The sequence below is a fragment of the Lacinutrix chionoecetis genome, assembly GCF_053604665.1.
The window spans coordinates 173,015-288,357 of sequence record NZ_JBSHNQ010000086.1 but is presented as its reverse complement, the minus strand read 5'-3'; the positions used below and the strand labels follow the sequence as shown (position 1 = coordinate 288,357).

Annotated in this window: 96 protein-coding genes and 1 tRNA gene (2 of these 97 running past the window's edge); 47 read left to right on the top strand and 50 right to left on the bottom strand. The window is 32.8% G+C overall.

What is annotated here, in order from left to right; all coding sequences use genetic code 11:
* From ACVC43_RS13565 to ilvD, 11 genes are all read right to left on the bottom strand, one after another.
* A protein-coding gene (locus ACVC43_RS13565; protein ID WP_452225075.1) for an aspartate aminotransferase family protein crosses the window boundary here: on the bottom strand, positions 1-185 show its start. Its footprint begins 946 nt before the window's first position; only the first 185 of its 1,131 coding nucleotides appear in the window; the start codon lies at positions 183-185; its stop codon lies off the left edge, out of view.
* Between the two features lie 99 nt (positions 186-284).
* On the bottom strand, positions 285-1,085 hold the full coding sequence (gene proC, locus ACVC43_RS13560) for a pyrroline-5-carboxylate reductase (protein WP_452225074.1): 801 nt from the start codon (positions 1,083-1,085) through the stop codon (positions 285-287).
* Between the two features lie 87 nt (positions 1,086-1,172).
* The gene (gene argC, locus ACVC43_RS13555; RefSeq protein WP_452225073.1) at positions 1,173-2,150 is read right to left on the bottom strand and encodes an N-acetyl-gamma-glutamyl-phosphate reductase; all 978 of its coding nucleotides are present in this window, start codon (positions 2,148-2,150) and stop codon (positions 1,173-1,175) included.
* Positions 2,147-3,340, bottom strand: coding sequence for an argininosuccinate synthase (locus ACVC43_RS13550; protein WP_452225072.1), 1,194 nt, complete (start codon positions 3,338-3,340; stop codon positions 2,147-2,149). The genes argC and ACVC43_RS13550 overlap by 4 nt, the downstream gene beginning before the upstream one ends.
* Positions 3,330-3,959, bottom strand: coding sequence for a GNAT family N-acetyltransferase (locus ACVC43_RS13545; protein ID WP_452225071.1), 630 nt, complete (start codon positions 3,957-3,959; stop codon positions 3,330-3,332). The genes ACVC43_RS13550 and ACVC43_RS13545 overlap by 11 nt, the downstream gene beginning before the upstream one ends.
* A 434-nt stretch (positions 3,960-4,393) precedes the next feature.
* The gene (locus ACVC43_RS13540; RefSeq protein ID WP_452225326.1) at positions 4,394-5,971 is read right to left on the bottom strand and encodes an NADP-dependent glyceraldehyde-3-phosphate dehydrogenase; all 1,578 of its coding nucleotides are present in this window, start codon (positions 5,969-5,971) and stop codon (positions 4,394-4,396) included.
* A gap of 14 nt (positions 5,972-5,985) precedes the next feature.
* A complete protein-coding gene (gene ilvA, locus ACVC43_RS13535) occupies positions 5,986-7,254 on the bottom strand; it encodes a threonine ammonia-lyase (protein ID WP_452225070.1) in 1,269 nt (422 codons plus the stop codon).
* Positions 7,255-7,335: 81 nt separating this feature from the next.
* On the bottom strand, positions 7,336-8,838 hold the full coding sequence (ilvC, locus tag ACVC43_RS13530) for a ketol-acid reductoisomerase (protein ID WP_452225069.1): 1,503 nt from the start codon (positions 8,836-8,838) through the stop codon (positions 7,336-7,338).
* An 11-nt stretch (positions 8,839-8,849) separates the two neighbouring features.
* Positions 8,850-9,380: an acetolactate synthase small subunit gene (gene ilvN / locus ACVC43_RS13525; RefSeq protein ID WP_452225068.1), complete on the bottom strand. Its 531-nt coding sequence runs from the start codon at positions 9,378-9,380 to the stop codon at positions 8,850-8,852.
* 1 nt (position 9,381) lies between these two features.
* Positions 9,382-11,115 carry a biosynthetic-type acetolactate synthase large subunit gene (gene ilvB / locus ACVC43_RS13520; RefSeq protein WP_452225067.1) on the bottom strand — a complete coding sequence of 578 codons (1,734 nt, stop codon included), beginning with the start codon at positions 11,113-11,115 and terminating at the stop codon, positions 9,382-9,384.
* 88 nt (positions 11,116-11,203) lie between these two features.
* Positions 11,204-12,880, bottom strand: coding sequence for a dihydroxy-acid dehydratase (ilvD, locus tag ACVC43_RS13515; protein WP_452225066.1), 1,677 nt, complete (start codon positions 12,878-12,880; stop codon positions 11,204-11,206).
* A gap of 279 nt (positions 12,881-13,159) precedes the next feature.
* Here ilvD and ACVC43_RS13510 point away from each other — a divergent pair, with 279 nt between their 5' ends.
* The 16 genes from ACVC43_RS13510 (at position 13,160) to ACVC43_RS13435 (ending at position 31,509) form a co-directional block, all read left to right on the top strand.
* Positions 13,160-18,241 carry a translocation/assembly module TamB domain-containing protein gene (locus ACVC43_RS13510; RefSeq protein WP_452225325.1) on the top strand — a complete coding sequence of 1,694 codons (5,082 nt, stop codon included), beginning with the start codon at positions 13,160-13,162 and terminating at the stop codon, positions 18,239-18,241.
* Complete coding sequence (gene tamL, locus ACVC43_RS13505) at positions 18,241-20,553, top strand: translocation and assembly module lipoprotein TamL (protein WP_452225065.1); 2,313 nt, start codon at positions 18,241-18,243, stop codon at positions 20,551-20,553. Before ACVC43_RS13510 ends, tamL begins: the two co-directional genes overlap by 1 nt.
* A gap of 140 nt (positions 20,554-20,693) precedes the next feature.
* A complete protein-coding gene (locus ACVC43_RS13500) occupies positions 20,694-20,918 on the top strand; it encodes a hypothetical protein (protein WP_452225064.1) in 225 nt (74 codons plus the stop codon).
* Between the two features lie 127 nt (positions 20,919-21,045).
* Positions 21,046-21,381 carry an arsenosugar biosynthesis-associated peroxidase-like protein gene (locus tag ACVC43_RS13495; RefSeq protein WP_034062410.1) on the top strand — a complete coding sequence of 112 codons (336 nt, stop codon included), beginning with the start codon at positions 21,046-21,048 and terminating at the stop codon, positions 21,379-21,381.
* Positions 21,382-21,463: 82 nt separating this feature from the next.
* Positions 21,464-22,531: an arsenosugar biosynthesis radical SAM (seleno)protein ArsS gene (arsS, locus tag ACVC43_RS13490; protein ID WP_452225063.1), complete on the top strand. Its 1,068-nt coding sequence runs from the start codon at positions 21,464-21,466 to the stop codon at positions 22,529-22,531.
* Positions 22,532-22,547: 16 nt separating this feature from the next.
* On the top strand, positions 22,548-23,060 hold the full coding sequence (locus ACVC43_RS13485; protein WP_452225062.1) for a rhodanese-like domain-containing protein: 513 nt from the start codon (positions 22,548-22,550) through the stop codon (positions 23,058-23,060).
* Positions 23,061-23,112: 52 nt separating this feature from the next.
* Positions 23,113-23,727: a TIGR04282 family arsenosugar biosynthesis glycosyltransferase gene (locus ACVC43_RS13480; protein WP_452225061.1), complete on the top strand. Its 615-nt coding sequence runs from the start codon at positions 23,113-23,115 to the stop codon at positions 23,725-23,727.
* Positions 23,720-24,532 carry a purine-nucleoside phosphorylase gene (locus ACVC43_RS13475; protein WP_452225060.1) on the top strand — a complete coding sequence of 271 codons (813 nt, stop codon included), beginning with the start codon at positions 23,720-23,722 and terminating at the stop codon, positions 24,530-24,532. Before ACVC43_RS13480 ends, ACVC43_RS13475 begins: the two co-directional genes overlap by 8 nt.
* A gap of 64 nt (positions 24,533-24,596) precedes the next feature.
* Positions 24,597-25,565, top strand: a complete 969-nt coding sequence (arsM, locus tag ACVC43_RS13470; protein ID WP_452225059.1) for an arsenosugar biosynthesis arsenite methyltransferase ArsM — start codon at positions 24,597-24,599, stop codon at positions 25,563-25,565.
* Between the two features lie 27 nt (positions 25,566-25,592).
* Entirely contained in the window at positions 25,593-26,429 is an 837-nt protein-coding gene (locus ACVC43_RS13465; protein ID WP_452225058.1) for a phosphate ABC transporter substrate-binding protein, read from the top strand.
* Complete coding sequence (gene pstC / locus ACVC43_RS13460; RefSeq protein ID WP_452225057.1) at positions 26,410-27,279, top strand: phosphate ABC transporter permease subunit PstC; 870 nt, start codon at positions 26,410-26,412, stop codon at positions 27,277-27,279. Before ACVC43_RS13465 ends, pstC begins: the two co-directional genes overlap by 20 nt.
* Positions 27,276-28,121 carry a phosphate ABC transporter permease PstA gene (pstA, locus tag ACVC43_RS13455; RefSeq protein WP_452225056.1) on the top strand — a complete coding sequence of 282 codons (846 nt, stop codon included), beginning with the start codon at positions 27,276-27,278 and terminating at the stop codon, positions 28,119-28,121. Before pstC ends, pstA begins: the two co-directional genes overlap by 4 nt.
* Positions 28,121-28,933: a phosphate ABC transporter ATP-binding protein gene (locus ACVC43_RS13450; protein WP_452225055.1), complete on the top strand. Its 813-nt coding sequence runs from the start codon at positions 28,121-28,123 to the stop codon at positions 28,931-28,933. The genes pstA and ACVC43_RS13450 overlap by 1 nt, the downstream gene beginning before the upstream one ends.
* 42 nt (positions 28,934-28,975) lie before the next feature.
* Entirely contained in the window at positions 28,976-29,857 is an 882-nt protein-coding gene (locus ACVC43_RS13445; RefSeq protein WP_452225054.1) for a sterol desaturase family protein, read from the top strand.
* 137 nt (positions 29,858-29,994) lie between these two features.
* The gene (locus ACVC43_RS13440; protein ID WP_452225053.1) at positions 29,995-30,792 is read left to right on the top strand and encodes a DUF547 domain-containing protein; all 798 of its coding nucleotides are present in this window, start codon (positions 29,995-29,997) and stop codon (positions 30,790-30,792) included.
* A gap of 27 nt (positions 30,793-30,819) precedes the next feature.
* Positions 30,820-31,509, top strand: a complete 690-nt coding sequence (locus ACVC43_RS13435; protein ID WP_452225052.1) for a TIGR04283 family arsenosugar biosynthesis glycosyltransferase — start codon at positions 30,820-30,822, stop codon at positions 31,507-31,509.
* A gap of 3 nt (positions 31,510-31,512) precedes the next feature.
* Here ACVC43_RS13435 and ACVC43_RS13430 read toward each other — a convergent pair whose 3' ends face one another.
* The gene (locus ACVC43_RS13430) at positions 31,513-32,526 is read right to left on the bottom strand and encodes a glycoside hydrolase family 113 (protein WP_452225051.1); all 1,014 of its coding nucleotides are present in this window, start codon (positions 32,524-32,526) and stop codon (positions 31,513-31,515) included.
* 206 nt (positions 32,527-32,732) lie between these two features.
* On the opposite strand from ACVC43_RS13430, the gene ACVC43_RS13425 reads away from it, so the two are divergent.
* The 9 genes from ACVC43_RS13425 (at position 32,733) to ACVC43_RS13385 (ending at position 42,479) form a co-directional block, all read left to right on the top strand.
* Entirely contained in the window at positions 32,733-33,527 is a 795-nt protein-coding gene (locus ACVC43_RS13425) for a DUF547 domain-containing protein (protein WP_452225050.1), read from the top strand.
* 29 nt (positions 33,528-33,556) lie between these two features.
* Positions 33,557-34,885 carry an NAD(P)/FAD-dependent oxidoreductase gene (locus ACVC43_RS13420; RefSeq protein ID WP_452225049.1) on the top strand — a complete coding sequence of 443 codons (1,329 nt, stop codon included), beginning with the start codon at positions 33,557-33,559 and terminating at the stop codon, positions 34,883-34,885.
* 11 nt (positions 34,886-34,896) lie between these two features.
* A complete protein-coding gene (locus tag ACVC43_RS13415; protein ID WP_452225048.1) occupies positions 34,897-36,489 on the top strand; it encodes a 4Fe-4S binding protein in 1,593 nt (530 codons plus the stop codon).
* 45 nt (positions 36,490-36,534) lie between these two features.
* Complete coding sequence (locus ACVC43_RS13410; RefSeq protein ID WP_452225047.1) at positions 36,535-37,443, top strand: hypothetical protein; 909 nt, start codon at positions 36,535-36,537, stop codon at positions 37,441-37,443.
* Positions 37,440-38,156 carry a glycosyltransferase family 2 protein gene (locus ACVC43_RS13405; protein ID WP_452225046.1) on the top strand — a complete coding sequence of 239 codons (717 nt, stop codon included), beginning with the start codon at positions 37,440-37,442 and terminating at the stop codon, positions 38,154-38,156. The genes ACVC43_RS13410 and ACVC43_RS13405 overlap by 4 nt, the downstream gene beginning before the upstream one ends.
* A gap of 56 nt (positions 38,157-38,212) precedes the next feature.
* Complete coding sequence (locus tag ACVC43_RS13400; RefSeq protein ID WP_452225324.1) at positions 38,213-39,646, top strand: cellulose synthase family protein; 1,434 nt, start codon at positions 38,213-38,215, stop codon at positions 39,644-39,646.
* A gap of 110 nt (positions 39,647-39,756) precedes the next feature.
* Positions 39,757-41,193 (top strand): mannosyltransferase, encoded by a 1,437-nt coding sequence (locus tag ACVC43_RS13395; RefSeq protein ID WP_452225045.1) that lies wholly within the window; start codon positions 39,757-39,759, stop codon positions 41,191-41,193.
* Between the two features lie 93 nt (positions 41,194-41,286).
* A complete protein-coding gene (locus tag ACVC43_RS13390; protein WP_452225044.1) occupies positions 41,287-41,883 on the top strand; it encodes a hypothetical protein in 597 nt (198 codons plus the stop codon).
* 260 nt (positions 41,884-42,143) lie between these two features.
* Positions 42,144-42,479 carry a hypothetical protein gene (locus ACVC43_RS13385; protein WP_452225043.1) on the top strand — a complete coding sequence of 112 codons (336 nt, stop codon included), beginning with the start codon at positions 42,144-42,146 and terminating at the stop codon, positions 42,477-42,479.
* Between the two features lie 312 nt (positions 42,480-42,791).
* Here the strand turns inward: ACVC43_RS13385 and ACVC43_RS13380 are convergent, their stop codons facing one another.
* The 7 genes from ACVC43_RS13380 to ACVC43_RS13350 form a co-directional block, all read right to left on the bottom strand.
* Positions 42,792-43,460, bottom strand: coding sequence for a methyltransferase domain-containing protein (locus tag ACVC43_RS13380; protein ID WP_452225042.1), 669 nt, complete (start codon positions 43,458-43,460; stop codon positions 42,792-42,794).
* Positions 43,461-43,565: 105 nt separating this feature from the next.
* A complete protein-coding gene (locus ACVC43_RS13375; RefSeq protein ID WP_452225041.1) occupies positions 43,566-43,934 on the bottom strand; it encodes a hypothetical protein in 369 nt (122 codons plus the stop codon).
* A gap of 151 nt (positions 43,935-44,085) precedes the next feature.
* Positions 44,086-44,409 (bottom strand): hypothetical protein, encoded by a 324-nt coding sequence (locus ACVC43_RS13370; RefSeq protein ID WP_452225040.1) that lies wholly within the window; start codon positions 44,407-44,409, stop codon positions 44,086-44,088.
* A 56-nt stretch (positions 44,410-44,465) separates the two neighbouring features.
* On the bottom strand, positions 44,466-46,004 hold the full coding sequence (locus ACVC43_RS13365; RefSeq protein ID WP_452225039.1) for a bifunctional GNAT family N-acetyltransferase/carbon-nitrogen hydrolase family protein: 1,539 nt from the start codon (positions 46,002-46,004) through the stop codon (positions 44,466-44,468).
* Complete coding sequence (locus ACVC43_RS13360) at positions 46,004-46,978, bottom strand: deoxyhypusine synthase family protein (RefSeq protein ID WP_452225038.1); 975 nt, start codon at positions 46,976-46,978, stop codon at positions 46,004-46,006. Before ACVC43_RS13360 ends, ACVC43_RS13365 begins: the two co-directional genes overlap by 1 nt.
* On the bottom strand, positions 46,968-47,906 hold the full coding sequence (gene speB, locus ACVC43_RS13355) for an agmatinase (RefSeq protein ID WP_452225037.1): 939 nt from the start codon (positions 47,904-47,906) through the stop codon (positions 46,968-46,970). The genes ACVC43_RS13360 and speB overlap by 11 nt, the downstream gene beginning before the upstream one ends.
* Positions 47,896-49,293 carry an arginine decarboxylase gene (locus ACVC43_RS13350; RefSeq protein ID WP_452225036.1) on the bottom strand — a complete coding sequence of 466 codons (1,398 nt, stop codon included), beginning with the start codon at positions 49,291-49,293 and terminating at the stop codon, positions 47,896-47,898. Before ACVC43_RS13350 ends, speB begins: the two co-directional genes overlap by 11 nt.
* A 403-nt stretch (positions 49,294-49,696) precedes the next feature.
* On the opposite strand from ACVC43_RS13350, the gene ACVC43_RS13345 reads away from it, so the two are divergent.
* Positions 49,697-50,272 carry a YdeI/OmpD-associated family protein gene (locus ACVC43_RS13345; RefSeq protein ID WP_452225035.1) on the top strand — a complete coding sequence of 192 codons (576 nt, stop codon included), beginning with the start codon at positions 49,697-49,699 and terminating at the stop codon, positions 50,270-50,272.
* A 32-nt stretch (positions 50,273-50,304) separates the two neighbouring features.
* On the top strand, positions 50,305-50,793 hold the full coding sequence (locus tag ACVC43_RS13340) for a YdeI/OmpD-associated family protein (RefSeq protein ID WP_452225034.1): 489 nt from the start codon (positions 50,305-50,307) through the stop codon (positions 50,791-50,793).
* 15 nt (positions 50,794-50,808) lie between these two features.
* On the opposite strand, the gene ACVC43_RS13335 is transcribed toward ACVC43_RS13340, so the two are convergent.
* The 5 genes from ACVC43_RS13335 to mvaD form a co-directional block, all read right to left on the bottom strand.
* On the bottom strand, positions 50,809-51,168 hold the full coding sequence (locus ACVC43_RS13335) for a dihydroorotase (protein ID WP_452225033.1): 360 nt from the start codon (positions 51,166-51,168) through the stop codon (positions 50,809-50,811).
* A gap of 151 nt (positions 51,169-51,319) precedes the next feature.
* Positions 51,320-52,177, bottom strand: coding sequence for a pseudouridine synthase (locus tag ACVC43_RS13330; protein WP_452225032.1), 858 nt, complete (start codon positions 52,175-52,177; stop codon positions 51,320-51,322).
* Between the two features lie 76 nt (positions 52,178-52,253).
* Positions 52,254-53,159, bottom strand: a complete 906-nt coding sequence (locus ACVC43_RS13325) for a geranylgeranylglycerol-phosphate geranylgeranyltransferase (protein ID WP_452225031.1) — start codon at positions 53,157-53,159, stop codon at positions 52,254-52,256.
* Positions 53,160-53,227: 68 nt separating this feature from the next.
* Positions 53,228-54,157: a mevalonate kinase family protein gene (locus tag ACVC43_RS13320; RefSeq protein ID WP_452225030.1), complete on the bottom strand. Its 930-nt coding sequence runs from the start codon at positions 54,155-54,157 to the stop codon at positions 53,228-53,230.
* Between the two features lie 47 nt (positions 54,158-54,204).
* Complete coding sequence (gene mvaD, locus ACVC43_RS13315; RefSeq protein ID WP_452225029.1) at positions 54,205-55,287, bottom strand: diphosphomevalonate decarboxylase; 1,083 nt, start codon at positions 55,285-55,287, stop codon at positions 54,205-54,207.
* A gap of 232 nt (positions 55,288-55,519) precedes the next feature.
* Here mvaD and ACVC43_RS13310 point away from each other — a divergent pair, with 232 nt between their 5' ends.
* A complete protein-coding gene (locus tag ACVC43_RS13310) occupies positions 55,520-56,086 on the top strand; it encodes a TetR/AcrR family transcriptional regulator (RefSeq protein ID WP_452225028.1) in 567 nt (188 codons plus the stop codon).
* Here the strand turns inward: ACVC43_RS13310 and ACVC43_RS13305 are convergent.
* From ACVC43_RS13305 to ACVC43_RS13290, 4 genes are all read right to left on the bottom strand, one after another.
* Entirely contained in the window at positions 56,081-56,614 is a 534-nt protein-coding gene (locus ACVC43_RS13305) for a DUF1697 domain-containing protein (RefSeq protein WP_452225027.1), read from the bottom strand. The genes ACVC43_RS13310 and ACVC43_RS13305 overlap by 6 nt on opposite strands.
* On the bottom strand, positions 56,611-57,825 hold the full coding sequence (locus ACVC43_RS13300) for an NAD(P)/FAD-dependent oxidoreductase (RefSeq protein WP_452225026.1): 1,215 nt from the start codon (positions 57,823-57,825) through the stop codon (positions 56,611-56,613). Before ACVC43_RS13300 ends, ACVC43_RS13305 begins: the two co-directional genes overlap by 4 nt.
* A complete protein-coding gene (locus ACVC43_RS13295; protein WP_452225025.1) occupies positions 57,822-58,514 on the bottom strand; it encodes a glycerophosphodiester phosphodiesterase in 693 nt (230 codons plus the stop codon). Before ACVC43_RS13295 ends, ACVC43_RS13300 begins: the two co-directional genes overlap by 4 nt.
* Before the next feature lie 75 nt (positions 58,515-58,589).
* Complete coding sequence (locus ACVC43_RS13290; RefSeq protein WP_452225024.1) at positions 58,590-62,300, bottom strand: metallophosphoesterase; 3,711 nt, start codon at positions 62,298-62,300, stop codon at positions 58,590-58,592.
* 60 nt (positions 62,301-62,360) lie between these two features.
* Between ACVC43_RS13290 and ACVC43_RS13285 the strand changes: the two genes are divergently transcribed.
* Positions 62,361-63,632 (top strand): Pycsar system effector family protein, encoded by a 1,272-nt coding sequence (locus tag ACVC43_RS13285; RefSeq protein WP_452225023.1) that lies wholly within the window; start codon positions 62,361-62,363, stop codon positions 63,630-63,632.
* Here the strand turns inward: ACVC43_RS13285 and ACVC43_RS13280 are convergent.
* The 10 genes from ACVC43_RS13280 to ACVC43_RS13235 all read right to left on the bottom strand — a co-directional run bounded on the left by ACVC43_RS13280 (position 63,629) and on the right by ACVC43_RS13235 (position 82,704).
* Entirely contained in the window at positions 63,629-66,004 is a 2,376-nt protein-coding gene (locus tag ACVC43_RS13280) for a GAF domain-containing protein (RefSeq protein ID WP_452225022.1), read from the bottom strand. The genes ACVC43_RS13285 and ACVC43_RS13280 overlap by 4 nt on opposite strands.
* A 152-nt stretch (positions 66,005-66,156) precedes the next feature.
* Positions 66,157-68,484, bottom strand: coding sequence for a beta-glucosidase BglX (gene bglX / locus ACVC43_RS13275; RefSeq protein WP_452225021.1), 2,328 nt, complete (start codon positions 68,482-68,484; stop codon positions 66,157-66,159).
* Positions 68,485-68,494: 10 nt separating this feature from the next.
* The gene (locus ACVC43_RS13270) at positions 68,495-69,397 is read right to left on the bottom strand and encodes an endonuclease/exonuclease/phosphatase family protein (protein ID WP_452225020.1); all 903 of its coding nucleotides are present in this window, start codon (positions 69,395-69,397) and stop codon (positions 68,495-68,497) included.
* 4 nt (positions 69,398-69,401) lie between these two features.
* Positions 69,402-70,985 carry a family 16 glycosylhydrolase gene (locus tag ACVC43_RS13265; RefSeq protein WP_452225019.1) on the bottom strand — a complete coding sequence of 528 codons (1,584 nt, stop codon included), beginning with the start codon at positions 70,983-70,985 and terminating at the stop codon, positions 69,402-69,404.
* A gap of 88 nt (positions 70,986-71,073) precedes the next feature.
* Positions 71,074-72,684, bottom strand: coding sequence for a RagB/SusD family nutrient uptake outer membrane protein (locus tag ACVC43_RS13260; RefSeq protein WP_452225018.1), 1,611 nt, complete (start codon positions 72,682-72,684; stop codon positions 71,074-71,076).
* Between the two features lie 18 nt (positions 72,685-72,702).
* Positions 72,703-75,738: a SusC/RagA family TonB-linked outer membrane protein gene (locus tag ACVC43_RS13255; RefSeq protein ID WP_452225017.1), complete on the bottom strand. Its 3,036-nt coding sequence runs from the start codon at positions 75,736-75,738 to the stop codon at positions 72,703-72,705.
* Between the two features lie 302 nt (positions 75,739-76,040).
* Complete coding sequence (locus tag ACVC43_RS13250; RefSeq protein ID WP_452225016.1) at positions 76,041-78,812, bottom strand: triple tyrosine motif-containing protein; 2,772 nt, start codon at positions 78,810-78,812, stop codon at positions 76,041-76,043.
* A gap of 80 nt (positions 78,813-78,892) precedes the next feature.
* On the bottom strand, positions 78,893-79,621 hold the full coding sequence (locus ACVC43_RS13245; protein ID WP_452225015.1) for an MIP/aquaporin family protein: 729 nt from the start codon (positions 79,619-79,621) through the stop codon (positions 78,893-78,895).
* Positions 79,622-79,628: 7 nt separating this feature from the next.
* Positions 79,629-81,131, bottom strand: coding sequence for a glycerol kinase GlpK (glpK, locus tag ACVC43_RS13240; RefSeq protein ID WP_452225014.1), 1,503 nt, complete (start codon positions 81,129-81,131; stop codon positions 79,629-79,631).
* A gap of 7 nt (positions 81,132-81,138) precedes the next feature.
* Positions 81,139-82,704 carry a glycerol-3-phosphate dehydrogenase/oxidase gene (locus tag ACVC43_RS13235; RefSeq protein ID WP_452225013.1) on the bottom strand — a complete coding sequence of 522 codons (1,566 nt, stop codon included), beginning with the start codon at positions 82,702-82,704 and terminating at the stop codon, positions 81,139-81,141.
* A gap of 136 nt (positions 82,705-82,840) precedes the next feature.
* Here ACVC43_RS13235 and ACVC43_RS13230 point away from each other — a divergent pair, with 136 nt between their 5' ends.
* The 3 genes from ACVC43_RS13230 (at position 82,841) to ACVC43_RS13220 (ending at position 87,109) form a co-directional block, all read left to right on the top strand.
* Complete coding sequence (locus ACVC43_RS13230) at positions 82,841-83,596, top strand: DeoR/GlpR family DNA-binding transcription regulator (protein ID WP_452225012.1); 756 nt, start codon at positions 82,841-82,843, stop codon at positions 83,594-83,596.
* 15 nt (positions 83,597-83,611) lie between these two features.
* A complete protein-coding gene (locus ACVC43_RS13225; RefSeq protein WP_452225011.1) occupies positions 83,612-85,093 on the top strand; it encodes a sulfatase family protein in 1,482 nt (493 codons plus the stop codon).
* A gap of 609 nt (positions 85,094-85,702) precedes the next feature.
* A complete protein-coding gene (locus tag ACVC43_RS13220) occupies positions 85,703-87,109 on the top strand; it encodes a DUF4932 domain-containing protein (protein ID WP_452225010.1) in 1,407 nt (468 codons plus the stop codon).
* Positions 87,110-87,902: 793 nt separating this feature from the next.
* On the opposite strand, the gene ACVC43_RS13215 is transcribed toward ACVC43_RS13220, so the two are convergent.
* Positions 87,903-90,308 carry a TonB-dependent receptor domain-containing protein gene (locus ACVC43_RS13215; RefSeq protein ID WP_452225009.1) on the bottom strand — a complete coding sequence of 802 codons (2,406 nt, stop codon included), beginning with the start codon at positions 90,306-90,308 and terminating at the stop codon, positions 87,903-87,905.
* Between the two features lie 204 nt (positions 90,309-90,512).
* On the opposite strand from ACVC43_RS13215, the gene ACVC43_RS13210 reads away from it, so the two are divergent.
* From ACVC43_RS13210 to ACVC43_RS13200, 3 genes are all read left to right on the top strand, one after another.
* Complete coding sequence (locus tag ACVC43_RS13210) at positions 90,513-91,559, top strand: sensor histidine kinase (RefSeq protein WP_452225008.1); 1,047 nt, start codon at positions 90,513-90,515, stop codon at positions 91,557-91,559.
* Between the two features lies 1 nt (position 91,560).
* Positions 91,561-92,277, top strand: a complete 717-nt coding sequence (locus ACVC43_RS13205) for a LytR/AlgR family response regulator transcription factor (RefSeq protein ID WP_452225007.1) — start codon at positions 91,561-91,563, stop codon at positions 92,275-92,277.
* Positions 92,278-92,343: 66 nt separating this feature from the next.
* Positions 92,344-92,784 carry a nuclear transport factor 2 family protein gene (locus ACVC43_RS13200; protein WP_452225006.1) on the top strand — a complete coding sequence of 147 codons (441 nt, stop codon included), beginning with the start codon at positions 92,344-92,346 and terminating at the stop codon, positions 92,782-92,784.
* A 12-nt stretch (positions 92,785-92,796) separates the two neighbouring features.
* Here ACVC43_RS13200 and ACVC43_RS13195 read toward each other — a convergent pair whose 3' ends face one another.
* Positions 92,797-93,816, bottom strand: coding sequence for a hypothetical protein (locus ACVC43_RS13195; RefSeq protein WP_452225005.1), 1,020 nt, complete (start codon positions 93,814-93,816; stop codon positions 92,797-92,799).
* 200 nt (positions 93,817-94,016) lie between these two features.
* Between ACVC43_RS13195 and ACVC43_RS13190 the strand changes: the two genes are divergently transcribed.
* The 4 genes from ACVC43_RS13190 to ACVC43_RS13175 all read left to right on the top strand — a co-directional run bounded on the left by ACVC43_RS13190 (position 94,017) and on the right by ACVC43_RS13175 (position 98,325).
* Positions 94,017-95,099 (top strand): helix-turn-helix domain-containing protein, encoded by a 1,083-nt coding sequence (locus ACVC43_RS13190; RefSeq protein WP_452225004.1) that lies wholly within the window; start codon positions 94,017-94,019, stop codon positions 95,097-95,099.
* 203 nt (positions 95,100-95,302) lie between these two features.
* Positions 95,303-96,406, top strand: a complete 1,104-nt coding sequence (locus ACVC43_RS13185) for a serine hydrolase domain-containing protein (RefSeq protein ID WP_452225003.1) — start codon at positions 95,303-95,305, stop codon at positions 96,404-96,406.
* A gap of 31 nt (positions 96,407-96,437) precedes the next feature.
* Positions 96,438-97,559, top strand: coding sequence for a nuclear transport factor 2 family protein (locus ACVC43_RS13180; protein ID WP_452225002.1), 1,122 nt, complete (start codon positions 96,438-96,440; stop codon positions 97,557-97,559).
* A gap of 70 nt (positions 97,560-97,629) precedes the next feature.
* Positions 97,630-98,325, top strand: coding sequence for a cyclase family protein (locus ACVC43_RS13175; protein WP_452225001.1), 696 nt, complete (start codon positions 97,630-97,632; stop codon positions 98,323-98,325).
* 8 nt (positions 98,326-98,333) lie between these two features.
* On the opposite strand, the gene ACVC43_RS13170 is transcribed toward ACVC43_RS13175, so the two are convergent.
* Positions 98,334-98,483 (bottom strand): Lrp/AsnC ligand binding domain-containing protein, encoded by a 150-nt coding sequence (locus tag ACVC43_RS13170; RefSeq protein ID WP_452225000.1) that lies wholly within the window; start codon positions 98,481-98,483, stop codon positions 98,334-98,336.
* A gap of 12 nt (positions 98,484-98,495) precedes the next feature.
* Here ACVC43_RS13170 and ACVC43_RS13165 point away from each other — a divergent pair, with 12 nt between their 5' ends.
* Together ACVC43_RS13165 and ACVC43_RS13160 are read left to right on the top strand one after the other, a co-directional pair.
* Positions 98,496-98,705, top strand: a complete 210-nt coding sequence (locus tag ACVC43_RS13165; RefSeq protein WP_452224999.1) for a hypothetical protein — start codon at positions 98,496-98,498, stop codon at positions 98,703-98,705.
* A gap of 81 nt (positions 98,706-98,786) precedes the next feature.
* A complete protein-coding gene (locus ACVC43_RS13160; protein ID WP_452224998.1) occupies positions 98,787-99,824 on the top strand; it encodes a hypothetical protein in 1,038 nt (345 codons plus the stop codon).
* Positions 99,825-99,892: 68 nt separating this feature from the next.
* Here the strand turns inward: ACVC43_RS13160 and ACVC43_RS13155 are convergent, their stop codons facing one another.
* The 8 genes from ACVC43_RS13155 to ACVC43_RS13120 form a co-directional block, all read right to left on the bottom strand.
* Positions 99,893-100,354: an N-acetyltransferase family protein gene (locus ACVC43_RS13155; protein ID WP_452224997.1), complete on the bottom strand. Its 462-nt coding sequence runs from the start codon at positions 100,352-100,354 to the stop codon at positions 99,893-99,895.
* A gap of 2 nt (positions 100,355-100,356) precedes the next feature.
* Positions 100,357-100,692, bottom strand: a complete 336-nt coding sequence (locus tag ACVC43_RS13150; RefSeq protein WP_452224996.1) for a cupin domain-containing protein — start codon at positions 100,690-100,692, stop codon at positions 100,357-100,359.
* Positions 100,693-100,708: 16 nt separating this feature from the next.
* Positions 100,709-101,233, bottom strand: a complete 525-nt coding sequence (locus ACVC43_RS13145; protein WP_452224995.1) for a GNAT family N-acetyltransferase — start codon at positions 101,231-101,233, stop codon at positions 100,709-100,711.
* A gap of 64 nt (positions 101,234-101,297) precedes the next feature.
* A complete protein-coding gene (locus ACVC43_RS13140) occupies positions 101,298-101,777 on the bottom strand; it encodes an ASCH domain-containing protein (protein WP_452224994.1) in 480 nt (159 codons plus the stop codon).
* A gap of 58 nt (positions 101,778-101,835) precedes the next feature.
* Positions 101,836-104,250, bottom strand: coding sequence for an ABC transporter permease (locus tag ACVC43_RS13135; protein WP_452224993.1), 2,415 nt, complete (start codon positions 104,248-104,250; stop codon positions 101,836-101,838).
* Between the two features lie 142 nt (positions 104,251-104,392).
* Positions 104,393-105,094 carry an ABC transporter ATP-binding protein gene (locus tag ACVC43_RS13130; RefSeq protein ID WP_452224992.1) on the bottom strand — a complete coding sequence of 234 codons (702 nt, stop codon included), beginning with the start codon at positions 105,092-105,094 and terminating at the stop codon, positions 104,393-104,395.
* 4 nt (positions 105,095-105,098) lie between these two features.
* Complete coding sequence (locus tag ACVC43_RS13125; RefSeq protein WP_452224991.1) at positions 105,099-105,722, bottom strand: hypothetical protein; 624 nt, start codon at positions 105,720-105,722, stop codon at positions 105,099-105,101.
* 18 nt (positions 105,723-105,740) lie between these two features.
* Positions 105,741-106,985: an efflux RND transporter periplasmic adaptor subunit gene (locus ACVC43_RS13120; protein WP_452224990.1), complete on the bottom strand. Its 1,245-nt coding sequence runs from the start codon at positions 106,983-106,985 to the stop codon at positions 105,741-105,743.
* Between the two features lie 163 nt (positions 106,986-107,148).
* On the opposite strand from ACVC43_RS13120, the gene ACVC43_RS13115 reads away from it, so the two are divergent.
* Positions 107,149-108,519 carry a sigma-54-dependent transcriptional regulator gene (locus ACVC43_RS13115; RefSeq protein WP_452224989.1) on the top strand — a complete coding sequence of 457 codons (1,371 nt, stop codon included), beginning with the start codon at positions 107,149-107,151 and terminating at the stop codon, positions 108,517-108,519.
* A gap of 3 nt (positions 108,520-108,522) precedes the next feature.
* A complete protein-coding gene (locus ACVC43_RS13110; RefSeq protein WP_452224988.1) occupies positions 108,523-109,854 on the top strand; it encodes a sensor histidine kinase in 1,332 nt (443 codons plus the stop codon).
* 102 nt (positions 109,855-109,956) lie between these two features.
* On the opposite strand, the gene ACVC43_RS13105 is transcribed toward ACVC43_RS13110, so the two are convergent.
* A tRNA-Leu gene (locus tag ACVC43_RS13105) sits at positions 109,957-110,038 on the bottom strand.
* A 101-nt stretch (positions 110,039-110,139) separates the two neighbouring features.
* On the opposite strand from ACVC43_RS13105, the gene ACVC43_RS13100 reads away from it, so the two are divergent.
* The 4 genes from ACVC43_RS13100 to ACVC43_RS13085 all read left to right on the top strand — a co-directional run.
* Positions 110,140-111,528 (top strand): dipeptidase, encoded by a 1,389-nt coding sequence (locus ACVC43_RS13100; protein ID WP_452224987.1) that lies wholly within the window; start codon positions 110,140-110,142, stop codon positions 111,526-111,528.
* 95 nt (positions 111,529-111,623) lie between these two features.
* On the top strand, positions 111,624-112,520 hold the full coding sequence (locus ACVC43_RS13095) for a DMT family transporter (RefSeq protein WP_452224986.1): 897 nt from the start codon (positions 111,624-111,626) through the stop codon (positions 112,518-112,520).
* Positions 112,521-112,704: 184 nt separating this feature from the next.
* On the top strand, positions 112,705-113,070 hold the full coding sequence (locus tag ACVC43_RS13090) for a BlaI/MecI/CopY family transcriptional regulator (RefSeq protein WP_452224985.1): 366 nt from the start codon (positions 112,705-112,707) through the stop codon (positions 113,068-113,070).
* A gap of 2 nt (positions 113,071-113,072) precedes the next feature.
* Positions 113,073-115,343: the 5' portion of a M56 family metallopeptidase gene (locus ACVC43_RS13085; RefSeq protein WP_452224984.1), read on the top strand. The gene runs 546 nt beyond the window's last position; 2,271 of the gene's 2,817 nt are visible here — the first part of the coding sequence; the start codon lies at positions 113,073-113,075; the stop codon falls past the right edge of the window.

Sequence of the window (115,343 nt, the reverse complement as noted above, 5' to 3'; positions counted from 1 at the left end):
AAGCCTAATTTAGACACTTGTTCTGAAATTGCAGACACATATTTTGGGTGCGAATGACCAATAGAAATCACAGCATGTCCACCATATAAATCTAAATATTTGGTGTTGTTTTCATCAAAAACAAAGACATCTTTAGCTTTAACAGGAGTGATATCGAATAATGGATAGACGTTAAATAAACTCATATTATTTCTGTTTATCCTGCAAGGTTTTAAAAACCTTGTAGGTATAATTTTATTTTTTAGGTTTGAAACCTACAAGGTCTTAGAGACCTCGCAGGATTATTAAATTTGCTCTTTTTTAATGTTGTTTATTTTGTTGAACGATGCCACCATCCCTTGAATTAAAGACGAGCTCAATCCTTTGTGTTCCATTTCATTTAATCCTTCAATCGTACAGCCTTTTGGCGTGGTTACTCTGTCAATTTCTTCTTCAGGATGATCACCATTGGTGATTAATAAACTGGCAGCGCCTTCGCAAGTATGCATGGCTAATTCCTGTGCTTCCTTAGCATCAAAACCTAACTGAATGGCTGCTTGCGTTGTAGCACGAATTAGTCGCATCCAAAAAGCAATTCCGCTAGCGCAAACCACAGTGGCTGCTTGCATTTGCGTTTCAGGAATCACTAACGAATGTCCCAAACGATTAAAAATAGCTTGAGCGATTTTTATACGTTTTTCACCTTGCTCATTACTACACAAACAGGTCATTGATTTGCCAACTGCAATTGCTGTATTTGGCATCGCGCGAATGATAAATTTGTCTGCACCAACTTGTGCTTCAATTTTAGGAATTAAAAAGCCTGTAATAGTTGAAATAATGACATGCCTATCTGTTAAATGTGGTTGTATTTCATTTAAAATAGTTTCAAAATGCGAGGGTTGTACTGCAAAAATTAAGATGTCTGATTTTTGTACAGCTTCTGAATTATCCGTTGTTAAATACACATTTTTATAACCCTCAAATTCCTGAATGCCTTCTAAATGTCTTTTGGTTAGGTACAAAGTTGTAATCGCATTATTGGTGATTAATCCTTTTGCGATGGATTTTCCTAAGTTACCTGTTCCTATGATTGCTATTTTCATGTTGTCGTTTTTTGTCATTACGAAGGAAGAATGACTGAAGTAATCTCATTAAACAGATTGCTTCGTACCTCGCAATGACTATGTTAGTTAAAAATAATTTGCTTTTAATTGTAAACCTTCTGTTTCCTTAAAACCAAACATTAAATTCATATTTTGTACTGCTTGACCAGATGCTCCTTTTAATAAATTATCGATAATGCTTGTGACCAATAATTTATTGTTATGCTTATGTAAATGAAGAATGCATTTATTTGTGTTAACCACTTGCTTTAAATGAATCTCGTCTTCTGCAATGATAGTAAACACAGCCTCTTTATAGTACTCAGCATACAATTGTTTTGCTTCTTCTAAACTCCCTTCAAATTTGGTGTATAATGTGGCAAAAATGCCTCTTGAAAAATTGCCTCGATTTGGCATAAAATTAATATCTGAAGTAAAACTGTTTTGCAACATGTTTACCGACTGATTAATCTCACCTAAATGCTGATGCGTAAAAGCTTTGTAATGCGAAAAGTTATTATCTCGCCAAGTAAAATGTGTGGTAGCTGATAAGGACGTTCCTGCTCCTGTTGCGCCAGTCACAGCGTTAATGTGGACATCGTCATGTAATACTTCTGCTTTTGCTAAAGGCAATAAGGCTAACTGAATGGCTGTAGCAAAACAACCTGGATTGGCGATGTATTTGGCTTTTTTAATGGCTTCTTTATTTAATTCTGGTAAGCCATATATAAAGGTATGATTCTGAAAAACTTCATCCTTTTTTAGTCTGAAATCGTTACTTAAATCAATGATTTTAGTTTCCTCAGAAAAAGTGTTTTGTTCTAAAAATGCTTTTGAATTTCCGTGACCTAAACACAAGAATAACACATCCACTTCAGCGTTAATTTCATTGGTAAACTCCAAATCTGTACTACCAATTAAATCTTGGTGCACTTTATACACCTTATTTCCAGCATTTGACGTGCTGTAAATAAAATGGATGTTAGCTTTTGGATGATTTAACAACAATCTTATTAGCTCACCAGCTGTGTATCCTGCTCCTCCAATGATTCCTACTTGTATCATAATTCTGAATTTACTTGATGATAAATCTTGTTTTGGTTTCCAACAATTTTGATAAATCCTTTGGCTTCTTCTGCTGTCCAACCTTTATTTTCTTCGCCATAACTTCCAAATTTCGCTTGCATTAAATCGTGTTTGGAAGAAATTCCATCTATATTAAAATGATATGGTTTCAACGTTGCAAAAACATCTCCCGAAACTTTGTCTTGACTACTTTGTAAAAAGGCTTCCATATCACGCATTACTGGATCTAAATATTGACCTTCGTGCAGATGCATTCCGTAGAAACTTGCTAAATAATCTTTATGTTGTAATTGCCATTTCGTTAAGGTGTGTTTTTCTAATAAATGGTGTGCTTTTATAGTGATTAAAGCTGCTGCAGCTTCAAAACCAACGCGACCCTTAATACCAACAATGGTATCGCCAACGTGAATATCTCTACCAATAGCATATACTGAAGCCAAATTATTAAGCACTTCAATATTCCCTTCTGGACTGTTTTCAATTCCGTTTACTGCAACTAATTCGCCTTTTAAAAAAGTAAGCGTGACTCTTTCTTCTTCTGCATGTATTAATTGTGATGGATAAGCAGTTTCTGGCAACGGTTTATCGGAAGTTAAGGTTTCGGAACCTCCAACACTGGTTCCCCAAAGTCCTTTGTTAACCGAGTATTTTGCTTTTTCCCAAGACATATCAATCCCGTTTTCTTTTAGGTAATCTATCTCTTGTTGTCTTGTTAAACTTCCATCTCTAATTGGTGTAATAATTTTAATATGTGGTGCTAAAGTTTGAAAAATCATATCAAATCGCACTTGATCGTTTCCTGCTCCTGTGCTTCCGTGTGCAATAAATTCGGCATCAATACTTTTTGCATATTCGATAATTTCGATAGCTTGAATAATGCGCTCTGCACTTACAGATAACGGATAGGTGTTGTTTTTCAGCATATTTCCGAAGATTAAATACTTAATCACTTTATCATAATACGAAGCAATTGCGTCGATATTTTTATAGGTTGACACTCCCATTTTATAGGCATTCGCTTCAATAGTTTTTATTTCTTCTGTTGTAAAACCGCCAGTATTTACACTAACTGCGTGCACATCATAGCCTGCTTTACTTAAACTAACAGCGCAATACGACGTATCTAATCCTCCACTATATGCTATAACTAACTTGCCTTTATTTTTCATCTTTCTTTTCTTTTTTTAGGAACATGGATTGCTTGATGTTTTTCAATCTGGTCCACACTTTTTTATCGTATTTGTGCTCGTGTGTTTGCTTTACTTCTTTTGTAGGATCGTACAGCATGCCTGTACACAAGCACATTTTTTGCTCTGTGCGTTGTAAAACATCATAGTTTTTGCAGGTTTGACAACCATTCCAAAAACTTTGATCTGTGGTTAATTCGGAAAACGTAACTGGTTTGTAACCTAAGTCGCTATTCATTTTCATAACTGCTAAACCTGTTGTAATACTGAAAATTTTTGCATCAGGAAATTTTTCTCTGGAGTGATTAAACACTTTTTGCTTTATCTGTTTGGCAAGACCAATATTTCTATAATCTGGATGTACAATTAATCCTGAATTGGCCACGAATTTTCCATGACTCCATTGTTCGATATAGCAAAAACCTGCAAATTTGTCGCCATCTAAAGCAATGACAGCATTACCATTTTCCATTTTGGTAATGATATATTCTGGTTTACGTTTTGCAATTCCAGTACCTCTTACTTGCGCAGCATCTGCAATGGTTTCGCAAATACTATCTGCGTAAATACTATGTGATTTATTTGCAATAACAATTTCCATTGTAATTGAATTTTTAATTAAAAAATGTGATAATTTTTGTTTTGAGATTTCTGCTTTCGCAGGAATAAAGAACCGGACTCACCTAAGCTCCATAAATAGAAGTACACCCTAAGGGCGACGACGGAAAACGGGACGCACAACATTCCTATTATTGTTATCAATAATTATATTTAAAAAGGAAAATATTTGTGATGAATGGTTCAAATGTAAAAAAAATAAAATGTTAACTAAATAGCTTGAAGTGTGCGCATTAGTGACGTCGTCTGCGCGTTGGCAAACTTGTGGGTATTTTATTATTTTTTTGAATTAACATAGTACAAACTTATTCTTTTCTATTGAATAATATTAAAAAGTAATACACTTTTTAACAAAAATTATCATTTTCTCTTTTTTTGACTTCTTAATTATAAAATTCTCATTGTAATACAGTTATACTATAAAATATAATCTGTGCTTACAAAGTTTGAAGCTTTGGAAGCTAACAATTCTTTTAAAATAGTATTGTTGTATTCGTTGTCTTTTGAAGCTACAAATGTTCTGATAGAAAACGAACGTAATGCATCATGAACACTTAATGTTGCAACTGCTGAATCTTTACGTCCTGTAAAAGGATAGACGTCTGGTCCACGTTGACAAGAACTGTTTAAATTGACACGACATACCAAGTTTACCAATGTATCAATTAATGGTGCCAAGGTTTTTACATCTTTACCAAATAAACTTACTTGTTGCCCATAATTTGAAGCAGCCATATCGTCTAAAGGTTCTTCAATATCACTAAAAGGAATCACAGGAATTACTGGTCCAAATTGCTCTTCTTCATAAACGCGCATGTCTTTAGTCACAGGATAAAGCACTGCTGGGAAAATGTAATTTTCAGTCGTTTCTCCTCCTTTTTTATTAATTATTTTTGCACCTTTTTCAGTCGCATCATCTATTAATTCTTGAATATACGCTGGTTTATCTGGTTCTGGTAATGGTGTTAATTTAACGCCATCTTCCCAAGGGTTTCCAAATTTAAGTGCATCTACTTTTTCTGAAAATCGCTTATTGAATTCTTCAACAATAGCTTCATGCACATACAACACTTTAAGAGCAGTACAACGTTGTCCATTAAATGAGGTTGCACCAGCAATACATTCTTCAATAGCCAAATCTAAATCGGCATCTTTTAATACAATTGCTGGGTTTTTAGCTTCTAATCCTAAAACCAAACGCAATCTATTACTTTTCGGATGCTGATTTTGTAGCGCATTTGCAGATTTACTGTTTCCTATTAAAGCCAACACATCTACTTTACCAGACTGCATGATTGGTGTTGCAACGGTTCGTCCTCTACCATAAATTATATTTACCACACCTTTTGGAAAGCTACTTTGAAAAGCTTCTAATAAAGGCGAAATTAATAACACACCATGCTTTGCTGGCTTAAAAATGGCTGTATTACCCATAATTAAAGCAGGAATAAGTAATGCAAAAGTTTCATTTAAAGGGTAATTATAAGGACCTAAACACAAAACAACACCTAAAGGTCCACGTCGAATATGCGCATTAACACCTGCGTTTTTTTCGAATTTAGCGCTATCACGATCCATTTGTTTGTAATCTTCAATGGTATCGTAAATGTACTCAACGGTTCTATCAAATTCTTTTTGAGAATCTGGTAGGTTTTTGCCAATTTCCCACATTAATAACTTTACGATTTCTGCGCGCTTGGTTTTCATTTGCGTGACAAACTTTTCCATGCACGCAATACGATCTACCACCTTCATGGTTGGCCAAATACCTTGTCCTTTATTGTATGCGTTGCAAGCAGCATCTAATGCTTCTAATGCTTCTTTTTCGCCTAAAGTTGGAATGCTTCCTAATAGCGTAGGTTTGTATGTTTCAGTTGAAGAAATTGTTGAAAACACTTGTGATGTTTCACCTGTCCATTGTTTTAATTCTCCACCAACTAAATAGGTGTTTTGATTTGTAAGTTTAGTAATTTGAAACTCTTCTGGAATGCTCATCATTTATTTTCTGTTTAAACTAAGAATTGAAACAAATCTGTTTTGTCATTTAAATAATCTCCATAAAAATTATGAAGTTTCATTTTGGTGATTAATGGCTCTAAATCGTCTGGCGATTTTAACTCTAAACCAACTACAGCCACATCATTTTCTCGATTTGCTTTTTTGGTATATTCAAAATGTGTAATATCATCGGTTGGACCTAAAATATCCACTACAAAATCTCTTAAAGCTCCAGCACGTTGCGGAAATTTTACAATGAAATAATGTTTTAAATTAGAATATAGTAGCGCACGTTCTTTAATTTCGGCAGTACGTGTAATGTCGTTATTGCTTCCACTGATGACGCATACAACGTTTTTACCTTTTATTTCTTCAGAAAACTGATCTAATGCACAAAGACTTAAAGCACCTGCAGGCTCTACAATAATGGCATCTTTATTATATAAGTCTAAAATGGTTTGGCAAATTTTACCTTCATCTACAGTAACCACACGATGTAAAGTCTCTTTGCAAATAGCAAAATTTAAATCGCCAACACGTTTAACTGCTGCACCATCTACAAAATTGTCAATAGATTTTAAGGTTATATTCTTATTGTTTCTAATAGAATTTAACATCGCAGGAGCGCCTTTTGGCTCTACACTAATTATTTTTGTTTGAGGTGATAATAGTTTAAACACTGAAGACAGTCCTGCAGCAAGTCCACCACCACCAACAGGCACAAACACATAATGTATTGGATGTTCTTGTAATTGGTCAATAATTTCTAAACCAACTGTGGCTTGACCTTCAATAACTTTTTCATCGTTAAAAGGATGAATGAATGTTTTATTTAGGTGCTCACATTGTTGCATTGCTGCATCGTAGGCATCATCATAAGTATCACCTACCAAAACGACATCTATATATTCTTCACCAAACATTTTTACCTGATCAATCTTTTGATTTGGCGTTGGTGAAGGCATAAAAATAGTGCCTTTTATTTTTAATAATTTACAGGATAATGCAAAACCTTGTGCATGATTTCCTGCACTCGCACATACAATTTCGTTTTCAATTTGCGTCGCATTTAGCGATGAAATTTTATTATAAGCACCACGAATTTTATAAGAGCGTACTTCTTGTAAATCTTCTCTTTTAAAATAAATATTGGCTTGAAACTGCTTAGAATACCTTGCATTTTTTGTTAAAGGTGTTACAGATGCAATCCCTTTTAACCTTTCTGCTGCAGCTTCTATAGCTTTGAGCTCTGGTCTGTATGTAGTTTTGGTTTCTTTCATGTTTACTTCTGACCAACGTGGGAATCTTATTTTTTAATACCTACAAGGTTTTTAAAATCTTGCAGGATATTTGTCTCTTTCTTAAGCTAACACTGAATCTTCAGTTTTTACATCAGATTTTATAATTTTCATGGCAGTCATTGCTGCTCTTAATCGTTTACCAACTGCTTCGATTGGATGGTTTCTAATAGCGTCGTTTATTGCAATTAACTCTACATTATCTACTCCATTCGTCTTTGAATAAGGTTTACCAATAATATCTGTTTTCACCGTTTTCATAAAGTCTGTCAGTAATGGTTTGCAAGCATGATCGAATAAATAACAACCATATTCTGCAGTATCTGAAATGACTCTGTTCATTTCAAATAATTTTTTTCTTGCAATGGTATTTGCTATTAATGGTAATTCGTGAAGTGATTCATAATACGCAGAATCTTCAATAATACCAGCACTTACCATAGTTTCGTAAGCTAATTCTACTCCAGATTTTACAAATGCTACTAACAACGTACCATGATCAAAATATTCCTGTTCGGAAATATGGTCTGTTGTTAATTCTGTTTTTTCAAAAGCAGTTTCGCCAGTTGCAGCTCTCCATTTTAACAAGTTTACATCGTCATTTGCCCAATCTTCCATCATGGTTTTTGAAAAATGTCCAGAGATGATATCATCCATATGCTTTTCGAATAAAGGACGCATAATGTCTTTTAATTCTTCAGATAATTGGTATGCTTTTACTTTTGCAGGATTCGATAAACGATCCATCATGTTTGTAATTCCACCATGCTTTAAAGCTTCTGTAATGGTTTCCCAACCAAATTGAATTAATTTTGCAGCATAGCCTGGCTCGATACCTTCTTCTACCATTTTATCAAAAGATAAGATGGCTCCTGTTTGTAACAAACCGCATAAAATGGTTTGCTCACCCATTAAATCAGATTTTACCTCAGCAATAAAAGACGATTCTAAAACACCTGCTCTGTGACCACCTGTAGCAGCTGCATACGCTTTTGCTTGCGCCCAACCTTTATTTTCTGGATCGTTTTCTGGATGTACAGCAATTAATGTTGGCACACCAAAACCACGTTTGTATTCTTCACGTACTTCTGTTCCTGGACATTTTGGTGCCACCATAATTACCGTTAAATCTTTACGGATTTGTGTACCTTCTTCCACGATGTTAAATCCGTGAGAATAGCTTAGCGTTGCTCCTTTTTTCATTAAAGGCATCACTGCTTTTACTACATTAGTATGCTGCTTATCTGGTGTTAAGTTTAATACTAAATCTGCTGTTGGAATTAACTCTTCGTAAGTCCCAACATTAAAATCGTTATCTGTTGCATTTTTGTAAGACGCACGTTTTTCATCTATGGCCTGCTGACGTAATGCATAAGAAATATCTAAACCAGAATCTCTCATATTTAAACCTTGGTTTAATCCTTGCGCGCCGCAACCCACAATTACTATTTTTTTTCCTTTTAATGCATTTACACCATCTTCAAACTCTGAAGCATCCATAAAGCGACACTTTCCTAATTGTTCTAATTGGTTTCTTAATGGTAATGTGTTAAAATAATTTGACATTTTCTTCTATTTTAATGTTGTAATGCTGCGAGCATTGTTGATATTTTCATTTCGTCTTTTGTGATAGCAATGCGACCAGAACGCGTGTATTGCATAATCCCAAAGATGCTTAATTCTCTGTGTAACAAATCTATTTCTTCCTTTCTTCCAGATTTTTCGATAACAAAAAACTCTTTGTTCACTGTAACTATTCTTGCGTTATTATCTTTGATGATATTTTGAATCTGGCGTTCATCAAACAGTAAATGAGACTTGATTTTAAAAATGCAAGATTCTTGATAAATTGTTTGTTCTTCGGTATGGTAAAAGGCTTTTATAACTTCGACTTGTTTTTCAATTTGACCAATAATTTTTTTCATTTGGTCTTCCGTCATTTTCACAACGATAGTCCATTTTGAAACATTTTCAATTTCTGAAATGGAAGAATTAATACTTTCAATATTAATGTGTCTTCTTTGAAAAATGGCCGAAATTCGATTTAATAATCCAATATTATTTTCGGTATAAATCGAAACGGTATATAAATTTTTTTCTGCTTTCATATTATTCTAATCTTATATCTGAAACACTGGCGCCTGTGGGAATCATTGGGAAAACATTATCTTCTTTCTCCACTCTTACTTCTAAGAAATAAGAACCTTCGTTATTAATCATTTCCTTAACTGCCGCTTTTAAATCTTCTCTTTTCGACACTTTTTTAGCATCGATATGATAACCTTTTGCAATAGCAACAAAATCTGGATTTACCATTTCTGTAGAGGCATAGCGTTTATCGAAAAAGAGTTGTTGCCACTGGCGTACCATACCAAGAAATTCGTTATTTAATACTACTATTTTTACTGGTACTTTTTGCTGAAAAATGGTGCCTAATTCTTGTATTGTCATTTGGTAGCCACCATCACCAATAATAGCGACAACTTCACGTTCTGGAGCTGCCATTTTTGCGCCAATGGCTGCTGGTAGGGCAAAGCCCATTGTACCTAAGCCACCAGAAGTGATATTACTTTTACTTTTATTAAAATCGGCATAACGACACGCTATCATTTGGTGCTGACCAACATCGCTAACAATGGCAGCTTCGCCTTTTGTTTGCAAGTTTATTTCTTTTAAAACTTCTCCCATCGTTAAACCTTCTTTGGTTGGGTGCAAGTCGTTTTTAATAACTTTTTCGTATTCAACTTTATATAAATCCTTAAATTTCTGGTGCCATTCGTCGTGCGAATTTTCATTAAGTAATGGTAAGATTTCGCTTAAAGTATGTTTAGAATTACCTAGAACCGCAACATCTGCCTTTACGTTTTTATTTACTTCTGCTCGGTCTATTTCGAAATGAATGACTTTTGCTTGTTTGGCATAAGTCGCCAAATTTCCTGTTACACGATCGTCGAATCGCATACCAATTGCTATTAATACATCGCATTCATTTGTTAATACATTTGGTGCATAATTACCATGCATACCCACCATTCCAACATTTAATGGATGTGTAGATGGTATGGCTGAAGCACCTAAAATAGTCCAAGCAGAAGGAATACCTGCTTTTTCGATAACTGCTTTGAATTCATTTTCTGCCTCACCTAAAATAACACCTTGTCCCCAAACTACTAATGGCTTTTTAGCGTTGTTTATTAATGCTGCAGCTTCTTCAAGCGCATTGTCATCGGTTTTTGGTACTGGAACGTAACTTCTTATTCCTGTACATTTTTCATATTTAAAATCGAATTCTTCAAACTGTGCATCTTTTGTTATATCGATTAAAACTGGACCTGGTCTTCCGCTTTTTGCAATATAAAATGCTTTAGCAAATACCTCAGGAATTTCTGAAGCTTTGGTGATTTGATGGTTCCACTTTGTAACTGGCGTTGAAATACCTACAATATCTGTTTCTTGAAACGCATCACTTCCCAATAAATGCGAACCAACCTGACCTGTAATACAAACCATTGGTGTGCTATCTATTTGTGCATCTGCAATACCAGTTATTAAATTGGTGGCACCTGGACCAGAAGTTGCCATACAAACACCTACTTTTCCAGAGATGCGCGCATAGCCTTGAGCAGAATGTGTTGCACCTTGTTCATGACGCGTTAATACGTGATGGATTTTGTCTTGATACTTGTACAATTCGTCGTAAACCGGCATGATGGCTCCACCAGGATAGCCGTAAAGGATATCTACACCTTCAGCTAACAAACATTTTATTACAGCTTCACTTCCACAGATACGTTCTGTAGTTTGGGTGTTTTTGGTTTCTTTTTTTATAGTTTTTGTATCCATATTAATCTTGTTAGGATAATTATATTTCTTTAATTGAGATCCTTCGACAAGCTCCGGATGACAAATAGGTTTTCAATTGTCTTTTATTTTAGAACTCATCGGTCACACATCCTTTAGATGCAGACGAAACGGTTTTAGCATATTTATAAAGTACTCCACGCTCAAACTTTAAATCTGGTGCTTTCCATTTTGCTTTTCTTTCTTTTAATTCTGCATCAGCAACATCTACCGAAATGATATTGGTCTCAGCATCAATGGTGATAATATCTCCATCTTTTACCAATGCTATTGTTCCACCTTCTTGCGCTTCAGGTGTTATGTGGCCAACAACAAAACCGTGTGTTCCGCCAGAGAATCTACCATCGGTAATTAATGCAACATCTTTTCCTAATCCTGCTCCCATTATTGCTGCAGTTGGTTTTAGCATTTCTGGCATTCCTGGACCGCCTTTAGGACCTTCGTAACGGATAACGACGACATCGCCTTTTTCAACCTTACCATCTCTAATTCCATCGTTGGCTTCGTATTCTCCTTCAAATACTTTGGCTTTTCCTTGAAAACGCAATCCTTCTTTTCCTGTAATTTTTGCTACAGAACCTTCGGTTGCTAAATTGCCATAAAGCATTCTTAAATGTCCTGAAATTTTAATAGGTTCCTCAATAGGTTTTATAACATCCTGACCTTCTTTTAAATCGTCTACGTCTAATAAATTTTCTGCCATTGTTTTTCCAGTAACGGTTAAGCAATCGCCATGAATGAGGCCTTTTTTAAGAAGATATTTTAATACTGCAGGAATACCACCAACAGCGTGAACGTCTTCCATAAGGTATTTTCCGCTCGGTTTTAAGTCGGCTAAAAATGGTGTATTGTCACTTATATCCTGAAAATCTTTTAGTGTAAAATCGATTTGAGCGGCTCTTGCAATCGCTAAAAAGTGCAATACCGCATTGGTAGAACCACCTAAGATAGTTACTAATCTTACAGCATTTTCTAAAGATTTTCTTGTAATGATGTCTGAAGGTTTTATGTCTTTTTCGAGTAATACTTTTAATGCTTCGCCAGCTTGTACCGACTCTTGTTTTTTAGCGTCACTTAACGCAGGATTAGAAGAGTTAAATGGTAGTGCCATACCCAAAGCTTCAATCGCCGAAGCCATAGTATTGGCAGTATACATACCACCACAAGCTCCTGCTCCTGGACATGCTTTTTCGACTATGTTTTGGTATTCGTTTTCACTCATCGTTCCAGCAACCTTGCTTCCCCAAGCTTCGAAAGCAGAAACAACATCTAACTTTTTTCCTTCGTGGCAACCAGAATCTATAGTACCACCATAAACCAAAATGCTTGGTCTATTTAATCGAATCATTGCCATTAGAGCGCCTGGCATATTTTTATCGCAACCCACAACGGTTACCAAACCATCATAACTCATGGCTTGCACAACCGTTTCCATAGAATCTGCAATAATATCTCGAGATGGTAAAGAATAGCGCATGCCTGGTGTTCCCATAGAAATACCATCGCTTACACCAATCGTATTAAAAATGAGGCCAACAATATCCTCTTTTTTAGTCCCTTCTTTTACCAATTTTGCCAAATCGTTTAGGTGCATATTACATGGGTTACCTTCGTAACCTGTACTGGCGATACCTACTATAGGTTTAAAAAAATCTTCTTTTGTTAAGCCTATGGCATGCAACATAGCTTGTGCAGCTGGTTGCGTTGGGTCTTGTGTTACGGTTTTACTGTATTTGTTTAATTTCATTAAGGTATTTCCTGTTTTAATAAGACTAAATTATGTTTTTTGGGTGTGTATAAAATTTACGCTGTTACATTATGGATTAAATTCACGTGTTTAGATAGTTTTACAATTAATTGATTATCAGTTATTTAAAATTATATTTATATGATGTCCAAACATTTAATTTTTTAGAACAGAGGATTAAAAGATTAATATTTTTAACAAAAATTTAATTGTATTATAATTTTTAGAGCACTTTACTCAATTTAAAATACTGTAAATTTGTAGATTAAATAACATCCAATCTTGGAAGCCTCAGAAGTTAAAAAGGAAAAGAAAAAATACCGTATACTCAAACTTTTTGGGAAAACACTCTTGTTTATTTTTCTTTTTATTTTTCTTATAATTCTTTTTATAAGAAGTCCGTTTGGGCAAAATATAATTGTAGATAAAGTCACCAATTATGTTTCTAACAAAACGAATACTAAAGTAGAAATTGAGAAATTATTTATCACTTTTGATGGTGACATACAACTTGATGGTTTATACCTTGAAGATAAAACTGGTGATACCTTAATATATTCAAAATCACTTGAAGCAAATGTGCCTTTATGGTCTATGATCCGTGGAGAAGGATTTGGTGTGGATGCTCTTGATTTAAATGGTTTACGTGCTAATATTATAAGAAAAGATTCTATAAGTGGTTTTAACTTTCAGTTTTTAATAGACGCTTTTAACACGAATACCACAACCGTAACAGATACCACTACTGCAGCTCCTCTTAATATTGTATTAGGCGCACTTAATTTTAAAAATATTGATGTTGTTTATAACGACGCAATTACTGGAATTGATAGCAGATTTGATGTTGGTGAGCTTTATTTAGAAATGGAGGAAACCAATCTTGAAGCCATGGATTTTAAAGCTTCAGAAATTGAATTATCAAATTCTAAAATTAAATTTTTCCAAAATTATGTACCTGTAGATCCAGATGCAGAACCAATACCTTTACCTAAACTAACTGCAAAAAAATTAACGCTTAACAACGTATTTGCAAACTATAAATCTCAAGTAGATAGGATTGCCGCCGATTTAGACATTGCCAATTTATATGCCGAAGTTCCCAATGTCAATCTGGTTAACAGTACATTTCAAATTAACACTATTGATTTAAAAAATTCTGTTATAGCAATTTATACAGAAACTGAAGATAATGCCATCACCGAGAAAGTAGAAGAAGTTGCCGAAGACATAAAGCAAGACATTAAAAACTTTGAATGGCCAGATTTAAATATTGCTATTAATAATATCCACCTTGAAAATAACAATATTAGCTATTTTGTTGGTAACGCTAAGCCTAATAAAAGTAAATTTAATCCTAATGCTTTAGTTTTTAGCAATCTAAATTTAAAAGGTGATAATTTTATGTTGAAAGACGAAATAGGTGGATTGAATCTTACTACATTCAGTTTTAACGAAATGTCTGGTTTAAATTTAAGAGACCTATCATTAAATTTTAGCATTACAGACAAAGCGCTAAATATTGATAATTTAAAATTTGGACTTAATAACAACTCTATTATTGGAAATCTAAAACTCGATTACAATTCTCTGTCGTCACTAATAGAAACACCAGAAAATTCAAAAATCGCATTAAATCTCCCAAATTTTAAATTGGATTTAAAGGAAGTTTTTAAATTTCAACCAAAGCTAAAAGCAAACCAATATTTACAAACGCTAAGTAAAAGACCAATATCAGGAACGCTTATCGCCAATGGCTATCTGGCAAACATAAATTTGCAAAACGCCTTTATTAATTGGGGAAATACCACAAGAATTTCTGCTAACGGAACTATTTTAAATGCCACGAATCCAGATAATTTAAAATTAAACATTCCCAAATTTACTGCCCAAACAGTAAAGACAGATCTCATACAATTTGTAGATGAAAAAGAGTTTGGTATCTCTCTCCCGCAAAATATAGAAATAGCAGGAAGTGTTAGGGGTGGATTAGACAACATTACAACCACTTCTAAAATCACTACCTCACAAGGTATTGCTACTGTAGAAGGCACTTTTAAAAACACTAACACTATTGCATTTGATGCCAACGTTAAAATTGAAGATTATAGGTTAAGCGAATTGCTTCAAAACGAAACCTTAGGCAACCTAAGCGTTTCTTTAGATGCTGTAGGAAGTGGTACATCTATAAATACTTTAGATGCAAATGTTGAAGCCGTGGTTTCCAATTTTGGATATAACGATTATACCATTACCAATCTTAAACTTAATGGAAACATTAAAAATGGAAAAGGAAAAGTGGTTTCAAAATATAAAGATGATAATCTTAATTTAGATTTAGATACCGCTGTTGTGTTAGATTCTATCGCTCCTGAAGCAAAAATTAATTTAAATATCATTGGAGCGAACCTTCAAGGCTTAGGTCTTTTAAGTCGGGATATTAGAACTGGATTAAAATTAAAAGGAACTTTTAAAGGTAATACAGAAAATTATAAATTTGATGCAAATGTGGAAGATGGTGTTGTCGTTTACGACAACAAGACCTATTTATTAGGAAGTATTGGAGCTTCCGGTTTTGTGAGAAAAGACACGACTTCAGTTACATTTAAAAACAAATTAATAGATTTAGACCTACAGTCTAATACAGATCCACAAACCTTTGCTTCTGCTTTACAAAAACATATAAACAGCTATTTTTATCGTGATATTGTTATCTCAGACACCATTTTAAAACCGGTAAACTTGCAGTTAAAAGGGCATATAGCGCAGTCCTCTTTATTGAATGATGTCCTTTTAGTTAACGTAAAAGACTTAGACACTATTTCTATTGATGTTGATTTTAAACAGGCTAAACGCGAATTAATTGCAGATATTACTGCGCCTCACATTAATTATAGTGGCTACGAATTGGATAGCTTAGCGTTTAACATGAATACCAATAAAACCGATTTGAATTTTAACTTCGGTTTTAAGGCTTTTAAAGCTGGTCCAATAAACATACAACGTACACAAATTTCTGGCGACCAGAAAAACAACGAGATGCTCTTGGCTATTACAGCCTATAATGAAGATAAGAAATTAATAAATGTGGTTTCTCAAATTACTGGTAGTAGAGAGGAACTTCAGTTTAAAGTACTTCAAGAAAATTTAACCTTTAATCAAGAGCCTTGGAGCATTCCTGCAGACAATAACATGATTTTGGGTAAAGATCGTATACAATTCAACAATTTTATAATAAGTAATGGCAACCAATCGGTTGAGTTAACAGATAACCTACAAAACATTAACAAAGAGCATGTTGCTTTAGATTTTAAAAACTTTAAACTCGACGACTTTTTAAGTTATTTCAACACAGATAAAACATTAGCATCTGGAATAATTAATGGTGATTTTATTTTAGAAGAGCCCTATAAAGATACTGGGATTTTAGCAGATGTCGAGGTTAGCAATTTTGAAATTTTAAAAGCTAATTTAGGCAAACTGGCAATTACAGGAAGATCGCTTGGCGGTAATAGCTATGCTTTTAACAGCACACTTAAAGGTGGCGATGTAAATTTAGATTTAGTAGGAGATTACACAGCGAATGAGACTGGTGCCAATCTTGATTTAAATTTAGATATTAACGCTTTTAAAATGGTAGTTCTCGAAAAATTCTCTCAAGGCTATTTAAAGGAAACAGATGGTGACTTTTCAGGAAATTTTAAATTAAGTGGTACAACTACAGCACCCAAATACGAAGGTAAATTAAACTTCAATAATGCAGCTTTTAATGTAGCCATGTTTAACGCTGCATTTACATTAGAAAACGAAGCGCTTTCTGTAAATAACGAAGGCTTAAAATTTTCAAACTTTACTATTAAAGATAAAAATAGTAACAGCCTAATTGTCTCTGGTGCAATTGGCACAGAAAAATTATTGAACCCGACTTTCGATTTAGAATTAAAAGCCAAAGATTTTCAGTTTATAAATGCCACAAAAGAAGACAACGATTTCTTATATGGTACTGCAAGTTTTGATGCAAACGGAAAACTAACCGGTGACCTACAAATTCCAATATTAAATGCTAATGCTACAGTTGGTTCGAATACAGATATTACGTATGTAATGCCATCTGCAACAGTTAATGTAGAAAAAAGAGATGGTGTTGTAGTATTTGTTAACAGAGAAAACCCTGATGCTATTTTAACACAATCCGAAGAACAAACGGCAACCATAAAAGGTTTCGATATTAAAACATTTTTAAAGGTTGGAGACAAAGCAACAGTTACTATTATTATAGACGAAGATACTGGCGATTACTTTAAAGTCTCTGGTCATGGAGATTTCGATTTTACTATGAAACCAAATGGCCGCATGAATCTGGTAGGCACATATAACGTAGATGCTGGCTTATATGAAATGAACCTCTACAACATTGTAAATAGAAAATTCGAATTAGCACCTGGCAGCAAAGTGAGTTGGTCTGGCGATCCTTTTGATGCAAAATTAGATGTTCGTGCTATTTACGATTTAAAGGCATCGGCTTCTCCATTAATGGCTCCCCAACTGTCTGGCGCAGATCCTTCTGTACGCAGTAAATACCGTCAAGTTTTACCCTTTTATGTGTATTTAAACATCAATGGTGAATTACTCGCTCCTAAAATTTCCTTTAAATTAGATATGCCGGAAGATGAGCAAGGCGCTATTGGCGGACAAGTTTATGGTCGTGTACAGCAAGTTAACCAACAAGAAGGCGAATTAAACCGTCAGGTTTTTTCACTTTTAGTCTTAAACCGTTTTTATCCAGAACCAGGAAGCGATGGTAGTACAGGTGGTTTTGCAACCGTTGCCAGAGATAATTTAAACGATGCAGTATCAGACCAATTAAATGTGTTTTCAAATAAATTATTAGGCGATTCTGGTTTTGAGCTTGATTTTGGCTTAGACAGTTATACAGATTATCAAGGCAACGCTCCACAAGACAGAACACAACTAAATGTAGCTGCACAAAAACGTCTGTTTGATGACAGACTAATTGTAAGAGTAGGTAGCGAAGTAGACCTGCAAGGTAGTAGCTCTACAGGTGAAGCCACACCATTAATTGGTAACGTAAGTTTAGAATATCTACTAACTAAAAACGGTCGTTATAAATTAAAAGGATTTAGAAGAAACGAATTTGAAAATGTTATCGATGGCCAAACCATTGTTAGTGGTATCGGATTAATTTTTACACAGGAGTTTAATAAGTTTAGTGAACTTTGGGATGCCATAATTTACAATGAAACTAAAGAAGAAAAATTAGAAAGAGACCGATTAAAAAAGGAACAAAAATTAAAGGATAAAGAGAAAATTGATCCTGAAAACGAAGAAATAAAAGAAAATTAGTGATAAAGCTATTAGCACATAAAACATTTTTGAATTTTAAAATATTAAAAAGCGCTCTCACTATATTGAGCGTTGCACTGTTAATTCAATCTTGTGCAGTAAAAAAATTCATTCCTGAAAACGAATTATTATACACAGGTGGCGAAGTGGAAATTAAAGCAGATAGCTTGGTTAAAAATCCTCAAGATTTAAAACCAATTTTAGAAGCTGCGCTCACTCCAGAGCCAAATTCAAAATTTTTAGGCATGCGTCCCGGCTTGCATTATTATTATAAAATACAGCAAAAAAACCCAGGTTTTATTAACCGTTGGCTTTACAAACAATTTGGCGAAGAACCTGTTTACCAAAGCGATGTTGAAGCCTATGAGGTTGAAGATGTGCTGGTAAATAAACTTGAAAACAATGGCTTTTTCTATAGTCGTGCAACTTCAAATTTTATTGAAAACCAGGACGCAAAAGTAGCATCTGTAGTTTACACTGTTACAGTACCTACACCTTACAGAATTGAAACCTACCAAGTAGACTCGCTACCTTCTCCTATTTACGAAGAACTTAAAAATAGTGTGGTCAATTCTAATTTTAAAAAAGACATTCGGTTCGATTTGCAAAGCATGAAATTAGAGCGCGAACGCTTAGATGCCATACTAAAGCAAAAAGGATATTATAATTTTAATCCAGATTTTTTAATTTTTGAAGCAGATAGTAATCAGTATGACAATAAGCGTATTGATTTATTTTTAAAACTAAAAAAAGATGTCCCTGAAAAGGCTATTATTCCATATCGATTAGGTAAAGTAAACATCTATCCAGATTACGAATTACCAAAAGATTCTAAAGTTTTTGACAGTGAACGTTATAATGAAAAAACATATATTCAAGACCCAAAATTTTTTCGTCCAGATCGCTTAGATCCATTTATTACATTAACCGAAGGACAGTTGTATAACCCAATTACTTCAAAAAATACAGCACGACGTTTATCGACAATTGGTGCGTACAAATTTGTGAATATCCAGTATAAAGAAACCGATTCTATTGCTGAAAATGGCTTTGGTGTTTTAGATACAGATATTTATTTATCGCCATTAAATAAACGTGCCATTCGTGCAGAAATTCAAGCCGTTACTAAATCTAATAATTTTGCAGGTCCAGCTTTGGTTTTAACGTATAGTAACCGTAATTTGTTTAAAGGTGGAGAAACATTAAACATAAGCACCAAAGCAGCTTACGAAACACAAATAGCCAGTGGAAACCAAGCTGGATTAAGTAGTTTAGAACTTGGTTTTGAAACCGAACTTATCTTTCCACGAGTTTTGTTTCCTATAAAAATTAGTGATAATTATTTCGAATATGCCATTCCTAAAACTAAAATGTCTTTAGGTTTCGATTATTTAAACCGAAGTCAGCTATACACCTTACTATCTGCTAACACTCGATTTGGCTATGTTTGGGATGCCAACCGTTACGTAACGCATACCGTAAACCCTATCTCGACAAATTATACAAGATTATCTAATACAACTGAAGAATTTCAAGCAATATTAGACGATAACCCGTTTTTACAACGCAGTTTCGATCAAGAATTTATTTCTGGTCTAACTTACTCTTTTACCTATAATGGTTTAGTAGATGCTAATAGAACACATCAGTTTTATGCCAATTTTAATTTTGATGTTGCTGGTAACACTATTAGTCTTTTGGGCAAAGAACAAGAAGCCGGACAACCAAAACAAATTTTTGGATTAGAGTATGCGCAATATGCCAAAGCAGACATAGATTTACATTACCATTTTAATTTTGGAAAAGAACAAAAAATAGCTACGCGATTGTTTGCAGGTTATGGGCTTGCATATGGCAATTCTGATGTTTTACCGTTTACAAAGCAATATTATTCTGGCGGACCATATAGTGTGCGTGCCTTTAGAATTCGCTCACTTGGACCAGGAACATATAACGAGTTAGGTACAGATGAAGGCACCTTTTTCGACCAAACAGGAAACATTCGTTTAGAGGCAAATATAGAATACCGTTTTCCAATTTTTGGCTATTTTAAAGGTGCTGTATTTACCGATGCTGGAAATATTTGGAATTCTATTGAAAACCCATCATTACCTGGCGGTAAATTTTCAGGAAATTTTATAAGCGAATTAGGAATGGGAGCTGGTTTTGGGATGCGCGTAGATGTTCAAGGTTTTGTTATCCGTTTAGATTTAGCAGCACCTTTTCATGATCCTGCCCTTCCGCAAGGTGAACGTTTTGATTTTAGAATAGACGAGCCCATTTTAAATTTTGCTATTGGCTACCCTTTTTAAAAAGAATAGTAAAAAATAAATATAATATGTGCGTGATTACACGTTTCAATACCTTAATCAATAATTTTTATGATATATTTAATATAATATTGATTTGATTTATTTATTTTACAAAAAATATTAAAAAAAATTAGAATTTTATGGAAACTCTACTGATTGAAGCTCAAGAATTTGAAGATATGAAAATGAGCAATATGTCTACTAGTGATCGCGTTGAAGCTTCTAGAAAGGCAAAATCTATAATTTTAGGTATAAACGAAATTTATAAAAAAACCAAGGATAGCAACCTCATGGATGTTATGAAAAGAGTAACAGAAAAGAAACAAAAAATCGAAAAACGCCTTAAAGGAAGACCTACTTCTTAAAAAAAATAATGGACAATCTTCTCAATGGATTTAACTTTAAAATTAAAGTTAAATCCATTTTTATTTGTTAGTTGTAAATAATAAATACGACTGTAGCATTTTGTATATTAACGCAAATTAAATTATGATGAGTAAAACATATTACGATCCAGCAGACCTTAGAAAATTTGGAAAAATTAGCGAGTGGAATCAAGAATTAGGTGACAAGTTTTTCGATTACTACGGTAAGGTTTTCGAAGAAGGAGCACTTACGGCCCGAGAAAAGTCTTTAATTGCTTTAGCCGTAGCCCACACAGAGCAATGCCCATATTGTATAGATGCCTACACTAAAGATGGCTTACAACGCGGTATTACAAAAGAAGAGATGATGGAAGCCTTACACGTGGGAGCTGCTATTAAAAGTGGCGCTACGTTAGTGCATGGTGTACAAATGATGAATAAGGTAAATAAATTAGAAATGTAAGCATACAACCAATTTCTTTTTTATGAAAATTTTGAAAACTAAACATGCATATTTTACGTAAGCATTACAGTAAAACTTAACAATGGGTAAACTAAAAACACAATCACTTCACAAGCGCGATAGCGACTTAGCAAATAGTAACAGGCAATTAGAAATACTATCTAACGGTATTTTTGCAGATGGCGAGTTACCAACATTTAAATCGAAAATTAATGAAACCAATCAGTTTCCTTTAAAAGCTAAAAAACTCGAAATATTGCAGGTTAATGTGGGTTATATGTGTAATCAAGTGTGCGAACATTGCCATGTTGATGCTGGTCCAGACAGGAAGGAAATAATGACACGAGAGACCATGCAACAAATTTTGGATGTTATTAAAACTACAGGAGCTCATACCTTGGATTTAACTGGTGGCGCACCAGAAATGAATCCAAATTTTAGATGGTTTGTAGAAGAAGCTTCAAAAGTTGGCGTGAAAGACTTTATTGTACGTTCTAATTTAACCATCATTCGTGCAAACAAAAAATATTACGATTTACCCGATTTTTTTAAAAAACATAACATTCATGTAGTTTCTTCCATGCCACATTGGACAAGAGGCAAAACAGATAAACAACGTGGAGAAGGCGTTTTTGATATGTCTATTAAAGCGTTACAAGAATTGAATGAGCGTGGCTATGGCATGCCAGACAGCAATTTAAAACTGGACTTGGTTTACAACCCTAATGGCGCCTATTTACCTGGTGATCAGGCAACCATGGAAAAGGATTTTAAAAAGGCATTGAAAGAAGATTTTAATATTCATTTTCATAATTTATTTGCCATTACCAATTTACCAATTGCACGCTTTTTAGATTATTTAATTGCTTCAGAAAATTATGAGGACTATATGTATGCTTTAGTAGACGCCTACAACCCTGCTGCTGTAGAAAACGTTATGTGTACCAACACCCTGTCTGTAAGTTGGGATGGTTATTTGTTTGATTGCGATTTTAACCAAATGTTAGAATTGCCAGTTAATAGCAAATCTAAACATATTAGCGACTATAAAGAAGACTTGTTAGAAGGTAGAAATATTGTAATATCGCAACATTGCTACGGTTGCACTGCAGGAGCAGGAAGCAGCTGTCAAGGTGTGGTAACAGCTTAATAATAAGAGTTTAAAAATGAAACATATTGTCATCATCATAATTGCTTTTTTTTCTGTAAGCGCATTGGCGCAGAAAACAGTGGGCGATTTACTCCAGCAGTATAACAAACATACTGTGCCTTATATTTCGGTACAAGAGTTAGCAATGCCAAAAACAAAAGCAGTGATTTTTGATACACGTGAGATAGAAGAATATAAAATTAGCCATATAAAGGATGCGGTTTATGTTGGCTATAACGAGTTTGACATTGATTTAATTGAAACACAATACCCAAATAAAGAAGAGGAAATAGTGGTGTATTGCTCTATTGGCATTCGTTCTGAAGCTATCGGAGAAAAGCTAAAAAAGGCAGGATATACTAATATTTTTAATTTGTATGGTGGTATTTTTGAATGGAAGAATAAGAATTTCAGTATAATAAATTCAGACTCAAAAGAAACAGATAAAGTTCATACATTTAATAAAACCTGGAGTAAATGGCTTGAAAAAGGTGAGAAAGTTTATACGGTGGATGAGATTATGCAATAAATTTTAATTTCAATATCTCAAAATTTAATCTTACTCAAACAAACAATATAAATTGAAGTCAAAAAACCTTATCATAACTTTTACTCGCAATCCCGAATTAGGTAAATGCAAAACACGTTTAGCAAAAACAGTTGGTGATGAAGCAGCGTTACGTGTTTATAAGTATTTGTTACAACATACAGAGCAAGTAATAAAACAAGTAGATGCAGATAAAGCGGTGTATTATTCAGTAAAGATTAGAGAAAATGATATTTGGGATGCGTCCGTTTTTCAAAAATACCAGCAAGTTGGAAAAGATTTAGGAGAACGCATGCACAAGGCCTTCGAAAATGGATTTAATGCAGGATATAAAAAAATAATTATTGTTGGTAGCGATTTGTTTCATTTAGAGACAAAGCATATAAAACAGGCGTTTAACGCTTTAGATGAAGATGATATTGTTATTGGTCCAGCCCAAGATGGCGGTTATTATTTGTTAGGTATGACGACCATGCATGCCGCTGTATTTAAAAATAAAAACTGGGGAACAGATACTGTTTTGTTCGATACCGTACAAGATTTAAAAAAAGAGCAAATACATTTGCTTGAAACACTAAACGATATTGATTTGTATGAAGATTTAGAGTACATTGAGCCATTGCAAAAAATTATAAAAAACAATGATTAAGTTTATAAATAAAACAGCAGAATACCTGCAGGGTAAAGGCTTTAAAAACCCAGAAATTGGTATTATTCTTGGAACCGGATTGGGACAGCTTATTAATGAAATTGAAATAATTGAAGAAGTAAGTTATAATCATATTCCGCATTTTCCAACAGCAACTGTAGAGTTTCATAAAGGCAAATTAATATACGGTACACTAGAAGGTAAAACAGTAATTGTTATGCAAGGCCGTTTTCATTTATATGAAGGCTACACATTGCAAGATGTCACCTATCCTGTGCGTGTAATGGAAAAATTAGGCATAAAAACGTTACTGGTTTCAAACGCATCGGGAGCTATTAATTTAAACTTTAAAAAAGGAGAATTAATGCTTATTGACGATCATATTAATTTACAAGGCAGTTCGCCATTAGCTATTAAAGGTGTTGAAAAATTAGGTGAACGCTTTACAGATATGAGTGCGCCATACGATCCAGAAATCAATGCCAAGTTTGAAACTATTGCCAAATCTAATAATATAACGTTACACAAAGGCGTTTATGCCAGTGTTGTTGGCCCGCAGTTAGAAACAAGAGCAGAATACCGCATGCTAAAAATTATTGGCGCCGATGCCGTTGGCATGAGTACGGTTCCAGAAATTATAGTTGCTAACCATTTAGGTTTAAAAGTGGCTGCCGTGTCAGTTTTAACAGATGAATGCGACCCAGATAACTTAAAACCTGTAAACATTGCCGAAATTATTGCCATGGCAGCAAAGGCAGAACCAAATATGATTACCCTTTTTAAAGCATTAATAAAAACAATTTAACAAGTTGGTAGTTTTCAGTCTCACTGATACTGTAAACTGCGACTAAAAACTGAAAATTAAAAAAATGAGCTACTTAAACGCAACAAACGATTTATATAAAGAAGCAGCATTAACACCAGATGTTGGTTTATGTTGTACTACAAACCCAATTTGGGAATTACCAGGTTTAAAAATTCCACGTATAATGCAGGAAATGAACTATGGTTGCGGCAGTACAGTAAATGCTCGCGATTTAACTAATAACCCAAAGATGCTTTACGTTGGCGTTGGTGGTGGTATGGAGCTGCTTCAGTTTTCTTATTTTAATCGCCAAAAAGGTGGTGTTATTGGTGTAGACGTTGTAGATGAAATGCTTGAAGCCTCACGAAAAAACTTTTTAGAAGCCGAAACGCAAAACGATTGGTTTAAAAGCGAATTCGTCGATTTAAAAAAAGGCGATGCATTAAACTTACCCGTTGAAGATAATTCTATAGACGTTGCAGCACAAAATTGCTTATTTAATATTTTTAAAGCTGAAGATCTAAAGAAAGCCATTGAAGAAATGTACCGTGTTTTAAAACCACATGGAAGATTAGTAATGAGCGATCCTACTTGCGAGCAGGAAATGAATGACACTTTAAGAAATGATGATAGACTTCGCGCATTATGTTTAAGCGGCAGTTTACCAATTGCCGAATATGTAAAAGCATTAACAGACGCTGGTTTTGGTACTATTGAAATTCGTGCCAGAAAACCTTATAGAATTTTAGATCCTAAAAATTATCCAACCGATGAGTTAATTTACATCGAATCTATAGAAGTTGCAGCTATTAAAGATCCTATGCCAGAAGATGGACCTTGTATTTTTACTGGAAAAGCGGCTATTTATTATGGAGACGAAGATTTCTTCGATGATAATAAAGGCCATATTTTATTAAAAAATCAGCCAATCGCTATTTGCGATAAAACGGCTGGTGATTTAGCTAAAATGGGAAGAGACGATATTTTTATTAGCGAATCTACATACCATTACGATGGTGGCGGCTGTTGCTAATATGATACTTACATAACTAATAATTAAATGAAAAACATAATATTACACTGTGTTTTAGCATTGTGTATATTCTCTTGCTCACAGCCAAAAACAAACTCAGTAAGAGTTGCTGGCTCGACTACTGTTTTACCGGTTGTTTCGGTTGCTGCAGAAAGCTATATGGCAGTACACCCAAACAGTAAGATTATTGTAAACGCTGGTGGATCTGGTGTTGGTGTTAATCAAGTTGGAAGTCAGCAAATTGAAATTGGGATGCTATCGAGAGATATCACGCAAAAAGAAATTGATCAATATCCTCAAACATCCTTTAAAGTTCACGTTATAGGTAAAGATGCTGTAGTGCCTGTTGTCTCTTCAGAAATATATAACGCTGGTATTACGTCATTAACTTTAGAACAGATTGCTAAAATTTATAAAGGTGAAATTTCAAACTGGAAAACACTTAACGGTCCAGATAAAGAAATTTTGGTGATAGATAAAGAAGCTTCAAGAGGAACTCGCCATGTATTTATGGAAATTGTTTTAGGCGATAAAGAAGCTGTTGCTGCTGGTGCAGATTTGGTTTTAGGAGCGAATAATGAAGAACAAACAGCTTTAGTACAAAGTGATGCTGCTTTAGGAATTTTATCAAACGCATGGCTAAATGACGATGTTAAAGGTATCGCTATCATTTTGCCAAATGGTGAAATTATAGAACCTACTTTAGAGAATATCATTAATAATAAATTTCCTATCACACGCGATTTGGTATTAATTACTAATGGCGAACCAACAGGAGAAACTAAAGCGTTTATAGAGTTTATAAAAGGTCCTGAAGGACAAAAAATTGTAATTAAAAACGGATATGTCGGTATTTCAAAATAATATTGGAAAAGGATATGTTATGGCCAGTACACTTATAAGTATTGCTATAACAATTCTTATCTTTATTGTTTTGTTTAGCAATAGCTACGATGCCTTTAGCCAGATAGGTTGGAATTTGTTTACATTAACCTGGAATCCTGCAAAAAATCAATTTGGTGTTTTATCAATGGTTTATGGCACATTTTCAGTAACTGCAATCGCTCTTTGTATTGCCATACCTTTAGGGATTGCAACGGCGATTTTTACTTCGGAAATTTTAGCAGATAAATACAGACTGTATATAAAATCTGCTATAGAGTTATTAGCCGGAATTCCATCTATTATCTACGGACTTATTGGCGTAAGTATTGTTAGTACTTGGGTGGCTTCGGTTTTCGAATTATCTTCAGGAAGAACCTTATTGACTGCGGGAATATTATTAGCCATCATGATTTTACCTACTATTATCACACTCACAGATGATGCATTACATAACATTCCTAAAAAATATAAAGAAACCTCTAAAGGTTTAGGCTTGTATCCTTATCAGATTATTCAAAAAACACTGCTTCCCATTGCAAAAAAAAACATTGCTGGTGGTGTATTATTAGCACTTGGAAGAGCTTTAGGTGAAACCATGGCTGTTATGCTTTTAGTGGGTAGTATTGATAAAATACCTCAACCATTTTTCAATCTATTATCGCCAGGTCAAACTATAACCTCGAAATTAGGAAGAGAAGTTGGCGAAAGCGCTTTTGGGTCGTTACATTTTAGCGCCTTAAATGCCATAGGATTCTTGCTCCTGCTTATTGTTATAACATTAACCATTTGCACGCAGTTTTATTTTAAATCCGAAACGCGTTCGCTATGACAAAAGCTTTAAAAAATAGCGTTTTTAAGTGTACAATTTGGGCAGCAGGTTTAGTCTCAATCACTATACTCTTGTTTTTAATTACTACATTAATATGGAAAGGCTTTAGCGCAATTTCTTTTGATTTCCTTTTTTCTGAATCTAAGAATTTTGGTTCAGAAGGCGGGATTGTTTATCAAATTATTGGTAGTTTACTATTAACGCTATGTGCGGCTGCAATTAGCTTTCCGCTAGCACTGGGTGTTGCGATATACAAAAGTGAATACATTAAAAATAAAAACATTCAAACCTTTACAGATACCATCATTTTTAGTTTAAATGGTATTCCATCTATTATTTTTGGCATTTTCGGACTCATATTTTTTGTAAATGTTTTGCAAACTGGAGTGTCTTGGTTTGTTGGCGGTATTATTTTGGCAATCATGATTTTACCAACAATAATTTTATCTTCTTACCAGTCTATTAAAAGCATACCTATAACCTACAGAGAAAATGCCTCTGCTTTAGGATTAACCAAATGGAAAGTGGTTAGAACCGTAATTTTTCCAAGAGCTATAAATGGTGCTTTTACTGGTCTTTTATTAGGGTTAGCGCGTGCAATTGGTGAAACTGCTCCAATTATGTTTATTGCCACTGCTTTTTCAGGTGTATCTTTTCCGCAAAGTCTTATGGAACCTGTTAGTAGTTTGCCAACACATATTCTTGCTTTGGCACAGCAAGCCACCAATCCACAAGCCTTACAAAATGCTTGGGGAAGTAGCTTAGTATTAGTTACTTTAGTCTTTGTATTTAGCATTAGTGCTTTGGTACGAAGAATTCAATATTCAAAAATTAACTATTAATGAAATCGAACGCAGCATATAAATTAGAGGTACCTGTTTTAGAAAAGGAAGCAATTGCTTTACAAATTTCTGACTTAAACGTGTCCTTTGGTGCTAATCAAGTACTTAAAGACATCTCTATGGCTTTCCATAAAAATAAGGTTAATTGCATTATTGGACCTTCCGGTGGTGGAAAATCTACCTTACTTAGAAGCTTAAATAGAATGAATGATGACGCAGAAAAAATGTCAATTTCAGGTGCTGTAAATTTCAATAATTCCAATATTTTAAATGGCGTAAAAAATCTTACGCAACTGCGTAAAGATATTGGTATGGTCTTTCAAAGTCCATGTGTATTCCCAAAATCTATAGCAGAAAATGTACTGTTTGGAATTCAGCAACACAAAAAAATAAATAAACAGGAAAAACGTTCTATTGTAGAAAACAATTTAAAGGAAGTTGCCCTTTGGAAAGAAGTAGAACACAGGTTAAAAGACTCTGGACACTCACTGTCAATTGGCCAGCAACAGCGCCTGTGTATTGCCCGAGCACTTGCTATAGAACCAGAAATAATATTAATGGATGAACCTACTTCATCTTTAGACCCTGTTAGCACACGTTCTATTGAAAATTTAATGGAGCGCTTAAAAGAAAATTATACTGTTGTTTTAGTAACACACAACATTGCTCAGGCTAAACGCATTGCAGATCACGTGTTTTTTATATGTGATGGTAAATTAATAGAATCGGGTTCTAAAGCAGATTTTTTTAATAACCCTAAAAAACCACAAACCAAAAGTTATTTACAAGATGAAACCTGCATTTGCAAATAAGCAGCAATTATTTTAAATTAAAGATAATATTGAAATTTATAAATGGATAAATACATAGACATTATAAAAAACGCCTATTCTGGTTATTGGAGTTATCTTAAAAATGAGATTATTACCATTAATCATTGGGATAATTTTTTCTATGGTTTAATTGCCATTTCGGTAATTGTATGGATTTTAGAAATCATTTTCCCATGGCGAAAAGACCAGTCTATTTTTAGAAAAGACTTTTGGTTAGATACGTTTTACATGTTTTTTAATTTCTTTTTATTAAACCTTATCGTGCTTATTGCATTAACTGATACTGCAGCTGCTTTTTTTGATGATATTTTGGGTTTCGTTGGTTTGTCTATTTCTAACTTTCAATTGTTTGATGTGGACGAATTGCCATTGTGGTCAGGATTATTAATTTTCTTTATTGTTAGCGATTTTACACAATGGAATACGCATAGATTACTGCATCGCATTCCTTTTCTATGGAACTTTCATAAAGTGCATCATAGCGTAAAAGAAATGGGTTTTGCAGCACATTTACGTTACCACTGGATGGAACCTGTGGTTTACAAATCGCTACTTTATATTCCTATTGCAATAATTGGTGGTTTCGATGCACAACACGTTGCAATTGTTCACTTTTTTGCCATAACGATTGGGCACTTAAATCATGCTAATTTAGGTTGGGATTACGGTGTTTTAAAGTATATTTTTAATAACCCGAAAATGCACATTTGGCATCATGCAAAAGCATTGCCAAAGCACCAGAAATATGGTGTTAATTACGGTTTAACATTAAGTATTTGGGATTATATTTTTAAAACGAATTATGTTCCACATAGCGGAAGAGATATTGAATTGGGTTTTGAAGGTGATGAAAAATTTCCTAAAGATTTTATTAGTCAAGAATTATATCCGTTAAAAAAATAGCTTTTAAGCACAAAATTGTATTAAAACCGTGCATTGTCGCTTAATTTTAGCTAAACATTAAGTATTTAAAATTTCAAAACACTATTGAATCTCTTATATTGAGAGTAAATAAATAATCATTTCTTAAAACTAAACTTATGAAAAAGATAATAGCCATTTTAGTATTCGCACTAACCATAAACAGTTGTTTTTCAGCTAAAGGTCTACCTGTAAAAACAGTTGATGAATCGCAAGAAGCATCAAATGAAAACACTACTACAGAAACTAAGACCATGTCGCCAATGGCAACTATTGATCATTCATCCTTTAATACTTTATTAAAAAAGCACGTCGCTAAAAATGGAGATGTAGATTATAAAGGTTTTAAAAATGATGCCGAAAAACTAAACAGTTACATCGCCTATTTAGAGCAGCAAACACCAAGCGAAAATTGGAGCGTAGAAACACAATTGGCTTATTTTATAAATGTCTATAACGCAAATACTGTAAAATTAATTATAGACAATTATCCTACTAAAAGCATTAAGGATATTGATAAGCCGTGGTTAAAAAACAGATTTACAATTGGTGGCAAAGAATTTTCTCTTGCTGGTTTAGAAAACGGCATTTTACGTAAAATGAATGAACCGAGAATTCACTTTGCTATTAATTGCGCATCGGCTTCTTGCCCAAAATTATTAGACGTTGCTTACACCGAAAAAAACGTCATGGAATTAATGGAACGTGCTACTAAAGAATTCATTAACAATTCAGCTAAAAATGAATTATCTACTAACAAAGCAAAAATTTCAGAAATTTTTAAATGGTATAAAAGCGACTTTACAGAAAACGGAACTGTTTTAGACTACATTAATAAATACAGTGATACTAAAGTAAATCCAAATACTGAAATCCAATATATTGATTACGATTGGAGTTTGAATGAACAAAAATAAAATAGTTTTTTTTTTTGATCCAGCTCCATGATTAGCATAATTATACCAATTTTAAATGAAGCCGAAAACATTGAAAATTTACTTTTTCATTTAATTGATAATGCTTCATTACAAAACATACAAGAAATTATTGTGGTCGATGGTGGCAGTACCGATGGCTCTCAAGAGATTGTAGAAAAACTGGATTTAAAAGTTAAACTCATACATTCTGAAAAAGGAAGAGCCAAGCAAATGAATACTGGCGCTAAAGCTGCAAGCGGTGACATTTTGTATTTTCTGCATGCCGATTCTTTTCCTCCAACACATTATGACAAATACATTATTGAAGAAGTTAAGCAAAACAATCAAGCAGGTTGTTTTCGTTTAACTTTCGATAATAACCATTGGTGGTTGCGCTTGGCAAGTTGGCTAACACAATTTAAGTGGCGCGCTTGTCGTGGTGGAGACCAAAGTCAGTTTATCACCAAAGCCTTATTTGATGATATTGGAGGTTTTGATGAAAGCTACATCATTTACGAAGACAACATTTTAATTAACGAGCTGTATAAACGTAAAGAGTTTGTTGTGATTAATAAAAAAATAAAAACGTCGGACAGACTCTATAAACGTCATGGCATTTGGAAACTACAGTATCATTTTTGGACCATTTATGTAAAAAAATGGTTTGGCGCCAGTCCAGAAAATTTATTGGCTTATTACAAAAAGCATATAGCCTAAATGTTAATTTTGCTCGCTAAAATGAGTTCTAATTATGTCCTCTACTGGCTTGTTTTGCGGTGTAAACTGAGTATCGTTTTCTCCTCCAACTTCATCATGTGCATGAAACCATTTCCAAATAAAACCACCAGCAAACCAGTCTTCTTTCCAAAAAGTATTGAACAATGCTTGAGTTGCATTGTTTTGGGCTTCTAAATTTACAATCGTCATACTTCTGTCTGATTTCCAAGGTTCTTTTCCCGTATAATCAACGCTTCTATAACCATATTCTGTAAATAATATTGGTTTTTTATACTTATCTGAAATTTCTTTAATCACAACTTTGTGAGTTTTCCAACCTGCAATACACTCTTCTATTGTTGGCGTTTTACTTTCACTAATTGGAAAATAAGCATCTACACCAATATAATCTAACTGGCTCCAAAATGGTGTACGTTTAAATTCATCCCAATTTGCAGCGTAAGTTAGCTTGCCTTTGTATTTCTTTTTTATTTTAATAATTAACGTATTCCAATATTCTGGTCTGTTAATAATAAACCCTTCTAATTCTGTACCAATGCATAATATTTCAGCATTAATTTCTTCAGCTAAATCAGCAAATTTTAAAATAAATTTAGAGTATGTATTTTCAAGTTGTTTCCAGTCGGCTTCATTATTCATTTTAATGTAACCCGTAAATTCACCATTGCGCACCCAAATTTGCGGTTTTATCATGATTTTAATCCCTTTAGCCTGTAAACTCTGGGCATATTGTTTTGCTCCTGCCTTAGTTTCTCCATACCATTGCCTCTCGGTATCATGAATTATTTCTGGATGTTCTAGACTCTTAGTAAAACCAAAAGGCATGATCGCGGCATAATTTGCCTGTAATTTTACTACAGGATTAATATGTTCGTCTGTAACCGGAATTCCCGCAGCAACAAAACTAACGCCATTAATTTTATTATAGCTTACAGATTGCGATGCACAGGCTTGCAAGAGTATTATTGAATACAGTGAAAGAAATAATTTTCTCATAAATACTAATTAAAATTTTAAGATACTTATTTTATAAAACATAGTCGGCTCTATTGCTATATTTTGGATTTTTTTAGTTTCAAAAAAATTAAAAATGTCTTTTATAGAAAGTATGTTGATTTAATTACGACCTAAAAAGAAGTTTTTTCTAACTTAGAAACTACAACATTCTTAATGTTTAATTATAATCAATTAAATTACAGCTCATGAAATATTTAAAACTTACTTTATTACTGTTCTTAATTTCAGGAACCGTATCTTCCTGCATAAACGATAAGGGATTACCAGCTAAAGAAAAAGAAACAGAATTATCAACCAATGTTCAAGAAAACATTGTCGATCACTCAAAATGGGACGCACTGCTTAAGAAGTATGTAGATAATAAAGGATATGTTAATTACGTAGGTTTTCAAAAAGATAGTACGAAACTAAAAGAGTATTTAAATTTATTAGCAAACAATCCGCCAAAAGAATCATGGCCAATAGAAGAGCAACTGGCATATTATATTAATATATATAATGCAGGAACCGTGCTTTTAATTACACGCCATAATATGCCAGGAAGCATTAGAGATATCTCTGTTGATGGAAAAGGACCTTGGCAAATAGAATTTATTAAAATAGGTAAAGAAACCGTTTCGCTTACCACTGTAGAAAAAGGAATTTTACAACCTATGAAAGAACCACGCATTCACTTTGCCATTAATTGCGCTAGCGAATCTTGTCCTAAATTGCTTCGGGAAGCATATACCGCGAAAAATGTTGAAAAATTAATGGAACGTGCTACCAAAGAGTTTTTAAACGGACCTAAAAATAAAATCACAGCCGATAAGCCTATGATAAGTTCCATTTTTGAATTTTATCCAGCCGATTTTAAAGTCAACGACTTAACAATTCGAGAATATATTAACCAATATTCTGAAGTCAAAATCAATGAAGATGCTGAAATTCAATATATTGAATACGACTGGAGTTTAAACAATCAAAAAAATATACCGTAAAAAACATATTAAACACCTAACTTTCAACAATGGAACATGTAGTAATAATAGGAAATGGCATTGCAGGTGTTACGGCTGCAAGACATATTAGAAAACTTTCAGATAAAAAAATCACCATTATCTCGGCAGAAAGCGATCATTTTTGGAGCCGAACGGCGCTTATGTACATTTACATGGGTCACATGAAATTCGAGCACACTAAACCTTACGAAGATTGGTTTTGGAAAAAGAATAGAATCGACCTAAAAAAGGGTTATGTAAAGACCATAAATACCAAAACCAAAATACTTCATTTTGCTGAAGGTGAAACGCTTAACTACGATAAACTTGTTATTGCAACAGGAAGTAAACCTAACAAATTTGGATGGCCAGGACAGGATTTAGATGGTGTTCAAGGCCTTTATAGTAAACAGGATTTAGAAACTTTAGAGCTTAATGCACCAAATAATAAAGTTTGCAATCGTGCCGTAATAGTTGGTGGCGGATTAATAGGTATTGAATTAGCCGAAATGCTTGTAAGCCGAAACATTCCTGTAACTTTTTTGGTAAGAGAAGACAGTTTCTGGAACGGTGTTTTACCAAAAGGCGAAAGCGAAATGATTAATAGACACATAAAAAGTCACCACATAGATTTGCGCTTATCTACCAACTTAAAAGAAATAAAAGCCGATGAAAACGGACGTGCAAAATCAATAATCATCGAAGAAACTGGCGAAGAAATAAACTGTAACGTTGTTGGCCTAACCGCTGGAGTTTCTCCAAACATCGACTTTATAAAAGATTCTGAAACCAGTGCTGAGCCAGATTTAAGTATTGAAACAGACAAAGGTGTTTTGGTTAATAATTACTTAGAAACTAATATTCAAGACGTTTATGCTATTGGTGATTGCGCACAACAACGCGAGGCTATTGGACAACGCAGACCTATTGAAGCGGTTTGGTACACGGGCAGGATGATGGGCGAAGTTTTAGCGCAAACCATTTGCGGTAATAAAATGGCTTATAATCCTGGGCATTGGTTTAATTCGGCTAAATTTTTAGATATCGAATATCAAACGTATGGTTGGGTATTTAGCGAAAAAAACAAAAAAGATAGCGAAGCACATTTTCATTGGAAACATGAAGATGACACTAAATGCATAACTGTAGCTTACAATAAAAACACGAATCAGTTTTTAGGTATTAATAATTTTGGTATTCGAATGAAGCATGAAGTTTTCGACCGTTGGCTAACCGAGAAACGCGAGTTAGATTATGTAATAAATAATCTGTCTCAAGCTAATTTCGATCCAGAACTTTATAACCATTACGAAAAAGAAATTCTTAACGCTTACAATAAGCAATACCAAACTGCCTAACTATAACCATTATGAGTGATAAACTTAATCAAAATATGTCTTTAGCCAATGCAAAAGACCTTTCGCCAAAACAAAAAATCGCATCTGGAATAGGACTATCTGGTCTTTTTATTCTCGTATTTGCTTTTTTAAATATAGGCTTTAGTAATAAAGCGCTCTGGTTAACATTAGCTCTTGGGCTAATAATAGCTGGAACAGTTTGGTTTACAAATCTGGCCTATTTAGATACAAGCAAAGGCATAAAAAACGATGGTGTTTGGTTTAAATCCATTTCTTCAAGAGGATTAATAGGATGGCTAACAGGTTTAACATTAACAGGCTTTTACATTGTCCTTTATTTTAAAGCATCTTGGCTGGGACTTGGTACAGATGGAGCGCCAAACACAGGATTAGTTGCACTTTTCGATCCTTTGAGCATGATCTTAAGTGGCAATCCAGCAAGTCAGTGGTTTGTTTATGGAACACTTTATACCGTCGCCATTTTGGTTTTTGGTTATAAATTTTTAATGAAATATCGCCATAATCGTTATGAGCAAATTAGAACGGGTTCGGTTATGTTTTTTCAATTAGCATTTGCCTTTTTAATTCCAGAATTCATGGCAAGATTAAATTCTGAAAGCTTTAGCTTACCATATTACGACCTTAAAAATATTTGGCCACTAAACTATTATAATTTTGAACAGTATCGTGTAGACGAGTTTATTAGTGCAGGAACCATTGGAACCGCTTTACTCGTATTTGGAGTCGTTTCTATTCTTGTTATCACACCAATTTTAACCTATAAATATGGAAAGCGCTGGTATTGTTCTTGGGTTTGTGGTTGTGGTGGTTTAGCAGAGACCGCTGGAGACTCTTTTAGACAATTAAGCAATAAAAAACAATATGCTTGGAAAATAGAACGATGGGTAGTACACAGTGTTCTTGTATTTGTGGTTTTAATGACGACCGCTGTGGTGTATTCCTATTTAGGTGACGATGCCAGCAAATACTGGCTAACTAAAAATGTGTTTTTATTTGGTGTTGCAGGAATTCTTACATTAGTTTTTACACTTACCATGATTTTTAAACACAAAGAGCTTGGAAAAGATGCTAAATTTGGAGCCATTGGCTATTTCGCCATTATAATGGCATTAATAGGCATGCACGTATTTAGCGGTAATGGAAATATATTTCTTTTTGAAGCCGAAACGCTCCGTAGTACTTATGGATTTTTAATTGGAGCCATATTTTCTGGTGTAATAGGAACTGGTTTTTACCCAATTTTTGGTAACCGCGTGTGGTGCCGTTTTGGATGCCCAATGGCAGCAATTTTAGGATTTCAGCAACGTTTATTTTCTAAATTTAGAATTACTACAAATGGCGGACAATGTATTTCATGCGGTAATTGCTCGACCTATTGCGAAATGGGAATCGATGTGCGTGCCTATGCTCAAAAAGGCGAAAATATAGTACGCTCTAGTTGTGTGGGTTGCGGTATTTGTAGTGCTGTTTGTCCGCGTGGCGTTTTAAAACTCGAAAATGACAGTATGGATGGGAGAATTAATCCAACAGAGATATTATTAGGAAACGATGTAAACTTAATGGATTTGTTAAATAATAAGTAAGTTTACAATGTTCGTAAATATTCCTTTACAAGAGTCACAGATAAAATGAAGAGTATAATTTTCATACTAACTTTTTTAATCAGTTTTAACGCTTCGGCGGAAAAAATTTACACGAAAACTTTCTATGAAAACGGAACGATTAAAGCTGAAGGTTGGATAGAAAACAATTTAAAAACAGACACTTGGACATTTTATTACGAAAACGGAAACATTAAAAAAACAGGCAGTTATAAAAACGATTTAAAAGAAGGTTTTTGGCGGTTTTATTATAAAAATAATGTCCTTGAAGCAGAAGGCCATTTTAGTAACAATTTCCAATCTGGCTATTGGACGTACTTCTACGATAACAATCAGCTTAAAAAAAAAGGACAGTATAAAAACGATAAAAAACATGATTTTTGGCAGGAATTTTATGTTAACGGTCAGCTTAAAAGTGAAGGTTACTACGCTAATGGAGATTATAATGGTTTCTGGAAAACCTATTACTTTTACGGTAAATTAAAAAAAGAGGGTACCTTTGATCATGGAAAGCCTAAAGGCTACTGGAAAAGCTATTTAGAAAACGGCATTTTGCATCAAGAAGGCGCTTACACAAACGGGAAAAAATCTGGATATTGGAAGATTTATTATGGTAATGGTACATTAGCCAAAGCCGGATTTTTTAAATCTGGAGTAGAAACCGATTATTGGAAGTTTTATAGAAATAATGGCACAAAAGAAAAAGAAGGTCATTTTTTAAACGGAAAACAAACAAAATGGTGGTTGTTTTATGATGTTAACGAAAAAATAAATCATAAATGTCAACTTAAAAATAATTTAAAAAACGGTTATTGTTTTATGTACCAAAAAGAAAAATTGGTTTCGGCAGCAAAGTTTTCCGAAGGTAAAAAAATTAAAGCATGGACAGACCTTGCCTCTTTTAAAAAAGAAAATAAATTGAGCGACCTTAAATGAACGAAACCAGTGCTGAGCAAAGTCGAAGTATAAAAGTCATCATTCCTGCTTACAACGAGCAAGCGTCTATTGCAAATGTTATAAACGACATTCCGGAAACTGTTGAAGAAATAATTGTGGTAAACAATAACTCAACAGACGCTACGGCAAAAAATGCAGCTCTCGCTGGTGCCACAGTACTTACCGAAAACAAACGTGGATATGGCTATGCCTGTTTAAAAGGCATGGCATATATAGCTAGCCAAGAAAGCAAACCCGACATCATTGTTTTTTTAGATGGTGATTACAGCGATTATCCCGAAGAATTAAACAAATTAGTGGCACCAATTATAAAAGACAACATCGATTTTGTAATTGGAGCCCGAGTAAAACGACTACGTGAAGGTGGCTCGATGACACCACAACAAGTTTTTGGTAATTGGCTGGCAACTTTTTTGATGTCACTCTTTTTTGGAGCAAAATTCACAGATTTAGGACCTTTTAGAGCCATTAAATACAACAAGCTTATTGCCTTAAACATGGAAGACAAAACCTACGGCTGGACTGTAGAAATGCAGCTTAAAGCCTTAAAACAGAAACTTTCGTATGTAGAAGTACCTGTTAAGTATAAACAAAGAATTGGTGTCTCTAAAGTGTCTGGAACAGTAAAAGGTACTATATTTGCTGGTTTTAAGATATTGGGATGGATTTTTAAATACAGTGTAAAAAAGTGATTTATTTAAACGTATTTATAATAATAATATACTCAGTGGCGTTGCTGCTTATTTTTATGTATGCTTTAGCGCAGTTAAATTTGTTATTTAATTACCTCTCTGCGCAAAAAAAGAAAATAAAGACGCCGTATTTAAATTTTAATAATCCGGAAGATGTTCCTTTTGTCACCATTCAATTACCAGTTTTTAATGAAGAGTATGTTATGCAGCGCTTGCTGGAAAACATAGCGCTTATGGATTATCCAAAAGAGAAATTGGAAATTCAGGTATTAGACGACTCTACAGATAGTACCATAAAAACAACATGTGCTCAAATCGCTGCGCTTCAAACCAAGGGATTAGACATTGTTCATATTTGCCGTACCAATCGCGAAGGTTTTAAAGCTGGTGCTTTAAAAGAAGGCTTAGAAATTGCTAAAGGCGAATTTATTGCCATTTTCGATGCCGATTTCCTACCCAAAAAAGACTGGCTTAAGCAAACCATTCCACATTTTATAGATCGCAATATTGGTGTTGTACAAACACGTTGGGGACACATAAATAGAAATTATTCTACGCTTACAAAAATTCAAGCCTTTGCGCTCGATGCACATTTTACATTAGAGCAAGTGGGCAGAAACTCTAAAGGCCATTTTATAAATTTTAATGGCACAGCTGGCGTTTGGCGTAAGCAATGCATTCTCGATGCTGGCAATTGGGAAGGCGATACACTTACCGAAGATTTAGATTTAAGTTACCGTGCACAACTTAAAAACTGGAAATTCGAGTACCTTGAAGATGTGGTGACACCAGCCGAATTGCCTGTTGTAATTAGTGCGGCACGTTCGCAACAGTTCCGTTGGAATAAAGGTGGTGCAGAAAACTTTAGAAAAATGATGTGGAAGGTGCTTAAAAGCAAAAACATATCTTCTAAAACAAAACTACACGGTGTATTGCATTTACTTAATAGTACCATGTTTTTAAACGTACTTATTGTGGGTGTATTAAGTATCCCAATGCTTTATATAAAAAACGAATACACACACCTAAAACCCTACTTTTATGTAATGAGCTTTTTTGTACTAAGCACCCTTATTTTCTTTGTGTGCTATTGGTTTATGTATAAACGCTCTTATGGTGGCGGACTCAAAAATTTTGTACAATACATAGGTATGTTTTTTACCTTTTTCTCTATCGCCATGGGCTTTAGCCTGCACAATTCTATTGCTGTTTTAGAAGGTCATTTTGGGAAACGCAGTGATTTTGTACGTACACCAAAGTTTAATATAAATAGTTTAAAAGACAGTTGGAAAGGCAACAAATATTTGGCTAAAAATGTGTCTACCAATGTTATTTTCGAAGGTATTTTAATGCTCTATTTTGCCTTTGGTATGTATAGCGCCTTTGTTGTTGGCGATCAAGGTGGCGATTTTGGGTTGTTTCCGTTTCATTTAATGTTGTTTTTAGGCTTTGGATTTGTATTTTTTAAATCCTTAACTTCAAAAGCATAATTTTTTGCTTGCAATGAGCATGTCAAATTGGGCGTTACCTAAAGGTCGTGCTTTCGGCAGTCGCTCTCTGCGAGGAGCTTCAACAAAGCCTCAATCACTAACGCAAAGCAATGTTTAATTCAGCAATATTAAAAAACTATAAACTACCACTTTTATTTACACTTTTAAGTGTAGTACTTTACGCTGTTTTTGCTTACGATTTAGCCAGAACAGATTATGTAAAGCTAACCTCTATTTACACCGCTTTATTTATTCTATTCTACTTTTTGGTTAAAACCCAAAAGGAGGATATTAAATTTTTAACCCTAATTGCTTTTTTATTTCGAGCCATTTTTATTCTGGCGATTCCTAATTTATCGCAAGACTTTTACCGCTTTATCTGGGATGGCCGCATGATTCTGGAAGGCTTAAACCCCTATTTATACACACCAGAATCATTTATTTCTAATGGCGAATTTCCCATCGCACAAGCACAAGAATTGTATGTTGGTATGCGCGAATTAAACGCCAGCCATTTTACAAATTATCCGCCAATAAATCAATTGTGTTTTGTTTTTGCTGGTTTGTTTGGTGGTAAAAGCATTTTAGGCTCGGCAGTGGTTTTACGGTTACTAATTATTGCTGCAGATTTTGGAACACTCTATTTTGGTAAAAAGCTTCTAAAAAAATTAAAGCAGCCAGCGCACCACATATTTTGGTATATATTAAATCCGTTTATCGTTATCGAGCTTTCCGGAAACCTGCATTTCGAAGGTGTCATGCTATTCTTTTTAGTATGGAGTTTGTATTTGTTACATACTTATAAATGGAAATGGGCAGCTGTTGTTTTTGCTTTGTCTATTGCAACCAAGTTAGTACCACTTATGTTTTTGCCTTTGTTTTTTTGGTGGTTTTTAAAGCGTAACGTTGTTACGAGTGAAACGAAGCCATTAACCAAAAAGGATGACGAAACAAACGTCATTGTTTATCTTGAGCCAAACCGAAAGACTGGAATGACAAAGTTGATAAGTTTTTACACAATTGTAATTATAACAACACTATTACTATTCGCACCATTTTTCTCCACGCAATTTGTAGACAACTACTCCAAAACCGTAGGTTTATGGTTTAGTAATTTTGAGTTTAATGCCAGTATTTACTATATTTTTAGAGCTATTGGTTATGGCTTTACTGGCTACAACGAAATTGCTATTATTGGTAAAATACTGCCAATAATTACCATACTATGTATTCTTTATTTAGCACTAATAAGAAAAAATACAGATGTTAAAAAACTAATTATCGCGATGCTGTTTAGTTTTACAATCTACTTGTTTTTAAGTACTACTGTACATCCTTGGTATGTGGCAACGATATTGTTGTTAAGTGTATTTACCGGTTATAAATTTCCTTTGGTATGGAGTTTTATAATTATTATAAGTTATCTCGCCTATGCAAATGCAGATAACACCGAAAACCTCTGGATTATTGGCTTGGAATATATAGTGGTTTTTAGTGTTTTTATCTGGGAGGTTTTTGTTAAAAAAAGTTGGGCTTATACTGAATAACTTACTAAAAAAATGTGCTTAATAAACCTTTTATCTAATAGATAGTGAATAATAAATTGTCTATGTTTATACATATTAATGCTAACCATAATTATGCAAAATATTCTAACCATCTTTTTAATCTTATTATTATCACAGAGTGCTTTAGGTCAAAAGCAAAAAAATGTGATTTACATTGACTCAAATAATGAGATAATAACTTTAAATGAGTTTCAGTCAATAGATAAAAGAAAAATATATACTAGCGAAGTTAAAAATGATACTGCCGTAATAACTACGGTTCATTTGCGTAAAAATATTGGGAAATTAGATTCACTAGAACACCAACAAGTAAGGATGCTTCTCTCAAAAATTATTGGAACTGAAATTGATGAAAACAAGAATATTATGATTCATCTATACAGCAAAAAAGATAAACAAATTATTAAAGACAAGAAGTATAAAAAATATTGGAAATGGATAAATAACAATTCAGGTTTATATCAATCTTTTTTAATTGGAACTAAAAACTCTGGGATTACAACTAATAGAAAAAAACAAATATTTGTCGATGACTACAATTTATTAAAAAAATTATTTTTTAGTAGCTCTAATTTTGAAATCAATCATTTATTTATAAAACCCAACGGAGAAATTTATATTTATTATGGAGGAGAAGACATATTAGATATTTTAGATTGGTCAGTATAAAAAGGTAATAATTACTTATCAAAATCCTTGCAGGTTATCTCTTCATTTTTTTAATATATAACCTACCGAATTTTATTATTTATCTAAATTACTATCAAGAAAACAGAAATACTAAAATTGAAATTGATACTGAATTAGACCAAATCAGCATAACAAAAAATGCAATATCAAAACAATACAAAATATCGGAAATTAAAACTTCTATTTATCATTTAGGGATTTATTATAAAAATCGTATTGACAATGCAAGACGCTGGAAAATGATAAATTCTGATTTAGCATATTGGGATTTAGAATTTAAAAATGGAGATAGATTTTATATATCTAATTTGTTGGTTGATTTTTTACATGAAAAACCTATCATTGAAAATACGAAATACAGATTTAGAATGTTTCAATACATAAATAAACAGGACTCAAAAGAAGCGTTTACATTGAAAAAAGTTCAAGAAAAAAACGCAGTAGAAAAGTTTGTGGAAAAATTTCAATCTAAATCGGAAAGTGAACTGAATGAAATATTGAACAATAAACAAGATTATCAGAAAGAAGCAGTTAAGGCTGCAGTAATAATAATGAAGAAGAAAAACGTTGGTTAACACTGTATAACAATAATTGCTCAATTTGGGCGTAACTAAAGGTAGTTGCAAGTTTATATATCCTAATTCCCTTCAGAAATTCCTAGCACGCAAACATACAATTTCCTAATACAAACCGCTAACACATATTATGAATACCGAGTTAGACATTGAGAATAAAGTCAAACAAAACTCTATTAGAGGTTGGGTATAAGAACAATGCAAAATATCTTTCGCTTATGAATTATTTTATTCCTGCTAATGAGAAATTATTAGCCAACTTAATTGCGTATTTGGAAACAGATACCACAAAAGAATAATTAAAATTACAAGTTAAATTAAAGTGTATAAAGTAGTAACTATTGTCCCTTTTCCTCCTTTTAAATCTACTCTTAACACATCTTTTGCTTCTTTTACTTTTAAATTAAAGGGTGGCATTAGCAACTGTATACCACTTTGTTTTTTAAGTCTTGTGCCTTGTCCGGAAATAATATCTTTATTAGGTAAAAAATCATGGTTGGGTACATGCTCTGTAAGTATTACATATTTAAAATGAGTGAGTTTTTTAACGATACGTTTCACTTCACTATTAGATAAATGTTGTAATACTTGCCTTAAAATCACACAATCGCCAGAAGGCCAATTATCTTTTGCTATATCCAAACAGTAAAACTTTAAATTATGTGCTTTAAAAGTTATTTCATTATGCGCTATTAGTGCTGGCACAATGTCAACTGCGTGATACTGTTTGGTAAAATTCACTAGTTGTTTACCCACATTAAAATCTCCACAACCTAAATCGCAAACCGTAACAGGATTTTTAAAAGCGGTTAAAAACGAGGTTACTACATCTATATAAGGATTAATTATCTCGGGAGCATGAGATCCTTCTCCAGAATAAAAATAAGACTCATTAGTACCCCAAAGTTTGTTATTATAAACCTGTACCATAGCTTCTTTTGTTGGCCAAGGCTCTTTAATTTTTTTATTGTTTTTTGGCATTATGCTTTAATGTTGTTCTACAAAATAAAAAAACCAGAACAAATATGTTCTGGTTTTATAAATTTTTAATATCTGCAAGTTTAATACAAATAGTCTCGCATTAAGTTATTTTAGTATTTCTAATTTTGTAATGGTTAAAACTTCGGTTTCCAAATCGAACCCATCTTCATCCTCTTCGGTTTCTACAGCAGTTGTATAAGTCACTTTCATAGCTTTACCAATTAAGGCATCAGATTTTAAATCGAAAGCTTCTAAAACCGTATCGTCTGCAAACTGAAATGTCATTGTACGCTCTTCGTCGTCGTCGTTATTGGTAATAAAATTGTAACCATACTCTTCGAAACCATCGTAAACAGCATTAATAGTTATTGCGCCTTGTTTAGCGGTAATGCTATCACTTGCCGCTGTAAAACTTGATAGGATTAACATAAAAACACCTACCATCACTAATTGTAATATTTTTTTTGACTTCATTTTGAATAGTTTTATAATTATTAAAAAATCTTTTGATAGCCATATTTTACAACTTGTAAAACAGAGCAATCGCTTGTCGAAAATAGTAGTTATTAGTAATGTCTGGGTTTTGTTAGTTACGTTTTTAAGTTAGTAATATTACAATAGTTTTTTAAAAATCATCGTCCTCACTGTCCTCTTCCAAAAGTGGGTCTTGTATCGCTTCCGGATCGTTTTCGTCGAAGTCTTCGTAATCGTCTTCGTCGTAATTTTCCATAGTAACTTCGAGTTTAGTACTCACTTTTACCAAATACTTTGTGTCTTCGGTAATAAGCTCTACAGCTTCAATTAATTCGTTTTTAGCATTCTTAAAGGAAACAATATTACGATCATCGTATCCATCAGGAAATTTTTCAACTAACATAGCCAGAATTTCTGGAGTTAATTTTTTAAAATCTACGATTACTCTTTTTAAGTGTTCGTGTCTGTTTTTCATTGCATTTTATTTTTTTTTCGCAAGCGCGAAACTATCATCTTATTATTTCAAAAATACTATTTAGTATTATCAATTCTAACAACATTATAAAAATCTTTTCGTCTATCCTTTAAATTTTTTACTGCTCCAAAAGAATGTAACTCTCTAAGTAAACTTAAATCTACATCTGCCACTAATATCATTTCGGTATTTGTGGTTGCTTCGGCTTTTATACCATTACTTGGAAACGAAAAGTCGCATGGAGTAAATACGGCAGATTGTGCATATTGGATGTCCATGTTATTAACATTTGGTAAATTTCCAACACTCCCAGCAATTGCTACATAACATTCGTTTTCAATAGCACGTGCTTGAGCACATAAGCGCACACGGGAATACCCATTCTGGGTGTCTGTTAAAAATGGTACAAATAATATATCCATCCCTTCATCTGAGAGTAATCTTGATAATTCTGGAAACTCAGAATCGTAACAAATTAATATCCCAATTTTTCCCGCATCTGTCTGGAATGTTTGTAGTTTATTTCCACGTTGCATGCCCCAAACTTTAGCTTCGTCTGGTGTAACATGAATTTTTTCGTAACGCTCTAAGCTACCATCTCTACGGCATAAATAACCAACATTATATAGTTTATCGCCTATTACTTCTGGCATACTACCAGTAATAATATTAATGTTGTAAGAGATAGATAACTGTTGCATTTTCTCAACAATTGTTTTCGTATATTTTGCTAATTCCCTGATGGCATCCGGCTCATGTAAATGGTTAAATTTTGCCATAAGTGGGGCATTAAAAAACTCTGGAAATAAGGCAAAATCGGATCTGTAAGCGGCAACACTATCTACAAAATATTCTACTTGCTGCATTAATTCCTCAAGACTATTGTAAGTACGCATTTGCCATTGTATTAAACCTAATCTAACAATGGTTTTTACGCTACTTGCTCTTTTGCTCTTTTTGGCATAATAGATATTATCCCATTCCATTAATACGGCATACTCATTCGATGCTGTATCGCCTTGCAAATATCCTTTTATTATTCTTAACGGATGAAAATCGTTAGAAATTTGAAAGTTTAGAACTGGATCATGAATTTCTTTGTGCTTTACCTTTTCTATATATTCTTTAGGCGTTAATTCGCTTTGGTATTTATGGTAATTAGGCATTCTGCCACCAAATACAATCCCTTTTAGGTTTAGCTCTTCGCAAAGTTCTTTTCGGTAATCGTATAAGCGTCTTCCCAGTCTTAAACCACGATATTCTGGTTTAATAAAAACATCTATTCCATACAGCACATCACCTTCTGGATCATGATTTTTAAATTTATCGCCTTCAATAATATCTGCATACGTGTGGTTGTCTTCTATTTTATCGTAATCTACCACAAGCGATAATGCACAGCCAGCAATATTTCCATCGATTTTAATTACCACTTGTCCTTTAGGGAAAATAGTTGTTAAGCGCTCTATGTGCTCTTTTTTCCAATACGTATTTAAAACGCCTCCATAAGATTCGAGTGTTGCCGATTTTAATTCGGCATAGTCGTCTACGGTTAAGTATTGTAATTCGATATTTTCAATTTTATGCTCGTCCATTATTGGTCTAAGAGGTATGCGAAAATTAAAGGTGCAACTATTGTTGCATCACTTTCAATAATAAATTTTGGCGTGTTTATATCCAGTTTGCCCCAAGTAATTTTCTCATTTGGCACTGCTCCAGAATATGAACCGTAGCTTGTTGTAGAATCACTTATTTGGCAAAAATAGCTCCAGAATGGCGTCTCTGGTCTTTCCATATCCTGATATAGCATTGGCACTACGCAAATAGGAAAATCGCCTGCAATACCACCACCAATTTGAAAGAAACCAATTCCTTTTGATGAATTATCTGTATACCAATCGGCTAAAAAGGTCATATATTCTATACCAGATTTTACCGTGCTTGCTTTAAGCTCACCCTTAAGCACGTAACTTGCAAAAATATTACCCATAGTACTATCTTCCCAACCTGGGCAAACAATAGGTAAATTTTTCTCTGCAGCTGCATACATCCAAGAGTCTTTAATATCAATTTCGTAATACTGCTCTAAAACACCAGATAAAAGCATTTTGTACATGTATTCGTGAGGTAAATAGCGTTCGCCTTTAGCTTCGGCATCTTTCCAAATTTTCACAATATGTTCTTGTAATCTTCGGAAGGCTTCCTCTTCTGGAATACACGTATCTGTTACACGGTTTAATCCTTTTTCTAACAAATCCCACTCATCCTGCGGCGTTAAATCACGATAATTTGGCACACGTTTATAATGTGAATGCGCTACTAAATTCATGATATCTTCTTCAAGGTTTGCTCCAGTACAAGAGATGATTTGTACTTTATCTTGCCTAATCATTTCGGCAAAACTTTTACCCAATTCTGCAGTACTCATAGCGCCTGCAAGCGATACTAACATTTTTGCGCCACTTTCTAATTGTGCTTCATAACCTTTTGCTGCATCAACTAAAGCTGCTGCATTAAAATGTAAATAGTGTTTTTCTATAAATTGTGAAATTGGTCCTTTAGTACTCATCGTCTTCGTTAAATTTTGCACTGTTATTTTTTTGTTTTACACTGTCGTAAGCATTATCGTATTCTGCCTCTGCTTCATCATTTTCAAATTTATAACTAAGCATTTTGTAGTAAAGTTTAGCCGCTAAAAAATCTGATGATTTATCATTTTTATTAGGGCATAATTCTACAATATCGAAACCTACCACATTTTTTTCTGCAAAAACCTGCTTTAAAAATTCTAAGGTTTCGTACCATAATAATCCACCTGGTTCCGGAGTACCTGTACTTGGCATGATTGAAGGATCGAAAGCATCTAAATCTATTGTAATAAATACATTTTCTGTCATTTGGTCTACTGCACTGTCCATCCACGTATCGTCTAACGCCATTTCGTGTGCGAAGTACGTTTTTTCTTTATCCATTACTGTTGTTTCAATGGCATCCATAGAACGAATACCAACTTGAATTAAATTGGTTGTCTGGCTCGCCTCGTAAACCGCACAAGCATGGTTGCATTTGGATCCTTCGTATTCTTTACGCAAATCGGCATGAGCATCTAATTGCAACACTGTTAAACTTGGGTACATTTCGTTAAACGCACGAATAGTACCAATAGAAATTGAGTGTTCTCCACCAAAAATTGTAACAAATTTATTGCGTTTAATGTAGTTTTTGGTTGCTTGATGTACAGCGTCCACCATGGCTTCTGGCGAGCTGTTTTCAGTCACTGCATCGGCAAGGTAAACACCTTGTTTGTACACTTCGGTTTCTGTTTCAATATCGTAAAGCTCCATGTTTTCTGAAGCATTTAAAAAGGCTTCTGGACCTTTATCTGCTCCTTTTTGCCATGTGCTCGTACCATCGTAAGGCACAGGAATTAATACGATTTTTGATGTTTCCAGTTTAGAAAATTCTTCCGAAATTCCAGCATAAGTTTTAGTTTGCATAGCCTAAAATTTTAAGTAAGTCTTCACTTTTTTGTTGTTCACTAAATAGTTTTGTTGTTATGTTTCCGTCTTCATCTTTATTTATTAAAATATGTTTTGGCGACGGTATTAAGCAGTGTTGCAAACCACCAAAACCACCAATGGTTTCTTGGTATGCACCTGTGTTAAAAAAGCCAATGTATAATGGTTTCTCTTTATTGTATTTTGGTAAATAAATAGCATTCATGTGCTGTTCGCTATTGTAATAATCATCGCTATCACAAGTTAAACCGCCTAATAAAACACGTTCGTAACTTGATTCCCACCTGTTAAGTGGCAACATAATAAAACGCTTATTAATTGCCCAAGTGTCTGGTAATGTTGTGATGAAAGATGAGTTAATCATGTTCCATTTTTCACGATCGTTTTGTTGCTTTTGGTATAATATTTCATAAATAGCACCACCACTTTCGCCTACTGTAAAGCTACCAAATTCTGTAAAAATGTTTGGCACATCTACGCCTTCTTCTTCACAAGTTGTTTTTATTTGATTTACGATCTCGTCTACTAAATATTCGTAATCGAAATCGAAAACCAATGAATTTTTAATTGGAAATCCGCCTCCAATATTTAAACTATCTAAACTTGGACAAATTTTCTTTAAACTGGTATAAACCTTTAAACATTTTTGCAATTCGTTCCAGTAATAAGCGTTATCACGTATGCCTGTGTTAATGAAAAAGTGCAACATTTTAAGGTTTACTTTTTTATTGTCCTGAATCTGGTTTTTGTAAAAAGGCACAATATTCTTGTAGCCAATTCCTAAACGTGAGGTGTAAAATTCGAATTTAGGTTCTTCTTCTGATGCGATACGAATACCTATGTTGTATTTTCCTTTAATTTCGGCAGACAGTAAATTAATTTCTTCGTAATTGTCTATAATAGGGATGCAATTTTTTTGTCCGTTATTAATTAATCTGGCAATATTAGTAATGTATTGAGAGCGCTTAAAGCCATTACTAATAACATAAGTGTCGTTGTTTATTTTGCCTTCGGCTTTTAAATTTTCTACAATATCAATATCGAAAGCAGATGATGTTTCTATATGTATATCATTGGTCAAAGCTTCATTTAAGACATGTTTAAAATGTGAGCTTTTAGTACAATAGCAATAATTGTATTTTCCCTTATACTCGTTTTTTTCTATAGCATTTGCAAACCATTTTTTTGCGCGCTGTATGTTGTTAGAAATTTGTGGTAAGTAGGTGAATTTTAATGGCGTACCATACTCTTCCACTAATTTCATGAGATCAATATCATGGAATTGCAATTCGTTTTTTTCTAATTTAAATTCGTCTTGCGGGAAATCGAAAGTTTGATTGATTAAATCAATATATTTTGTGTTCATTATTATTTTCTAAAAATGTAATATTTATAATTCTGGAAAAAGTTACTGAAATTATTTCAGTTTAAATAATAATGAAGAATTCAGACTTGTATTTTCAAGTCTGTTGTAGGCACAAAGCCATAATTGTGCTGGCTAGCAACAATTGTAGATAAAGCGGAAGTTAGCTCTAAAATTCGGTTGCTTAATCGATAAGCTGCTTTTGAAAATGACTTCCTAATGTTCAAAAGCCCAAACATATAAACACGGTTCAATCTGTTCAGCTATAATAATGACATAAAACCACTATTATTTTGGTAGCACAAATGAAATACTTTTTTTTTAATTGTAGATTAAATTTTTATTAAATTTTTTCTTCTTAATTTAATTGCGAAAAAGAAGTAAAAGTTTAGTTATCCTTAAAGGAATGAAAGAAGTAGAACAATACATAGAGAAAATTAAAAATTGGAAAGAAGAAACCGTACTACTTAGAAAAATCTGTTTAGACTGTGGACTTACCGAAGATTTTAAGTGGAAACATCCTTGCTATACATTTAAAGGAAGTAATGTTGTTTTAATACATGGGTTTAAAGATTATTGTGCTTTGTTGTTTAATAAAGGTGTTTTATTGAAAGATGCTAATGCAATTTTAATACAACAAACTGAAAATGTGCAATCGGCCCGACAAATTAGATTTGCCAACGTCAAAGAAATTAAGGATTTAAAAGCTGTTATTAAAGCCTATATTTTTGAAGCAATCGAGGTCGAGAAAGCAGGTTTAACAATGAAGATGAAAAAAACTTCTGAATTTAATATGCCTGCTGAATTTAAAAACGCATTGGAAGGTAATCCCAAGTTGAAATCTGCGTTTTATGCTTTAACTCCTGGACGCCAAAGAGGATATTTGCTTTACTTTTCTAAGGCAAAACAAGCAAAAACACGTGAGGCAAGAATTGAAAAATATTCCAATAGTATACTTGATGGAAAAGGATTAAACGACTAAGTATGTGTAAAAATTTTTAATACAGAGTTGTTATGAACCTGCTTACTTTTAAGGCTAAAATTGATGTTATCGGTATTAATCCCTTTGTTTTTTTACCAGAAAATATCTTGGAGACTATTTTTATACAAGCAGGGAAAAACAAGGCAAAAATACCAGTTAAAGGTTTTATAAATGGAGTCCCTTATCGCCAAACCTTATTAAGATATAGTGGTGTATGGAGACTTTATATCAGCACAAAAATGCTTGAAAAATCGCCTAAGCGCATAGGAGAAACCATTGAAATAAATATAGAGTTTGATCCAGAAAGCAGAGCAATAAAAATGCCTGCAGACTTTAAAAAGGCTTTATTAAATAATAGCGATGCACAAGCTATTTTTGATGAGCTATCACCATCAAAACAAAATGAAATAGTTAAATATTTAGTGCGATTAAAAACACCAACAGCACGAGAAAGAAATATTGTAAGGGCTATACAATTTCTGTTAGGTGAAGCACGATTTATAGGAAGAGATAAACCTTAATTTTATTAAAAATGATTAAGTACTTAAAAGCTCTTTATTCTGTATAGCCTCATCAATATCGACAGATATGTATTTATGACTATTAAAAAACTTCTTTTTTGATGTTAATTTAATAGTTGCTATTATGCGACCTTTTACTTTTTCTTTAAGCGAAACTATTTCAACTTTTTCGCCAACAAGTGCTTCGTAATTAGGCAAACCTCCTTTTTTAATAATAAAATTTGCTCTTGGAAAATCTATATAATTGTAATTGTTATTATCTGCTTCGCCAATTACAAAAACATCACCGACATTAACCTTTTGACTACTGCTTTGCGAATAAGACATGCTTATAAAAAAACTCAATAAAAGAGCAAATAAAATATTACGTTTCATAATTAAAGTATAAATAAAGTTATCGTAATAAAAATAACTTAAAATTAAGATTTGTGCAATTATTAGTAATAGTCATTATTTATTATTATCAAATTCGCAATTGACTCGCTCAATAGTTTATAGTGAATATGCTATTGAGGGAAACATAATTTTACATCATCATAAGTGTTTGCACTTCCTGTTCTGTTAAAATTTTCCAATTTCCACGTGGTATGTCTTTTTTGGTTAAATGAGCAATTTGCACGCAATCGATTTTTACAAGTTCAATCTTAAAATAATCGAAAATGGTATGTAAAATGGTATTACCCGTATTTTTAATTTTTATACCTATTTCGTTTTTCTTATTATTTACGTAATCTATCTCTTCAACACTTATTTGTTTACCTTCAATACGTAAGCCTTCGCGAATTTTCTTTAAATCATCTATTTTTAAATTTGTATCTAATTCTAAATGAAATAAGCGCTCAACGCCCTTATTAGAACTTGTAAAGCGAGCCACCACTTTTTCGTCGTTGGTAAAGAGTAACAAACCAGTGGAGTTTCTACCTAAACGTCCTATTGGTTTTATTCGGGAATTTGTAGCATTAGCGACTAAATCCATTACTGTTCTGCCTTTATGTTCGCTTGTTGTTGTTGCAAAACCTTTTGGTTTGTTTAGCAACACATAGGCTTTTTTTTCTGGATTAATACGTGCACCATCGTAGCGTACCTCATCCTCAAGTTTTACTTTGTAACCCATTTCGGTTACTATTTTTCCGTTTACACTAACCAAACCAGTAGCAATGTGCACATCGGCATCACGACGTGAGCAAATACCAGAATTAGCAATGTATTTATTTAACCTAATCTCGTCTGGGTTAGACGTTTTTTTAGGTGAGGATTGCTTTTTTATTGGAGCATTACCACGAGCATAACTTTTACTTTTAGCATTGTCATTGCCTCTTCCTGAAACCTTTCCTTTTCCAGATGCTTTAGATTTTCCTTGTCGTTGTCCGCTTTGTTTACTCATGGCTATTTTTTTTGCAAAGATATAGTATAATTTCTATTGAAGAATTTAGATTAACGTTTTGTTTAGTCTAAATAGGTTATAAAATACGGTTTAAAACCAAGTCTATATCAATTAATAAAATACTAAAGACACCAGCTACTAATACTATTTTTAAAATATTATGTAAAATAACATAATGTGTTTTTGTAGAAGCCTTCCAAAGGATTAATAAAAATACAATTAACAAAACTATAGCTATGTAAAAGTAATAGCTCATATATCCAATTTCGTATTTCTTAATTAATAAATAGAAGGGAACAAGTGTTAACAACATAAAAAACGTTATCATTTTTTTTGATGCACTCTCACCATAAACTACAGGTATCGTTCTATAATTTAAAGCGAGGTCACCTTTCATGTTTTCCAGATCTTTAGTAAGTTCTCTTATTGCGATTATTAAGAATAAAAAAGAAGCGTGAACAAATATTACAGTATCGAAATTTTTATAATAGATAAAAATAGCGAAGAAAGGCGCAATAGTTAATATGGCCGATACCATATTACCAATTATGGGCATTTTTTTAAGTTTATGCGAATAAAACCAAATGGCAAATATATAGACCGAAAAAAATAATACCGCATTAAAAGACACATAGCTTGCCATAACAATAGCAGAGAAATTAAGCACAAAATAAAAAGACAATTTTGTATTCTGACTTACCAGTTTATCCAACATCGATTTATTGGGTCTGTTGATTAAATCTTTCTCTGAATCGTAAAAATTATTTATTATATATCCTGCTGCAACTACAGCTGCAGAAGCTAAAACAAGCATAAGCAAGTTAACATCCAGCAATACTTTTTTAGCTGGTTTATCGTGAGCAAAAATATAGACCGAAGTTAAATATTGCGCTATAACAACTATAAGAATGTTGTAGCCACGTATTACAGAAAACATACTAAAAAACTTGAGAAGAATGTGTTTCTGCTTTCTGGTTAACATAAAGTTATTGCACTAATTTATTAGGAGCTTAAATAATTTAAGAATCTTGAAAAGTAACACAATTTCGTTTAAAAATTATAAACCACTTCCAGCTTATAATCTTTAAGTGACTGTTGTGCTTTACTAAAGTTTTCTGTAAAACCTAAAATATAACCTCCACCACCAGAACCGCAAAGTTTTAGGTAATAATCGTTGGTTTCAATACCTTTTTTCCAAAGCTCATGAAACTGTTTAGGAATCATTGGCTTGAAATTGTTTAATACCACTTTAGACAACTGCTTTGTATTTGAAAATAAAGATTTTATATCGCCTTTAAGAAAATCTTCCACACAAGCATCTGTATGTTTTATAAATTGATCTTTAAGCATTTTACGAAAACCATCTTGCTTCATATTCTCCATAAAAATACTTACCATTGGCGCTGTTTCACCAGTAACACCACTATCTAATAAAAAAACTGCGCCTTTTCCAGACGTGCTTTGTGTTGGGATGCCTGTAGCTTCAATATTATCTTTAGAGTTAATAAGTATTGGCAAGCTTAAATAACTATTAAGCGGATCGAGACCTGAAGATTTGCCATGGAAAAAAGATTCCATTTCGGCAAAAATAGTCTTTAACTGAAGTAATTTTTCTCTTGTTAAATTTTCTAAAACTGTAATTTTATTTAGCGCATACTTATCGTAAATAGCAGCTACCAACGCACCACTACTGCCAACACCATAACCTTGTGGTATTGACGAATCGAAATACATACCAGCTTCTACGTCTGCCTTTAGTTTTTCGGTTTCAAAAACAACTAACTCTTTATTTACATCCTCCAGATAGGCGGCAAATTTCCTTAAACTTTCATTAGATTTTGTTGCTTCAATTGATGGATTGGCATCTGTTTTTAAGGCGCCATTGTAAAAATTATATGGTATTGATAATCCTTTAGAATCTTTAATAATTCCGTACTCACCAAAAAGCAAGATTTTCGAGTAGAAAAGTGGACCTTTCATTTATATCGTGTTAGGTATTTAGTTGCTGTTTTACTAACTTAAAAAAACTAAAGCTTTTTTGCACCAAATCCAATTGTATCACAAATATAGTGACCATTTTGGCAATATGCAACTAACTCAGTCTTAATGAACTCAATAATGGTTTTAGCTTCCTTTTCAGGATATAAAATATGTACATTTGCTCCAGCATCTAATGTAAAGCTAATGTGCAAACCACTCTCTTTTCTAAAACGCCATATTTTATTAATTATTTCGAGGGTATTGGGTTTCATTAAAATAAAATAAGGCATGCTGGTCATCATCATGGCGTGAAGCGTAAGTGCTTCGCTCTCAACCAAGGCTATAAAAGCCATTAAATCACCAGATGCAAGTATCGTTTTTAGCTTTGCTATGTTTGCTTCGGCTTGTTTAAAGCGCTCTTGGGCAAAAGGATGATCATGCATTAAATTATGGCCAACAGTACTACTCACTTGCTTTTCGCCTTTATCTACAAGTAAAATGGTGTCCTTATAATTTTTAAAATTCTCGTGAACTGAATAAGGGTATTTTATCCCGAATAAATCACTACTCCCTTCAATCTCGTTATGTTGTCCCCAAACAACCAAATCGCCTTCAATACTCCTGCAAGCGCTACCAGAACCTAATCGTGCTAAAAATGATGCCTTTTGGTTAAAGAAAACGTCTTCTATATCTGGGTTAAGTTTTTTTTCGATGCTCATTAAGCATAAAGCTAATGCACTCATACCAGAAGCAGAAGAAGCAATTCCAGAACTGTGAGGAAATGTATTTTGTGTTTCAATTTCAAAATTATAATCTTTTAAAAAAGGCAGATAAGTTTCAATTCTCTTTAGGAACGTTTTTATTTTAGGCTCGAAATCTGGCTTATGTTCTCCATCTAAAAACACTTGAAATATAAAGTCGTTATTCGCTTCTTCTTTTTTAGTATAACTTAATTTTGTTATTGTTTTACAAGAGCTAAGTGTAAAACTAATGGATTGATTTTCTGGGATTTGATGCTCTTTTTTTCCCCAATATTTAACCAATGCAATATTACTTGGCGATGACCAAGTTACATGACCATTATCGATATTGTTATTTAAATACGTAGGAATAAACTGCTTAATAATCATTTAAAATCAAATTTCAGCAAATATAGTTTTAAATTTTATTTAATTTTTCTATTTTCGCCACGTATCATAACGTTTATAATTGGTTGAGTAATGTTAACCAACAAATGTAATCCAGAGCGTTTTGATATTTATTGTTGATAAACATAACTAACAATGGCCTTTAGAGATCCCTTAAATCCTTCGTTCTCTGTGCTATAAAACCGTCTTATTTTAGACTTAAGACTTTCTTTAAATGGACAAGAAACAAAGGATTATCCTTACTATGTTAGAATTAGTGGTTGAGCAAGGCGTGCATGCCACACCTATGTCTCAAGTAGCCAAAGAAGCTAACGTTGCCGTTGGTACTATCTATCATTATTTTAAAAATAAAGAACAAATTATTGAGGAAATTTACTCTATGATTTGTCAGGATTTTGGTGTTGTAATGATGGCAAATGTACCCGAACAGGATGTTAAAGTACAATTTGAAATCATGTGGCTAAACCTCTATAATTACTTTATTGGCAACCCACTGGCTTTTAAATTCATGGAGTTTGTTGGTGTGCCTCCAATTATCACTTCTGAAATTCGCTACAAAAATGTCTCGCATTTTGTAAATATTAGAAATTTCTTTTTGGCTGGAATTTTAAGCAAAGATTTTAAAAATGTGCATTTAAGATTATTAATGCAAATGGCTTTTGGTCATGTTATTTCTGCTGCTCGATTAAAATTTAAAGATGAGCTTGAAATGAATGATGATCAAATTAAAAACGCACTTGCAATGTCTTGGGACTGTGTAAGAAACCAAGAAAAACTATAATTGAGATAGCTCCAATAGTTTTTTGGTGGTATTACAATTCCTTGAAGTTGCATTTACTTCCAGTTTTTTTTCAAAACTATTCATGTTAAATTTTGTGCGTCCATAACCTATTGAAGAATAAAAATAAATGCAGTCTTTTATTATTTTAAACTCTTCATTTTCAAATGAAATTTTATTCGCTTCATCTATCAGGTGTGTTTCTGGTATATTACTTAACAGAATAAAATAACTATTGCTCTTTTTAGTTTCCGAAAAAGGACACGCATTAAAAATTGTCTCTAGCGCTTCTCTGGTCTTAACAATAACAGGGACTTGAAATTTAAAATGAGAAAAAATGATTTCTTCTATTTCATTTTCAATATTATTTATCTTTTCTTCTGAAGCATTAAAAATTATATTACCGCTTTGTATATACGTTTTTACATTATTAAACCCTATGTTTTCGAGTAATTGTCGCAATGTCGCCATTGGTACTTTTTTATGCCCACCAACGTTTATACCTCTCAATAACGCGATATATGTTTTCATGAGTTTATAATATTCTGTGAGACTATGTAGGCACCAGTCCAGGCATTTTGAAAATTAAAACCGCCTGTAACCGCATCTATATTTAAAACTTCTCCAGCAAAATACAAGTTTTCATGCAACTTACTTTCAAACGTTTTAAAGTTTACTTCTTTTAAATTTATACCACCTGCTGTAACAAATTCTTCTTTAAATGTACTTTTTCCATCAACGTTAAAAACAGCTTTGGTAAGCTGATTGGCCAGATTTTCTATTTGATATTTTGTACAATCTGCCCAACGCATTTCTACATCTATTTTAGACGCTAACACCAATTGATGCCAGAGTCTTTTAGGCAAACCGAATTGTGCATAATTAATAACTTTCTTCTTATTCAGCTCTTTTTTAAGTTCGTTTAATTGTGAAAATGAAGTCTCATAATCCAGGTTTATAAAATTTACTTCAATAGAAAATTTATAATTCATTTCTGCTAATGCTAAAGCACCAAAAGCCGAGAGCTTTAAAATAGCAGGCGCACTCATTCCCCAATGTGTAATGAGTAAAGGTCCATAGGACTCTAAATTAGTATCTAAAATCTTAATGGTTACATCCTTTGCTACCACTCCAGGGATATCTTTAATACGATTATCGTTAATATTAAATGTAAAGAGTGATGGCACAGCTTTGGATAGAGAATGCCCTAAACTTTCTAATAGTTTCCAAATTTTAGGATTACTACCAGTAGCTATAATGAGCTTTTTGCATAAAAACGATTTGGATTTTGTTTTAACATTCCAGTTGTTTTCTGTTTTAAAAACAGAGATTACGGGTTGGTTTTTTAATACCTCAACATCAAATTGTTGTGCTTGAGACAGAAAGCAGTCTATTATTGTTTGCGAGTTGTTAGAGACTGGAAACATGCGTCCATCGTCCTCAATTTTTAATGCAACACCTCTTTCTTCGAACCAGGCAATTGTATCTCCAGTCATAAACGTGTGAAACGGTCCTAATAATTCCTTCTCGCCTCGCGGATAATTTGTGACTAATTCCTGAGGAATAAATTCTGCATGTGTGACATTACATCGTCCGCCTCCTGAGACCTTTACCTTAGTAAGCACTTCACTGCCACGTTCCAGAATTGCTACTTTTAAATGAGGATGCTTTTCAGCAATATTAATGGCTGCAAAAAAACCTGCAGCTCCTCCACCAACAATTAATATGTCTTTTTCAATCATAATCTATCTGGATAATCACTAATTATGGCATGGACTTTATATTGCTTCATACGTTTTATATCTTCTGGTTTATTGACCGTCCATGTATTAATCTTAAAGCCTTCTTTTTTAATTTTTTTTACGTTTTCCTCGTTTAGTAAATTAAAATCTGGATGTATGGCCTGCGCCTTAATCTCCTTTGCAAAGATAATGGCTGCCTCAATATTATCTTCTGTAAGGACACCAATAGGGATGTTGCTATCGAAGTTATTAGCCGAAGTTAATGCTTCGTAATTAAAACTGGACACTATAATATTTGAATATTTCCATTCTTTTTTAATAATATATTCTTGAATGGTCTTAACCGTTTCTTTGGCGGTGTTTTCACCTTTGAGTTCGATATTTAATATACACCGTTTGTCTATAACATTACAAACTTCTTTTAATGTTGGAATTTTATAACCAGCCTGTACAGTAAGTGCTTTTAATTGCTTCAGCGTAAATTCTGACACTTTGCCTGTTCCATTTGTTACTCTGTTTAGTGTAAAATCGTGAAACACTATAAGTTCTCCAGACTTGCACTTGTGCACATCTATTTCAATACCATCGACACCAAGCGACAGGGCTTTGGTTATAGAAGCAATAGTGTTTTCGGTAATGTATCCTTTTGCGCCTCTGTGCCCAAATTTTAAGGGATATAACTGTTTCATTTATTTTAAAGAAAAACCATCAATATATTACGAATGTAACAAAATTGATGGCTTAAATTAACTGATATTATTTTTTTAAAATGCGATACCGAAGTTAAACGAGAATCTTAACCCTTCAGTACTATTAAAAAAGTTAAATGTTCCTTGAATAGAATCTGCTGCAGACACCCAAAATCCACCACCATAATCGTTATGCCATTTGTCTGAAAAATCTCCTTTAAGCCAAACTCTACCAACGTCTCCTCCTGCAAAAACACCAAACTGTAAAGGCAAAGTCGCTGTTTTAAACGATTTAAAGCTATACCTAAAATCGGCGCTACCAACAAGAGAATTTCTACCTGTAAAGCGTTCGTTTCTATAACCTCTTAGGCCGTTTTCACCGCCAATATTAGCTGCTTGATAAAAAATTAAATCCTCTCCCACTCTTACTTGTCCTCTTAAATCTGTTTTTAAAACTAATTTTCTGTTAGTAATTAACGCATTGTAAAAACCGAGATTAGAGTTAAGGTAGCCATAGGTGTTTTTTGTCTCTTCAGGCTCTGTGGTAATTCCCGTATTTATATTAAATGTCATACCTCTGGTTGGTACAATTTTGTTATCGAAACTGGCGTAATTATAATTGGCTTCGGCTGTTGCAAAAAAGCGTCTTTCATAAAAATCAGCATTGGTCTCGGATGGCACAAAAGTATCTATAAACCGATCTGGTGTTTCTCCTATTTTAATACCTTCTGCAATAAATTTAAATCCATAATCACTACCAAAGTTTCCTTTTTTAAGAATTCCGGCACTTGCCATGAAAATACTGGTTTTTACTCTGTTGTAATCGAGGTCTAATTCGTCGTCATTATTTGGTGTTTCATTTCCATAACCAAAAAAGTTATTAGAGAAATTTTCGCTGGTAACTTTACCTGCCACATGAAAATTCCAATCTTTAAAGAGGTTAGCAAATTCACCATCATATTCTATGCTAAAACCATTGGTTGCAAAATAATAGCCTCCTTTAAAACGGTGCTGCTGTGAGAATGGGTTACGCTGAAATCCTCTTGTAGTTTTAACCATAGAAACTCCTAATGCCACACCATCATCTGGGTTGTATGCTAAACTTGGAGTAATCGCACCAATCTTTTTAATGTTTTTATTGAAGTCGAAAAGATTATTATTATATATATCTGTAAAATTAATTTTTGCTCCATTATTTTCTTTTACCGTATTAGGCTTAGATTCATGATCGTAAACACGAATGCGTTTACCATTTTTAATGATATAAGTATCGTTGTTTTGACCGCCAATAATTCTTGTAAAAATTAAGTTTTTTGCGTTGCCAGTAACTTCAAAAACATCATCATCATCCAGACCATAAATCCAGAGTTCTTTGGTAATGTTTTTATTATAAGTTCTATCTACTATAACTTCTCCTTTTTTACCGTCTATAATTCTTGAAATTTTTACGTTAGTTTCATTGTCTCCAATTCTATTAATTTCGAAATAATCGTCTTTATCTGTTCCTGTAACAATTACAAGTTCGTTTAAATACTTATAGTAACGTTCTGCTATATCAAGCATATTAGCACGACGCCCTTTAAGAAGTTCTTTTATTTCTGCCAACGATTCGTCTCTGGCTTCTTCTGGCACTTTAGAAAAAGCTGTTTCTATAACCTCGTCTGTAACATTATCCATTAAATATTTAGCCTGCTTTATCCACACAGCTTTATCTGAATTTTGTATTAAAACTTTATCCAGTTTTATTCCGGCACTATTCATCCATTCAATATCTTTTAATTCTGCGTCGTAAACTTGAAGTTGTTTTGTTGAACCCGATAAAACTTTCATTATATCTAACAACGCACCATCGAAGTTAGAAAATACCTGATCTCTATCTCGAGGAATGGGTTTAAATAGTTTATCTCCATTTTCCTGATCAAACTGTGCCCAACGCCATTGGTCTTGATGCCTGTCCCAATCCCCAATAAGCATATCGAACAATCTTGCTCTTACAAAAGCATTTTCGTCTATTTTGTATTTTTCGTCTTCACGTACTTTTTCTATAATATCATGAGTGCTTTCAATATCGTCTGCATAGCCAAAATTTCTTTCGTTTGTATAATTTTCTTCTGGCCGTTCTTCAATCATATATAATTCACCGCCATAGTTCGTGTTATAATCGCCTAAATATTTATGTTTAGGTATATAGTATAATTTTGGATTTGTATGATAAATACTTGCCGCATTAGATAAATCTGGTACTACAAAAAAAGCATATGGGTGAGCAGCCGTATAAAAATCGAGTACTAATTCTTCAATTTTGGTTTTTTCAAAATCATTTTCTACATATGTTTCTTTAAATAAAACCGTTTGCAAATATTGGGTAGCACTTTTTCTAAGGGCTCTCATGTTTAATTCACGTCCATCTTTTGTTCTTAATCTTAGTGAACGTGTTTGGTGACCTCCACCTGCTCTTAAAATTTCCAGGCCTCCATAAAGTGTATCTAAAGTTGCAACTTCAACTTTAATTTTTTTACTATATAGTTCGCGATATCTATCTCCCAATAATGTTTTATACACCCCTGTTTTCTCTGTTTCTTCTTTAGTATAGATTGATGCTTCTACTGTTTTAGGAAAAGAATCTGGAAGCGTATCCACATTAAAAACATCTCTGGTTTTTGGTAGTGTTTCCTTTGTATACATAAGTTTAGGTTTCCCATTGTCTGACACATACATGCTAACCCACGTACTCCCATCTTCGAAAATAGTTAACTCTGCAAAACCTTGTTGTCCTGCGGAAAACAATCCATCTTTACTTAAAGCAGCAGCAGAGATTTTTGATCCCGACCCTGATACTATTTGTTTAATACCTCCATTTTCTATGTATTGCAAGGAATGTTCGTGTCCCGAGGCAAATACAATATTATCGTATTCTAAGGCCATAGTTTCTATACGGTTCATTAACTCATTGTAACGTTCGTTAAATCTATCTTGTATAGAAACACCACCTTGTGTTCTAACCTGAGTTAATAAAGACGATAAGATTGGTAATGGAATGTTTTTTTGGGTAGGGTACAAATGCTTACTGGCGCCAAAGAAACCTCCATGTGTACCATTTGTGTACATAGGATGGTGCATTGCAAATACCACTCGTTTATTTTGTGCTTTTTTTAATTCGCCTTCTAACTCTTCGAAAAAGCGAGCTCTGGTTTTTATCTCGCACTCGTCATTAATGGTTGGGTGGTTGTTCCAGTTTTCAAGATACCATTGGCTGTCTACAATTATGAGTTGTATTTTTTCACTCACATCTATACTTTTTAATGGACAACCATTCTCTGGTTGGTAGGTTTCTTCACCAAGAGCTTTCTCTATATACTTTTCCTCTCTTTTTAAGCCAACAACGCCATCTGCATACCAGTCGTGGTTTCCTGGAATCATAACCGTTTTTCCTTTAAAACCATCTACAGACATTATTTGGCCGTTTAGCGCATTTTCGGCATTCTCTCTGCCATAGCGATCTTTTTTTACTAAACCATCTGGATAAATATTATCACCAAGAAATATGACATAGTCTTTTTTTGTGTCTTTATCTAAAATATGATTTTTAAATGCTGTTAAACCTTGAGACATACTACCATAAGGTGACTTTCCTGCATCTCCAACCAGATAGAATTTTCTGTTAACTTCTTTGTTAGGTAATGGTGTTATAGTTTTTTCGTTATCCTTATATTGTGCTTTAAAGGTTGCACAACTTGAAACTATTAGTAAAATTATAATTGTTAGAGTTATGTTATTTTTAATCATATAAGAATTTGCTGGTTATTTTTTAGTAATTTGGTTTTCTTAAAAAACTCAATATTAAATATGTCTGCAATTATAGAAAAAGCCGAGAAGTTTGTTTTAGAACTCTTTAAAGAGGAGCTTCCAAATACTTTTATTTATCACGACTTCACCCACACGAAACGCGTGTTTAAAAGTACAAAAGAAATAATTGAAAATTCCGAAATAAATGTTAATGAGGAAGAAATACTATTATTAGCTGCATTATTTCACGATACAGGATACATAAAAACCAGAGAAGGACATGAGGAAGAAAGTGTTAAAATTGCCACTGATTTTTTAACCAAAGAGAATGTAGACCAAGACATTATAGATGGTGTTAATAAGTGCATCATGGCAACTAAATTTAAAAACGTTGTTCCCAACTCTAAATTAGAAGAAATTATAAGAGATGCAGATTCTTCTCATTTTGCAAAAAAATATTTTAATGAGGCCAGCGAGTTTTTAAGAAAAGAATACGAAGTACAAGGTATTAAAACCTACACTGCCAAAGAATGGCGTAAAGAAAATATTGATGTTTTAACCGAAAAACATCGCTTTTATTCACCTTATGCCATAAAAAACTGGCAAGAAGAAAAGGATAAGAATCTGGCTAAATTAATGAAGAAAAAGAAAAAGAAAAAAGCCAAAGAGAATAAAGAAAAGCTTAAAGCCAAATATAAAGCCCACTACAAAAACGAAAGTCCAGAAAGAGGCATCCAAACCTTTTATAGAGTAGCTTTAAGAAATCACATTAAATTAAGTGACATTGCAGATACAAAAGCCAATATTTTACTTTCTGTAAATGCTATTATAATTTCGGTAGTTTTAGCCAATTTAATTTCCAAATTAGACACCAATCCCTATTTAACTTATCCAACAGCAATTTTTACTCTGTTCTGTGTTATTTCTATGATTATGTCTATAATTGCAACTAGACCAAACGTAACCAGTGGAGAATTTACTAAAGAAGATGTAAAGAACAAAAAAGTTAATTTAACATTTTTTGGAAATTTTCATAAAATGGAATTGAAAGAGTACGATTGGGCCATAACCGAGTTACTTAAAGATAAAGAATATGTGTATTCCTCTTTAACTAAAGATTTATACTATTTAGGTGTTGTTCTTGAAAGAAAGTATAGAATTCTTAGAATTACTTACACGGTGTTTATGACAGGTATTATTATCTCTGTAATTTCTTTCGCGATAGCTATTAAGCAGAATCCAGGCGCAGACATTCAAGATGTTTTAGAGGTTGAAAAACCTACCGGAAATATAGAATTTGAGAATAAAGAAACTTACGTAGTAACAAGTTAAGCCTTAATTTCTTTCATTAGGTCTTCATAGGTATAAAATTCTTTTCTGGATTTTTTAGTTTTGCTGTACATAATTTCTACACGCAATGCTTTTAAACCTGTAACGCCCTGCAAATCTTCAAGTTCTAAAATTTCGATATTTTCACCTAAAACGTGTTTAGATTGTAAAAAGCTAATGTATTCCAAATACTCGATTTCATCTTCTTCCTGAGAATATACAATAGTTAATTTACCCTCAACGGTTGCACGTTCATCGGTACCTTTAACATTGGCCTTATCAACGCGTTTTTTAACCACTTCATAACGTGCATTATAAGTACCATCAACATCAAAATGTTTTTCGTCCATTCTAAAACGTATAGACATTGGCTGATTAAATACTAAAATCATAGAGGCTACATCTAAGGATAATGGATACGTATCACGTTTACTATAGTAAGCATTTTCCATTTCACACATGACTTGTAATTGCCATAATCTTAAATTGTATAAATACATGGTATTAAAAGACTCCTCCTTGGTTATATCTTCACCAATGTACATATTATGCTCTACGCCATCTGTCTTAAAACGTTCGAAAAAATGAGGATACATACGTTGTGCATTTTTTTGTTTTTTATCAAGAAGCGTCGACATATTCTTGTTTATAAGTGCAATAGTATCATCGTAATTTTTTCTGTAGAAATAGATAACACCTAAATCATTATCAATTTTAGAAAAATAATCTTTAATATCCTGTTTTAGGTCTGAGTTATCTTTAAGTTGAAATTTTAAAAGAGAATCTATTTCATTTCTAAAAAAGGAGGTTATACGCTGCTCACTATCTACTCTAAAGTCTGAATTTATTTCTTCTGAAAATTCGTTAATTTGAAATTTTAATTTCTCAAAAATTGGAAGCCTTTCAGATTCAAACCCTTTTTCGATTATTTTTTTCAATAGTAATAACTGAAGCGCCAAGTCCTTTTGAGTGGCTTGATTTCTAGTGTGAGACGAGCCCTTTACGTCCATCTGTCCATATAGAGGATACACATCTCTAAAGGCAATGTTACCAAAAGTTGCGCTATCGCCTTTTTCTTGAGTGTCTAATAAATATTGCCTTGCCGCTTTTTCAAATTTCCATTTCACACTGGGATGAATTGCTGTACATTCTCTCTGTATAACTGCCTCTATTAAATTAGCCTCTTCGGCTTTAGAGCGTTTTACTGCTGCAATAATATAAGGCATAACATCGATTAATCTATTTGCCAAAATACTATTTAACGCACCTTTGGTTGTAGATACCAACTCCAGAATACCCATTAAATTATTCCCATCTGCTACTGGTGCTAATATAACGCTATTATAACCTTGTTTATGCAGCACTTGTATCTGCGGCGATTTATTACTTGAAAATTTAGCAATATTTGAAACCGCATAGAATTTTTTATCATTAAATATAGTTTGATACGATTTATGGCAAAATGCATCTTTACAAGATTTTATAGTATTGGTCTCTAAAAGAAAACTATTAACGCCTGCATCATAAACTGGCATTAATAATTTTTCTTTTTTGTCGAAAACAGAAAAACCAACTTGTAAATCATTAATACCTAAAAAGGAACTAAATATGCCTTCAAAATTAGACATAAATTTTACCTCTTTAATTTTATCGCTGCCAATTAAACTGGATTTAATATTAGAAATAGATTGATCTGCTGTAATATCTACTATATTAGAAATTACAAATCCTTTAAAAATATAACTATTTGGCGGAAATTTTTTCTGCCATAACTCAAAGTCATCAAAATTATCTAAAAGCTCTGTAAAATCATTTTCGGTTATTTTTGGGGTGTTCTCTTTGGGAAATATTTCTATAAAATCGGCATTATATAAAATCTTATAATAACGCATAATTCCATTTTTGTCTGGAATTTCGTAATATAATGGTCTGCTATAGTTAGCAGGATAATTATAGTACGCTTTTAAAATAATATTACAAGCTATAATATACCTTGCGTTCTCTGGCATATTTCGAATCTCTATTTCATATTCTTCACCTGCAGCTTCAAGAATATCTCTAAAACGCTCAGACGAATTGATTATTAGATTATGAAATGGTAATGTCGCAGTCTTAATTTCGTTTTTAGTAAGTATTTCGCTAAACGAATCCTGAAGAATAATGGCAATCTCTTTTTTATAAGTTTTTAAATACTCTAAATCACTAAAACCATCTCTAAGAATAGGGATATTTTTTTGTATATCGAGAATACGTCGTGCTTTTGAGGCAAGAAACTCATCATCACTTCTCTCTAAAGTTTCATAATATTTCAATAATTTATTGAAGCTAATATTTAGCTCGAAAGGCAAAGATATGTTGTCGTTTATATTTTTCATGACTATTAAAAGTAAGCAAAATTAGGGAATTGAGATTTTGTTACACTATAATTAACGTATAGAAAACATTAATTATGTAATAATATAAGTTTGAAAACACAGGAAAAGCTTCCGAAAGAACAAAAGTTTTGTCTGTTTATGTAAAGTTGAAATTACTCTACAACTTTAATAGTTTCTTTTAATTTGGTAGTAGAGTCTCCACCAACCCAAAGGTTAAAATCGCCTGGTTCTACTTCCCATCTTTTATTAGCTGAATAAAACTGAAGTGTACTGGCATCGATGGTAAAAGTAACCGTTTTTGTTTCTCCTGCCTTCAACTTAATTTTTTTAAAGCCTTTAAGTTCTTTTACAGGTCTCACTATACTTGCTACTAAATCTCTTATGTATAACTGTACCACCTCTTCTCCATCTCTTACACCCGAATTTGTAATGCTAATTGAAGCTTTTATTTCACCATTACTTTTCATTTCGGTTTTATCCAGTTTTAAAGCACCATAGGTAAAGGTTGTATAGCTTAAACCAAAACCAAAAGGATATAGTGCCGTTTTAGGAGCATCTTGGTAACCTGAGTACGTAACATGTTTTTCGCTGTATGGTCTTCCCGTGTTTTTTTGGTTATAGTACAGAGGTTCCTGCCCAACGTGATGTGGAAAAGACGCAGGCAATTTACCAGATGGATTGTAATCTCCAAAAACAACTTCTGCGATGGCATTTCCAGACTCTGTGCCTAAATGCCAACATTCTAAAATGGCTGGTACGACTTTAGATATATGGCTTAAATCCATTGGTCTTCCGTTCATTAAAACAATAACCACGTTTTTATTTACCTTTAAAATTTCGTTTAACAATTGGTTTTGCAAACCAAAAAAACCAATATCGGTCTGGCTTCTGCCTTCTCCAGTCTGGTAAGCATCTTCTCCAATAGCTAACAATACAACATCTGCCTTTTTCGCTGCTTCTACGGCGCCTTTAATGCCAGAAGCATCTTTAGAATTAAATTTTAATGGATGTAAAAATTGGTTTTTTCCAGGTTCAAGTGTTGGGATTGTTAAATCCACTCCTTTTTCATAATAAATAGTCATATTTTTATCTGCTAATGCTTTTACACCTTCTAATAAAGATACGGCCGAATTATATTCACCTTTTCCTCTCCAATTACCTAACGGAGAATTTTTATCGTCTGCTAATGGTCCAATGACCGCAATACTTTTTGCTTTTTTGGAAAGTGGTAGAATATTATTTTCATTTTTAAGTAGTACTATCGATTTTTTTGCCACATCGCGTGCAACTTTTAAATTTCCTTCGGATAGGACCTCTGTTCGCTCACGTTCATCATCGCAATATCTGTATGGGTCATCAAATAAGCCTAATTGAAATTTTATTCTTAATACACGCTTAACCGCATCATCGATATCCTCAATGTTAACTTTATTTTCTTTTAGTAATGCTTCTAATGAAGCTTCGTAAGCATAAGACTCCATATCCATGTCGCTACCAGCATTCAATGCTATTTGTGCGGCGTGTTTTTTATCTTCGGCATAGCCATGAGCAATCATTTCTCCAATACTTCCCCAATCTGAAACCACAAAACCATCCCAGTTCCATTTCCCTTTTAAAAGGTCTCGTTGTAATGCTTTATGTCCTGTGGCAGGTATGCCATCGATGTCGTTAAAAGAATTCATAAATGTAGCCACTCCAGCCTCTGCAGCTGCTTTAAAAGGTGGTAAGATGGTATTGTGTAATTCAAATTCGCCCACTGTAATTGTGTTATAGTCTCTACCTGCCTCGGCAAAACCATAACCAGCAAAGTGCTTGGCACAAGCTGCGATGGTATAAATGTTTGCTAAATCTTCTCCCTGAAACCCTTTAATGCGTGCCACACCAATTTTAGAAGCCAAATAGGGATCTTCTCCTGCGCCTTCCATTACTCTTCCCCATCGAGCATCGCGAGACACATCTAACATAGGTGCAAATGTCCAGTTTAACCCAGATGCTGCAGATTCTTTGGCAGCTATTGCTGCAGATTGCTCTATAATATCTAAATCCCAACTGGCACTCTCACCTAAAGGAATAGGAAAAATTGTTTTGTAACCATGGATAACATCGTAAGCAAAAATTAAAGGTATTTTTAATCGCGAATGCTCCATTACAATACGTTGCGTTTCTCTAATTGACGCTACAGAGGTGACATTTAACATCGAGCCCACTTCTCCTTTTTTTAACTTATCGAGTTTATGCTGATCGCCTTGCGAAGACGTAGGTCCTGTAGCATCCCAACCTCCACTGTATTGTACTAATTGCCCTATTTTTTCATTAATTTTCATTAATGCTAAAACCGAATCTACTTTGCGTTCTGTTTCACTGTTTTTTAGTTCTATAGAATAGTTTTTGGGATTTTGTTGTGCATCAATTGAAAGAATACAGAAAAGAAAGAGGCACGAAAGGACTCGCTTTGCATACAATAGTTGAGGTAATTTCATAAAAAATAAATTATTGTATCATTAATTCCACGTAAACAGGAAAATGATCTGATGGAAATTTAAAATCGATAGCACTTGACAGGACTGCGTATTTTTTAACTTTAATAGGCGATGCTTTTGATAGCAGAATGTAATCTATGCGTCGTGTCACAGGCTCATGATAATTAAACCCATTAAACGTCCCATTAGAACCAAAAGTAAGTGCTGCAGTCTCTTTGGTATCTAACATGGTTGCTTTTGTTGAGGCAATAACTTCGCTGTCTGGTTCTACATTAAAATCACCCATAATTAAAACAGGAAAATTTTTGGTATTTACATCCTGTATTGTACTTAAAATAAGTTTCATACTTTCTTTTTGGGCTTGCGTACCAACATGATCAAGGTGCGTATTAAATATCCAAACCTTTTCTTTACTATCTAACAGTGTGAACAGGCCATAGGTGCATATACGTGGATAAGCAGCATCCCAACCTTTAGATATTTTGTTGGGTGTTGCAGACAACCAAAAGGTAGAATCATGCTCTACCTTTAATTTTTTTGCGTTGTAAAATAATGCAGAATATTCGCCTTTATCTCCACCATCTCTACCAATACCAATCGATTTATAACCTTTTAATGCGTTATTTAAATCGTTCATTTGGTTAGGTCGCGCTTCCTGAACGCCTAATACATCTGGTTCTAAAAATAGTACTTGATTACTTAAAAATTCTTTTCTGTTTGACCATGCATTTTCTCCGTCTGATGCTACATCTAAACGAATATTATAGGTCATAACGCTAAGGTCTTTATCCGTTGTTTGGGCAATATTCTTAATTTCTTTTTCATTTGGGTTTTCGTCTTTTGCTTCCTTTTTTTTGTTGCATGCAACAATAGCAAAGGTTAAACCCAATAATAAAATTATTACCCGTTTCATATTTTTATTTTTTTTGCTGAAAAACCCTTACGTAATCAACTTCCATTTTTTGCGGAAAGACACTATCGTCAATCCCTTTTTGCCCGCCTAACATACCACCAACCGAAACATTTAATATAAGGTAAAATTTTTGATCGAATGGCCACTCTGCAGTGGTTTTATGTTCATTTTCAATATGGTTATATACCTCACCATTTAAGAGGAAGTCCATTTTCTCTGGTGTCCACTCTAAAGCAAAGACATTAAATTGATCGTTTGGTTTTTCAATATGGATTTTTTTACCTCTTTCTGTACCAATTGTATGGTTATAGGCTTTGGTGTGAATGGTACCAAATATGGAATCTGGACTAAACCCAACGTACTCCATTATGTCTATTTCTCCAGATTCTGGCCAGCCTACCTCTTTACGGTTTTCGCCAAGCATCCAGATTGCTGGCCACATGCCAACACCTTTAGGTAATTTTGCCCTTACTTCTATGTAGCCATATTTCCAAGTGGCTAATTCTGCGGTATTAATTCTTGCCGAGGTGTATTGTGCTGTATCAATCTCTGTAATGTATTTTAACCAGCTTTTCTTCTTTAATGCTTCATTTTGATAATCGACATTAGCAATTTTCTCTTTGTGTGCTTCGAGTATTAACAATCCGTTTTCTACTCTTACATTTTTAAGACTATCTGTAAAGTATTGTTCTTCGCGATTACTTAATAAACCATAATTGTTTGCCCATTTTGTCGAGTCGGGTTTCCCTGTATAATTAAATTCGTCGCTCCAAACTAATTCATAATTATTGTTGGTTGGACTTACTTTAGCTCTTTCGAAAACCAATTCTGGTTCGTCTGTGGTTATGTAATCGAAATTGTTAGCAATTAACCAATCTATATCTTCCGTTTTATTTGCGGTCCACGCATTAAGAATTAGGTTAAGCTCTTTAGCCTCTGCAATCCATTTAGGTTTGTTTTTAAGTTTATAAACTAAATAATCTAAGCCATCTATACCATCCGCTTTAAGTGCTTTTGGCGATTTAGAACCATCGAGATAAAGCGTTTTTGCATCAGGATTGAGGGCCTCGATACGTTTAAGTGTTTCGTAACTAAAACTTATATAATGAGAAATGTAATTTTCTGCCTTTAATTCTTTTACCAAGGCAATTACTTTATTTGCAATATCAATATTTCTGCCTTCAATTTTAGAAGGTTTTATTTCGCAAACTAATCCTGTAGTACTATTATCTTGCATACCTGCAAGAATATATGCTTTTAGCGTTGGTAGCATTTCTCCATTAGAAAGCTTTTTTTTAGCTAACTCACCATAAGTGGATTCTTCTACTAAGAGATTATTATATTCTGCATCGTGAGCCACAATAAGCACATTATCTGCCGTCATGCGAACATCGAATTCCGATCCAGTGCACTTTAACTCTATTGCTTGTTTAAGGGAAGCAATAGAGTTTTCTGGAAGTCGATTAGATTTCCATGCACCACGATGTGCTATGACATAATTATCTGCAAAGACAATACTCTGTTTAGCTGTTGATGAGTCGCAAGAATTTAATAATATAAAGACTAATACAATAAAAATAAAACGCATAGTTGGACTTTAAGCTAAAATAGTACCAGAGCAGGTATGTGCATAGCTGCTATTAATCAGGATTTTTTAATTCTTATATTTTTTTCTGTTAGTAACCATCATTTTGAGGGTAACCAGCACCTAAGACATCTAAATCTCTTTGTGCAATTGGCCAGTTTATATAATGTGGCATCCAATTTGTTCTTGGATCTTTAACACCTAAATTAGCTGGGAAAAATTCGCCATCGCCTGCATAGTTTGTTATTTGAAAATTAATAACATCCTGTCCCATTCTTTTTAGGGTGAACCAGCGTTGCCCTTCGAAAGCCAATTCTCTGGCACGTTCATCTAAGATAGCCTGCTGGTCTACTACGGTTATTGGCGCAGCATTGGCTCTTGTTCTAATAGCATTAACGTATGGTAATGGATCTCCTGTTGAATTCATTATTGCCTCAGCAGCTATTAAATAAGTTTCGGCTAAACGGTATACTAAAATATTACTTCTGTTTAGGTAAGACTCTGGGTTATCATCTTCTTGAGCAAACTTAATGCATGATGGATGTAATCTCTGATAATAACTCTGGTAGGTACTCGGAGGATTATTAGGGTCTGTTACTGGCTGATAAATATCAATTTCCTGACCTATGTTTTGACCTGAAGTATAATAGTATTTTAACCTGAAATAGGTGTCATCATCTCTGTCATCATTTGGATCTTCGACTAAAAGATTTAATAAATATAAATTAGGTAATATTCTAGAGAACCCTCTACCGCCTTGTTCTATATTTGCTTCAATACCACTAATTTGAAAATATTGCGTAACGTAATTAGCATTCATCATGGTTGTGCCACCACCACCAAGCAAATCGTCTTGAGATTGAATAACGAATAATGATTCTGGAGTATTTCTATCTCCTGCAAAAACTTCGGCAGTAGAGCCTACAAGACTATGTGGGCTATCTGGACCTTCTATTACATCTAAAGCTTGGTTCTTTGCTTCTACCCAGTCACCTTGCCACATGGCTACTTTAGCTTTAACGTGCTTAGCTGTACCTTTAGTAATACGCCCAAATGCGCCTGTCCAGCCTAAGTTTTCCACGGCATAGGCTAAATCGTTATTTATAATGCTAAAAATTTCTTCTTCAGAAGATTTATCGTTTATAACATCGAAAGCATTATCTACGGTAATTGTTTCTGTAGTAACGTAAATATTGTTAAACATTCTGTATAAGTAAAAATACGCATGTGCTCTAAAGAAACGAGCTTCTGCTATAATTTGCTTTCTTGAATCTTCATTAATGTCATCAATTTCTTCAGCAGCATTAATAATGGCTGTTGCCTGATTTGCAATGTTGTAATAGTGTTTCCAGAATAGAGAAGAAACGAACGCAGTACCTTGGTCGTCTGGAGAAATGCCTCTTTGGTATCTTCCCATTAAACCAGTATATCCAGTTCTGCTAAATGCTAAATCACTTCTAGAAGACATTAAAACGGCTCCCATATAATCTTCGGTTCCTGCATCGTAACGGTCTCTTTCGAATTTATATAAACTTACTACGCCAGATTTTAAACCAGCTTCGGTTGTATAGACAAAATCCGCATTGTACTCTGTGCTTGGGTTTTCATCAAGGTATTCCTCGCATGAAGACATTGTAAATAGTAGTGTTAATACTAACAACAAACTATATCTTGCATTTTTGTAAAAAAGTGTTGTTTTCATAATTTTCTTTTTTTTTTATTAAAATTTTAATCGCACCCCAAAGGTATAACTTGTTGCGTCTGGGTAGCCTGTATCTGCATTAGAGAATGTACTTCTAATGTTTACTTCTGGGCTATACCCAATATAATCTGTATCTGTAAATAAATTTGAACCTGTAAGATAAAATCTTATTTGGTCTAAACCAATTTGAGACACTATCTCGTTAGAAAGTGAGTATCCTAAACTTACTGTTCTTAATCTTACATAAGAAGCATCTTTAACTGCTAAAGAATTTAAATACAACGGTGTAGCATCGAAATTAGGTCGAGGAAATGTTGTCGATGGGTTTTCTGGTGTGTAATAATCTACCTTAACACCGTTTAACTTACCAGATAAAGTACCTCCGTTATTAAAGTCTGAAAGAAATGGATTCACCTTTGTGGCTCCTTCAACTACATAAAAATCTACAAATAAATCGAAACCTTTGTATTCTAAGTTGGTTGAGAAAGATCCAAACCAATCTGGATTTGGGTCTGTAAATACACGATCGTCTGGTGTAATAATGCCATCTCCATTTACATCGGCAACTCTAATATCTCCAGGTCTTAAATCTGGTTGCGGAAATGAGGAGTCTGGATTTGCCTGTGGTGCATTTGCAAAATCCTCTCCTGCTTGCCAAATACCATCGAATTGGTATTGTCTAATTGCGCCAACAGGTTGACCCACAAAATAGTTATAAGTATCATCTTCTAAAACTGGGTTTCCATCACCATCGTTATAAAGCTCTAAAATTTCATTTCTATTGTTAGACCAATTGGTAGAAACAGACCATTTTAAGTCTGGTTTGTTTATAATATTTGCGGTAAGATTTACTTCTACACCTGTGTTTTGTAATTCTCCTGCATTAAAATAAGTAAAAGTATAACCTGTAATAGAAGGTACAGCTCTTCTTAATAATAAATCTTTTGTACGCGCATCGTACCAGTTTACACTTCCTGTTAAAATTCTATTGAATACTGAAAAATCTAAACCTACGTTAGCTGTTGTAATTCTTTCAAATTTAAGATCTAAATTTGGTAAAATATTTGAAGGTGCAAATCCTGATGCAGATTCACCATCAAAAATATATGGTTGTGGATCTGCAGTAAATAATGATGTGTAAGGTATACCCAAATCGTTTACCAGAGAACCATAACTTAATCTTAATTTTAATTCTCTAATGGACTCCACATCTTCTAAAAAGCTTTCATTATTTATTTTCCACGCAAAAGACGCAGCTGGGTTATAACTCCATTTATTATTTTCTGCATTTAATGAAGCGCCATCTGCTCTACCAGTTAATATAAACAAATACTTATCCATAAGATTATAACGCAATCTTGCCATATAGGATAAATAATTTATTTTATCTGAATCGCGCTCTACGGTAACTTGATCGATAGCGCTTTCTATACCATTAAAACCATTATCCTCTATTGCAAAACCTTGACCTTCTGTAAATGTTCTTGAATTTGTATCTTCTTGTAATCCCTGAACTAAGGTGACGTTTAATTTATGATCGTCGTTAAAAGCTTTGTCGTAAGTTAAAATGTTTTCAATTAAATAACTCTCTGTTAAACGGTTCTCTATTCGAGCAATACCATTAACATCATCACCAGCAGAGCTTAATGAAGATTGGTATTGTCCTCGCTCAGAGTTTCTTCTGGTAAAGTTACCTTTTAATTGGTATTGTAAATTATCTGTTATTTGCCAGATTGGTGTAACATTTACTACAAAATCGTTTCCTTTAATTTCATGATTTTGTTCACGTAAATTAAATATTGGATTTACAGGAGAAGATTCTTCTCCGGTTGGAAACTGTGTAAGATTTCCGTTCTCATCGTAAGCTCTTCCTAAAGGAGAGAACGTAATAACGTTAACGTTTGCAGCTCTGTCTGTATCGGTATTTAAAAAATTTAAATCGAAATTTACAGAGAATTTATCACTAATTTTTTGATCTACATTTAAACGTAAAGTCTTTCTAACGTATTTAGAAGTAGGTATTAATCCATCTTCCTGAAAATAATTTAAACTACCAAAAACTTTAGTCGCATCTGTTCCTCCACTAATACTAATGGCTTGGCTATTAACTATGCCTGTTCTTACCAATTCGTCTTCCCAATCAACAAATTCGTTATTGGCAATCGACTCTAATTCTTGTTCTGAAAATATGTCTTCATCATTTGGGTACTCATCATCTGCATTAGTTGCTCTCACAGCCTCACGTCTTAATTGAGCAAATTCCTGACCACTATAAACGTCGAAATTTCTTTCTATAGACTTGGTCGTCAAGAAGCCATGGTAACTAACCTGCATTTTTTTGTTTTTACCTCTTTTAGTTGTAATTAAAACGACACCGTTTGCACCTCTCGAACCATAAATAGCCTGCGCAGATGCATCTTTAAGGAATTCTATAGACTCTATATCGTCTGAATCTATATCTGCAATCCCTCCATCTCTAATAATACCATCTACTACATAAATGGCACTTATATTACCTTCTATAGATCCTTGTCCTCTAAAAATAATATCCGATGTTCCACCAGGTCTTAAAGTTCCACCTCCTACATCTACTTGTAAACCAGCTATTCTACCTCTAAGCATTTCGTTAACGTCTGACGTTGGTGTTAACGTAGCTTGTTCTAAATTAGTAGTGGCTACTGCATTTACTAAATCGCTTTTTCTTTGCGTACCGTAACCAACCACAACTACCTCATCTAAAGTGTTAGCATCTTCGTCTAAAGTAATTGTCATATTAGGTGTGGCGTTTACTTCTTTTGTTTTATATCCCAAATAAGAGATAACAAGCGTACTTGCTGGGTTATTAAGGTTTAGTTCGAAATTACCATCGAAGTCTGTTGATGTTCCATTTGTTGTTCCTTTTTCTATAACCGAAGCGCCTATAAGCGGCATACCATCTGCGGAAGAACTAATGGTTCCATTTACAGTTGTTTGAGCCCAAACAGAGATTGAACTACATAGTAATAAAAAGCCGAACAGCGTTTTAATTCTTGATTGTCGTAATTTAAATTTCATTGGTTGTTGAGTTATGTTAAATTTTAGAGATTGAATTTATTCTTTTACTCATTATTAAAGTTTAACTAAATATTAAGCTTTCGTAAATTTAAGCCCATAATATTGATAGATTGATAATTTATACCACGATAAAAATCGAACATCATAAAATTAGAGTTCTTTTACTGCAAGTTTATGGTTGTAAGGCACCATGCTTGCTGTCTTTCGATTTTATGTTAAAATTAACAGAATTAGCCTAAAAACACATTATAAATATGGCTTGTAGTGGTAATGTCAAGGCGAAAAAAGCACATGTAGAGGTTTTAAAATTTTAAGATATAATTAACTAAGCTTTCTTCGTGTGTTAAATTCAAGCGTTTTCGTAAACGATATCTTTTTGTTTCAACACTTTTTGTAGAGATATTGAGTAATGGAGCAATTTCTTTAGACGACAGGTTTAACCGAAGATAAGCACAGAATTTTAAATCATTAGGTGTTAAATCTGGATGCTTCGCTTTTATTTTATCTAAAAAATCTTTATCTGCATTATTGAAGGCTTGTTTAAAAAACGTCCAGTCTTTATTATTATTTAAGTTGTTGTCTATTAATTCTATAGCGCTTCCTAAATCTTCTTTTTTGTTGCTGCTTTTTAACTCCTTCTTTATTTTATTTAATAACTCGTTCTTTTTTATAATACTCATTGTAGAAATAGCTAATTCCCGATTTTTGCCTTCTATGTCTTGATTTAATTTTTCATTTTGAATTTCCATGATTGCCTTTTCATTCTTTATTTGTTCATGTCTTAAAATTCTCACGTAATAAAACTTGTAAGCTTTATGTATTAAAAATCCAATTACTACTAACACTAACAGGTATATAAAAATGGCCGTATTGGAAATGTACCAAGGCCTGTTTATAGTAAAGTTGTAGTCACTCTCATTTTGTGATAATTTATTTCCTATTTTCGCACGAACCTGAAAGGTATAATCACCAAAAGAAAGATTTTCGAATTGCGCACTGGTATTTCGCGTCCAGTTACTCCATCTATCCATAAAACCGTTTAAGCGATATTGATATTTTACATCCAGATACTTATCGTATTCTGGTACCGAATAATTGAAAGTAATTATACCTTGCTTATGCTCTAACACGCCTTCACTATCTAACGGAAGTTGTTTTGCTTGCGCATCTAAAGTTTTAAGAGTAATTCCGTTAAGGTAAATTTTGTAATCATTACTAGTTTTCGTTTTAGATAAATCCAAAGACAGATAACCATTGGTAGTGCCTAAAATATAGGTCTCGTCCTCGACATATTGAATATTTTCGAAGCCTATAACGCTTCTTCTTAAATTAGAAGGTATTGGAATATGTGTAACTTCGGGTGTATTAGTAAGATCGTTATTAGTAATATAACTAATGTTATTTTGTGAAAACAACCAGAGTTTTCCAGTCTTGTCCAACTCAATTTTTCCCGAAGTATAATCATTGGTTAAAATTAAGTCTGACTTTAGTGTATCTTTTATAAACAGTTTTTTTCTATCATTATACTTAAAAATACCTTCTTTAGCTGAATAGATAATAGCTTTTTGATTGCTTATCAAGCTTGAATTTTTACTTATAGCAAGTTCAGTATGTTTTTTTACAGCACTTACCTGAGTAAAAGCGGTATCTACCTTCATGCTATACAAACCCTTATATTCATGATTAACAAATATTTGATTATTACTGTTAATCTCAAAATACCGTGCCGAATTATTAAACCCATTAATTTTATTCCGTAAACGCCAAACTCCATTTATATATTCTAACACGTAAAGTCCGCTGTAGTTTCCCTGAAGCAATAAGTTTTTGTGATTTTCAATTTCTTTAAAATTCCATGCACCTAAAACCGAACTTATTTTTTTTGCTGAACTTTCTTCTATTAAAAAAGTACCTAGATGATGCCCGCAAAACAGGTTTGTATCGTTGTCATTAAATAAACTCCAAACTTGACCTGCAGTACCTTCTACAAATTTAAACGCTTCATTTTTGTCATTGAGTGCTTTGTAAAATAGTCCTTGATTAGACCCTACATACAAATTATTTTTAAATGTAATGGTTGCATACACTGTTCCTAAAACACCTTCGTAGTCTATAAATGTCTTAACTGGCGATGTTACATTAATGCAGTTTAATCCATTGTCCAATCCTACCCAGACATTCCTGTCTATGTCTTCAAAAAGTGATAAAACGGTATTATTACTCAGGCCTTTTTTCTGATTTATAATGTATTCCACCTCTCCAAGAGCATTGATTTTAATCATGCCATTAGAAATAGTTCCTGCAATAAAACCGTTATCGTCAAGCTGAATGCTATTAAATACATTAAACTCCTTTAATGTTTTATTGCTTGAAACTTCCCATACTTTTAAGCTAGTATCATGCAGGTAATAAAACCCAGAGCTTCTGGTTAATAACAAAAGTTGGTTGTTGTGTTTAAAAATACTGATAACACGGTCGTTGAGAATGATTTCATTATTATTTACCAATTTAGATTCGCCATCTTTTATTTTATAAATGCCTTCGTTAGCAACATGATAATATATGTGGTTCTCAACCAAAAAAACTTTGTATATAATGTTTTTAGACGTGATAATTTTAAAATCCTGATTAACTTTATTGTAAAAATACAGGCTATGACCAGATTGAAACAGTATCCATTCGTTATAGTCCAATATGTTCCAGATTTGATCATCAACTAAATTTTCAGCTTTTAATTTTGGAATTAACGACGTGTATTCTAATGTTCCCACATTGTTTTTCTCCCAATAACCAAATTCTTCATAACAGCCAGTATAAATTTTATCGTCTATAACTTTAACAGCACGCATTACCGAATTATTTGGTGACACATACGTATTCCAAAAAGAGCCGTTATACTCCAACAACCCTCTGTTGTTTGCTATATAAACGAAGTTATTACTGGCTTGAGAAATCATCCAGTTTTGGTTATCGCCACCGTAATCTACTGCCGAAAACTTTTCAATTGGCGGTAACTCTTGAGATTGAAGTAATAAGAGTGAAAATAAAAATAAAGTGTTTAAAATGCCTTTCATTTGTTATGTAAAGATAGTTTTAGAAAATGAACAAACAAAATGATAATGCATAACGAATTGATGCGGCAAACCAATACTTCCTACGAAAGCAAAAGCATAAGTGACGCAGCCAAAGCGCCACCTGCTAAAGGACCCAAAACAGGAATCCAAGAGTAACTCCAATCGCTTGAAGCTTTATTTTTAATAGGTAAAATTGCATGCATTATTCTTGGCCCTAAATCTCGTGCAGGGTTAATTGCATATCCTGTAGTACCACCCAAAGACAAGCCAATAGACCATACTAACAAAGCTACTGGTAATGCGCCAAGAGAACCCAAACCTACTACGGTTTCGGTATCGTTAATACTAGCATCTGTAAAATAAAGAATGGTAAAAAGCAATACAAAAGTACCAATGGCTTCACTAAAGAAGTTTGAGAGAGTATTTCTAATTGCTGGCGCTGTACAAAATACAGCCTTTTTTGTATCTCCATCTTCGGTAACTTCGAAATGGGATTTATAGGTTACCCACACTAATGTAGACCCAAGCATTGCGCCAAGCATTTGTGCTAACACATACATAGGCACATCTGCCCATGGAAAACTTCCGGCAACTGCCAAAGCCACAGTCACTGCAGGATTAATATGCGCTCCACTGTATGGACCAACAACGACCACAGCAACATATACAGCTAAAGCCCAACCGGTAGTAATTACAATCCAGCCACTATTATTGCCAATAGTTTTATTTAATACAACGTTTGCAACTACTCCTCCACCTAGTAAGATTAATAATGCCGTTCCTATTATTTCTGCTATAAATGGTGTCATTTTTTACCTATTTTAAATTAATTTTTGTCCAATACTCTAAAGCCTCAATAGCCTTGTACCAGCCTTCAATGTCACTTTCTGTTTGTTCTCTTTCATTGGTTGGATTAAAAGTTACATCTGTTTGCCATATTTGTTGAATTTCTTCAGCATTATCCCAATAACCTACTGCTAATCCTGCTAGAAAAGCAGCTCCCATTGCTGTTGTTTCCACTACTTTTGGTCGCACAGTAACTGTATTTAAAACATCTGCCTGAAACTGCATTAACATTTTGTTAATGGTAGCTCCTCCATCTACACGTAATTCTTTTATAGCAATCCCAGAATCTGCTTCCATGGCTTTTAGAACATCCATAGTTTGATAGGCAATAGACTCTAAAGCTGCTCTGGAAATATGAGCATCTGTACTCCCTCGTGTTAAACCAAAAATAGTGCCTTTGGCTTGCTGGTTCCAATGTGGCGCGCCTAAACCAGCAAATGCCGGAACAAAATACACACCATCTGTACTATCTACAGAAGATGCCAATGCTTCCACATCTGAAGATTTTCTGATTATTTTTAAACTATCTCTTAACCATTGTACCACTGCTCCAGCAATAAAAATACTTCCTTCCAGTGCATAAGTTGTTTTTCCGTTTATTTTCCAGGCAACAGTGGTTAGCAAGTTATTTTTTGAAACAATAGGCTTCTCTCCTATATTCATTAACATAAAACAACCAGTTCCGTAGGTGTTTTTTACCATACCTGGCTTTGTACACATTTGCCCGAATAAAGCTGCCTGCTGGTCTCCTGCAATTCCTGCAATAGGAATTTTAGCATCGTAAAAAGATGATTTTGTATAACCATAAACTTCGCTGGATTGTTTAACTTCTGGCAACATGTTTTTTGGAATGGTAAGCATGTTTAGCAACTCATCATCCCATGCCATTGTGTTGATATTAAACATTAGCGTTCGGGAAGCATTTGTTACATCTGTAACATGTTGTTCTCCTTTAGTAAAATTCCATATTAGCCAGGTGTCTATAGTCCCTAAGATTAAATCTCCAGCTTCTGCTTTTTTTCTTGCACCTTCAACATTATCTAATATCCATTTTACTTTTGTGCCTGAAAAATAAGAGTCTATAACCAAACCTGTTTTTTGTCTAACACTATCGCTTTTACCATCTTTCTTAAGTTGGTCGCAATAGTCTGAGGTACGCTTATCTTGCCAAACAATAGCATTGTATACGGGTTTTCCTGTGTTTTTATCCCAAACCACGACGGTTTCCCTTTGGTTTGTTATACCTATAGCTGTTATGTCTTCGGCACTTAATCCTTTTTTTGCAATCGCTTCTGCAGCGACACCTGCCTGAGTGGACCAAATTTCGATTGGGTCGTGCTCCACCCAACCCGATTTTGGGAAATGTTGGGTAAATTCTTTTTGAGCCATTGATATAACATTTCCTTTTTTATCGAAAACAATAGCTCTTGAGCTTGTAGTACCTTGATCTAAGGCTAAGATATATTTTCCCATAATTATACTATTTTAAAACGTATTGATTGGCTATTTGAATAAATTTTGAAATTTGTTCCTGTCGCCATTCATCTGTTTGGTTTAATTCTTCCCTTAATATTTCTCCCACCATAGGTGCTATTTCTATCGCTGCTTTTGCGTCTAAAAACAACACACGCACTCTTCTTGCCAGAACATCTTCTATGGTTCTAGCCATTTCGTTTCTAACAGCCCATAATACCTCAGCTTTTGTGTAAGGTAATCGAGTATGTAAGCGCTCAGACAATTTAGGATTTTCTTTCGTAATTTGCTCAATGCCTTTTTTATCTGTCCCATAAATGTAAAGATGATTAGACCTATCTACAGTACCATTGGCACCATGAATTAATAAATTTTCCGTAACACATTTTGCTTTTGGTAATTTATTTAATTCTATAATTTTATTTACTGTATCCTGAGCCATTTTTCTATAGGTTGTCCACTTACCACCAGTAATAGTAATTAATTCTGAGTCTGATACTATAATTTTATGGCTTCGGGATATTTCTTTTGTTTTTTCAGATTTGTCCTTTGGCGCTGCTAAAGGGCGTAAACCTGCGAAAATACTTAGTACATTATCCTTAGTAGCTGTCTTGTTTAAATATCTATTAGCTGTCTCGATTATAAAATCGACCTCTCTATCTAATGGTTTGGGTTCTAAACTATGGCTATCTAATAACGTATCGGTGGTACCTACCACAACTTTATCATGCCATGGCACAAGAAACAATACGCGACCATCATCGGTTTTAGGAATCATAATCGCATCATTACCTGGCAAAAAAGACTTGTCGAAAACCAAATGGATACCTTGACTTGGCCTGATACTGTTTTTAGCATTGTTATTATCCATTTTCAACACCTCATCTGTAAAAACCCCTGTAGCATTTATTACAACTTTAGCATTTAGGCTATATTCTTTTTCAGTTTCTTGGTCTATGGCAACTACGCCATTTACAAGACCCTTATCATCTTTTAATAACTTTTTTACTTTACAGTAATTTAAAAGCGTAGCTCCATTTTCTATCGCACTTTGTGCAATGTTTAACGCGAGTCTGGAATCATCAAACTGCCCATCATGATAAACAACACCTCCTTTTAATTTTTCTGTTTTAATGGTAGATAATCGCTGGATAGCTTCTTTTTTACCAATACCTTTAGATTTCCCAAAGCTTAACTTTCCTGAGAGAAAATCGTAAACTTTTAAACCAACTGTATAAAAAATTTTATCCCACCACTTATAATTAGGAATAATAAATGATTGATTGCTTACTAAATGTGAAGCATTTTTCATCATCAACCCTCTCTCATGTAAGGCTTCACGAACTAAATCTACGTTACCTTGCGCTAAATATCTTACACCACCATGCACTAACTTAGTACTTCTGCTCGATGTGCCTTTGGCAAAATCTACTTGCTCTAGTAATAAAGTTTTGTAACCTCTAGTCGTACAATCTAATGCGATGCCCAAACCAGTTGCGCCACCTCCTACAATAATCACATCCCAATTTTGGGTTGTTTTCACTTTATCTGTTAAGGTTTCTCTTTTAAACAAATTGTTTTAGTTTAATTACATTTTGTTTCAAATATATAATAATTTAAGTTAAATGAAAGAAAACGAAACATTTTTTAATAATTATTGTCGATTTAACCTTCGTTTTCTTTCGTTTTCTTATATTTGTTTTAATTATATGAAAAGACATCAAGATATATTAGATAGATTAGCTAAGGACAAGCACTTAGAAGTTTTAGAATTATGCGAGATTTTAGATGTTTCTGCAGTGACCATTAGAAAGGATCTAAAACTTTTAGAGAAAAAAGGATTATTGTATAGAACGCATGGTGGAGCATCTTTTGACAATCCTTATATTAATGAAAAAGCGATTGTAGATAAAGAAAAAATTTCTGTTGCCGAAAAACGTGGGATTGCACAAAAAGCTGCCACGCTAATAGTGGAAAACGATTCTATAATGATTGCCTCTGGCACAACCGTACAAGCACTTTCAAAATTTATAAAGGCCAACAATAAGCTTACAGTAATTACCTCATCTTTATATGTAGTCTTACAGCTCATTCATGATAAGAATATAAATATTCTTCAGCTTGGTGGTTATATAAGACACAGTTCCGGATCTGTTATTGGCAATTATGCAAAGTACATCCTTGAAAACATTTCCTGTAGTAAATTATTTCTTGGAGTAGATGGCATTGATTTAGAGTATGGACTATCTACTTCCAGTCTCGAAGAAGCTGAGCTAAATAAGAAAATGCTTAAGGCTGCAGAAAAAATTATAATCTTGGCAGATTCTTCAAAATTTGGAAAGAAAAGCTTTGCCAGAATATGCGATTTATCTCAAATACACGAAATAATAACAGATAGTGGTATTTCTAATTCTGTAAGAAAGAAACTTGAGGAAAAAGACATTAAAGTTACCATTGCAAATTAATTAAAGATTTTTTTTATGAAACAATTCATAGTAGTTTTATTAATAGTCGCATTTTTTTCATGCGAATCTGCTAAAAAAAAGGACGATACCAGTGAAGCTATTCAACAGCCCAATATTCTATTAATAGTCGTAGATGATCAAGGTTATGCAGATTTTTCTCCCTTTGAAGCACACGATAAAACAGTAGCAACACCAAATATTTCAAGATTGGGTGCTGCTGGAACTGTGTTTACACAGGCCTATGTTACCGCTCCAGTTTGTAGTCCGTCGCGTGCTGGAATTATTACTGGAAAAAACCAGTTTCGTTGGGATAAACCTGCAAGTTGGGGACCAGGATTACCAGACGATGTAAAAACAATAGCCGAGTATTTAAAAGAAGCAGGCTACCATACAGCCAGAATAGGAAAAAACGATTTGGGCCGCAATTTCCATAAAAACGACGTTAGAGAATACCCGTTAAACCATGGATACGATGAGTTTTTAGGTTTCTCAGCTCATGCACACGACTATTGGTTAAACTCGCAAAGCATTAAAGACAGAACGCCAGATCCTTATGGCACGAGTGCTTTATTAGGACCTTTAATGCATAATATGGGTGAAAAAAGTTACGAAGAAGGGTATTTAACAGATATTTTTACAGACGAATCTATTGAGTATATAAAACGAAAAAGAGACCAGCCTTTCTTTTTAACATTATCATATAGCGCAGTGCACCATTTAATTCATGAAGTACCAAAAAAATATTTAGATAAATACAATGTAAAAGAAATTCCTAATTACGATCCAGATAGTTTGGTTGCTTTTGGGAAACACAAACCAGGAACTTATTCTGCTTATTACGACAAGTATTCAAGAGTTGGCGCCATCCAGCATGAAGATTTAAGAAAATACTACTTAGCCAATTTAAATTGTTTAGACGATAATATTGGACGTGTTTTAGATGCTTTAAAGGATAATAATCTGGATGAAAACACGGTTATTGTTTTTATTTCAGATAATGGCGGCTCTCCACTTACTGGAGCAAACAACACACCATTAACTGGTGGAAAATATTCACTTTGGGAAGGAGGCATTAGGGTACCAATGGCTATTAGCTGGAAAGATAAAATTGATGCTGGAAAGATAGAAACACGCTATGTCTCTGCAACAGATATTTTGCCTACGCTTGCCAAAATTGGTGGAGCTACAATTACAGATAAAGATATTGATGGTATAGATTTATTTACACCTGAGGCAGAACGCTTATTAGTTTGGAAATGGCAAAAAACCTGGGCAGTGCGTCAAGGAAAATGGAAGTTAACCAATGCTAAAGAAAACCATTGGAAAAGCGAACCTTCTGCACAATATATTGCGCCAATACGCGATGATTTAACTTTAAAACTGTTTGATATCGAGACCGATCCTGGTGAGCGATACGATGTGTCTCACGACCATCCAGAGATAGTTAAAAATCTTGAAGAAGCCTATAAGAGTTGGTGCGAGGCTAATATTAAATAGACCAACATTTTAGATTAATTACTTCTTAATTCTAAACTTTTGGTGCAATTTTCTTTTCAAAAAAGTGTCTTTTCCTGTATAGGTTGTAGAAGGGAATTAAAAGGTGTTATCTTAATTTTTTATGCTCCATACTGTAATTACTCTGCCTTACGCCTTGTTTAGTTTCTTCACCAATTATAATTGTAAGTATGGTTTTATAAAAAAAATTCCAAATTTTAATAACGCAATACAGCTTAAATTAATAGCTATGATTTTAAACACTAGAAATCCCTGCGTTCAGATTGAATATCACAATAAAACGTAAAATCTTTTGGACAAACATCTGCGGGATATACAACCGTTAATGGTGATTTTAAATTACCTAATGGTGATGTAGTTTATTTAGCAACAGGATATGTTTTGGATAGAAATAATAAAAAATACCCTAAAAACTTGCAACCTGAAGTAATGGTTACTGAGGATTCAGAAGAAGATAAAACACTACATACTGCAATAGAATGGTTACTATCAGTTAATTAATTCTATAAAACACATATTACATTTAATAAGACAACTGTAACAAATCAGGTTTTTTTTCGTCATTATAATAATCAACGAAAAACCGCCATTATGAAACCAAAAGTTTTTCTACTTTTAATATTCATTATTACTTTTTTATCCTGCAAACAGGAAAAAGAAACAACAAAAAAGCAAGAGGTATCTATTATTAAAGCCTCTATCAATATGGCTAGTTTGCGTGAAGGAAATATTTATAGAGAAAACAGCTGGACTATTTCTCCTGATCTTAACCCAGATGTCTGGACAATAGAAGTTTCAGAAAATGATACCACAAAAGCTACATTTATTACCGATCAAGATTCCATAACCTTTAATGTTAAACTAAACGATATCTACAATTTTATTGTTGTTCTTAACGAAAAAGATTCCGCCTACACACAAATACAAGCAAGGCCAAAAGCAGCTTCGTTTACCAAAAAATACATTGCAAAAAACAAAGGTAAATACACTGTGGATAACCCAGAAGTTCATGAAATGGTAAACATTATGGTAGCTTTAACCAAAATTGGCGAATTAGATTCTAACATGGTGGAAATGAAAACTAAGTACTACAAAGATGTTATGAGGCATTTTAAACCTTACAGAAATCATCCTGTTATAGACAGCCTTAACAATCACATAACAAAAGTTTTCGATAATGACAGTTATATGTATTATTATAATATTCGTATGAATGCTAATATGTACAGCTTTGATCAAGAGAATAAAGTTGTAAATAACAGCCCTTATAATCGTTTAGGCTTCGATCCAGATAATTATTTAGAACCGTTATTACCCCTTGTAAATGATTTTGCCGAAAAAACTAACTATAGAGAATTCTATAAAGAACATAAAAAATATCATAATGGGTTAATTAAAGAATATTACCGCTTGGCAAATATTAATAAAATGTGGGAATGGATAGAAAATAAATTCCCGCAACGTTACGAAGGCTATAAAATTTTCTTCTCTCCTTTAGTTGGTGGCGCTCATTCAACACAGCGATTTAGCAACGAAGACTATAAAGAAACAGTCATGTTTATTAATGCCCCAACGTTTTCAAAAGATTATTCAGACAAAGAAAAAGAAGCCATTTTAACACGTATTGTATTTACAGAAATTGACCATAATTATGTAAACCCAACTACAGATACCTTTCCTGAAATTAATAATATCATGACACCATTAGACTGTTGGAATAGTGGTGCTCAAGGTTATGGCGTGCCATATGCTACATTTAATGAGTACATGACTTGGGCTATTTTCTCTCTTTATCTATATGATAACTTTGATGCAAACATTTTTGAAAAAAGGAATAAAGCTGAAGCAGATTTTATGCAAAACGGAAGAGGTTTTATTAAATTCGAAGCCTTTAACGATTTTGTATTAGATTGGTACAAAAACAATCCAAAAAAACAATTGAACCTGTTGTATCCTGAAGCAATAGAATGGATAAAAAAACAAGATTGTTCTAAATAAACGTAACTTAATGACGATTAGAAAATTTTTGTTTTATCTTTCTTTAATAATATTATTAACAAGTATTAGTTTATTAATTTCGGGCTCAAATATATTATCTAAGCCGGTTTTCAATACTACTATATTTGCCTACGGCTCCTTAATTACTTGGTTAAGCTTGATTGCATTACCAATGCTAATTTATACTGGCTTTAACAAGCTATATAGCCCTAAGAGCAAAAAAGAAAAACTTATAGTTTTATTGTTAAGCTAATGGTTTTTTTTAATGCAATTTGGGGATTTGTTAGTTATGGATTAGCTGGAAATTGGGCGTTCAATTTTGGCATAAGGGATACTTTTGTTGGTAGCACAATAGCCTCTGTATACTTCTGGTATTATACTTACACCGTTATAATACTACCTATCGTTATTTTAATAATTTACCGTTTACATGCCTTCCTTAAAAAAGAATAGTTGTACACACAACTATTGTCGCTATCTTTAATAAATAAAACAAAAGTCCTGTCTTTTAGAGTCGTGTAATCCACAAAATTGTTTTTGTAATCGTATTATGCAAGTAAATAGAATTATCTCTTCAATTTTTAGAGAATATATTGCTCCCTTTGGTATTACTAATAGCCTGTTAAGCATTTTATTTTTACTGCTAAAGGTATGGTTGCACAATAAAAATTATCTGAGGTGCTGTACTTGGAGAAACCATTGGTAAGCAGGAACATGAGACGACTTTTAGACTTAGAGTTACTACAAAAACTGGTACATTAATATTAAAGTGCTTAACCAACTCTATTAAAAATTATAATCTTCTTTGCTCCTTACTTAAATCTGTAGATTTAACTTCCTTCTTTTTTCCAGATCCAAAATTGTAAGTTAAGGATAAATTAAATCGTCTTGTTTCCCAACGGTTTCTCCAATTAGTAGTTACATTATCTTGGGTTGTTATCTGTCTCCATTGGCTCTTTTTTAATACGTTTTGTGCACTTAAGTTAACACGTAGCTTTTTATTAAACAGTTCTTTTCGCATACCAAAAGACATATCGTAAGAGGGCTTGTATGTTGTATTACCATAACTTCCGTTTTTAGAATAAAAGGTACTCCATGTAAGACTTAGGTCGTTTTCAAAACTAAATGACTGATTTAAATTTCCGTAGTAATTAATCCCACTATCATTAAATTTATAGTCTTCTATGTTAGATTCTGCCTGACCGTAAGACACTTCTGTATTTAATTGCATTTCCCACCATTTTGTTACATCAAGTGTAGTATTGAACGATAATCCTATGCTCCTCGATTTACCAATATTATCGTAAAATAAGGTTGTTATTTGGGTAGCTTCGTCATAATCTACAATTTGATACATTTCATCTTTAGAAAAATTAGCATAAAGCGATAAAGAAGTTTTGTATTTACGAATCCACGTTAACTCGAAAGCGTTAGTAAATTCTGGTGTTAAATCTGGATTTCCTACTTCTACATTATAAGTGTCAATGTATTCAAAAAAAGGATTTAAGTACAAGTATCTTGGTCTTTGAATACGACGACTATAAGAGAATTTAAATTGGTTATCATTAAAGTTTCCGTTAATACTAAAAGAAGGAAAAAGTGACAAGTAATTATCTTTATTTGTGGTGTTTGTTGTTTTAGATGTCGCATTGTAGTCTATATATTCAGCACGCAAACCTGTTTGAAAATTCCACTTTTCGATAATAAAATTAGCAATACCATATCCTGCCAAAATAGACTCTTTATATATTAAACGGTTACTACTGTCTGTGTCTAACTCAAAATCTCCAGTTGTATTTTTATTTTTTAAAACAATGTCGTAGTCGTTATTTACGTAACTATACCTCATTCCTGTTTCAATATTTATTTTATCACTTATATTTTGTTCTAAATCAAACTTGGCGCTTAAAATATTGTACATCGTTGGGTTTTCGTTTTTAACAACTTCTTCTTCTTGATACATTGAGTTTGTGTCCGCATCGAAATAGGCATTAGAAGTTAATCTATCGCTATTATTTTTATAGTTAGCATAGTTAATTTGTGCATCTATTTTTGTGTCTAAACTGTCTGAAGCAAACGTGTAAAACGCATTACTAGTTAACGTTTTATTATTAACATTGTCTGTTGTATTTAATATGGTGTAACGCTCGTAAATATTATTATAATACTCGTTTGTTCTACCTAATGTTTCTGCATCACTTTTATAAATACTATAGCGTAAAGAGCTTCCAATACTGCTATTTTCGTTTAATTTATTAGATATACCAAAATTTCCAGAATAACTATTGGTAACAGGTAACCAATCGTTAAATTGCTCTAAAACTGTTGTTTGTTCTGGCTCCTGAATGGTTTGAATAATTCTTCTATGGTTTACACTTTCGTTATAACCGTAATTTAATCCAAAATTAAGATTCCATTTTTGGGTATTGTTGTATAGGTTGATTCCGTTTCTGTTTTTAATAAACTCTGCATAGCCTACAGACGTTCTTAAATTTCCTGTTAAACCAGAATTTAGAGATTTCTTTAATCTTATATTAACTATGCCTGCAGTACCAGATGCACTATATTTTGCAGAAGGATTTGCAATAATTTCAACAGATTTTATGTTTTCACCATCCAAAGTTTTTAAAAACTGTATTAAATCGTCTCCAGAAATTTGCGATGGTTTTCCATCTATCATTATTTGAAGATTGGCATTACCTCTAAACACAACATTTTCATCCTTGTCTAAACGCATACCAGGTAATTTGCTTAAAGTTTGTAAACCATCATTACCAACGCCAATACCAGATTGAGCTACATCTATTATCATTTTATCTCCTGTCATTCGCATCATTCTTTTTTTCTGAAAAAGAACAACTTCTTCCAATTCAGCGGCATCTTCCTCTAAAACTATATCATGATTAATTATGTTTTTTGTTGTTGTTAGAGTTTTAGAAGTATAATTTTTATAGCCTAATAATTCGGCTTTAATAATAAAACTAACATTCACTTCTTTAATAGTCATTGTGTAATTCCCATCAATATCTGCATAGTCATAACTAATGATTTCGTTGGTTTCAGAATTATAACAAGATACAGCTGTAAAGCCTAAAGCCTCGTTGATGTTAGCTGTTACTTGCCCTTTAATAATTGTTTCCTGTGCAAAAATAATACTGATGCTAAAAGCGAATAAAACTGTTAAGATTGATGTTTTCATTTTGTTGATTTTTAATTTAATGCTAAACTACATTTAAAGACAACCTTATAATTCTAAACTACATGAACACAGTATTCTATTCCATAAACTGGAAAAAAGAGCTAATTTTTAATTGAAATATAGTTTTTTAGGTGTTAGTGTAAAGAAATTAGGGTTTCGTCCTAAAAAAGAAAAAGCAATTATAAAAATGAATATTTTCGTAGTATGGAACTAAAAAAACAACAGTGGAAATACCATTTATTATTAGCGACCTTAATAATAGCAATGGGCTTATATGGAGATTATGTTTATAATGGAGTTGAAGGCTTTATGAGTAATTTTACATATCCAAGTTTTTTAATAGTATTATCTGTTAATATTTCGTTCTTTTCTATCTATGCTATAAATTATTTTTTAATTTGCCCGAGATCCATTTCTAAAAAGAAATTTCATCTGTTTGCTTTAGCTGTTATAGGATTAATATTTCTTTTCTCTGGCATACGTTACTTTTTAGAAGAAGTTGTAATTTATAACATTACAGGAAAACATAATTATTACAATGCTTCAAGACGCTTCTTATATTACACATTCGATAATTCGTTTTATGCTGTTAAAGCTATTTTATTTAGTACAACTCTATATTTATTATTTGAATATATAGACAACCAGAAACGCATACACCAACTACAATTAGAACATAAAAAAGCAGAACTAAGCTTTTTAAAGTCTCAATTAGAACCTCATTTTTTATTCAACACACTAAATTCATTCTACACAGATTTAGTAGATACACAACCAAAGACAGCCAAAGATATTCATCGCCTGTCTGAGTTGTTACGCTACGTTACATACGAAGCACAACATGATTTTATGCCTTTAGACAAAGAAATAAAGTTTATAGAAGATTACATTTATTTCTACCAAAAACGATTTGAAGATTATTTGTTTTTAGATTACTCCATTGAAGGTCTTGTAGCAAACCAACAAATTCCATCTTTAATGCTCATTCATTTTATAGAAAATGTTTTTAAACATGGCGTTACAAATAAGAAAGAACATCCTGCGAAAATAAATATACATATTACCGAAGAAGACATTTCTATAACTACAGAAAACCTCGTATCTTCATCTGAAAAATACAGCAACAAGGGTATTGGTAAAGAAAACTTAGAACGCAGATTAGCGGCAATTTTTATATGTGATTATAAAATAGAATACAGCCAAAATGATACTATTTTTAAAGCTTACTTAAAACTTCCTTTTAAGAAATAATATGGATAAAATTATAAAATGTTTAATCGTTGATGATGAACCTCCAGCAATTCGCCTGTTAGAAAAATACGTGGCCAAAGTACCTTTTTTAGAATTGGCATCTGCTACTACAAGTTCTTTGGAAGCCTTATCTATAATTGAAAAAGGCGATATTAATTTATTATTTTTAGATATCCAAATGCCAGATTTAACTGGAATTCAATTATCTAAAATTGTAAAAGGTAAAACCAAAATTATATTCACAACTGCTTACCCGCAATTTGCATTAGAGAGTTACGAACTTAATGCCATTGATTATCTTTTAAAACCTTTTGAATTTGAACGGTTCTATCAAGCAATATTAAAAGTAAAAGATGATGTAAAACCAACTGAAGTTTTAGCACAACCCCAAACAGACACTTATTTGTTTATTAAAACTGATGGTAAAAACAATTTCGAAAAAGTCTTTGTAAACGATATTTGCTATATTGAAGGATTGAAGAATTATGTAGCTATACATTTAAAAGATAAGCAAATTATTACGCATAACACTTTAAAAAGTATTGAAGAATTCCTGCCAAGTACCGAGTTTATTAAAGTTCATAAATCTTATATAGTTTCGTTACAACACATAAAAAAAACAGACTCCCTTTCGGTATACGTAAATGATAATGCTTTACCTATTGGTGATACTTACAAAAAAACATTTTTTAATACTATTCAAAGAATGAAATTATAATAGTAGATTACAATAACCTATTGAATTTATTTAAACAAAAAATCATAAAATAAAACCATAGAAAAAATGAAATCATTTAAAATATTATTTACCCTCTGCTTAATAATAACGGCCACTATTGTTAATTCTCAAACAGAAAAGAGCGCTTCAGAGATTGAACAAATCACTAAAACTTTAATGGATTATATTGAAGGTACAGCCAATGGTGAACCAGATAGAGTTACTCGTGCTTTTCATAAAGATTTAAACTTATATACAATGGATAACGACAGTTTAAAAGTATGGAATGGTAAAAACTATATAAGTGGCATTAAAGAAGGAAGGAAGAGCAATCGCATAGGAAAAATAGTTTCTATGGATTACGAAAACAATGCAGCATCTGCCAAAATTGAAATTTTAATGCCTAATGCTAAACGTATATATACAGACTATTTATTACTCTTAAAGGTTAAAGGTAAATGGAAAATAATTCATAAATCTTATACCTACGTAGCTTACCCAGAATAATCAAATATTCTGTTATTTATAAGAAGCTTTTAGATTACGAATTATTTCTTGATAAGCTGTTTCAAAATCCATGGCTGGGTTAGATTCGTATTTGGATAAGTAATCGAATACTATTCTTGATTTTTCTGGTTGATTTTCAATTTCTTCTTTCCCTACTTTAATCCCATAGTTCTCTTTTAAAATTTTGGCTGTAATTCCTCGCACAATTATTTCGTCTATATCTCTGTATTCTTTAGCAAATTTTTTTTGATTCACTAAAGAATCTAAAGTTTTATCATAGTATTTTTTAAATAACTCATCGGTATATAGATGACTGTTTTCATGAATTATTATACGTCTATAATCGGTATCCCAATCTATAGATAATTTATTCGAAACACTATCTGGATGTTTGCAAAAAGAGCCAATTAAAAATGTTCTTTCATTTTTATTTCCTTCTAAAAAGGTAACTGCTTTATTGGTTATATTATTTAAAGGATCGAAAACAATATTAAGCTTAGGTTGTTCTTTGGTTCTAAAAAATAGCTGTAGTTTATCGCCTATTTTGTTTGCGTTTAACGAATCTTTAAACGGCTTAAAATTTATGTCTCCAACCAGTTTAAAATTAATATCTTTTTTAAATTGTTTCATTAACATCCCAACCGAATCCAGATGCTCTCCGTACCACTCATAATGTTCAACCAAGTAAGATTTATCAATGGTCTTTAAAGGTTTTAATTCTTTATTAAAAGCTAATGCTATCACAGGCAGATCACCACTCCAAATGTCTCCATTTCTTATTTTTTTCACAAAAGGGTGGTTGCTATACTTCTTATATGCAACAACATTAGCTTTGTAAAAATCGTTTTGGCAGGAGCGATATTTAATATCAATACTATCTTCTATGGCAAGGTTATAGGCCAACCTAAAAAGTAGCACATTTCGATTAATGTCTATTGCAATAGTATCACTACCCTTTGTTTTTAATGTTTTTTCATTTTTACAGCTTAAAAGGCACATTGTAAAAACTATAAGGTATATAAAATGCTTCATAATTTTTTAGTTGGTTTATTATTACAGATAAATCCTATTAAATATTGTTACAGTTTCTATTATTAAACCTGTTAAAAATAGTATGAATAATAGAGATAAATGTTTTAATTTATTTATTTCTTCTGTAGACACAAGAAATGTTTAAATATTACTCACGATTTAAATTATTTTCCATTTCAATTAACCATATAAAATAATACATGACGCTCAAATTTTTGTTTCTTTGCTTTATGGAACTAAATGCCGAATTATTTAAACACATCGAATTACTTATTGGAAGTATGGGTGTAATTTTGGCACTTTTCTTTTCTATGTTTCTATTATCGAATAGGAAACAACATCCAAAAGCAAATATATTTTTAGCACTATATTTATTAGCCTTTAGTCTTCGAATTGGCAAATCTTTATTTTTTAATTATTTCTATATTGACGCACTCATTAGAAATGTATTTTTAGCAGTGTTACTTACAATAGGACCTTCTCTTTGGTTTTATGTCCGCTTATTATATAAACCACACTTGGCTATTAAAAAACAAATTATTTGGTTGCATTATGTTCCTTTTTTCATGGTTGTTTGTTTATGCTGGATAATCCCAAATAACGGCTCGACAGCAACTGGTGTTTTTTACATGATATTAATATTTCACATTGTTGGTTATTCCATTTATTCATGGTTTTGGCTGATAAAACAGAATAAAACAAATCTTTCTGCAAGACAGGAAAAAATAAAAAAATGGCTACTTTATTTTGTGGTGGTAACCCTGTTTATGATGGTTATTTATTTTCTAATTTCTAAAGGCGTCATTCCATACTATTTAGGAACGGCATTTTTATTTTCAGCAGTTGTTATCTTGTTTGCGCTAAAAGCGTTACAGAACCAAGAATTATTTAAGCTTGAAAACGAAAAGTATTCCAGTTCTAATTTAAATACCGAAGAACTTTCTATTTATGTAAAAAAATTAAACCATCTAATGACTACGGAAAGATTATATCTAAATCCCGAATTAACCTTAACTATGTTGAGTAAAAGAATGAAAATTACTTCTAAAACGCTTTCTCAAATAATAAACCAAGCATACCACTGTAATTACTCTCAATACATTGCAAACTTTAGAGTGGAAGCAGCCAAAAGCATGCTATCTTCATCCAAATTTAAACACTATAAAATTGCAGCGATTGCATATGATAGTGGTTTTAATAGCCTTTCTTCATTTAATTCTACATTTAAAAAACTCACAAATACAACTGCTATTAAATATCGCCAAATACAATCCAATTCTTAAAAATCAATACCAAAGGCTTCTTTTTGTGTGCCAACATCGTGATATTGGTAGGAAACTCTTTTGATTTAAGTCACATTTGTATAATAATTAACCCGAATTGAAACTTGAAAAATTAAAAGTAAAATTCTAATAACATCAATCCCTTTTTTATTTGGTGGAAAATTATTTAATCTAAATTTAGAGAAAACTTAAATACATTTTTTATGAAACTCATTTTTAAATTTTCAACTCTTATTGTTGCCATATTCCTCATAAGCTGTAACAATCATAAAAATAAAATCGATAAGAATAAAAGACCGTTAGGTAACTATTCTGCTAAAATAGACAGTTTAATTCAAACAACTAATCCTCGTTTATTTAATGGTGTTATATCCATTACTAAAAATGGCAAACCAATGTATGTTAAAGAATATGGGTATTCCAACTTTAAAACTAAAGATCCCATTTCAAGAAATGATAAGTTTAGAATTATGTCGAACACCAAGCAAGTAACAGCGGTTTTAATATTAAAAGAAGTAGAAAAAGGAAATATAAACTTACAGAATTCAATTAGTGAATACTTGCCAGATTTTAATCAAACTTGGGCTAATAAAGTAACCGTTCATCAATTGTTAAATATGTCTTCTGGCATAATAGCAGTTGATAAACCACTACAGTTTGAACCTGGTAAGGGATACAGATATAGCAACCCAGGATATGGATTATTAGGAAAAATATTAGAAAGCGTTACAGGAAGAGAATATAGTCAAATGGCAAACGACTTGTTTAAAGAATTAGGAATGGATAATAGCTATGTATATGAATTAAATAAAACAAATATTGAACTAACTAATGGTTACTGGCTTCTCGATGGAGAAGTTAATCTTGTAAAATTTGACAGTCTTGGATTTGATGATGAAGAATGGAAAACGTTCATTCCAGCAGGCGGAATTGTTTCGAACATCCATGATTTAACTATTTGGGATACGGAATTACATAAGGGTGAAATTTTAAGTCCATCTTATCAAGAACAAATGGTTACTGCAAGCAATACAGGCCCTCATGCTGCTTTCAATAATGATACAATTGGGTATGGGTACGGCGTGCGTATTCATAATACTCATCCAGTTAATCATTTGGGGCATGGAGGAAGAGGGTTTGGCTTTGTATCTCTTAAATTTTATATTCCTGAAAAAGAAGTTAATGTCATTGTTTGGGAGAATGTTTATTGGAGAGATGGTGAATCTATGCCTGGTGATAAAGTATATTATTTTGAGAATGAAATAAGAAAAATAGTATTGAATAGTAATCTCGTTAAAAACAATTAATACCCCATTAATACAACGAAAAAAACAAATTATGAAAACCAAAATTATAATACTTATAACACTTCTATCAACTCTTTATGGGTTTTCACAAACAGAAGATAAAACTCAAATTAGAGAAACCTTAAACAATTATATAGAAGGAACTTCTTATAATTTAGTAGAGCAACTAAAAGCGGCTTTTATACCAGAAGCCAATATGTTTTTGGAGCATAAGGACAATCCATTACACCTCATGAAAATTGAAGAGTATGCTGCTCTTTTTGCCAAAGGTGAAGCTGGAAAATTTAATGGTAGAGTAAGTAATATTCTTTTAATTGACCAATTTGAAGGTATTGCTATGGCAAAGTTAGAAGTGATTGCATTTGGTAAACGATTTATTGATATGATTTTGCTTAAAAAGATAGAAACGGGTTGGAAAATAATTAGCAAGACTGCAGGGAGTGAAATAACCGAAAACAAAGGCAATAGAGCGCTATTAGTAGTTTCTAATGCAAGGTTTCAAGGTCGTTCAAATTTACCTGCTGGAAATAGTTTTTCTGAAGTGGTTCTTGCCTATCATACTTACAAAAAAGCAAATTATCATGTAGATATAGTAAGTCCCTTGGGAGGAGAAGCACCATTATCCTACATTAATCCTGCGGACAGCCTTCAATCAAGCTATCTCTACAATGCTGAATTTATGTACGCGCTTAAAAATACAAGAAAACCTTCTCAAATCAAGCCAGAAAATTATAACATAATACAATTTACAGGAGGAAGTGCTCCCATTTTCGATGTACCGCAAAACACCCAAATTCAGAATATTGCAATGCAAATCTACGACAAGAAAAATGGTGTAATTGCAGCCGTTTGTCATGGTACGGCAGGAATAGTTAATTTAAAAACAGTAGATGGTAATTATTTAGTAGCTGGAAAAACGGTAAATGGCGTTCCAGACTCCCATGAAAGTAAAAAGTTAAAACACTATCAATATTATCCTTTTATAATTGAAACCGTGTTGAAAGAACGTGGAGGAAACTTTAAGCATTCAAAAATATTAACACCACACATGGAAGTAGATGGTAAGTTAGTAACAGGCCAGAATTCGCTATCATCTATAATGGTTACGAAAAAGAGTATAGAAGTAAGTGAAACGTTGTTCCAAAAACCATAATTTATTTATGCTTTTTCAATCTATCGAGAATTAAAAGATTATTTTTAAAGTTGAAAATAAATTACTCATTTTGACAGAAATAATCGATTTAAGCCAAGACATTTATTCTGGCATGCCTGTTTATAAAGGGCTTCCAGATGTGAAAATTACTATGCATGCTTCGCATGAAGAATGGGAAGGAATTAAAGAAAGTAAAACCGTGACACCAAGTGTCTATAAGCTAGAATTAGGCGAACATACTGGCACACATGTAGATGCTTTAAATCACATGGGTCGCGAATACAAGGAGCAGTCTATTGATAAAATGCCACTTTCCATGTTTTATACCGAAGGGATTTGTCTGGATTTTTCTCATAAAGGTTTGCAAGAGTTGATTACTTCTAAAGAAATTTATCAAGCCTGCTTAATTGCTAAACTTGAAATAAAAAAAGGAGATACCGTTCTTCTCTGCACAGACCACTACCGCAAACACTTTAATACGCTAAATTGGGGAAAAGGCCCTGGCATTACAGCCGAAGCTGCACGATGGTTGGGTAACAAAGAAATAGCTGCATTTGGTGTAGAAACCATGTCACCTGGCATACCAAAACTATCTAATAAAGACGTGCATAAAATTTGTGGCGAATTAGGTTTTACACATTATGAAAACATGGTTAACCTTAATCAATTGTTAGGTCGTGGCAGATTTCGTTTTATCGCCATGCCTTTAAAAATTAAAGGTGGAACAGGATCACCAGTTAGAGCGATTGCTGTTTTTGAGACCTAAATAATAAGCTAAACCTCTAATATAATACTTGTTTTAGATGTACCATATTGCGATATGGTTTCCAGAAATGAAATTAAGTGTTTATTATTTTTAAAATAACCCAATATGCATAAACAGTCGTCGCCTGTAATTCTGTCGCAGCTTTTTACTTTTTCCATTCTGCCAATTTTTTGTTTACACATCCAGATTTAGAAGGTGATAATGAAGCTGTCAATCAATTTGTGGAGGATTTAATATATTCTGGCGAAACTTGGTTATCTGCATATCCCATCAATAAAAAACAAACAATAAGAGCTTGTATTACTAATTTTAGCACTCAAATTAAAGACTTGAAGAAATTAACACATCTATTGTCTGTAACGCTAGAAAAATATAAATAACTGATTTAAAATAAACTAACAACTGTAACAAATCGAAAACGCTTTCATCTTTAGTATATAACCGTTAAATAACCAACCAAAATGAAACGTCTATATTTTATACTCACAATATCCTTATTGTTAATTTCAAGCTGTAAAAAACAAGTATCTAATAAATCAAAGAAGGAAACTAAAAAACAGATGGTGTTTACTAAAGATGTTGATAATTTCTGGAAAGCACACGATAAAATTAAAGCGACTAAGGATTCTACAAAACATCTTCAAATTCTTACAGAGTTATTTTTAGACAAAGGCACACCAGGTTTACCAGCGATTATGGAAGCCAGACGATACAAGCCTCAAGAATACGTAGACATGATAAACAACTACCCTTTACTATGGGAAAGCATTCGCGAAAAAACATTTTTAAGTAAAGGGTTAAGTGGGGAAATTGAAAACGGAATCCAGCGATTAAAAAATATTTACCCAGATGCAAAACCTGCACAAGTTTATTTTACTGTTGGTGTCTTTAGAACTGGTGGTACCACAATAGATGACAAGGTATTAATTGGTGTTGAAACTGGGTTTGGAGACAAACATGTTAATGTAAGTGAACTTCCAGATTCATTAGGTTATATAAAGCGCTATTGGGCAACAAAAGATAAACCAACTAAAAACTTTGCTTTAACTAATGTTCATGAATATATACATACGCAACAAAATCAAAATGTCGATTCTAATTTATTAGGCATCGTTTTATTAGAAGGTATTGCAGAATTTGTTTCCACTCTGGCAATGGGTATTGAAGTTTCTAATCAACCCGCTATTATTTATGGTAAACAAAATAGTGAAAAGGTTAGAGCTGCTTTCGAAAAGCAAATGTTTTCAAAAGATTATAGTTATTGGGTTTGGAGTGATAAAGAAAATGAATTTGGAACACGTGATTTAGGTTATTATGTTGGCTTTGCTATGGCAAAAAAATATTACGAAAAATCTAAAGATAAAGACGCAGCAATAAAAGAAATGATTGAATTAGACCTTTACAATGAGAGTGAGAATGAAGCCTTTGCCGAAAAAACAGGTTACTTATCTAAACCAATAGCAGAATTAAAGGAAGATTTTGAGTTACAAAAACCTTAAATAGTTATCTGTATTTTAACACATAATTGTCCTTTATAAAAACTATTAGTATTTGTCTTAATAATAATTTAAGATAAGTGTATTTTCATTCCTTGGTGTGAGGCCTTAAAACCTAACTCCTCATAGAATTTGATAGCTTTTGGTCTTTTTTTATCTGTAGTTAATTGAAGCAAATGTGCTTTTCGCTCTATAGCTCTATTAATTGCCCATTTAAACATACTTTTTCCTATTCCAAGCCCTCTTTTGTCTTTTCTAATTCTAACTGCCTCAATTTGAGCTCTTATTCCGCCTCTATAAGTTAAATACTGTATGAAGGATAACTGCATCGTTCCTACAATTTCACCGTTTTTATTCTCAACAACAATAAGTTCTTGGTTTTTATCTTGGTTAATATTTTCGAAAGCTTTTAGATATTCATTTGGTAGTGGGTTTTTAAAGTTTTCTCTGTTTTTTCCAAGTTCATCATCAGCTATCATTTTAATAATTAATGGCAAATCTTTTTCTGCTGCTTTTCTGTATAAAAATTCCATTATTAGATTATTGTTCTGTCATTATTGGTGGTAGGCTGAGAGATTACAAGAAAATCTAATTTACTCTCAGTTTCGTTGGCTATATAATGATTAATTTGAGAATTTATTACAATGCCTTCATTTTCATTTATTAATTCCATTTTATTATTAGTATAAAATGTTGCAGTTCCTTTTAAGATGAAAAAAAACTGCTGTGCTTTTTTATGGAAATGTAGTTTCTCCTTCGTGTTTCTTGGCATAGACTCCATTTTTACAGACAAATTTTCTTTATCAACAAACACCCAACTGGTGCAGTTATCTCCCCATTTATAGGTTTGAGAATTTTCTTTGTTTACCATTAATAAGTAGTTTACTTTATTGAGTTTGTTTTTCTAACCAATCTTCTTTCTTTAGTTTATACAATCTTTCCAAAGAATTAGTTTTTTCGCAATGAAATTCTTTTTTAAATTTCATTTCCTTTTCAAGAATATTAACAGAGCCATTATTAAGTACTCTTACATAGGCAGTAATTTCATTTAAATTAGCTTTTTCAAAACAATAAGCTATTAGGTTTCTCGCTATTTCTTTTCCAAAACCTTTTTTCCAATATAATTCCCTTAATCTATAGGCTATTTCAAATTCATCATTTTCATTTTTATAAACGCCACATATTCCAATAAATACATTACTTTTTTTTTCTACAACTGCCCAAATTTTAAAAAACCTATTTTTATTATCGTAATATTCTATAAACTTATTTAATTCTTTTTCACTTTCTGCGCGATTCATAAAATCCTTTATGTGCTGCATAACATGTAGATTGCTTTGCATATCATAAAACCCGTTACTATCAGTAATATGTAATTGCCTAATGATTAATCTTTCTGTTTCAAATATCATTATTGTTATATATTTAATTAATATAACTTATTCAAGATAATTGTACACAATTAATATGTAAATTTCAGGTTATATAAATTGTTTTAAAGTACTCACAAACTATAATCATGTCTTCGTTAAAACTCTCATTGTGTGGCTTCATTTCTCTTGAGTAATAATCCTTGTGTACTTTTTTCCAATATTTTAAAGACTTATCTCCTTCTCCTTCCGTTTTAGCAAATTCTGCAGTAATTTTATTATATGGTGTTTTCTCTATTTTTATTACTTCAACAATAGCTTTAGCATTACCGTCCCAATCTGTAATTACATATTGGTCTCCAATTTTAGGAAGTGGTTCATTATTTTTTTCAAACCACCACAAAGATGTGGCTGTTGCTTTTTTAATTCCTTTAACAACTAATTCTGCACATTCATTTGCATCTTTCTCGTTATCGCAAAAATAAAAAGAAACAGGTGCTTCCTTATGTTTAACTTTATGGTTTTTGTTAAGGTAATCCATCCATAAATTTTCTACAGAGTTATAATTCTCTTTAATTTTACTCATATACCTTGGTTCTTTATAAAATATAAATAAGTTAAACATTTATTTTGTAATTGCTTTTTTACTCAAATTTTAAGTATTTAATTAAATCTATTTTCGTGGCATTATATGCTTTAATACCAACTACAACAAACACCAAAACTAATAATATAATAGGCGTTACTATATATGGCCAAACAGGCATGTCGATACGATAAACAAAATTATCGAGCCAGTTTTGCATAAAATAATAAGCAATTGGCAATAATATAATAGAGGCTATTATAGATATTTTAAGAAAGCTTTTTACAAGATGTGAGATGATTTCCTCTACAGAGGCTCCAAGTGTTTTTCTAATGGCTACTTCTTTTAAACGTTGTTGTATAGTTAGAGTGGCCAGGGCAAATAAACCCAATAATGAAATTAGAATCACCAAAAAAGACAGGATTAAAAACATGGTTTGTTGTTTCTGATATTTCTCATAGGTACTAGCAAATTTTTGATCTAAAAACGCATAGGAAAATGGGTATTTATTATCCACGTTTTGTTTCCAAAAGGCTTCAATCTCTGAAATAGTTTGAGATACATTTTCTGTTTTTACTTTAATTTGAATATTATTTATCCAGTTTTTAGTATATGAAAAAGTATTCCAATGAATTAAAAACATAGGTTCTATTTTTGCATCAAATCCATCAAAATGGAAGTCTTTTACCATACCAACAACTTCAAGTTGTCTATCATCATCATCTGGCATCCATCCAACTCTTACCTTCTTTCCTATCGGTTGGTTGTAAATTCCAAGACGTTTGGCTGCTGTTTCATTAATTAAAATACTTGAAATACTGTCTGAAGTAAATTTAGAAGAAAACGCTCTACCTTTTAATACTTGAAGTTCAGCAAAATCAACATAATTATAATCTATACTATTGGCTCCAGAATTAAAACCTATATCACCATACGAAAGATTAGTACCATTAACATTACCTTCTCCTGGCACAAACATACTGGTGGTTACCTTTAAAATATTCTCATTGTTAGACAGGACGCTTTTTGCCAATTCATACTTTTTATATTTATCGTCAATATTAAAAACCTCAACGACTAATGTTTGCTCTTGATTAAAGCCAAGTTCTTTATTAATCATATAATCCATTTGATTATAAATAACCAAAACACCAATTAAAAAAAATCCTGAAATAAGAAACTGAAGCGCCAACATTACATTTCTTGTTAAAATCCCTTTTTTGCTTCGCGAAAAATTACCTTTTAAAACTTCGGTTGTTTTAAAGTTAGATAAATAAATAGCTGGAATTACACCTATAAAAATTGATATTAAAACTGCTATAATTACTACTTTAAATAATATCGATGCGTTTATTATTGTTAGATCCTTGTCTATAAATTCGTTGAAATATGGCAGAACAAATTCTACCAAAACCAAAGCCAATAAAAATGCAAAAATACCTTGTAAGAGAATTTCGAAAACATATTGTGCTATTAATTGTATTTTAGATAGTCCTAATGTTTTTTTAACACCAACTTCCTTTGCTCGTTGTGAAGCGGTTGCAGTAGAAAGATTAATAAAATTCACACAGGAAATAACAATTAACAAAATTGACAAACCAAGTAATATTAATAATAACTGATAATTGCCTTTACCACTTGGTCCTGCATAATCTGCAATGTGATGTAACCTTATTGTGCCTAAATTTTCAAGGTGCACTTTCATAGCACCATATTTTTCGTCGAACTCTTCCAAAGTAATTCCTGCTTTTTCTAAATTGGGTGTAATAGACTTATCGATAATAACTTGCTCCATTTTCTGTTTTACCATGTTAAGATCTGCAGCAGGGTTTAACTTGCAAAAAAGCTCATTCTGGTAGTTTCCCCAATGCACCTCAAATGGTTCACTAAATTGAATTAACAAATTGGATTCGTAATGTGAATTTGCTGGGACTTGATATACGCAAGCCACGGTATAGCTGGTGTTATCTATTTGCACCATATTTCCAACAGATAATTCTGTACCAAAAATTTCTTGAGAAAGAGATTTAGAAATTGCTATTTGGTTTCGGTTTTCGCTAAACTTGCCTGCCTGACCATCTATAATTTTAAAAGGAAAAAAATTAAAAAAATTAGGCTCTGTAAAAGTGGTTTTATCTACATAAGTATTCTTGTTTTTAAAAGTAACTACACGACTGCGATAAAAAGGAGAAATTAAAATAGTTTCTTCTACTTCTGGAATATCACTTTTAAAGAAAATGGCTTCTCCAGCCGTACTTGAAAAATAAATTCCGTTTCGTTTTGATTCATTAGCAATTCTATAAACATTATCCTTGTTTGGGTTCCATTGATTGTAACTTTTTTCGTCATTAAAAAGTAAAAGCACAAGAATTAAACCTGCGAAACCCAAGGTTAATCCTAATACATTTATTACTAAGTTTAACCAGTTCTTTTTACTGTTTCTAAAAAATATTTTAAACCACGATTGTATCATTTTGTTGATTAGGTTTTACTGTTCGTTTTAGTTAATTAAGTATTTCTACTGCTATTGATTTTGATGAATTTTTATTGTACAACGAGCATTATTCATATTTCTACTACGCGTAACAATTGCAAGAAAAAAGAATTAAGCGTGATTACTGAACAAGAACATCTATTCTATGCTCATTCAGTTTTTCTGAAATTATTTCTCCATCTTTTAATGTAATTGTTCTACTTGAAAATTTTGCATCGTAAGAGGAATGGGTAACCATAATTATGGTCGAGCCTTGAGCGTGTAATTCGCTTAGCAACTCCATAACCTCATTCCCACTTTTACTGTCTAAGTTTCCAGTTGGTTCATCAGCAAGAATTAATTTTGGGTTAGTAACCAATGCTCTTGCAACTGCTACACGTTGTTGCTGGCCTCCAGATAATTGTAATGGAAAATGTTTGGCTCTATGCGCTATACCAACACGCTCTAAAATAGCGTTAACGCGTGATTTTCTTTCCTTAGAGGGTACTTTATTATAAATTAGTGGTAGTTCTAGATTTTCGAAAACCGAAAGTTCGTCTATGAGATTAAAGTTCTGAAAAACAAAGCCAATATTGGCTTTCCTTATTCCAGAACGTTGTTTTTCGTTATAATTAGCAACCTCTTCGCCATCAAATAAATAGCTCCCGTCATTTGGTGTATCTAACAAACCAATAATGTTTAATAAGGTAGATTTCCCGCAACCTGAGGTTCCCATTATAGAGACAAATTCTCCCTCTTTTACATCTAAACTAAGCGCATTTAAAGCTGTGGTTTCTATTTCTTCGGTTCTATATATTTTTACTAAGTTTTCTATTTTTATCATGGTTCTATTTTTTGTATTTGTATTCTTTTTCATTAATATAATCCCAAATATCATTCGATTTTATTCCTTTTTTTCGCTTTTCAATAATAAAATCTATTGAGACATCATGCCAAATTAATTTTCCTAGTTCTGTTAATGTGGGTTTAAATCCTAAATTTTTTAATTGGGTAATAAAAGGCGTTTCAATATCTGCCAGAAAAAGCTTAAAATAGTATAAATCGTTATCCAGTTTAATGTTTTCCTTTTCTAAGTATAGAATATAGTCTTCATCTTTAGCAAAGCTAAATGTTCCAGAATCTTCAGTGTCTTTTCCTTTTACAAATTTAAGTGTTCCTGTAGCTCTATCAATTTCAAAGGTTTTGTTAGTTGTAATATTAACTTCACTTTCAAGATAGCAGTTTGTAATACTATATTCAAGCGCCTTGTTGTTAGAATTGCTAATAGTGATACAATACAGGATACCTTCTTTCTTTAAGCTCCAAAACCCAGTATCGACTTGCGCTTTTGGAGATAATTTATTCCAGTTTAATACATACAATGCATTCGTTTCGTTAATTTGTTGTGCATTGATAAAATTTGTGATTAAAAACATTATAAATGCTAATAAAATTCTACTTAATGTGCTCATGATTTGATTGATTTATTACTAATTAATATTTACTTCTTCAACCTCTACGAAAGTATCATAACTTGAAGTTATAATTTTATCGCCAGGTTTTAACCCTTCTAAAACCTCATAATAAAAAGGGTTTTCTCTTCCTATTTTTACTTTACGTTTTACTGCTTTATCCTCAGCATTTAAAGCAAAAACCCAAAGTCCGTTTGTGCTCTGATAAAACATTCCTTTAGGAATTAGCAATGCTTCACTGTCATTAGAAAGAAAGACTTTAGTTTGTAGTGACATACCACTTTTAATATTGGTATCTAAAGAATCGTTCGCAAAGGCTAATTCCACTTCAAATTGCCCGTTTACTACTTCTGGATATATTTTAGAAAGATGGACATTATACGTTTTAGTTGTAGTTTTAACAGTACCTTTTATTTCTTCATTCAATTTAGAAATGTAATATTCATCTACTTTCGCAATTAATTTATAACCATCTAAAACATCTATTTTCCCTATAGATTGACCTTGATTATAATTTTCTCCAAGGTTTGGGTTGAAAGATGATAATAAACCATCCATTGGTGCTTTAACAGTAAAGTTTTCTTTATTTTTTCTAAGAAATGCTAAGCTTTCCTGCATATTCGCAATAGATGAATTAATACGTGACATTTGAATATTCCTATCTGTTTTTTCTTGAGTTACACTTATTTTTATTGCATCATTTCGCTCACTCTGAAAATTATATTCTTGTACAGAAGCTTCGTAATCATTTCGAGCAATAATGTCCTTTTTATACAAAGTAGTATCTGTAATATATTTACGTTTTGCACTTTTAAAAGAATTATTTATGCTTAATAATTGTTCATCCAGGTTAAGTTGTTGATTTTTAATATTTACACGAATGTTTCTTAGATTATTAATCTGCTCAACAATTGCTGTCTCTTGAGTTAGGTAGTTTAGCTCTGCATTAGGGTTATAAATGCGTAATAAAGGGGTTCCTTTTGTAACCGTTTGGCCGCTTTCTACATAAATCTCTGAAACCGATCCTCCTTGCACAACATTAATTAGCACCGATGTTTTTGGCTCGACGATGCTATTAAATAAAACAACATCCTCAAAACTCCCTTTTACAACTTCCCGAATAATAATATTACTCTTGCTTAGGTTCACTTGCTTTTTTCTTGTCATATTTAAAGTCATAAGTGTTAGTAATACCAAAACAGGTATGCCTATAATTAGAGTCTTTTTAATTTTTTTATTCTTAGGTTTTATTTGTTTATCCATTTCTAATACTATTAATTCTATTAGCTCAGTGCCACAAATATGCCATGGAAATAAAAAATTTTAATTGTCTGATTATTAGGTATTTAAATTGTAATTCGTTTTTTAAAGTGTTCATTATCGAACAATTAGTTGTTCATTATCTAACATATTTGTAACTATGCCTATGCGCAAAAAAGAAGCTACCGTATTACTTGTAGATGATGATGACGATATTTTATTTTCAGCAAAAATTAGCTTAAAAAAATATTTCACTCAAATAATTACAACCAATAACCCAAAAACGATTATTAATCATCTTAATTCACAAACCATCGATGTTGCGCTATTAGACATGAATTATCGCATTGGTTTTGAAGATGGAAAAGAAGGTCTATACTGGTTAAAACAAATTAAAGAAATAAGTCCAGAGACTACTGTTATTTTAATGACCGCTTTTGGTTCTGTTAATTTAGCAGTAGATGCTATTAAAAAAGGTGCCACTGATTTTATATTAAAACCTTGGAACACAGAAAAATTATACGGAATTGTAAATGCTGGTGTAGAGTTGTCGCGCTCAAAGCAAAAAAATAAACAATTAGTAACAGTACAAAAACAGCTTGATAACGATTTCCATAAACAAACAGAACATATTATAGGTCGTTCGCCTGCGATGAATAAAGCCGTAAAATTGATGCATAAAGTAGCGCCAACAGATGCTAACATTCTCATTTTAGGAGAAAATGGCACTGGAAAATATGTATTTGCTAAAGAAATTCATTTACAATCTGCGCGCAAAAACCATCCTTTTATTCATGTTGATTTAGGGTCATTAAACGAAAGTTTATTTGAAAGTGAATTATTTGGTTATGCCAAAGGTGCTTTTACAGATGCGCATAAAGATACTCTGGGACGCTTTGAATTAGCAAAAGGAGGCACTATTTTTCTTGACGAAATTGGCAATCTGCCATTACATTTACAATCTAAATTACTTACTGTCATTCAAAACAAAAAAGTAACACGATTAGGTGAAGCGACAGAAAGAGCTATCGATATTCGAATTATTTGCGCCACGAATGCTAATATCCATAAAATGGTGGACGAACAAGAGTTTAGACAAGATTTATTGTATCGAATAAATACTATTGAATTAATCTTGCCATCGCTTCGCGAAAGACAAGAAGATATTTTATTGCTTGCCAATCATTTTTTAAGAGTACAAGCCAGTAAATACAGAAAACCAATTCGAGAAATTTCAACTCAAGCTGTTAAGGCAATAAATACCTATCATTGGCCAGGAAATATTAGAGAATTAGAACATGTTATTGAACGTGCAGTAATAATTTCGGATCACGACGAAATTAAAATTGACGATTTACACTTTTCATCTAAAAAATCGAAAACTATAATACCAGAAAGTTTAAATATAGAAGACACAGAAAGAGAGCTCATTAAACAAGCCATTACAAAACATGAAGGCAATATTAGTAAAGCTGCAAAGGCATTAGGTTTAACAAGAGCTGCACTATACCGACGTTTAGAAAAATACAATTTATAACTCATGAATAAAAGCTTAAACATACAATTGTTTGTTAGGATTTCGCTTATTATTTGCAATGCCTTTTTTGTTTATACTTTTTACAAAAAAGGATTCTCTATCACCCTGCTTTTTTTTATTGGTGTTTTATGTCTTCAAATCTTTTTATTTCAAGATTATTTAAAAGGACTATTTCAAGACGTGGAGAAAAAACTTGATTGTTTATTACACGAGGATTATTCGGTGTCTATTTCTTCAAAAAAACGTAAAAATTCTCTATACAGCAAAACAGCATTATTAATTGAAAAATATAGGAAAAAAGAATTTCAACAAACATCAGAACAACTCATTTTCAATAACATACTTGAAAGCTTAACTATTGGGATTCTTATTTTGAGAAAAGACACTAAGAATGAGATAGAAGTGTTTAAAATAAACCAAGCATTTACCTCCTTTTTAAAAATACCAAAATACAATAATTGGTCTCTTTTAAAAGAGAAAATTAAACCAATTGCCACCCTTATAGATAACGAAAATTGGACAACCAAAAAACACGTTGTAACACTTAATGTTAATGATGAGTCTGAAACGTTTTTTTTTAAAACATCCATCACAAACACCAATAAATTTGATTATTTAGTATTAACACTTGAAACCATCCAGCAAGTTATAGACAAAAAAGAGAAAGAATCTTGGTATAAATTAATGAACGTAATGTCTCATGAAATTATAAATACCATTACTCCTATTAGTAGCTTAGCTAGCAACCTAGACTCGTTACTAAATGAAGAACATCCAGACACAGAGACCTTAGCCGAATTATCTAAAGGTTTGCAAATTATAAAAAAGCGCTCGTTGCATCTTACAGATTTTGTAAGTAGTTATAGAAAACTTGCCGAATTACCTTTACCTGAAAAAACACAAGTTAATATTGTACAATTATTGCAAAATACCGTTTCACTTTTTAAACAAGAACTTGAAGAAAACAACATAAAATTACAGTTAGAAACACCAAAAGTTATTCTACTTTTAGTAGATACTAATCAAATCGAGCAAGTATTTATTAATTTAATTTCTAATAGTTTATTTGCTTTAAAAACTATTAAAAATCCAGAATTAAACATCATTGTTTCTCAAACAAATACAAGAGTTACAATAGCTTTTTTAGATAACGGTATTGGTATTCCAGATGATATTAAGAATAATATATTTATTCCCTATTTTACAACTCGCAAAAACGGCTCTGGTATTGGTTTAACCCTGTCTAAAAATATTATGGAATCTCATAATGGCACCATACATTTTAATACAGATAATAACAAAACTGTATTTACTTTGGGTTTTAAACCATTTTAGCATGCTCTTGTATGATGGAAATCATGTGGAAAATTAAAACACAATATTATTCTTAATCTCAACAAAAAAAGCTTCTCTAAATTTAGAGAAGCTTTTTGTTTGTACGGGCGGAGAGACTCGAACTCTCACACCTCGCGGCACTAGATCCTAAGTCTAGCGTGTCTACCAATTCCACCACGCCCGCAAAAGAGGTGCAAATATACAAATAGTTTCAATATTCAAACAATTCTTTTATAGAAAAAGTTTATCGCTTTTTGTACTTTTACTAAAATTCAAAATATAGCAATGCAAAACATTCAATCTTACATTCAAGAACACAAAGACAGATTTTTAAACGAATTAATAGAATTACTCAAAATACCTTCAATTAGCGCAGATTCTGCCTATAAAAAAGACACTATTAAAACTGCAGAAGCCGTTGTCGATAGTCTTAAAAAAGCAGGATGCGACACGGTTGAGCTTTGCGAAACAGAAGGTTACCCTATTATTTATGCCGAAAAAATAATTGATAAAAATTTACCAACCGTATTAGTTTATGGGCATTACGATGTACAACCACCAGACCCTATCGATCTTTGGGATTCGCCACCGTTTGAGCCTGTAATAAAACCTACAGATTTGCATCCAGATGGTGCTATTTTTGCTCGTGGTGCTTGCGATGACAAAGGGCAAATGTATATGCACGTTAAGGCTATGGAATTTATGACGAGCCAAAACCAGCTTCCATGTAACGTAAAGTTTATGATAGAGGGTGAAGAAGAGGTTGGTAGTGTAAACTTGGCTAAATACGTAAAGGAAAATCAAGAAAAACTAAGTAACGATGTCATTTTAATTAGCGACACAGGCATGATTGCAAAAGACACACCATCCATAACAACCGGATTACGTGGGTTAAGCTACGTAGAAGTGGAAGTTACAGGTCCTAACAGAGATTTACATTCTGGACTCTATGGTGGTGCAGTAGCCAACCCAATAAATATACTAACTAAAATGATTGCTTCGCTTCACGACGAAAACAACCACATTACCATTCCTGGTTTTTATGACAATGTTGAAGAACTCTCAAAAGAAGAGCGTGCGCAAATGGCAAAAGCGCCATTCTCTTTAGAAAACTACAAAAACGCCTTAGATATTGAAGCTGTTTACGGTGAAGCAGGCTATACAACTAACGAGCGCAACTCTATTCGTCCTACGCTGGATGTTAACGGTATTTGGGGAGGCTACACTGGTGAAGGCGCAAAAACAGTAATTGCGAGTCAGGCGTTTGCAAAAATATCTATGCGTTTAGTTCCAAATCAAGATTGGGAAAATATTACACAGCTCTTTAAAAAACATTTTGAAAGCATTGCTCCAAAAGGTGTAACGGTAAAGGTAAAGCCGCATCATGGCGGACAAGGCTACGTAACACCAATTGACAGCATTGGTTATCAAGCAGCCAGTAAAGCCTACGAAGATACTTTTGGCAAAACACCAATTCCGCAACGTAGTGGTGGGAGCATTCCTATTGTATCACTATTCGAGCAAGAACTAAAAAGCAAAACCATTTTAATGGGATTCGGCTTGGACAGTGACGCCATACACTCTCCAAACGAACATTTTGGGATATGGAATTACCTAAAAGGTATAGAAACCATTCCAGGTTTTTATAAACATTTTACTGCACTTTATAAATAATTATTTGGGTGTTACCAAGACATGCTAAAAAGCATTGTCTTGGTCCCGCCATACGTTATATCTTTATTTTGCCATATATGGCAGCAAAATAAAGGATGCCACTACTACCGCTAACACAGTTTGTGCCCGAAATGAAAACCACGCATTTACAACATGTTTTTTTATTAACCTTAGCCACACTTTTTATAAGTACATCTGGAGCATTAGGTAAATATATAAGCATGCCAAGTGAAGTGATTATTTGGTGGCGCAGTGCTTTGGCATTTATTTTTTTATTTATTTACTGTAAGTTCAAGAACATCGATTTAAAATTTCAGTATAAAAAAGATGGTTTTACGTTTATTTTAAGCGCTGCATTCATGGCAGCGCACTGGATAACCTATTTTTATGCTCTAAAATTATCGAGCGTCGCAATAGGCATGTTATCGCTATACACCTTTCCCATTATGATTGCTTTACTCGAACCATTTTTTGTAAAGTCTAAATTAGATTATGTACATATTATTTTAGGCGTATTAGTACTTATAGGAATCTACTTTTTATCACCAAAATTTAATTTAGATAATAACGATTTTAAGGGTATCCTCTTTGGCTTATTTTCTGCTTTATGTTACGCATTGAGAACATTAATTTTAAAACGACACATAGGTAATTATAATGGCACAATGTTAATGCTCTATCAATTACTAATTATAAGTATTATCTTATCACCAGCACTTTATTTTATGGACACCACAGGTATTAGCACACAATACCCATTTGTTTTGTTATTAGCATTACTCACCACTGCCATTGGCCATACCATGTTTATAAAAAGCCTAAAATATTTTAAAGTAAGTACCGCAAGTATAATTAGTAGCATCCAGCCCATTTTTGGGATTATTATAGCTTTCTTTTTTTTAAATGAAATACCCTCGTTAAACACTTTTTTTGGTGGTTTGTTAATTTTAACTACAGTTGTTATTGAAAGTTTACGATCTCGAAAACATTAATTCTTCGCAAACACACATAAGACCTATATGGCAATTACAGAAAGGCTTTAGAGCACATATTGAATATTTAAATTATGAAAAACAAAAGCAACACGCTATAAATTAATTGAAAAAAAACCTCTCTACGTTTGTAGAATAAAATATTTATTCTACATTTGTAGAGAACATTCTAAATGTGTAGAACATGCAATTATCTAAAACAGAAGAAGAATTAATGAATTACCTCTGGAAACGCGAACGCGCTTTTATGAAAGATTTCCTGGAAGACTACCCAGAACCTAAACCGGCCAACACAACCGTTGCTACACTTTTAAAACGCATGACAGATAAGGGTTTTATAGACTATAAAAAGCTTGGTAATTCTCGTGAGTATTATCCTTTAGTTAAAAAGAAAGACTACTTTTCAAAACATGTTAACTCGCTAATTACAAACTTTTTTAACGATAGTAGTTCGCAGTTCGCCTCTTTTTTTACCAAAGAAACCAACTTGTCTAAGAACGAATTACAAGAACTACGTGCGATAATAGACAACGAAATAAAAAACAAATAATCATGCTATTAATCTTATTAAAATCGGCAGCCTGTTTAGCTATATTAATGGTTTTCTATAAACTGTTTTTAGAGCGTCTGGCTATTCATAAATTTAAACGTTTTTATTTATTGGGAGCTTTAATAGTTTCATTTGTGATACCTTTTATCACTTTTATTGAGTATGTTGAACCTCAATTTAATGTACCTTACTTTGAAGTTGACCATTCTGCACCTTTAAATCTAATGCCTGTTGAGGAAGCTGCAATAGTAGAACCAACCAACTTTTTACCAATCATACTATGGAGCATTTATGGAATAGGAGTGCTGCTCTTTTTAACAAAATTCTGCATTAATCTTTTCGGGATTGTTTCAAAAATTAATAAAAACGAAAAGCATAAACATAATAACTTCATTCGAGTTTTATTGCAAGATTTGGTAGTACCTCATACATTTTTCAACTATATATTTATAAACAAAACAAAGTTCGAAACGAAAGCCATTCCGCAGGAAGTATTATTACACGAGCAAACACACGCCAAACAAAAACATACGTTAGACATTTTATTTATAGAGTTGTTACAAGTAGTTTTCTGGTTCAATCCGCTACTCTATTTTTTAAAAAAAGACATTAAACTTAATCATGAATTTCTGGCAGACGAAGCTGTTTTAAAACAAGGTATAGACTCATCAACTTACCAAGAAACACTGCTTCAATTCACTTCGAATGTTAACGGAATTCCCTTGGCACATGCCATCAACTATTCATTAATCAAAAAACGATTTACAATTATGAAAACACAAACCTCAAAAAAAGCCGTGTGGCTTAGAAGTTTATTATTACTACCATTATTGGGAGGGTTACTTTTTAGTTTTAGCTCAACTGTACAGGTAGAGAAAGAGCCCTCTCCTTTATTGGAGATTTCTAAAACTCCTCAAGAATTGCTGGAACCTGAAAATTTAAAAACAGAGTATACAGCCAAGAAAGTGAGTCCTAAAAAACCATCTATTGAGCAGTTTGAAGCATGGAAAGACAAGAGCCAGTTTGCATTATGGTTAGATGGTAAGCACATACAAAATAGTGAATTAAACAAATTTACTCACGAAGATATTGAGTATTTTAATGGGTTACTTATAAAGCCCGAGGCTAAAAATGAAAAATTTCCACAATCCTATTACGCTTATTTATATACAAAAAAAGGTTTTGAAGCAGCCTTTTCTAATTCAAACATTGAAAAAGAAGCTAAATTTGAGAAAATAGTTAATAATATTCTTAGAGAAAATACCACTAAAGAGCCTATTCTCTTAATTAACGGCATAAAATGCGACGGCTGCGAATTAAACCTGTCTAAAAAAGGAGTCGAAAACATGATTTTAGGTACAACAACTGGAGACCCTATTTTATCGTTTAAAATAAAATTTCCCGGTAAATCTGTAGAAACAATAAAAGGAGATGCGCTAAACACTAAAGCTATTGCCTATTTAAATGAAACGGCTTTAGGTGTTGTTGTTCAACTATTCGATATTAAAACAACTAATAAAACAACTAATAAAACAAAGCTTAAACCTGTACTCATCACTTTGGTTGATAAAAACGATAAAAACTATTCTAATTCGCCTCATGTTAAATTAGGACAACCGTCTACATTACCTCCACCTCCACCACCTCCATCAAAAGCACCAGAATATATAAAGGGTAAAAAATTAACCTTAAATGAAATTATAGAAAAAACACCAAAAAGTGTAGAATCTGGTTTCGAAATGTTAGAAAACGGAGAATCACACTACTTTACTGTTTATCAAGGCGAAAAAACATATTACAATAAGGATGGATATATAACAGATGATAAAGGGACTATTTTACCACCTCCTCCACCTCCTCCTGCTCCACCTGCTCCCATTACTCCTATTAATGAAAAACAAAACATCACAAAGACCGCTTTTGTAAAAATTAATGGTAGCACACATTTTAAAGTTACTGATGATGGAGCATCAAAATATTATAACAACAAAGGTTATTTGGTAGATAAAAATGGAAAAGCTTTGTCTACAGCACAGGTGGATGGTAGCAAAGTTATTCCTGGTCAAAGAATTTCCAAAGTTTACCAGAATGGGAAGGTTGTAGTAGAATTTAAAAAAACATGGAAAGATGAAGATAGAATAAGTTTCCCAGAGCCACCAATGCCTCCAGAACCAGTATCTACCGAAAGACATATTAAAAATATGATGTCTAAAAACGCTGCTTTTTACTTTAATGGCGAAAAAGTATCCTCTGAGAAAGCATTAGAGCTTGTA

What these genes read in the sequence shown, in the direction of transcription:
- ACVC43_RS13260 (WP_452225018.1), bottom strand. Translation starts at nt 72,684, where the DNA reads ATGAAAACAACACTTTTTTACAAAAATGCAAGATATAGTTTGTTGTTA.
- ACVC43_RS13130 (WP_452224992.1), bottom strand. Translation starts at nt 105,094, where the DNA reads ATGATAAAAATAGAAAACTTAGTAAAAATATATAGAACCGAAGAAATA.
- ACVC43_RS13495 (WP_034062410.1), top strand. Translation starts at nt 21,046, where the DNA reads ATGAGTAAAACATATTACGATCCAGCAGACCTTAGAAAATTTGGAAAA.
- glpK (WP_452225014.1), bottom strand. Translation starts at nt 81,131, where the DNA reads ATGGGAAAATATATCTTAGCCTTAGATCAAGGTACTACAAGCTCAAGA.
- ACVC43_RS13500 (WP_452225064.1), top strand. Translation starts at nt 20,694, where the DNA reads ATGGAAACTCTACTGATTGAAGCTCAAGAATTTGAAGATATGAAAATG.
- ACVC43_RS13155 (WP_452224997.1), bottom strand. Translation starts at nt 100,354, where the DNA reads ATGGAATTTTTATACAGAAAAGCAGCAGAAAAAGATTTGCCATTAATT.
- mvaD (WP_452225029.1), bottom strand. Translation starts at nt 55,287, where the DNA reads ATGATTATTAAGCAGTTTATTCCTACGTATTTAAATAACAATATCGAT.
- ACVC43_RS13395 (WP_452225045.1), top strand. Translation starts at nt 39,757, where the DNA reads ATGTTTAATTCAGCAATATTAAAAAACTATAAACTACCACTTTTATTT.
- ACVC43_RS13350 (WP_452225036.1), bottom strand. Translation starts at nt 49,293, where the DNA reads ATGAACACAAAATATATTGATTTAATCAATCAAACTTTCGATTTCCCG.
- ACVC43_RS13125 (WP_452224991.1), bottom strand. Translation starts at nt 105,722, where the DNA reads ATGAGCACATTAAGTAGAATTTTATTAGCATTTATAATGTTTTTAATC.
- ACVC43_RS13225 (WP_452225011.1), top strand. Translation starts at nt 83,612, where the DNA reads ATGAAACAATTCATAGTAGTTTTATTAATAGTCGCATTTTTTTCATGC.
- ACVC43_RS13265 (WP_452225019.1), bottom strand. Translation starts at nt 70,985, where the DNA reads ATGCGTTTTATTTTTATTGTATTAGTCTTTATATTATTAAATTCTTGC.
- proC (WP_452225074.1), bottom strand. Translation starts at nt 1,085, where the DNA reads ATGAAAATAGCAATCATAGGAACAGGTAACTTAGGAAAATCCATCGCA.
- ACVC43_RS13095 (WP_452224986.1), top strand. Translation starts at nt 111,624, where the DNA reads ATGCCACTACTACCGCTAACACAGTTTGTGCCCGAAATGAAAACCACG.
- ACVC43_RS13410 (WP_452225047.1), top strand. Translation starts at nt 36,535, where the DNA reads ATGAAGAGTATAATTTTCATACTAACTTTTTTAATCAGTTTTAACGCT.
- ACVC43_RS13295 (WP_452225025.1), bottom strand. Translation starts at nt 58,514, where the DNA reads ATGAAACAGTTATATCCCTTAAAATTTGGGCACAGAGGCGCAAAAGGA.
- ACVC43_RS13185 (WP_452225003.1), top strand. Translation starts at nt 95,303, where the DNA reads ATGAAACTCATTTTTAAATTTTCAACTCTTATTGTTGCCATATTCCTC.
- ACVC43_RS13200 (WP_452225006.1), top strand. Translation starts at nt 92,344, where the DNA reads ATGAAATCATTTAAAATATTATTTACCCTCTGCTTAATAATAACGGCC.
- ilvN (WP_452225068.1), bottom strand. Translation starts at nt 9,380, where the DNA reads ATGAAAGCAGAAAAAAATTTATATACCGTTTCGATTTATACCGAAAAT.
- ACVC43_RS13180 (WP_452225002.1), top strand. Translation starts at nt 96,438, where the DNA reads ATGAAAACCAAAATTATAATACTTATAACACTTCTATCAACTCTTTAT.
- ACVC43_RS13145 (WP_452224995.1), bottom strand. Translation starts at nt 101,233, where the DNA reads ATGATATTTGAAACAGAAAGATTAATCATTAGGCAATTACATATTACT.
- argC (WP_452225073.1), bottom strand. Translation starts at nt 2,150, where the DNA reads ATGATACAAGTAGGAATCATTGGAGGAGCAGGATACACAGCTGGTGAG.
- ACVC43_RS13300 (WP_452225026.1), bottom strand. Translation starts at nt 57,825, where the DNA reads ATGATTGAAAAAGACATATTAATTGTTGGTGGAGGAGCTGCAGGTTTT.
- ACVC43_RS13420 (WP_452225049.1), top strand. Translation starts at nt 33,557, where the DNA reads ATGGAACATGTAGTAATAATAGGAAATGGCATTGCAGGTGTTACGGCT.
- ACVC43_RS13170 (WP_452225000.1), bottom strand. Translation starts at nt 98,483, where the DNA reads ATGGAAAAAGTAAAAAGCTGCGACAGAATTACAGGCGACGACTGTTTA.
- ACVC43_RS13150 (WP_452224996.1), bottom strand. Translation starts at nt 100,692, where the DNA reads ATGGTAAACAAAGAAAATTCTCAAACCTATAAATGGGGAGATAACTGC.
- ACVC43_RS13255 (WP_452225017.1), bottom strand. Translation starts at nt 75,738, where the DNA reads ATGAAATTTAAATTACGACAATCAAGAATTAAAACGCTGTTCGGCTTT.
- ACVC43_RS13375 (WP_452225041.1), bottom strand. Translation starts at nt 43,934, where the DNA reads ATGAAGTCAAAAAAAATATTACAATTAGTGATGGTAGGTGTTTTTATG.
- ACVC43_RS13210 (WP_452225008.1), top strand. Translation starts at nt 90,513, where the DNA reads ATGGAACTAAAAAAACAACAGTGGAAATACCATTTATTATTAGCGACC.
- ACVC43_RS13340 (WP_452225034.1), top strand. Translation starts at nt 50,305, where the DNA reads ATGAACCTGCTTACTTTTAAGGCTAAAATTGATGTTATCGGTATTAAT.
- ACVC43_RS13230 (WP_452225012.1), top strand. Translation starts at nt 82,841, where the DNA reads ATGAAAAGACATCAAGATATATTAGATAGATTAGCTAAGGACAAGCAC.
- ACVC43_RS13280 (WP_452225022.1), bottom strand. Translation starts at nt 66,004, where the DNA reads ATGAAAAATATAAACGACAACATATCTTTGCCTTTCGAGCTAAATATT.
- ACVC43_RS13320 (WP_452225030.1), bottom strand. Translation starts at nt 54,157, where the DNA reads ATGAAAGGTCCACTTTTCTACTCGAAAATCTTGCTTTTTGGTGAGTAC.
- ACVC43_RS13370 (WP_452225040.1), bottom strand. Translation starts at nt 44,409, where the DNA reads ATGAAAAACAGACACGAACACTTAAAAAGAGTAATCGTAGATTTTAAA.
- ilvC (WP_452225069.1), bottom strand. Translation starts at nt 8,838, where the DNA reads ATGTCAAATTATTTTAACACATTACCATTAAGAAACCAATTAGAACAA.
- ACVC43_RS13290 (WP_452225024.1), bottom strand. Translation starts at nt 62,300, where the DNA reads ATGATTAAAAATAACATAACTCTAACAATTATAATTTTACTAATAGTT.
- ACVC43_RS13115 (WP_452224989.1), top strand. Translation starts at nt 107,149, where the DNA reads ATGCGCAAAAAAGAAGCTACCGTATTACTTGTAGATGATGATGACGAT.
- speB (WP_452225037.1), bottom strand. Translation starts at nt 47,906, where the DNA reads ATGCAAACTAAAACTTATGCTGGAATTTCGGAAGAATTTTCTAAACTG.
- ACVC43_RS13450 (WP_452225055.1), top strand. Translation starts at nt 28,121, where the DNA reads ATGAAATCGAACGCAGCATATAAATTAGAGGTACCTGTTTTAGAAAAG.
- ilvA (WP_452225070.1), bottom strand. Translation starts at nt 7,254, where the DNA reads ATGAAAGAAACCAAAACTACATACAGACCAGAGCTCAAAGCTATAGAA.
- ACVC43_RS13135 (WP_452224993.1), bottom strand. Translation starts at nt 104,250, where the DNA reads ATGATACAATCGTGGTTTAAAATATTTTTTAGAAACAGTAAAAAGAAC.
- ilvB (WP_452225067.1), bottom strand. Translation starts at nt 11,115, where the DNA reads ATGGATACAAAAACTATAAAAAAAGAAACCAAAAACACCCAAACTACA.
- ACVC43_RS13360 (WP_452225038.1), bottom strand. Translation starts at nt 46,978, where the DNA reads ATGAGTACTAAAGGACCAATTTCACAATTTATAGAAAAACACTATTTA.
- ACVC43_RS13270 (WP_452225020.1), bottom strand. Translation starts at nt 69,397, where the DNA reads ATGAAACGGGTAATAATTTTATTATTGGGTTTAACCTTTGCTATTGTT.
- ACVC43_RS13100 (WP_452224987.1), top strand. Translation starts at nt 110,140, where the DNA reads ATGCAAAACATTCAATCTTACATTCAAGAACACAAAGACAGATTTTTA.
- ACVC43_RS13540 (WP_452225326.1), bottom strand. Translation starts at nt 5,971, where the DNA reads ATGAGCATTCCAGAAGAGTTTCAAATTACTAAACTTACAAATCAAAAC.
- ACVC43_RS13440 (WP_452225053.1), top strand. Translation starts at nt 29,995, where the DNA reads ATGAAAAAGATAATAGCCATTTTAGTATTCGCACTAACCATAAACAGT.
- ACVC43_RS13285 (WP_452225023.1), top strand. Translation starts at nt 62,361, where the DNA reads ATGTCTGCAATTATAGAAAAAGCCGAGAAGTTTGTTTTAGAACTCTTT.
- ACVC43_RS13400 (WP_452225324.1), top strand. Translation starts at nt 38,213, where the DNA reads ATGTATGCTTTAGCGCAGTTAAATTTGTTATTTAATTACCTCTCTGCG.
- ACVC43_RS13475 (WP_452225060.1), top strand. Translation starts at nt 23,720, where the DNA reads ATGATTAAGTTTATAAATAAAACAGCAGAATACCTGCAGGGTAAAGGC.
- ACVC43_RS13425 (WP_452225050.1), top strand. Translation starts at nt 32,733, where the DNA reads ATGAAATATTTAAAACTTACTTTATTACTGTTCTTAATTTCAGGAACC.
- ACVC43_RS13445 (WP_452225054.1), top strand. Translation starts at nt 28,976, where the DNA reads ATGGATAAATACATAGACATTATAAAAAACGCCTATTCTGGTTATTGG.
- ACVC43_RS13485 (WP_452225062.1), top strand. Translation starts at nt 22,548, where the DNA reads ATGAAACATATTGTCATCATCATAATTGCTTTTTTTTCTGTAAGCGCA.
- ACVC43_RS13110 (WP_452224988.1), top strand. Translation starts at nt 108,523, where the DNA reads ATGAATAAAAGCTTAAACATACAATTGTTTGTTAGGATTTCGCTTATT.
- ACVC43_RS13245 (WP_452225015.1), bottom strand. Translation starts at nt 79,621, where the DNA reads ATGACACCATTTATAGCAGAAATAATAGGAACGGCATTATTAATCTTA.
- ACVC43_RS13140 (WP_452224994.1), bottom strand. Translation starts at nt 101,777, where the DNA reads ATGAGTAAAATTAAAGAGAATTATAACTCTGTAGAAAATTTATGGATG.
- ACVC43_RS13160 (WP_452224998.1), top strand. Translation starts at nt 98,787, where the DNA reads ATGAAACGTCTATATTTTATACTCACAATATCCTTATTGTTAATTTCA.
- ACVC43_RS13435 (WP_452225052.1), top strand. Translation starts at nt 30,820, where the DNA reads ATGATTAGCATAATTATACCAATTTTAAATGAAGCCGAAAACATTGAA.
- ACVC43_RS13215 (WP_452225009.1), bottom strand. Translation starts at nt 90,308, where the DNA reads ATGAAAACATCAATCTTAACAGTTTTATTCGCTTTTAGCATCAGTATT.
- arsS (WP_452225063.1), top strand. Translation starts at nt 21,464, where the DNA reads ATGGGTAAACTAAAAACACAATCACTTCACAAGCGCGATAGCGACTTA.
- ACVC43_RS13415 (WP_452225048.1), top strand. Translation starts at nt 34,897, where the DNA reads ATGAGTGATAAACTTAATCAAAATATGTCTTTAGCCAATGCAAAAGAC.
- ACVC43_RS13405 (WP_452225046.1), top strand. Translation starts at nt 37,440, where the DNA reads ATGAACGAAACCAGTGCTGAGCAAAGTCGAAGTATAAAAGTCATCATT.
- ACVC43_RS13465 (WP_452225058.1), top strand. Translation starts at nt 25,593, where the DNA reads ATGAAAAACATAATATTACACTGTGTTTTAGCATTGTGTATATTCTCT.
- ACVC43_RS13345 (WP_452225035.1), top strand. Translation starts at nt 49,697, where the DNA reads ATGAAAGAAGTAGAACAATACATAGAGAAAATTAAAAATTGGAAAGAA.
- bglX (WP_452225021.1), bottom strand. Translation starts at nt 68,484, where the DNA reads ATGAAATTACCTCAACTATTGTATGCAAAGCGAGTCCTTTCGTGCCTC.
- ACVC43_RS13380 (WP_452225042.1), bottom strand. Translation starts at nt 43,460, where the DNA reads ATGCCAAAAAACAATAAAAAAATTAAAGAGCCTTGGCCAACAAAAGAA.
- ACVC43_RS13305 (WP_452225027.1), bottom strand. Translation starts at nt 56,614, where the DNA reads ATGAAAACATATATCGCGTTATTGAGAGGTATAAACGTTGGTGGGCAT.
- pstC (WP_452225057.1), top strand. Translation starts at nt 26,410, where the DNA reads ATGTCGGTATTTCAAAATAATATTGGAAAAGGATATGTTATGGCCAGT.
- ACVC43_RS13220 (WP_452225010.1), top strand. Translation starts at nt 85,703, where the DNA reads ATGAAACCAAAAGTTTTTCTACTTTTAATATTCATTATTACTTTTTTA.
- ACVC43_RS13385 (WP_452225043.1), top strand. Translation starts at nt 42,144, where the DNA reads ATGATAAATTCTGATTTAGCATATTGGGATTTAGAATTTAAAAATGGA.
- ACVC43_RS13120 (WP_452224990.1), bottom strand. Translation starts at nt 106,985, where the DNA reads ATGGATAAACAAATAAAACCTAAGAATAAAAAAATTAAAAAGACTCTA.
- ACVC43_RS13195 (WP_452225005.1), bottom strand. Translation starts at nt 93,816, where the DNA reads ATGAAGCATTTTATATACCTTATAGTTTTTACAATGTGCCTTTTAAGC.
- ACVC43_RS13325 (WP_452225031.1), bottom strand. Translation starts at nt 53,159, where the DNA reads ATGTTAACCAGAAAGCAGAAACACATTCTTCTCAAGTTTTTTAGTATG.
- ACVC43_RS13390 (WP_452225044.1), top strand. Translation starts at nt 41,287, where the DNA reads ATGCAAAATATTCTAACCATCTTTTTAATCTTATTATTATCACAGAGT.
- ACVC43_RS13090 (WP_452224985.1), top strand. Translation starts at nt 112,705, where the DNA reads ATGCAATTATCTAAAACAGAAGAAGAATTAATGAATTACCTCTGGAAA.
- ACVC43_RS13545 (WP_452225071.1), bottom strand. Translation starts at nt 3,959, where the DNA reads ATGGAAATTGTTATTGCAAATAAATCACATAGTATTTACGCAGATAGT.
- ACVC43_RS13430 (WP_452225051.1), bottom strand. Translation starts at nt 32,526, where the DNA reads ATGAGAAAATTATTTCTTTCACTGTATTCAATAATACTCTTGCAAGCC.
- pstA (WP_452225056.1), top strand. Translation starts at nt 27,276, where the DNA reads ATGACAAAAGCTTTAAAAAATAGCGTTTTTAAGTGTACAATTTGGGCA.
- ilvD (WP_452225066.1), bottom strand. Translation starts at nt 12,880, where the DNA reads ATGAAATTAAACAAATACAGTAAAACCGTAACACAAGACCCAACGCAA.
- ACVC43_RS13365 (WP_452225039.1), bottom strand. Translation starts at nt 46,004, where the DNA reads ATGGACGAGCATAAAATTGAAAATATCGAATTACAATACTTAACCGTA.
- ACVC43_RS13310 (WP_452225028.1), top strand. Translation starts at nt 55,520, where the DNA reads ATGGACAAGAAACAAAGGATTATCCTTACTATGTTAGAATTAGTGGTT.
- ACVC43_RS13250 (WP_452225016.1), bottom strand. Translation starts at nt 78,812, where the DNA reads ATGAAAGGCATTTTAAACACTTTATTTTTATTTTCACTCTTATTACTT.
- ACVC43_RS13190 (WP_452225004.1), top strand. Translation starts at nt 94,017, where the DNA reads ATGACGCTCAAATTTTTGTTTCTTTGCTTTATGGAACTAAATGCCGAA.
- ACVC43_RS13330 (WP_452225032.1), bottom strand. Translation starts at nt 52,177, where the DNA reads ATGAGTAAACAAAGCGGACAACGACAAGGAAAATCTAAAGCATCTGGA.
- ACVC43_RS13335 (WP_452225033.1), bottom strand. Translation starts at nt 51,168, where the DNA reads ATGAAACGTAATATTTTATTTGCTCTTTTATTGAGTTTTTTTATAAGC.
- arsM (WP_452225059.1), top strand. Translation starts at nt 24,597, where the DNA reads ATGAGCTACTTAAACGCAACAAACGATTTATATAAAGAAGCAGCATTA.
- ACVC43_RS13550 (WP_452225072.1), bottom strand. Translation starts at nt 3,340, where the DNA reads ATGAAAAATAAAGGCAAGTTAGTTATAGCATATAGTGGAGGATTAGAT.
- ACVC43_RS13205 (WP_452225007.1), top strand. Translation starts at nt 91,561, where the DNA reads ATGGATAAAATTATAAAATGTTTAATCGTTGATGATGAACCTCCAGCA.